The sequence below is a fragment of the Streptomyces sp. NPDC093510 genome, from assembly GCF_040683555.1.
Lineage (GTDB): Bacteria > Actinomycetota > Actinomycetes > Streptomycetales > Streptomycetaceae > Streptomyces.
This window is the reverse complement of the sequence record NZ_JBFBEE010000006.1, coordinates 293,040-401,765: the sequence shown is the minus strand read 5'-3', so window position 1 is coordinate 401,765 and position 108,726 is coordinate 293,040. Positions and strand designations below refer to the sequence as shown.

Genomic DNA, 108,726 nt, shown 5'->3' with positions numbered 1-108,726 from the left:
CGTATGCAGAGCATCTGCATACGAGGGCCGGCGCCATCAGCGATCAGTACTTCACCACGGCGTCCTCATGGCGCGGCGGGCGCGCGTCAGGGGGTGAGCCGGTAGGCGTTGGTGATCGTCTCGGTCATCGTGTTGCCGGAGGTGTCCTTCAGGTACACGCGGTAGGAGACGGCCTTGGCCGTTGCCGGGTGCTTCACGCTCGCCGTGCGCGCACCGCGGGTGTCGGTCGTGACGGGGGCCGCTTTCCATGTGCGGCCACCGTCGTAGGAGACCTTGACGGTCAGGGTGGTGATCCGGCCGGTGCCGGCTGCCGCGCCGGCCACCTTCAGCGGCACCGTGAGCGTGCTGCCTGCCGGGGCCGTGCCGTTCAGTGCGAGTTCGGGTGCGAGGCGGACAGTGGACAGGGGCAGGTCGGTGGGCGGTTCGTCGGGCGTCTTCGCCGACTTGAACGTCCAGGTCGCGGCCACCTTGGTGCTGGTCGTGGCGACGGTGGCCGCGCGGGTGGCCTCCATGATCAGGCGGTAGGAGGCCAAGGCCGCCGGGAGTTCGGCGTTCACCGCGCCGGGGCCGCCCTCGGCCAGGGTGCGGCCGCCCGACTCGAGGCGGGTGAAGCCGCCGCTGGTCACGGAGCTGCCCGCGTGGCCGGCGCCGTCGCTGAAGAGCTGGACGTAGGCGTCCATGGCGTTGCCCGCGCGGCGCGCGCCCTGCCCCTCATCGGCGTTGAGGTCGGGCCCGACGACGGCGGTGTTGAAGTTCAGCGTGTAGCGCTTGCCCGCCTTGTAGGCGGTGGGGGCGGTGCCGTAGTCGATGGTGGAATCGCCCGCGTCGTCCAGCTGGGCCATGGACCAGCTCCAGCGAAGGTCCTTGGTGTTGACATAGCTCGTTCCGGAGGCCGGGAGCTTGAGCGCGGTCACCGGCTGGAGAGGCGGGTAGTAGTCGTTGGTGCCGATCGGGGCGGCGGTCAGGGTGCCCTTGCGCCGGGCGGCGGAGGCGCCGACGCCGTACTTGACCTCGGCGAGTTCGGCCTTGGTGGTGGCGTGCTTCAGACCGGAGAACCAGCTGCCGGTGCGGCTGAAGGCCAGCCGGTAGTCGCTCTTCGCTGCCGGGGCCTTCCAGACGCCGTTGTACTGGGCGTTCAGGGTCGGCGATGCGGAGCCCAGGCCCAGGGTGCGGATGACGGCGCCCTCGCCGAGGCTGAAGCTGTTGGCGATGCCCAGGGCCGTGTCGTCGTAGCTGATGTACGACTCGGTGAGACGCGCGCCCGCGTCGGGGGCGGTGACGGCGACCGGCTTGGCCTTGCGGGAGTCCAGCGTGAGTGTCGCCTTCGCGGCGACCTTCAGCTTCGGCTGGACGAAGACCGCGAAGCTCTTGGTCGGACCGTAGACGGTGCTCTCCAGCGCGTACGTGCCCTTGGGCACCCGCAGGGTGGTGAGTCCCTCCTTGTAGGGGACCTCGATCTTGCGCTGGGTGCGGGCGTCGGTGAGCGTGGTGGTGTAGTTGAGCGAATTGCCGCCGTTGATGTCGAGGTGCTTGAGCGTGAGGTCGTAGCTCTCGACCTCACGGTCGACGACGAGGCCGGTGCGTACCTCCTGGCCGTCCCCGGTGGCCAGCAGCGTGCCGCCGTAGACGCCGTTGGCGGTGCCGAGCCGGGTGTCGGCGGTGACGGTGGTCTTCGCGGTGCCGCCCGCCGGGACGGTGACCTCGGCGTCCTTGACGGTGAACAGGTCCGCCGGGCCCGGACGGCCCTTGGGGTCCAGGGACTTGGCGGAGAGCGTGAGGGTGACCGGCTTGGTGCCGAGGTTGCGGTAGGTGAGGGTCTTGGCGACCGGCTTGTCGTCGGTGTGCGGCCAGGCCTGCGTGCCGAAGGCGAGCGTGCCGGGCTCGGGGACGACGGAGGCGGTGACGGCGCGCGTCAGATCGACGCGGCCCGCCCCCTGCTGGTGGGCGTTGAGTGCGGGGTGGGGCGTGGCGGAGCCGGTCAGCGCGGCCTTGAGCTGCGGGCCGCTCCACGTGGGGTGCTGCTGCAGGAGCAGGGCGGCGGATCCGGCCACGTGCGGGGTCGCCATCGAGGTGCCCGACATGGCGACGTAGGGCTCGTGCTCGGAGTCGCCGGGGATCTGCGTGGAACGGGCGGCGGTGATGTCGTCGCCGGGCGCGGTGAGGTCGGGCTTGGTGACGCCGTCGGCCTGCGGGCCCCGGCTGGAGGTCTCCGCGATGTTGTCCTGCTTGTCGACGGAGCCGACGGTCAGGGCGGCGGGGGCGCTGCCGGGCGAGTTCAGCGTGCCGGGCTCGGGGCCGTCGTTGCCCGCCGCGATGACGAAGAGTGCCTTGCCGGAGAGCCGTGCGACGGCCTCCTCCAGCGGGTCGGTGCCCGGCGAGTCGAGGCTGCCGAGACTCAGGTTGACGATCTTCGCCTTGCTGTCGACCGCCCACTGCATGCCGGCGGCGATACTGGATTCGCTGCCGGTGCCCTCCACTTCGGAGATGACCTTGCCGTCCAGGACCTGTACGTCGGGTGCCACGCCCTTGTACTTGCCGCCCGACTTGGCCCCGGAGCCGGCGAGGGTCGAGGCGACGTGCGTGCCGTGGCCCATGCGGTCCTTGGCGTCGGGCGCGGACTCGGTGAAGTTCTTCTCGGCGACCTCGACGTTCTTGAGGTCCGGGTGGGTCTGGTCGACTCCGGTGTCCAGGACGGCGACCTTGACGCCCTTGCCGGTGTATCCGGCCCGCCACATGGTGGGGGCGCCGATCTGCGGCACGCTCTTGTCGAGGGCGGGGCGGACCTTGGCGTCCAGCCAGACGTGCGCGATGGCCGGGGCCGCGGTGCTGCGCGCGTTCGTACGGCCGCCCGTGTAGCCGGTGAGTTGCCTCCAGACGTCGCCCGTGCCGGACTTGGGTGCCTCGAACGCCTCGCCGCCGAGGGCGGGCAGCGTACGGCGGTCGCGGGCCAGGCCCTTGAAGGTGTCGCCCGAGCGGCTGTTGACGCGGCCCGGCCGGTACTTGACGATCAGCGGCAGCGAGGTGCGGTGGGCGTCGTCGTACTTGTCCCTGACCAGCCGTGTGACGTCGAAGAGCCGTCGGTCCAGCCGGCCCGCGCTGATCAGCGACTGGGCGTCCTGCGGCACGACGTAGGTGTGGCCGGCCTCGCGCCGTACCGCGATCGCGACCTCCTCGCGGCCCTCGCCGCGGATCAGCCGGACGACCTGCTTGCCTCCCGCCCGCACGACCACCCGGTCGCCGGTCACCAACGTGACGGTGGTCGTCTTCCCGCCCCGCTTCTTGCCCTGCTTCTCGCCCTGCGCTCCCCCGCCGGACTTGGTCCCGGTCTGGGTGTGGGTCTGGGTGTTGGTGTTGGTCTCGGTCTTGGTCTTGGCGCCGGTGTGTGTGCCCGCGGTGCGGTTCGGCCCCGGCCCGGAGTCGGCCGCGGCCACCCCCGCGACCAGTGCGCCGGACACTACGACGGCTATCGCCGTCGTCCCCACCCTGGATATGAGTGCCACCCGATTTTGCCTGTCTTGTGAGCGTGCCTGATGTGGTCGCCCATAACACGTGATCTTGGAGGCGTTTGGTTCTGGGGAGGCGGAAGATGTTTCTGAGACATTGCCGGGAATGGCGGTTGACGTGCCGCCAGAGGCGGTCAAGTCCCCCTAAATGAGGGCGTTTGCCGTCGACCCGCGCGGGGCCGGCGGGGTCGCGGTCTTGGCGGCCTCGGCGGTCTCGGCGCGTTCCGGTCACATGGCCAGGTCCAGCCACTCCCCCACGGCCAGCACGTGTGCGCGCCCTCCGGCGTGCGTGCGGAACTCCTTCTCCGGGTCGGCGACCTCGACGTAGCCCGCGATCTTGTCCGGCCGCTCCGCCTCGTAGTGCATCGGCACCGCGTACCGGGCGCCGAGGATCTCCGCGGCCGCCGCGGCCTTCCACGGGTCCATCGCGCGGGCAGCGGGCTCGGCGCCTGCAGGTGCGGCGCGTCGACCACCGCGCCGTTGGCGGGCAGGAACACCGCGCCGAACGGGCTGAACCGGCGCGCGATGAGCCACCAGGAGCCGTGGAACATCGTGTCGCCGCCGTGCAAGACCCGCCGGCCGTCGGCCTGGACCACCCAGTCGGGGGGTCGAGCCCGCCCTGGCCGAGCCGCCCGGACTTGGGCGGCTGCGCGCGGTGTGCGCCAACTCCGTGGACTATTAGCAAGCGCCGCTGCTGCCCGGCGGCTGCCTGATGGCCGCGGCGCTCACCGAGTACGACGGCAGGCCCCGGCCGGGTCCGCGACGCGGTGGCCGAGGTGTGGTCGCGCTGGCGGGACCAGCTGCGGGCGGACCTGGCCGCGGCGGTGAAAAACGGCGAGCTGCCCGCTGGCTTCGACATCGATCACGATCAGGCCCTGTTCGAGATCGTCGCCGCCGGGCTGGCGCTGAACGCGGCCCTGCAGCTCCAGCACGACGGGGCGGCCGCAGGCCGGGCCCGGCGCGCGATCGAACGGGCCCTGGACCAGTCCTGACCGCACGCCAGGGTTCTCACAGGGGGCAGGTCACGTGGGCCGTGCGGTAGCACTCCGGGGTCCGTTCGGGTGGAGAGGGGGTGCTGTGCCGTTACCCGGGGCTGCTGCCGCGGCAGGTGACATAGCGACAGTACCTGCATATTCCAGGAGGAATATACTCATGCGCGTTCGCTCGACCATCCTCGCCGCCGCCCTCACCGTGTCCGTTCTGGCCGTCGGGGCGGGCGCGGCCGTCGCCGACGACGACCACGACCGCTACGCCCCGCACAACGAGCTGGGCTACAACCACAAGGGCTTCGCCGGTACGTACGACAACGTCGGCGGCCCGCTCGGCATCACCTGGGCCCAGGCGGCGGGTTACGGCCACGAGGGCATGGGCCACGAGCCCGGCGCCCGGCGCTGACGCACGCGCTCGGGACCTGCGGATGACGCGGTGGCGAGGTGGGGTTCAGCCCCTCCTCGCCACCGCGTTCTGTCTCGGGCGACCAGGGCCTCCCTCCTCGCGGGGCCGGCCCCCTGCCTCCGGGCGGGCGTCAAAGGGCCTGGTCGGCCGGTTCGTGGGGGTGGAGCCGGTGACGCAGGCCGTACCGCTGGGCCAGATGCCATAAGAGCTGCCCGCTCATGCACGGGCGGCGGCCCCTGAGTGCCGGTTCGGAAGCCTCGGCAGCCAGCGCGGAGCAGGTACCTGACGCGTGAGACGAGAGTTGCCGTTCCGGGAAAGCCTCACGGTGACGGCATTTGATGACGGGCTCGCGCGAAAGCGTCACGGTGACGGCATTGGTGACGGGCTCGCGTGACGGGCCGGGGGCCACCAGGACCAGCCGTAGCGGTGCAGGAGCCGACGACCGGACCCGCCCGCCGTCCTGGCAGACCTCACCGGGCCGGCGCGGTGACAGCCCCCTGCTCGTGCCCGTGCTCGAAGGGCTGCACATCCGGCGTCGCGGGCCGGGCCGGCCGCGTCGACACCCGGACCGCGCACCTGGAGGTCGCCTCTTGTTCGGGTGGAAGCGTTGTACTCGGCGCATCGGTCGCCTTGTCCCGGACGGGCAGTGCCGGCTCTGTGGCCGCTGGTCCTAACGGCCCTGTGGCCGCCCCCTCTTGCGGGACTCCGCTCGGTTCATCAGCAGGTTCGCCGCGATGCCGAGTGCCGTGGCTGTCGCTGCGGGCAGCCAGGGGTTGGTGGCGTGCAGGCCGGGTGTGAAGTGCAGGACGAACAGGGCGGCGAGGAACGTGTGGAGGCAGGAGGTGAGGGCCTCCACCGTCCGCCGGGTGCGCTCTGTGGGGCGGTTGAGCCGCAGCAGGAAGCGCACCGGTGTGGTGAACGTGCCGGCGAGCAGTCCGCAGGGCGGACACAGCAGGGCGGCCCAGAGCAGTGTGGCCGGGCCGTCGAATTCGATCGAGTCGCCGCACGCGGCCGTGACGATCAGGACCATGAGCAGCAGGAAGAGCGTGACGAGGGCCGCGATGCCGAGTCCGAGGCCCGTAATGGCGGTCGCGGTCAGGGTTTTCGCCCTGGTGGAGAGGGAGGCCCAGGTGGGCTCTTCGTCGTGCCGCTGGTGGTGTTCGCTCATTGCTCACCCACTCCCTTCTTGGTGCCTGCGCGGCTCCTGGCGCGGCCGCGTGTCCGAGGGGAATGATCATGAACGTATCGGGGTGTCCGGGGCGCTCTCCACTTCGCGCCTGGTGACGATCGTCACTGACGCGGCGTCACCTCCCGTACGAGAAGCGGCCGGTTCGCGGGGCGGTTGTAGGGATGCGGGAGTTGTTTCTGGTCGAAGCTCTTTTCCGGTGACCATTGCTGGTGGGGGTGGTACCAGGCGGTCCGGGGGGCGTGGCGCCGGTCCACTTGTCTCTTTCGCGGCAAAGAGCGGCGGGGATCGGGGCTGAAATGCCGGGCAACCAATGGGAATGTGTGTGCGATTGCGGTGGGGTGCTGCATAGCGTGCGGCGGTGACCCAGTGGCCGTGGGGGCTGCTGGGGTGCCTTCCTGAGGAGAAGCATGTCTTCACGCACCACAGGAACACCGCACAGACGTAAGCCCACAGGAACACCGCCCAGACGTAAGCCCGTTCGCGCCAGACGCGCCGCCGTGGCGGCAGCGGCCGCCGTGGCGCTCATGGCCGGAGTCGTCCCGGCGGCCTTCGCCCAGGGCGACTTGGTGGCCCCGGCCCCGGCTCCGGCCTCGGCCTGGGGCAGGGACGGCGAGCGGGCCGAGATGCCCGCGGTGAAGGTCGGCGAGACCAGGGCGCCGGCCTCCGCCCACCAGCGTGCGCCTTCGGGGGACCTCGCCCGGTGGCGGGCGGCGCAGAAGGAGCGTGCCGGCACCGCGAGCGGGAAGCGGGAGCGTGCCGCGAGGGCGGTGGCGGCGGTGGCGCCCAAGGGGCAGGGGGATGTTCCCTGGCATCAGATCTCCGATGTGCGGGTCACCGACTCCCTGGTGGCCCGCGTCAATTACTCCACCGGCAACCTCATGCTCGCCGCGACCGACTTCCAGGTCGCCGGTGTCGGCAAGTCACTGCAGCTGACCCGCACCTACAACTCGCTCGACGCGCCCTGGGGCAAGATGTCGCAGCGCTGGTGGCAGAACTACGAGCGTTATCTGCAGGTCGAGGACGGCCAGGTGGTGCTGTACGACGCCACGGGCGGGGCCGTCACCTTCACCAAGAAGGCCGATGGCACCTACAGCACGCCCAAGGGCTACCGCTTCGATCTGAAGACGACGTCCGACGGCGAGTACACGGTGACCGAGCGCGGTTCGGGCACCAAGGACACCTACAGTGCCTCCGGGACGCTGGTGAAGGTCTCCGACCGCAACGGCGGGCACATCCTGGTCGACCAGCACGACCAGGGCAGCGAGCACAAGGGCTTCAAGCTGACCGAGTCCCGCTCGGGGCGCTTCGTCGACCTGGTCAAGACCGATGCCTCGCAGTGGCAGGCCAAGGACAACACCGGCCGCACGGTCGTCCACGACCTCGATCCGGCCGGTGACCTGACCAAGGTCACCGACACCGAGGGCAAGGCGACCCTGTTCGGGTACGACTCCTCCCGCCGCCTGACGAAGATCACGACCCCTGAGGGGCGGGTGACGGTCTTCACCTACGACAGCGACAACCGGGTCACCTCCATGAAGCGGGCCACCCGCTTCGACGGTTCCGGTGAGACGGGGCCGACCTACCTCTACACCTACACCGCCGGCGAGGGCCGGGCGGGCACCACCAAGGTCACCGACCCGGCCGGCAACAGCACCACCTACGCGCACGCCGCCGACGGGGAGATCACCAAGGTCACCGACGCGCTGGGCAAGAACCGCGAGCGGACCTACGACGCCAACCTCAACCTGGAGACGGCCGTCGACGCGATGGGTGTGGGCGGCACGCCGGGCAACGTCACCACCTACGGCTGGGACACCCGCTCCAACCCCACCTCGCAGAAGCTGCCCACCGGCGCCACCTCCACGCTCAGCGGGTACAAGACCATCGCCGGCGCGGACGTCCCCGGCAAGATCACATCCGCCGACGGGGTCGAGGTCTCCTACGACTACGACGACGCGGGCAACACCACCAAGGAGACCGTCGCCGGCGCCCAGGGCGGCACCCGCACCTTCGCCTACAACCCCAAGGACCCCGCCTGCGGCGGCTTCGAGGGGCAGCGCTGCGAGGTCAAGGACGCCAACGGCAAGGCCACCAAGGCCGCTTACGACACCAAGGGCAACCTCACCAAGGTCACCCCGCCCGACCCGCAGGGCGCCACCACCTACACCTACGACAGCGCGGGCCGGCCGGAGACCGCGGTCGACGGGCGGGGCATCAAGACCGTCTTCGTCCACGACAACCGCGACCGCATCAAGAAGGTCTCCAGCACCCACATGACCGTCACCTACGAATACGACGGCGACGGCAACCTCAAGCAGCGCTCGGACGCCACCGGCGTCACCAAGTACGACTTCGACCCGCTGAGCCGGGAGACGATCCGCACCCTGCAGGACGGCTCGCAGACCGTCCTGACCTACTACCCCGAGGGCAACGTCGAGACGTACACCGACCCCTCCGGCACGGTGAAGTACACCTACGACAAGGTCAACCGGCTCGAGACGCTCACCGACGCACAGGGCAAGAAGAGCGGCTACGAGTACAACGCGAACGACTTCCGCACCAAGACCAGCCTGCCGGGCGGCACCGTGCAGACCGTCACTCCCGACAAGGCCAACCGGCCCAAGCACATCAAGGCGACCTCCTCCTCGGGCACCCTGGTCGATCTGACCTACGACTACTCCTACACCAGCGGCAGCACCACCAAGGACGGCGTGCGCATCCGGACCGAGACGGACGCCGTCGCCGGGCTGAAGCGCGCCTACACCTACGATTCGGCCGGACGTCTCACCTTCACCAACGAGACCAAGGGGTCGGCGGTCAACGACAGCTGGCTGTACTGCTACGACAAGGCCGGCAACCTCACCTCCCAGGGCCGCCAGGCGGGCTGCCCCGGCGGCACCACCTACACCTACAACGACGCCTCCCAGCTCACCGGCAGGAACGGCGACACCAGCGGCTGGTCCTACGACAAGGTCGGCAACGAGATCGCGGCCGCGCCGACCCCGGAGAGCGCGCGCACCGGCGGCCAGTGGAGCGACTTCTCCCAGCTGACCTCCCTCACCCAGGGCGGTCAGGAGTTCAAGGGCCGCTACGCCTCCACCGACCAGTCCGAGCGCACCCAGTTCGGCGACACCGCCTTCCACCACGGCCCGGTCGGCCTCTCCGCCAAGACCACCGGCGGCGTGGACATGAACTTCACCCGCGAGCCGAGCGGCGAGCTCAACTCCTTCCGCACCGAGGGGACGGCACGCACGCAGAGCACGTACTACTACCTCACCGACGCCATCGGCACGACCAGGGCCGTCGTCGACGAGCAGGGCGCGAAGGCCAACACCTACGACTACAGCCCGCGCGGTGTGACCCGCACCAGCACCGAGAAGGTCCCCCAGCCCTACCGCTTCGCCGGCGGCTACCAGGACCCCACCGGGCTCTACCACCTGTCCGCCCGCTACCTGGACCCGCGCACCGGGCGCTTCACCCAGCCCGACCCCTCGGGCCTGGAAACCAACCCCTACCTGTACGCGGCCGGCGACCCCACCAACATCATCGACCCCAGCGGCCTGCTGGGCTTCGGCTCGGTGGTGAACGCGCTCGGCGGCGGCGTGGACGCGCTCGGCTGGGTCGGCGACGGTGTCAGCGCCATCACGAAACTGGCCAGCGGGGACGCCGTGGGGATGTGGGGTGACGTCGCCGGGTTCATCGGCGGCGGCGCCTTCTTCGCCGGCTGCGAACTCGTCATGCTGGGCGGTGCCATTCCCACAGCCGGCGCCTCGGCCGTCGGCGGCCAGGCGGTCTGCTTCGCCGGTGCGTGGGGAGCGGGCGAAGCCTCCTCCAGTATCGTCGAATGGGCCATCGGCTAGCGCACGAACATGCCGGGGTGGAACCCGCGAAACGGATTCCACCCCGGCGTCTGTGTCCGTCAAACGGAAGGTGAACGCCATGATCCGCCCGGGCTGGACGATGGAGCAGCAGGAAGGCATCCGGTTCTACACCAGGATCCTCAACACCTTTGCCCTGCTGGGGGTCGTGCTGTTCACGATCATGACCCTGACCACAGGAAAGCCCCGCGGGTGGGTCATGGTCGCAGCCGTCATCCTCTTCTGGGCGGGCATCACCTTCTTCATGCGGCGCATGAAGAAGGGCCAGCCGTAGCAACTCGGGGAATCTCAGGGCTGGTTGGGGGCCGACCCCTACGGGGTGAGTCAGGGGTTTGCCGGATGTCGGGCGGGGCCTGCGGCGGGTGAAGATCGAGGTCTTGACCCCGTCGAAGGAGCAGTCACTGTGGTGGTCAGTCATGCATCGGGTGCCTCGCGCGGCCACCCCCAAAGACGGCGGTCACCTCTTGTCTGGGCTGTGGTGCTCGCCGTGCTGGGCGGCTTCGCGGGGGCGCAGGGCGCGAGCGGGGCGGCCGGTGGGCCCCAGGGTGTGCCGGGGCCCGAGGGGGCGGGCTCGCGGATCGTGTGGGAGCCGTGCGAGGCGGATGCCTCGGCTCAGTGCGGCAGGCTCTCGGTGCCGGTGGACTGGAGCAGGCCGGAGGGGCAGAGGTTCGACCTGCGGCTCGCCCGGCGCACGGCCACCGACCCCGGCGCGCGCGTCGGCTCCATGGTCTTCGGGCCCGGCGGGCCCGGGGATTCGGGTGTGGAGCGGATCGTGGGCCAGGGCAACATGCGCCGGTTCAGCGACCGTCTGCGCAGCCGGTTCGACATCGTCAGCTTCGACCCGCGCGGCGTGGGCGCCAGCAACCCGATCCGCTGCTCCCAAGAGCTCCTCGGCAGGCGTCCGGCGGCGGTCATCAAGAGCCAGGCCGATTTCGACGCCACGGTGAAGTACAACCGGGCGCTGCGCCGGGACTGCAGGAAGAACACCGAGAAGGGGCTCTTCGACCACGCCGACACCCTCAGCGCGGTCAAGGACCTCGACGCCATCAGGGCGGCCCTGGGCGAGCGCTCCCTCACCTTCCACGGCAGTTCGTACGGCACGCTGCTCGGCGAGCAGTACGCGGAGCGGTATCCGCGGCGGGTGCGCGCCCTGGCCCTGGAGTCCGTGGTGGACCACAGTGTGGGCACCAAGGAGTTCCTTGCTGCGCAGGCCGGCACGCTGCAGGACTCCTTCGAGGAGTTCGTGGCGTGGTGCGGGCGCAGCACCCGGTGTGTCCTGCACGGTGCGGATGTGCGGGCCCTGTGGGCGGATCTGCTGGAGCGGGCCGAGCACGGGAAGCTGGGGCAGCAGGGTGCGGCGCTGTCGCCGTTCGACCTGAACGCCAAGGTCATGAAGCTGCTGTACGACCCCGAGTGGGTGCGGCTTGCGGCGCTCCTGCAAGAGCTCGGGCGGAGCGGGGCGGGGCCGGGGCGAGGGAGCGCGGCGGCGGCACAGGCCGCGGACGAGCCGCGGGCCCTGCCCCGGGGCGGGTCGTCGGGGCCCGCTCTGGGGTCCTCTCCGTTGGAGATCCTGTGCCAGGACTGGAGCCTGCCGGTGCGCGACTACGCGGACTATGCGCGGCAGTTGCGCCGCGTGGCCCGGATCGCGCCGGACATGAGGTATCCCCGCGCGCTGGCGGCCCTCTCCTCCTGTCTGGGGGCTCCGGAGCCGGACAATCCGCAGCATCGGCTGAAGGTGCGTGGCAGCCGGCCCATCCTGCTGACCAACTCGCTCCACGACCCGGCCACCGGTTACGGCTGGGCCGTCGATGTCGCCGCGCAGCTGGGCGGCAACGCGGTCCTGCACACCTACCGGGGCTGGGGCCACGGCACGTACTCCAGCAGCCCGTGCGCGCAGAAGACCGTCGACGACTACCTGATCGCGCAGAAGGTTCCTGCCCGCGGGGCGAGTTGCCCGGCCGTCGAGCCGAGTGGGTGAGACGGGACGGGGACGGTCGCGTGCCGGCCGGGGGTATGACGAAGGCGGCCCCGCCGGTTGTGGCGGGGCCGCCTGGTGGGCGCTCTCAGGGCCCGGGGTTCGGCAGGCGGGCCTGATGGTGCCTCAGTGGTGGCTAGCGGACGTCGACGTAGTCCTCACGGCCGTAGTCCGCGTAGTGGGAGGTGACCGTGTCGGTGTAGCGCATCTGCCAGGTGCCGTCCTGCCGGGCGGTGAACTTCTTGCTGAACGAGCCGTCGCTCAGCGTCTTGGTGGTGCCCAGTTCCTTCCACGCGGAGCCGGCCGTGGCGGCCTTGAACCAGACGCGGATCTTCTGTCCGCCGTACGGCTTCCAGCTGGATCCCGACTTCTGCATCAGGCCGCCCTTGGCGGTGAGCGTGGCGCCCTTGCGCACGCCCTCGGGCGAGACGCCGTCGTTCCAGACCTGGGTGTACTTGCGTCCCAGGGTGAAACTCGGGCCGTTCACGCTCGCGTTGGTCAGGCGCAGCCGCCACTGGGCGCCGGTGTCGGCCTTCTTCGGCGAGGACACGGTGAAGGAGGCGCCGTAGGCGACGTCGAAGGTGCCGGTGCTCGTCCAGGAGCCGCCCGCGGGGCGGCGGTCGATGGAGACCTGCGCGGTGGTTCCGGCCGGGTAGGAGCCCTGGGTGACGCCGAGCTTGCCGGTGAAGGTGACCTTGCGGTACTTGTCCACCTTGGCCTGGACGTCGGACAGTTTGCTCGTCCGGGGCGGCGTGGCCAGCGTGAAGGAGTGCGGCGCGGCCGGGGCGGTGAACCAGTTCGAGGCGGCCGGCTGGACGTTCACCTCATCGCTCTGCTTGACGGTGTAGCCGGTGGCGAAGGTGCCGTTCTCGCCGCTGACCACGGTCTTGTCCCGGCCGCCCACGCCGCCGGCGGCGATGCGTACCTCGGCGGCGAGCGGCTTTTGGGTGCCGTCGTCCGCGGTGCGGGTGAGCTTGCCGCGCACGGGGACGTCACTGCCGTAGGGGGCGGTGACCGTGCCGTGGGGCGCGTCGACGGTGAGCTGCAGGGCCTGCTTGCGGAAGGGCAGGCTGAGCGACTCGTACTGCTGGTCGAACATGTACTCGTAGGTGGTGTCGGCGATGGTGTCGCTCGCGCCGAACTGCGTGGAGGTGGTGAAGCGTCCCTCCTTGTTCGTCCACACCCATCCCTCGCCGTAGGCCCCCCGGGCGCGGTAGTACATGCCCACCCCGGCGAAGGGCTTGACCTCGTGGGTCTTGGGGTCCTCGGCCACCAGGGACCCGGAGACCTTGATGTAGGCCTTCTCGTAGGAGATCCAGGGGTGGTTGCTGGTGAGGGTCAGCTTGGGGTCGAGGCCGTAGTTGAGGTAGCCGGTCGAGCGCTGGACGACTTCGTCGGGCTGTCCCTCGCGTGCCACGACGTCGATCACGTAGGCGCCCATGGCGGGCAGGGTGACCGGCTCGGAGCGGAAGGTGTCCTCGTAGCACTCCTCGGTGTCGGGGCACTTCTCGGTGCCGTCGAGGCGGACGCTGGCGAGGACTTCGGGGTCGTCCTTCGTGTGGATCTTGAGCGTGACGTCCTTCGGGTGGAAGCTCCAGGACATGTGCTCGTAGAGGGCGTAGATCTTGCCGCCCTCCAGCAGGGTCTCCGTGCGGCTGCGGGTGCCGCCGTCACCTGCCTGTGCCGCGGGTGCGGCAGTCAGTGTGGCAGCGCAGACCACAAGGCTCGTGGCCAGCGCTGCCGTGAACTTCTTCAAGACTCCCCCATCGGATCTTGCTGTGCGTGTCGCGCGTTTGACCTGCGGGAAGGGGGAATGGTTGTGCGGCTTTGGGCAGCGCGGGAGTTCGGCCGGGTGGGCCAGATCCACGCCAGGGCCATGCTGCGGCTGCGTCGACGGCACGTTGATCGATGCCGTGGACAACCAGCGCCGGGTCTGGCGGGCGTGGGCGCGGCGCCACGGGCTGGACGGCGATGAGGTGTACCGGGTGGCGCTGCGGACCAGGCCGATGGAGACCTTTGCGCAGGTCGCCGCGGACCGGGACCCGTACGCGTGTCTGGCCGCGCTGCACGAGCTGGAGGACGACGACGTCCGCAGGGGGGTCTACGGGGCGTTCGAGGGGGCCCGGGAGCTGCTCGAGGCTCTGCGGCCCGGGTCCTGGGCGCTGGTGACGTCGAACTACGAGCACCGGGTGCGCGGCCGTTTCGCGCGGACGGGGCTGCCGGTGCCCGGCGTGGGGGTGGACGCGGCCGCGGTGGCGGAGGGCAAGCCGTCGCCGGTGCCGTATCTGCGGGCGGCCGCGCTGCTCGGCGCCGATCCGCGGAAGTGTCTGGTCGTCGAGGACGCCGCCTCGGGGGTCGAGTCCGGACTGCGGGCCGGGATGACGGCGTGGGGCGTCAACGCGCCGGTGCCGGTGGAGGGCGCACACCGGCACTTCGCGACGCTGCGCGAAGCGGTCCACGACATCCGCGCCTTCGCCCGCGGGACCGGTCCTGGCCGGCCCGCCTCAGCCGGGCGGTGTCCCGGCGAGCCTTCCCCGGGCCGTGATCCGCTCACGGATGCGTGCCGCCGTCCGTGAGGCGTCCTGCTGCCCCGGGGTGAGCACACCGTTCTCACTGCCTTTTCGGCGCCACGAGGACCTTGCCGGCCACGGTGGGCCGGCGGCGCTCCGTGTACGCCTCCAGATCCATCTTCTGCCGTCGCTCCCCTGACACAGTGCCCCCCTTTTTTTCGGCCGTGCGGGGGCACCCCCGGACGGCTCAGTGCAGGTGTCCCCCGAGAAGGCGGAGGGTACCCGTCGTCTCGCGACATCACCCCTGCCCGGGGCGGCGCGCGCAGCGGTGCGCGGCCCGGTCCCGTCGAACGAGCGGAGTCCCAGTGAGCGAGAAGAAGAATCCGGTGTCGGCCGCCGCGGAGAAGGCGGTGGAGAAGGTACGCGGGGCCATGCGGTCCGGGAACGAGATTCCCGGCGCCCCGGGCCCGGAGGCCGTGCCGGTGGAGGAGCCCACGCAGCCGCACGGGCCGCTGCCGCCCAAGGCCGACCAGCACGGTCCGCAGACCTACAGCCCCACGGGGCAGCCCACCGGGGCGCCGCAGGAGAACGTCGCCCAGGAGGGCGCCTACCTGACCACCGCTCAGGGGGCGCGCCTGTACGAGACCGACCATTCGCTGAAGGCCGGGCCGCGCGGCCCGGTGCTGCTGCAGGATCACCATCTGCGGGAGAAGATCACCCACTTCGACCACGAGCGGATTCCCGAGCGGGTGGTGCACGCCCGCGGAGCCGCCGCGCACGGCGTGTTCAGGGCGTACGGCAGTGCCGCGGGGATCACCAGGGCGGGCTTCCTCGCCGAGGGGGTCGAGACGCCGGTGTACGTGCGTTTCTCCACCGTGCTCGGCTCGCGCGGCTCGGCCGACACCGTGCGCGACACCCGCGGGTTCGCGACGAAGTTCTACACCCAGGAGGGCGTCTTCGACCTGGTCGGCAACAACATTCCGGTGTTCTTCATCCAGGACGCGGTCAAGTTCCCCGACATCATCCACGCCGGCAAGCCGCACCCCGACCGGGAGATCCCGCAGGCGCAGAGCGCCCACGACACGTTCTGGGACTTCGTCACCCTGCACACGGAGGCCACCCACCACACGCTGTGGAACATGTCCGACCGCGGCATCCCGCGCTCCTACCGGATGATGGAGGGCTTCGGCGTCCACACCTTCCGGCTGGTCAACGCCGAGGGCGCCACCACCTTGGTGAAGTTCCACTGGAAGCCCCGGCTGGGTGTGCACTCGCAGGTGTGGGAGGAGGCGCAGATCACCGCCGGCATGGACCCCGACTTCCACCGCCGGGACCTCGCCGACGCCATCGAGGCCGGCGCCTTCCCCCAGTGGGAGCTCGGCGTCCAGGTCTTCCCCGACAGCGAGGACGAGATGTTCGAGGGCATCGACCTGCTCGATCCGACGAAGATCGTGCCCGAGGAGCTGGCCCCGGTCCGCCCGGTCGGTCTGATGACGCTCGACGCGAACCCCTCGAACTACTTCGCCGAGACCGAGCAGGTCGCCTTCCACCCCGGCCACCTCGTGCCCGGCATCGACGTCACCAATGACCCGCTGCTGCAGGGGCGTCTCTTCTCCTACCTGGACACCCAGATCAGCCGCCTGGGCGGGCCCAACTTCGCCCAGCTGCCGATCAACCGCACCCATGTGCCCGTCAACGACATGCTGCGCGACGGCATGCACCAGACGGCCGTGCACCGGGGCGTGGCACCGTACCGGCCCAACTCGCTGGACGGCGGCTGTCCCTTCCTGGCGGGCGCGGACACCGGCGCCTACATCGAGGTGCCGGCCCAGGTGCCGGCGTCCCGCAAGGTCCGCGACGCGCCGGCCACCTTCGCGGACCACTTCAGCCAGCCCCGGCAGTTCTGGCTCAGCATGACGCCCACCGAGCGCGAGCACATCGTGGCCGCCTACACCTTCGAGCTCGGCAAGTGCTGGAACGAGGGGATCAAGAAGCGGGCCCTGAACGTGCTCGCCCACATCGATCCGCAGCTGTGCTCGCAGGTCGCCGCGGGTCTGGGTCTGCCGGTGCCGGAGCCGTCCGCCCCGCCGGCCGTGGTCGAGCCGAGCCCCGCGCTGTCCCAGCTCGGCGAGGAGTGGCCGGTCGACGGCCGGATCGTGGGCATCGTCACCGACGGCGTCAGCGGCCTGGAGGGGGTGCGCACGGTCCGCCGGGCGGTCCTGGACGCCGGGATGGTCCCGCTGGTCATCGCCCCGGCCGGCGGCACCCTGGATGCCGACGGCGACCCGCTCACCGTGCAGCGCACCTTCACCACCGCCCGCTCCATCGAGTTCGACGCCCTCCTGCTGGCCGGTACCCCTGCCCCCGCCGCGGACGGCTACGGGGCCCGGGACGCCAAGGCGGACGACGGTGCGGCCCGGGCGAGCGGTGTCGAGCCCCGGCTGCTGCTGATGGTCACGGAGGCTTTCCGGCACGGCAAGGCGATCGGGGCCTGGGGGCGGGGAGCGGCCGCCCTGGACGCGGCGGGGCTGCCCGCGGACGCCGCGGGCGTGGTCAGCGGTGAGGAGCCCGAGGCCGTGCTGCGCACGGTCACCGGCCTGCTCGGCGGGCACCGGGCCTGGGAGCGGTTCACCCCCGCTCTGTGAAGGCCGGGGGCGGTGCGCGGGCCCCGACTGGAGGCTCTGTCCGGCCGGGGTGAGAATGCTGAATTGTGGGGGAATGGCATCCCGGATCCGGGGCACAAGGGGCCGTGCTTACCCCCAGCGAGTAATGGCTATGAGGAGGCCTCTGATGCTGATGGCACATCCGGTGGTACTCAAGAACCTGGTCGAGCGGTACGAGGCGCTGCGCGCCCTGCACGCCGAGCAGGGCACCAAGGAAGCCCGCCGGGGCATGGAGGACGTCGCCTACACGCTGTGCGTGTCGACCGGTACCCGTGACATCGGCGCCGCTCTGGAGGCCGCCCGCAGACAGCTCGCCACCTCCCCTCTTGCCGCCTCTCCCCTTGCTGCCTCCCCTGCCGCGGAGGGCCCCGGCCGGGCCGCAGGCGCTGTTCAGGCCGCAGGTGCCGGCCAGGGCGCAGGCGCCGGTCAGGGCGTGGTGGTGAAGGAGCGGCGGTAGGAGCGGGGCGGTACTCCCCGGCGGCGTACGAACTGTTCGCGCAGGACGGCCGCGCTGCCGTAGCCGACCCGGCGGGCGATCTCCTCAATGGGCAGGTCGGTGGTCTCCAGGAGTTCCTCGGCGCTGCTCAGGCGCAGGTCGCGCAGCCAGGCGTGCGGGGTGGTGCCGGTCGCGGCGGTGAAGCGGCGGGCGAAGGAACGCTTGCTCATGACGGCGCGGCGGGCCAGTTCGGTGACGGGCAGCGGCTCGTGGAGGTTCGCGCGGGCCCAGGCCAGTACGTCGGCCAGGCGCTCGTCCTGGCCGTCCTGGGGAGCGGGGGCGGCCAGGTACTGGGCCTGGCCGCCGTCGCGGTGGGAGGGCAGCACCACGTCCCGGGCGACCGCGTTGGCCATCGCGGCCCCGTGTTCCCTGCGCAGCAGGTGCAGGCAGAGGTCGAAGCCGGCGGCGGCTCCGGCGCCGGTGACAAGGGACCCTTCGTCGATGTAGAGGGCGTCGGGTTCGACGGTGACGTGCGGGTGGCGGCGGGCGAGCAGGTCGGCGAACCGCCAGTGGGTGGTGGCCCGCCGGCCGTCCAGGAGTCCGGCGGCGGCCAGCGCGAAGGTGCCCACGCAGTGGGCCGCGAGCAGTGCGCCGCGCTGGTGGGCCGCCACGAGGGCGTCGAGCACGGCGGGGGCGGGCGGGGTGCGGAAGTCCGCCCAGGGCAGGGCGATCACGAGGTCGGCGCGGGCGAGCCGGTCCAGGCCGTGCGTGATGGTCAGGGGGATGCCGAGGTCGGTGGCGACCGGGCCGGGGCGCTCGGTGCACAGGGCGAAGTCGAAGCCGGGCAGGGCCGTCCCGTGCGGGCCGAAGATCTCGGTGACGATGCCGACGGCGAGCATGCCGGTTCCGGGCGGGGTGTAGGCGGCGACGGTCGCGAAGGGGGTCACGCGGGGCAGTGTGGCACTGATCCTGCGATCAGTGGCAGATGTGCCACTCGTGGGCGGCCGGGGCGCGCGCAAGGATTGCCGCCATGACGAACACAGGCGCACCGACAGACACACCGGCCCCCACATCAGCCCGCGTATCAGCCCGCGTATCAGCGGACGCCCCGCTCGGACGCAGCGCCGTGTACACGGTTTTGACCACGGGTTACGTCGGCTCCACCGGCCCCGGGGTGGCCGCGACCGTTTCCTACGTGGCGGACGCCGGCCGGCATGTGATCTTCGATCCGGGCATGGTGGCCCGGCGTGAGGACATCCTCGGCCCGCTCCGGAAGCTGGGGCTGGGGCCCGACGACATCACCGATGTGGTGCTCAGCCACCATCATCCGGACAACACCATGAACGTGGGCCTGTTCGGGCGGGCCCGGGTGCACGACCACAAGGTGGAGTACAGCGGCGATCAGTGGCGCAACCGGGATGCGGAGGGCTACGAGCTCACCGCGTCGCTGCGGCTGATCCGCACACCGGGGCACAGCACCGAGGACATCACGCTGCTGGCGGGCACGGAGGCGGGCGTGGTCGCCTTCGCCGGTGATCTGTGGTGGCACGCGGACGGTCCGGCGGACGACCCGGTGGCGCCCGACCGCGGGGTGCTGCGGGCCTCCCGGCTGCGGGTGCTGGCCGCCGCGGATCTGATCGTGCCCGGCCACGGCGGCCCGTTCAGGGCCGATGCGAGCACGCCGCGCTAGCCGCCCGCCCCGGGGCGTATTTCCCCGGCCCGCCTCGCATCGCGGCCCGCCTCCTCTCGCGCCGGTGCCGGTGGGGCTCACACCATTTCGGGCTGCGGTTCCGGTCGTTGCGCCGGGACGGCCTTGGGATCCCACAGCCGGGTGGTCCGTACGTAGCCGTGGATCACCGAGGCCATCGCCAGGACGAGGAGCGGTCCGAATATCCACGGGTGGTCGGCCATCTGCACCGGCAGATAGCGGTACGACACGAGCAGCAGCGCGAAGACGGTCGTGCCGTAGGCGACCAGCTGGATTCCCGAGCGGTCCCAGCCGCGGTCCAGTGCGCGCAGCGCCGCGTCGATGGTGAAGGCGAACACCACGCCGGCGATGATGTCCGCGCCGTAGTGGTAGCCGAATCCCAGGGTCGCGCCGAGGGTGGCGACCAGCCAGAACGTGCCCGCGTACTGCAGGACGCGCGGGCCCTTGCGGGAATGGATGAAGATCGCGGTGGCCCATGCCGTGTGCAGGCTGGGCATGCAGTTGCGCGGGGTGATCTCGTCGAACGGTATGGCGTGCGGGGTGGCCAGTGGCGGCGGGGTGTGGGGCCACAGGTCGGCCAGCGCCCACTGTTCGCCGCCGGTGCCGAAGGCGCCGGTGCCGTAGGTGAAGATCGGCCCGACCACCGGGAAGATCATGTAGATGGCCGGTCCGACGAGGCCGATCACCAGGAAGGTGCGCACCAGGTAGTGGCCCGGGAAGCGGCGCTCGGTGGCGACGTTGCGCAGCTGGTACAGCGAGACGACGACCGCGGCCACCGCGAGCTGGATGTAGACCCAGTCAAGGACGTGGGCGCCCAGGGAGCCGGTGGCCTCGACGATGCGGCCGGCCAGCCATGACGGGTTGCCCAGGGCGTGGTCGGCGGTCGCCACGTACTGGTCCAGGACGGTCGGGCGGGTCTTGGAGGTGATGAGCAGCCAGGTGTCGCCGGTCTTGCGGCCGGCGACCAGGAGCAGGCCCAGGCCGACGCCCTTCAGCAGGAAGACGCGTTCGGGCCCGGTGCGGCGGGTCAGGGCGATGACGCCCCAGCCCAGGATCGCCCACAGGGCGCCGTTGCCGAACATCATGTCGGCGTCGACGGCCCAGCGCACCAGGAAGAAGGCAAGGTCGATCCCGACGGCGGCGGCGGCCGTGATGGCGCGTTGCCGCCAGGTGAGGACCACCATCATCAGCGCCATGCTGGCGTACAGCAGCGGGCCCGATTTGGGGGCGAACATCACCTCACGCGCCTGGTTGGCGATCGGACCCGGCAGGCCGTAATGGCGTGCGGCGATCTCCAGCGCGATGAGGAATCCGAGGGCCACCGCGCCGGCCGCGCCCCACAGCAGGACCCGCGGTTGACGCAGTGTGGCGAATACAATTCTGCGGTTTTTTTGCGAAAATATTCGCGTTGCTATTGATATCAATGGCTTGGCCGATTTGTTAGATTTTTATTTTAAATGGCTCACTTTTCGTGCTAGATAGCGTGTTTATCGGGTAACGGGTGGGCTATCAGGGCTAGCGTCGTGAGTTCGATCATGCTAGCGGAGCGACGGGGGTGAACCGTCTCGCCGAACAAAAGAACGGGCGCGGCTAGGGTGAGGCAGCGCTGCGGGCCGGGAGGGGCCGCGCGCGGCGGATTTCTAGGTGCAGGGGTGAAGCGAGGGTATGAAGCGACCTGGACGGCTGGGGAAGATACCGGGGCCGGGAAACCGGGTGGCGGCGGCCTTCGCCGCGGCGCGCGGCGGGCGGGCGGATGCCGCGCTGCGGCTGCTGCGCGGGGCGGCGGGCAGCGAGGCCGTGTGGCTGGGCGCCGCGGCCGCGCTCGGGGCGTCGGGCGGCAGGAGCGCCCGCAGGGCCGCGCTGCGCGGTCTCGGCTCGGTGGCGATCGTCGCGGCGGTCAGCCGCACGCTGGCCAAGCCGGCCGTCCACCGCGCCCGTCCTCTCCTTGACGGGCGCCCGCTGCTCGGCGGGGGCTCTGTGCTCGGTGGGCGCCCCCTGCTCGGCGGGGGTTCTGTGCCGGGTGTGCTGTCCGGGCTGTCCGGGCTGTCCGGGCTGTCTGCCCGACCGAGCGCCGCTTCCCTGCCCACCAGCCCGCTGGCACCGGCCGCCGCCTTCGCCTGCGGGGTGGCCCTGGAATCGCCCCGGCACGGCCTGGCCGTCCTGCCGTTCGCCGCGGGACTCGCCCACCTGCGCGGCCGCGGAAGCCTGGGACACCGGGGACGGGTGGCGGCCGGCGTGGTGGTGGGCGTGGGCGCCGCGCTGCTCACCTGCCGCTGGTGGCCCGTCAAACCCGAGGCCGCGGCGGCCGCCGCTCCCCCGCGCCGGCCCGCCCCCGCACTGCCGGACGGCAAGGGCCTGCACCTGGTGGTCAACCCCTCCTCCGGCGTCGCCTGGTCCAAGGACACCGCGGAGGCGCTGCGCACGCTGCTGCCCGAGGCCTCCATCACCCTCTTCGAACCCGGCGACGACCTGCTCGCCCTGCTCGACGAGGCGGCGGTGCGGGCCGTCGCGGACGGCGGGGCGCTGGGCGTGTGCGGCGGGGACGGCACCGTCAACGCGGGCAGCGCGACGGCCGCCCGCCACCGGGTGCCCCTGGCCGTCTTCCCCGGAGGCACGTTCAACCACTTCGCCGCGGACCTCGGCAACCAGACCCTGGAGGACGTCGCCCGCGCGATCCGGGCGGGCGAGGCGGTCACCGCCGACGTCGGCCGGGCCTCCTGGCCCAAGCCCCCCGCCCCGCTTCCCGGTTCGCTCTCCGGTTCGCTCCCCGCACAGGAGCCGCCGCACGACGCGGAGCAGCAGCTGTTCCTCAACACGTTCAGCATCGGGGTGTACTCCGAACTCGTGCACGCCCGGGAACGGCTGGAAAAGCGCATCGGCAAGTGGCCCGCGCTGACCGTGGGGCTGGCCAAGGTGCTGGCCACCGGCAGTCCGCTCTCCGTGGTCATCAACGGCCGCCGCCGCAGCATCTGGCTGCTCTTCGCGGGCAACGGCATCTACCACCCGGCCGGTTTCGCCCCCACCTACCGCACCCAGCTCGACGACGGGCTGCTCGATGTCCGCGCCGTCGAAGCCGGCACCCCGCTGGCCCGCACCCGGCTGCTCCTGGCCGTGCTGACCGGGACCCTGCACAGCTCCCGGGTGCTGACGACCGCGCAGGTGCGCCGCCTGGACCTGGAAGTCCTGCGGGGCGAGCCCCACTTCGCCTACGACGGCGAGGTGACCGACGCCACCTACCGGCACCTGGTCCTCGACAAGCTGCCCAAGGCCATCACGCTGTACCGCCCCGCCGACCAGGAGCAGTGGCTGCGCTGACACCGGGCCGGTGGCGGGGAGTTCGGCCGCGGCGAGGCCGGGGTGGGGGCGGGGTGGGGGCGCATTCTCGCCGGTGGCCGGTTTCGGGGCCGGTCATGACATGACGGGCGCGGCCCGATACGGTCGCCACAGTGTGTGAGGAGCGGCTCCCGTCTGCGGAATGTGCTGGGCGGGACAGAGGCGTGCACCGTGGCTGCCGCTGCTCATCGACCGGTGAAAAAGGGCCGGAGCAGAGTGCGGCCAGGGGAGAAGAGCTTGACGACCGTTCCGACTGTGCCCCCGCCACCCGACGAACAGCCCGCCTCCGGGCAGCCCGCTCCCGAGCAGCCCGCTTCCGGGCAGTCCGCCTCCGGGCAGTCCGCCTCCGAGCAGCGGCCTGCCCCGCCCGGGGACGAGACGGAGCAGCTGCGGGCCACCGCCGAGGAGCTGCGCAAGCAGGTGTCCGAGCTGGAGGTCCAGGCGCGTGCGCGGCCCAGGATCGCGCTGGCCGAGGGCATCCTCGTCGAGCGCTACCGCCTGAAGGAGCCGCGGGAGGCGTTCGCACTGATGCGCCAGGCCTCCCAGCGGGCCAACATCAAACTGCACCAGCTGGCCGCCGCGGTCGCCCGTGTCCCGGGGCCGGCGCCCGGCGCCGAGGCATGGCTCTCCCGGCGGCCCCAGCACCCCGCACCGAGCCTGAGCACGCTCGAGGCCGGCACGCTCGACGCGGCCAACCAGGGCGAGGTCCTGGGCGCCGCGCTGCGCCGCGTCCTGACCGTCACCGGGACCGACATGGGCAACGTGCAGCTGGTCGAGGACAACGTCCTGCGCATGGCGAAACACGCCGGGCTGCCCCGGCACTTCACCGACTACTTCGCCTTCGTCGAGGGCAACACCGCGTGTTCGCGGGCCGCCGCCGCCAGCCACCAGGTCACCGTCAGGGAGATCGCCTCCTCGCCCGGCTTCGACGACGAGACGCGCCGCGTGATCCTCACCTCCGGCAGCCGCGCCTGCCACAGCATCCCCCTCGTCGACGACCAGGACACCGTCCGCGGTGTCATCTCCTCCCACCACGCCCGGCCCCTGGCCGGCTTCACCCAGGCGCAGCTGCGGGCGCTGCACGCCACCGGCCGCACCATGGGCGACTGGATCAAGTGGCATCAGGACACCGTCCTGATGGACGCGCTGGAGGACCTCCACCGGCTCGCCCTCACTCCTCGGTGAGGGCGGGTCCGGCGGGGCCGGCGGGTTCGGTGGGGCCGGCGGGTTCGGTGGGGCTGGCGGGTTCGGTGGCGTAGCGGGCCATCGTCCGGATGCTCTCGCCGGGGGCCGGCGGGCCGTCCCCGGACAACTGCGTCTGCAGGTCGCGGAAGTACTGCACGTACAGGTCCGGGGTGAAGATGCTGAGCATGACGGCCGGTCGGCCGGTCGTGTTGGCGAAGGTGTGCGGGGCGCCGGGCGGGACCAGCACGAAGGTGCCCGCGCCCGCGTCGTGCTCCTCCTGGCCGACCGTGAAGCGCACCGTCCCGGAGAGGATGTAGAAGCCCTCGTCGTGCCGGGCGTGGCGGTGTTGCGGCGGCCCGGGTGTATGGGGCGCCAGCACGGATTCGGTGAGGCCGAGGCGGTGGCCGGTGTTGCTCCCGTCCTCGAGAACACGCATCCGTGTCGCCCCCAGGACGATCGCCTCGCCCTCCCCCGGCCCGACCACCGAGACGACAGGCGCCGGGGCCGGGGCGGCGGATGGCGGGGCGGCGGTTGGCGGTGCGCCGGGCGTCGGGTGACCGGGCGTCGGGACGCTGGCCCTCGGGTGCCCGGGCGCTGGGACGCCGGTCGGCGGGGCGCCGGTCGTCGGGAGGCCGGGCGCTGGCTCGCCGGTCGGCGGGGCGCTGGTCTTCAGGGGGCCGGGCGCCGGATGGCCGGGCGCCGGATGGCCGGGCGCCGGATGGCCGGGCGCCGGGACGCCGGCCCTCGGGTACCCGGGCGCTGGGACGCCGGTCGGCGGGGCGCCGGTCGTCGGGAGGCCGGGCGCTGGCTCGCCAGTCGGCGGGGCACCGGTCTTCAGGGGGCCGGGCACCGGATGGCCGGACGCCGGATGGCCGGACGTCGGGACGCCGGCCCTCGGGTACCCGGGCGCTGGGACGCCGGTCGGCGGGGCGCCGGCCCTCGGGTGCCCGGGCGCTGGCTCGCCAGTCGGCGGGGCACCGGTCTTCAGGGGGCCGGGCGTCGGGTGGCCGGACGCCGGGACGCCGGCCCTCGGGTGCCCGGGCGCTGGGACGCCGGTCGGCGGGGCGCCGGTCGTCGGGCGGGTGGGTGTCGGGGGGTTGGGGTTTGGGGTGGTGGGCATGGGGTGATTTCAGCGGTGGGGTGGGGCGGGTGTCCAAGACCTGTTTCAGGGGGGCGATACCGGCTGGGTATCGTCGCCGTATGGAGCTGCGCAGACTGCGCTATTTCGTGGTGGTCGCCGAGGAACTCCACTTCGGCCGGGCCGCCGTCCGGCTGCACATGAGCCAGCCGCCGCTGAGCCGGGCGATCAGACAGCTGGAGACCGAGACCGGTGCCGTGCTGTTCGAGCGCTCCCCGGCCGGTGTCACGCTCACCGCGGCGGGAGCGGTGCTACTGGAGGAGGCGCGGGCCCTGCTCGAGCGGGCCGAGCTGGTGCGCGTACGGGTGGCTGCCGCGGCCGGCACCTCGCTCCTGCGCGTCGGCGTCCTTGGCGACAGCGCCGGCCCGGAGGTGAGCCGGCTGGCCGAGGCCTTCCGGCGGCGTCACCCGCACGTCGAGGTGCGGGTGCGCGAGGCCGGCCTGGCCGACCCCGCCTGCGGGCTGCCCGCGGGCCGGGTCGATGTGGCCCTGACCCGCGGGCCGTTCGAGGAGATGGGCCTGACGGTGCGTGAGCTGCGCGGCGACCCGGTGGGGGCGCTGCTGCGGGCCGACGACCCGCTGGCCCGGCGCGCTTCCTTGAGCCTGGCCGACCTCGCCGGGCGGCGCTGGTTCGTCTTCCCGCGGGGCACCGACCCGGCGTGGCAGGCGTACTGGAGCGGCGGCGTGCCCCGGCAGGGGCCGGTGGTGCGGGCGGTCGTGGAGTGTCAGCAGGCGGTGCTCTGGAACGGCACGGTGGGCATGACGCTGCTGGGCCACGAACCCGCCCGGGGGCTCACGGTGGTGCCGCTGAGCGACATGCCGCCCAGCCGCGCGGTGGCGGCCTGGAGACAGGGCGACCCCAGCCCCCTGGTCCGCTCCTTCGTCAAGATCGCGGCCGGCGCCTGTCGGGAGCAGGAAGACGGGGGCCTCTGATGCCTGCGGGCTCAGTACTCTTTGCTGTCATGGGGACAAGCCGCCGCAGCCAGGCCGAACGGGACGCGATCACCGTCGAGATCGGATACGCGCTGCTCAGCGCGTGCTTCCTGGGTGCCGTGGTGTTCGGGGCGCTCGCCGGGCCGGTCGCCGTCTGGCAGCTGCCGGCCGCCGTCGAGGAGACCCTGCCCGTCGTCGGCGGCGTGATCGCGGCTGTGCTCGCGGTGCTCCGTGTCGTGCATGTCCTGTGGCGCTGCGCGAGGCCCGGCCGGCGCTGACGCTCCCCCTCCCGGCGGGCGGGTGACCCGCGCGCTCCCGGCATGCCGGAATGTGTGTCCTGACTCAGGCTGGATAGGCGATGACGTCGATGACGTCACGGATCATGCTTGGGACGAGGGAGCAGAGCGCCATGGGAACCGATGTGTTCCATTCGCAAGTGCCCATGAGGGTGAACGGCAGGCCCTGCGGCCCCGTCGTCGATCACCGCTCCACACTGCTGGACGTCCTGCGGGAGCAGCTGGCTCTGACGGGCGCCAAGAAGGGCTGCGACCACGGGCAGTGCGGTGCCTGCACCGTCCTGGTCGACGGGCGCCGCGCCAACAGCTGTCTGCTGCTGGCCGTGGCCCTGGAGGGGTGTGACATCACCACCGTCGAGGGGCTGCGGGACGGCGACGGCGAGAGTGAACACCCCCTGCAGCGGGCCTTCGTGGCGCGCGACGCGTTCCAGTGCGGGTACTGCACCCCGGGGCAGATCTGTTCGGCGGTGGGCGCCCTGGCCGAGGCGCGGGCGGGCCGCGCCTCGCACGTGACGGACCCGCGGGCGGCCACCGGCGCGCCGGTGGCGTTGACCAAGGAGGAGATCCGGGAGCGGCTCAGCGGCAACCTGTGCCGCTGCGGCGCCTATCCGCACATCGTCGAGGCCGTCGAGGACGCCGATGCGGGTGGTGCCAGTGGTGCCGGTGGTGCCGGGGAAGGGGGAATCCGGTGAAGTCCTTCATGTACGTGCGGGCCCACAGCGTCGATGAGGCGACCGCGGCGCATGCCGGGCACGCCACCTCCCGTTACCTGGGTGGCGGAACCAACCTCGTCGACCTGATGAAGCTGGGGGTGGAGCGGCCCGAGACGCTGGTCGACGTCAGCCGGCTGCCGCTGGACTCGGTCGAGGAGCTTGCCGACGGTTCCGTGCGGGCCGGTGCGATGGTGCGCAACAGTGACCTGGCCGCCCATCCGCTGGTGCGTGACCGCTATCCGGTGCTGGCCCAGGCGCTGCTGTCGGGAGCCTCCGGCCAGCTGCGCAACATGGCCACGACGGGCGGCAACCTGTTGCAGCGCACCCGCTGCCCCTACTTCCAGGACCTGGGCAAACCGTGCAACAAGCGGGAGCCGGGCTCGGGGTGCGGTGCGCGCGAGGGCGTGCACCGCGATCACGCGGTGCTGGGCCACTCCCAGCAGTGCATCGCCACGCACCCCTCGGACATGGCGGTCGCGCTCGCCGCGCTCGATGCCCGGGTGGAGCTGCAGGGTGCGCAGGGCGCGCGGACGCTGGCGGTGGCGGAGTTCCACCGGCTGCCGGGCGACCGGCCGGAGGTGGACACCGAGATCGCGCCGGGTGAGCTCATCACCGGGGTGCTGATTCCGCCGGTGGCCTCGGGCGTCGTCTCGGCCTACCGCAAGGCGCGGGACCGTGCCTCGTACGCCTTCGCGCTGGCCTCGGTGGCCGTGGTGCTGGGGGTGCGCGACGGTGTCGTGGAGGAGGTGCGGATCGCGTTCGGCGGGCTGGCCCACCGGCCCTGGCGTGCCCGGCGTGCCGAGGAAGTACTGCTGGGTGCGGCGCCGCGGGAGGAGGTGTTCCTGCGGGCCGTGGAGGCGGAGCTCGCGGAGGCGGTGCCGCTGCGGGACAACGGGTTCAAGGTGCGTCTGGCCCGCAATCTCGCCTGCGATGTCCTGCGTCGCCTGGCCGACTCCCCCAGCTCCCCCGCCTTCCCCAGCTCCCCCGACTCCCCTAGCTCCCCCGACTCCCCTAGCTCCCCGGGCTCCCCGGGCTCCCCTAGCTCCCCGGGCTCCCCCGCCGCGTCCTGACCCCTCGTCCCGCCGTCTTTCTCGCCCCCGTCTTCAGCAGGGAGAACCTCATGCCGGACACCGTCGATGCTCTCGGGGCGGACCTCGAGCGCAGGGAGGGTCCCGACAAGGTGCACGGGACCGCCCGTTACGCCGCCGAGCACACGCCCGAGGGGTGTGCCTATGCCTGGCCCGTCCCGGCCACCGTGGCGCGCGGTGAGGTCACCGGCCTCGACGACCGGGCGGCGCTGGCGCTGCCCGGCGTCGTCGGTGTCCTCAGCCACCGCAACGCGCCGCGGCTCGCCGAGTCGGACGACGCGACGCTGGCCGTGCTGCAGAACGCCCGGGTCCCGCACCGGGGCTGGTATGTGGCGCTGGTCGTCGCCGACACCCTGGAGGCGGCGCGCGAGGGGGCCGCGGCGGTACGCGTCACCTACGCCGAGGAGCCCCACGACGTCACCCTGCGCGCCGGGCATCCCGATGCCTACGTACCAGAGGACTCGGACGGCACGTCGGGCGAGCACGTGCGCGGGGACGCGGAGGGGGCGTTCGCGGCCGCGCCCGTGCGCGTCGACGCCGGTTACCGGGTGCCGCCGCTGCACAACCACCCCATGGAGCCGCACGCGGCCACCGCCCGCTGGCAGGACGGGCGGCTGAGCGTGTACGACTCCAGCCAGGGCGCCACCACCGTGCGCGATGTCCTGGCGACTCTGTTCGAGCTGCCCAAGGAGCAGGTCACGGTCGTCTCCGAGCACGTCGGCGGCGGTTTCGGCTCCAAGGGCACGCCCCGCCCGCACGTGGTGCTCGCCGCCATGGCCGCCCGTGCGACGGGCCGGCCGGTGAAACTCTCCCTGCCGCGCCGGGAGTTGGCGTGCGTGGTGGGTCACCGCTCGCCGACGCTGCACCGGGTGCGGCTGGGCGCCGGGCAGGACGGCACGCTGACCTCGGTGATCCATGAGGTGAACGCGTACACCTCCCGCGTCAAGGAGTTCGTCGAGACGGCCGCCGCCGCCACGCGCGTCATGTACGCCTCGCCGCACGGCCGGACCACCCACCGGGTGGTGCCGCTGGATGTGCCCAGTCCGTCCTGGATGCGGGCCCCGGGTGAGGCGCCGGGCATGTACGCGCTGGAGTCGGCGATGGACGAGCTGGCCGTGGCGCTCGGCATGGACCCCGTCGAGCTGCGGCTGCGCAACGACACCGACGAGGAGCCCGACAGTTCCCGGCCGTTCAGCAGCCGGCATCTGGCCGAGTGCCTGCGGGAGGGGGCCCGGCGCTTTCGCTGGTCCGAGCGTGATCCGCGGCCCCGCTCGCGGGCCGAGGGGCCGGTGCTGGTGGGCAGCGGGGTCGCGGCGGCCACCTACCCGGTGGTCGTCGCGCCGTGCCGGGCCGGTGTCCACGCTTATCCGGACGGCGGGTTCGTGGTCCGGGTCAACGCCACCGACATCGGTACGGGTGCCCGTACCGTGCTCGCGCAGGTCGCCGCCGACGCGCTCGGCGTGCCGGTGGAGCGGGTGCGCACCGAGATCGGCAGCAGTGACCTGCCGGCGGCGCCGCTGGCCGGCGGTTCGTCGGGGACGGCGTCGTGGGGGTGGGCGGTGCACGAGGCCTGCACACGGCTGGCCGGGCGCCTGTCGGGGCAGCAGGGGCAGCAGCTGCCGCCGGAGGGGGTGGGCGCCACGGCCGATACGGCGGGCGCCGCCGACGCCGACAGCGACTACGCCCGGCACGCCTTCGGCGCCCACTTCGCCGAGGTCGGTGTCGACACGGTGTCCGGGGAGGTCCGGGTGCGCCGTCTGCTGGGCGTCTACGCCGCGGGGCGCATCCTCAACTCCCGTACCGCGCGGTCGCAGTTCATCGGCGCGATGACGATGGGGCTGGGGATGGCGTTGACGGAGGGCAGCACGATGGACGCCGCGTTCGGTGACTTCGCGGAGTGCGACCTGGCGGCCTATCACGTGCCCGCGCACGCCGACGTGCCCGTGATCGAGGCGCACTGGATCGAGGAGGACGATCCTCATCTCAACCCGATGGGCAGCAAGGGCATCGGGGAGATCGGGATCGTGGGGACGGCCGCGGCCATCGGCAACGCGGTGCACCATGCGACCGGGGTGCGGATGCGTGAACTGCCGCTGACCCCCGACCGGGTCCTGAACAGCGCCCTGTTGTGAGCTGAACGCTGCCCTCTCCGGGGCCCCGTGGGGTTCAGGAAGTGGCGCGGGCCCGGCTCGCGCGGGTCCAGGACAGGACTTCCTGGGCCGTCCAGGTGGTCACCACGCGCTCGGCCGGTACGCCGCACTCCTCGGCCCGCGCGCACCCGATGATCTGCCAGTCCAGCTGGCCGGGCGCGTGGGCGTCGGTGTCCACCGAGAACAGGACGCCGGCCTCGACGGCCTGGCGCAGCAGGCGGCGGGGCGGGTCGAGGCGTTCGGGGCGGCTGTTGATCTCCACGGCCGTGCCGGCGGCGGCGCAGGCGGCGAAGACCTGTTCCGCGTCGAACTGGGAGGGGGGTCTGCCGCGTCCGGTGACCAGGCGGCCGGTGCAGTGGCCCAGCACGTCGGCCCGGGGGTCGCTCACGGCGGTGACCATGCGCCGGGTCATCGCGGCGGCGTCCATGCGCAGTTTGGAGTGCACCGAGACGACCACGACGTCGAGGCGGTCAAGGAGTTCCGGCTCCTGGTCGAGGGAGCCGTCGTCGAGGATGTCGCACTCGATGCCGGTCAGCAGGCGGAAGGGGGCCCAGCGTTCGTTGAGGTCGGCCACCACCGCCAGCTGTTCGCGCAGCCGCTGGGGCGACAGGCCGCGCGCGATGGTCAGCCGGGGCGAGTGGTCGGTCAGGACGGCCCATTCGTGGCCGATCTCCATGGCGGCGCGGCCCATCTCCTCGATGGGGCTGCCGCCGTCCGACCAGTCGGAGTGCAGATGGCAGTCGCCGCGCAGCAGCGCCCGCAACCGGGCGCCGCCCTCGCCCTCGGCCAGCGGTGTGAGGGCCTCTTGTTCGAGGCGTTCCAGGTAGCCGGGCATGCCGCCGGCCAGCGCCTCACGGATGACGGCGGCCGTCTTGGGGCCGATGCCCTTGAGCGACTCCAGGGAGTTGTCGGCGGCGCGGCGCGCCGTCTCGCCCTCGGCCAGCTGGGTGATGACCTGGGCCGCGGTGCGAAAGGCCCGTACGCGGTAGGTGGGGGCGCGGCCGCGTTCGAGCAGGAAGGCGATGCGTTCCAGGGCCTCAACGGGCTCCATCGGCGCCTCCGTGGGTTCATGGGGCGAGGTTTGTGGGGCGGGTCTTGCGCGCGGCTGTGTTCCTCTCCAGCCTCGCCCGGCTCTCAGGGGGTGTCGCGCCGAAAGGCCCGGGTCTGGTCGGCGAGGCCGCCGGGGCCCAGTGGCCCGGTCTGGGTGAGGGGCGGGCCCGGCGGGCGGTGCCGGCGGCGGGCGCGGGCCAGGCGGGTGACCAGGGGCGGCAGCAGGGCCCGTGCCGGCTGGGCCAGGCGTGTCCAGGCGGGGAGGTAGACGGCGGTGCGGCGCTGTTCCACGGCCCGGGCCAGACGGGCGGCGGCCCGGGAGGCGGGCAGGAGGCGGCGGGCGGGGGGCGGCAGGAGGCGGCGGGGTTCCTGGAGGGAGGGGTGGGTGTGGAGGTCGCGGAGCATGTCGGTGTCGAGCCAGTTGAGGTAGGCGATGCCCACGGCCACGCCGCGGTGGGCCGTCTCGGCCCGCAGGGCGTGGGTGAAGGCCTCGGCTCCGGCTTTGGAGGCGCAGTAGGCGCTCATCATGGGGACGGCGCCCAGGGCGGCCGTGGAGGCGATCTGCAGGTGGTAGCCGCGGGTGTGCAGCAGGTCGGGCAGGAAGGCCTGGGCGGTGAACGCGCTGCCGGTGAGGTTCACCTCGATCACCCGCCGCCAGGCGTGCGGGTCGGCGCTCTCGATCGGGCCGGCCTGGGCGATGCCCGCGTTGGCGATGACGACGGAGGGCGGGCCCAGGCGGGCGCGGATCGTGCGGGCGGCGGTGTGCAGGGCGGCCGGGTCGGTGATGTCGGCCTCGAGGGCGAGGGACGGTGTGGGCAGGGTGGCCGCCACGGCGTCCAGGGCGGCCTGTTCGTGGCCCAGCAGGGCGATCCTGGCGTGGCGGCGGGCCAGTTCGCGGGCGAGGGCCGCGCCCAGGCCGCGGGCGGCGCCGGTCACCACGACGGTGCGGTCTGTCAGGGGGCTGTCGCGCATGCCGGGGCCCTTCGTCGAGGGGCGGGGGCGGTGGGTCAGGCTCTCAGGCTCTCAGTGGTGGTGCTTGTTGCCGGTGCGGTCGCGGGTCGCGAGCAGGCGCTGGGCGCCGGTCAGGGGGAAGGGCAGGCGGCGGCGGAGTGCGGCCCGTGCCGCGTTGGCGCCGGGGGCGCCGTGGACGCCGCCGCCGGGGTGGGCGCCGGCCGAGGCGAGGAAGAGGCCGGCCACAGGTGTCTCGGGGCGGCCGGTGCCCGCGACGGGGCGGAAGAACAGCTGCTGGTGCAGGGAGGTGGTGCCGCCGTTGAGTGCGCCGCCGTGCAGGTTGCGGTCCAGGGACTGCAGGGTGGTCGGGGCCAGGATGCGGCGGGCGCGGATGAGGGTGCGGAAGCCGGGGGCGAAGCGTTCGACCTGCTCTTCGACGCGGTCGGCCATCCTCTCCTGTTCCGCCGGGCTCCAGGCGCCGGAGATGTTCTGCCCGCCGGCGTCGGTGCGGATGGTCTGAGGGACGTGGGTGTAGGCCCAGGCGGACTCGGTCCCGCCCGGTGAGCGGGTGGCGTCCGCGGTGGTCATCTGGCCGAAGAGGAGGAAGGGCCGGTCGGGCACCTGGTGCATGGCCAGCTGCGCGGCGAACCGGGTGAGTTCGTCCACGCCGTCGGCCAGGTGGACGGTGCCCGCGCCCGCGGCCTGTTCGGCCTGCCAGGGCACGGGCCCCTCCAGTGCCCAGTCGACCTTGAAGGTGGCGAAGTCCCACTGGAAGCGGCGCAGGTCGGCAAGGAGCTGGCCGGGCAGGTGCTCGGGGGCGATCAGTTCGCCGTACAGGGCGGGTACGGACACGTCGGCCAGGACGGCGCGGGTGGCGGGCACGGTGTCGCCGTCCGCGGTGCGCACCGCGACGGCGCGCCCGCCGCGGACGGTGATCTGCTGGGCGGTGCGGCCGCACTGTACGGTGCCGCCGCGCGCGTTGAGGCGTTTGACCAGGGCCTGGATGAGTTCGCCGGAGCCGCCGGCCGGCACGGGGAAGCCGTAGGTCTGTCCCAGCAGTGCCATGAGCCAGCCGAAGCCGCCGCTGCCCGCCGCCTCGGGGGCGAGGTCGGCGTGCAGGGCGTTGCCGGCCAGCAGGAGCCTGCCGCCCTCGCCGTCGAACTCCTCCTCGCCCAGCCGCCGTACCGGCAGCAGCAGGGAGCGGGCCAGGCGCAGCGCGCCGCCCGCCCTGAGCCGGTAGGCAAGGCGGGCCGAGGCGCGCACCGGTGGGAAGGGGGTGAACAGGGCGTCCAGGAGGTCGGGGTGGATGTCGTGCCACAGGTCGTGCAGGCGCCGCCAGGCCGCGCCGTCCCCGTCGGCGAAGGTCTCCAGGGAGGCCGCAGTGACGTGGACGTCGCGGTCCAGGACGGCGCAGCGGCCGTCGGAGAGGGGGTGGGCCAGGACGTGGGGTGCGTGGCTCCAGCGCAGGCCGTACTCGTGCAGGCGCATCCGCCGCAGGACGGGCGAGGCGGCGGCCAGCGGGTAGAAGGAGCTGAAGAGGTCGTTGACGAAGTCGGGGTGCACGCCCCGGTCGTGGCGTACGGCGCCGCCGGGCTCGTTCTGTTCCTCCAGGACCGTCACGCTCCACCCGGCGTCGGCCAGGAGGTTGGCCGCGACCAGTCCGTTGGGTCCGGCCCCGATCACCACCGCGTCAGGCATGCGCCTCGCCGCCTCCCGGGCCGGTCACGGTGCCCAGGGCGCGGCGCGGGCGGCCCTGGTCGGTTTCGCGCTGTTCGGCTTCGCACACCTGGGCCAGGCGGGCGAGCATCGCGCGGTGGCGCAGCTGGATCAGTGCCTCGACGGCCGTGTTGTGCAGGACGCCTGCGGCTCCGCGCAGGGGGTGTTCGTCCACGATGACCAGGCAGTGTTCGCCCCAGGGCCGCAGTTCGATGGCGATCCGGGCGGTGCCCAGGGGGCCTGCCTTGGCCTCCAGTTCCAGGATGGAGCCTTCCTCGCAGCGCCGTACGACCGTCTCGTTGGTGGCCCGGAGGGGGCCCAGGCGCACCTCGTACTCGATCGCCGCGCCCAGGGCGGGCCACCGGCCGCGCACCGGGTGCGAGGAGGCGGTTCCCACCACCCACTGGGCATAGCGGCTGCCGTCGGCCAGGACACTCCACACCGTGTCCGGGCTCACCCTGATCAGTCGATGACGCTGTGCCATCCGTTGCCTCCCTGACTCGCCGTCATCGCCGAGTGCCCCGAACCACTCTCCTCAACATCGTGCGGGACAAGGACCGCCCGCGCGCCCCGGGGCGCGCGTGTCGCGGTGCGGGCCGCCGGCGGCGAGACTGCGAGGTGAGGCGGCCCCGCTCCCCCGGCACGAAACGAGGCGGCAGCACAGTGAGCGAAGGCGACGACATTCCCGCGGGCGGCCGGCACGTCCTGGTGACGGGGGCCACCGGCTACATCGGGGGCCGGCTGGTGCCCGAACTGCTGGCGGCCGGCCACCGGGTGCGGTGTCTGGCCCGCTCCCCGCACAAGCTGCGCGACCACCCGTGGGCCGGTCGGGTGGAGATCGTCCGCGGTGATGTGACCGACGCGCGGTCGCTGGCCGATGCCCTGCGGGGCATCGAGGTGGCGTACTACCTGGTGCACGCGCTGAACACCGGTGCCGGTTTCGAGGACACCGACCGGCGGGCGGCCACGACGTTCGCCGGGCAGGCGCGGGCGGCCGGGGTGGGCCGCCTGGTGTATCTGGGCGGGCTCACCCCGGCCGGGGTGAGCCCGGCGCAGCTGTCGCCGCATCTGCGCTCGCGCGAGGAGGTGGGCCGCATCTTCCTCGGCTCGGGGGTGCCCAGTGCGGTGCTGCGCGCGGCGGTCATCATCGGGTCGGGTTCGGCGTCCTTCGAGATGCTGCGCCATCTCACCGAGCGGCTGCCGGTCATGGTGACGCCCAGCTGGGTGCGCACCCGCGTCCAGCCGATCGCGGTGCGCGACGTGCTGCGCTACCTGCTGGCCTGCGCCGGCCTGCCCCCGGCCCTGAACCGGGCCTTCGACATCGGCGGCCCGGACGTGCTGACGTACCGGAACATGATGCGGGCGTACGCCGAGGTCGCCGGGCTGCCGCACCGGCTGATCGTGCCCGTGCCGCTGCTGACGCCGAAACTGTCCGGCTACTGGGTGGGGCTGGTCACCCCCGTGCCGCACGGGATCGCCCGGCCGCTGGCGGAGTCGCTGCGCCATGAGGTGGTGTGCCAGGAGCACGACATCGCCGCCTACGTTCCCGACGGTCCTGGCCGGCCGCTGCCCTTCGTCCAGGCGCTGCGCCTGGCGCTGCGGCGGGTGCAGGACGCGCAGGTCACCACCCGGTGGTCGTCGGCCTCGGTGCCCGGGGCGCCCAGCGATCCGCTGCCCACCGACCCCGACTGGGCCGGCGGCAGCCTCTACACCGACCGCCGCACCAGGGTGGTGGACGCCTCTCCGCAGGCGCTGTGGCGGGTCGTGGAAGGCATCGGCGGCGAGCACGGCTGGTACTCCTTCCCGCTCGCCTGGGCGGTGCGGGGCCTGTTCGACCGGCTGGTGGGCGGGGTGGGGCTGCGCCGGGGCCGGCGCGACGCGCACCGTCTGCGGGTGGGTGACTCGCTGGACTTCTGGCGGGTGGAGGAGATCAGGCCGGGCCGGCTGCTGCGGCTGCGCGCCGAGATGCGGCTGCCGGGTCTGGCCTGGCTGGAGATGTGGGTGGAGCAGGACGGTGCGGGCCGCACCCGCTACCGCCAGCGTGCGCTGTTCCATCCCCGCGGGCTGCTGGGGCATCTCTACTGGTGGTCGGTGGCGCCCTTTCACGCCGTGGTCTTCGGCGGCATGGCGCGCAACATCGCCGAGGCCGCGCGCCGGGAGCCCGGCTGAGCACCGCCCTCAACCGGCGGCTGTGGTGGTGGCGGTGGGTGGGCTGAGGCGTTCGGTCAGGAAGGCGAGGATCTCGTCGCGGGCGCGCCGGGTGGGGTGGCCGTCCTGGTCGACGAGGTGGGCGGTGACGACGCTGTGGGCGCAGCCCACGACGTCGCGGAAGAAGGGCGGCGGGTCGGTGCGGGCCGTCTCGCCGGGCAGGACGCGGCCGTCGAAGGCGTCGCCGAGCAGGGCCCGGTAGGCCGCGAAGCGGCGGCCGGTGCACCAGGTGTCGTCGTCGAAGCGGTAGGCCAGGACCTTCAGGCCGTCCCGCCGGACGCGGCCGGCCACCGCGGCGGCGTCCTGGGCGCTGAGTTCCAGGGCGGCGGGGTCGTCCAGCGGCAGCGAGGGGTGGTTGACCACGGGGGCGATGACGGCGGGTTCCAGGGCCATGGTCAGGGCGAAGTTGCCGGTGAAGCACAGTCCCACGGCGCCGACCCCGGGTCCGCCGCGCTCGGCGTGCGCGGTGCGGGCCAGGCCGCGCAGCCAGGCGGTGACCGGGCTGGTGCCGCCGCCGGCGAAGGCCCGGAACTCCGCGCTGACACAGGCGCGCCGCACGACGGCGCGGGCCTCGTCGGCCAGCGGGTAGGCGCCGTCGACGCCGAAGAGGGAGGGCAGGTACACGCTGAACCCGGCCTCGCGTATCCACCGGGCCAGGCGGGCGACGTCGGGGCTGATGCCCGGCATCTCGGGCATCAGGACGACGGCCGGGCCGGCCCCCGTGACGTACACCCTCTTGCTGACGTCCTGGATGCTGACGGTCCTGTGTTCGAAGTCGTCCAGGGGGTCGTCGCGGGGGTCGTCGTGCCGTGCTCGGGTGCTTGTCATGAGCGAAAGGATGGCGAGAGGCTGTCCTGGCAGGGAAGCGGCGGTATCGCCAGGTCTCTGGGTGATCTCGCCACCCGGCGCGGTCGTCGGCGGCTCCTGTCGCGGGGCTTCTGTCGTGGGGGCTCCTGTCGTGGGGAGGCTCCTGTCGTGGGGAGGCTCCAGTCATGGGGGGCTCCAGTCATGGGGGGATTCGTTGGGGTGCTTGGTTGGGGGCGGGAGGTGTGGTGTGTGAGTGCGCTGCGGGTGAGTGTGCTGGCCTATCCCGGCTGTTTCGCCTCGGAGGTGTTCGGTGTCCTGGACCTGCTGACCATGGCGCGGCATGTCGCCGCGGCGCAGGGGGCGCGGGAGCCGTCCTGGCGCACGTCGGTCGTCTCGCCCCGCCGGCGGGTGGCCGCCTCCGGCGGCCGGGGCATCGAGGTCGACGCGGTCCGGGCGGCGGACGTGCTGATCGTGCCCGGTTTCGAGGTCTGCCCCACGCTCGACCCCGGTGCGGTGCTCGCGGGCCTGGAGCCGGAGGCGGCGGTCCTGCGCGCGCAGGCGCAGGCCGGGGGCGCCCTCGTGTCGGTCTGTGTCGGCGCGTTCCTGCTCGCCGAGGCCGGGCTGCTCGGCGGGCGCGAGGCGACGACCTCCTGGCTGTACGCGGACCGTCTGGCCCGCCGGTATCCCGAGGTGCGGGTCCGTGCGGAGAAGCTGGTGGTGAGCGATCGCGGGGTGACCACCACGGCGGCCTTCAGCGCGATGTTCGACTTCACGCTCGGCCTCATCCGTGAGCACGACGGCCCCGGCATCGCCCGCAGCACCGCGCGCATCGCGCTGCTGGACGACGCGCGTTCCACCCAGTCGGCCTACGTGGACACCGCGTTGCTGCCCGCCGTGGGCCGCGGCTTCTCACTCGGCGTCAAGCGGTGGCTGGAGCAGCATCTGCGCGCCCGCTACGACCTTCCCGCGCTGGCCGGGGAGTTCGGTGTCAGTACCCGTACGATGCTGCGCCGCTTCGGCGCCGAGACCGGGCAGACGCCGCTGGCGTATCTGCACACGGTGCGGGTGCGGCGGGCGCGGCAGCTGCTGGAGATGACCGACCGGACCGTGGCGAGCGTCGCCGCCGAGGTCGGCTACCGCGATCCCGGCGCCTTCGGTGCGCTCTTCGCCCGGCACACCGGCCGGCTGCCCGGCGCCTACCGGGCGGCGTTCCGCCGGCGCGAGCCCCCGCCCGGGTGAGGGCGGCGCGCGGGCCCGGGGAGGCTTCGGAGGGCGGCGCAGGCCTCGCCGATCGCCTGGTCCAGGCGCACCTGGAAGCGCACCGGCAGCGGGCGCAGGGCCGCCCCGCCCCGAGGCTGTCGGGTCCCGCTGCGTGAGGGGGCGGGGCGCACTGCGAGCCTGGGGGCCATGACCACTGACACACCAGCAGATGTGCGAGTCACCCGGGCATGGAGCCGGATCGTGGAATGGCTGGCCGAGTACGCCCCGCCGTCGTACGCGGCCCTGGAGCCCGGCGCCACCGACGACGAGATCGTGGCTCTGGAAGAAGCCCTCGGCGTAAGCGTTCCGCAGGAGTTGAAGGCGCTGTGGCTGCTGTCCGCCGGTGAGGCCGGCGTGGCGGGTTCGGGGCTCATGCTGGGCGATTGGGCCCTGATGCCGCTCGACGCCGTGATCGAGGTCCACCGGATGTGGATGCGGCTCCAGGAGCAGGACGGCGAGAACGACACCGTGGGCGAGGACGCCCTGGCGCTGTGGAAGCCGTCGTGGATACCGTTCTGCTCCCTCAACCCCGACGACACTCTCTACGGCCTCTACCTGGACAGCGAGACCGGGGAAGTGTGCAAGTGGACCAGGTTCGCCGAGCGCGAGCGTGAGTACGAGTCGCTGCCCGCCTACCTGGAACTCATGGCGGTCAGCCTGGAAGCCCCCTTGGCAGGCGCCGGCCCGGAGAAGCCCGGCATGATGGACGGCGCCCTGGTGTGGGGACCCCCTCCTGAGGAAGAGCGCAGGGACCGGTGGGAGCACCACCTCGGCCAGGCCCCGCCGCGCCATCCCGCGAAGACGCCCGGCGCGATCCGGGAAGCTCTGCCCGGTGATGGGCGTGCGGGGTTCGACGAGCAGCGCGACGCCCTCGACCTGGCCGACCCCGAGGCCGTCGCCGCCTTCCGGGACCACTGGTGGGAGCGTGCCGTGCAGGCCCAGGAGGAACTGGAGGACGACGTCGCCGCCGCGCTGGGCGGGAACGTCTTGGCCAGTCCCGGCCGCAAGCTGGCGCCGGAGTACGAGGCCGTGCTGCCGCCCGCCATCCGCCACCGCCCGCCGTCCCTGGACGACATCCGTGCCGCCCTGCGCCACGAGAACGTCCGCGCACGGTTCAGCCAGGACTTGATGGAGGCGGTCCCGCCGCACTATCCGGCGCTGCTGCTGCGGTGGTGGGACATCGCCCGCCTGATGGCCGACCCTCGCGGGGATCGCGCCGTCCGCGCTGTCATCAACGGCCGCCGCGCCCCGGGCTAGGCCATGCCGAAGGGCACAGGCGTGGACCTGCGCTGTCTCCAGACCGCTTCAACCCCACCGTGCCCCTGTACCCCACCGTGACTCGGTACGAGACCAACACAGGTGTGAAGACGGGCTCTCAGCCGCCGCCGGCCGGGCACAGGGCGGCGGTGGCGGCCGGGACGCTGAGGCGGTACCCCACGCCCCGTACCGTCTCGATCCAGTGGGGCGAGCCGAGCTTGCCGCGCAGCGAGCCGACGTGGACGTCCAGGGTGCGGGTGGAGCCGAACCAGTTCTCGTCCCACACCCGGGCCATGATCTCCTCGCGCCGCAGTACCGTTCCCGGCTCCTCCAAAAGCATCGCGAGCAGGTCGAACTCCTTGCGGGTGACGCGTACTTCACCGTCGTGCAGATGGACCTTGCGGGTGCGCTCGTCCAGGCGCAGCGGGCCGGCCCGCAGATGGCGCTGTTCGGCCTCGGCGCGGGGATCATCGACCGGCGCCGGGGTGGCCGCGTCCCCGGACAGAAGCTGGGGCGGGGGCTCGGCGGCGGGCCGCAGTCCGGCAGGGGGGTGAGGCTGCGCGGCGAGCTGGGGGCGGGTGTTCTGGGGGGAGAGCGGGCGCCGCTGCGCGGGGACCAGGGGCGCCGGCGCGGCGTCGGGGGTGGGCGTGCCGTGGCGCAGGCAGCCCGTTCCGCGGCGCAGCACCGCGCCGATGCGGGCGAGCAGTTCGTGGCGTCCGAAGGGCTTGGGCACGAAGTCGTCGGCGCCGGAGTTCAGGGCCAGGACCTGGTCCAGTTCGTGGTGGCTGCCGCTGAGCACGATGATCGGTACGCAGGACTGCTCCCGGATGCGCCGGCACACCTCGTGTCCGGCCAGGTCGGGCAGGACGAGGTCGAGCAGGACCAGGTCGGCGGTGGCCAGCCGGTCCAGGGCGTCGGTTCCGGTGCGGGTGTGCCCGGTGACGTAGCCGTGCATGCCCAGCATCTGCTGGAGCGCGTCGGCCATTCCGTCGTCGTCCTCGACGATCAGTACGTTCATCAATCTCGCACGCCTTCCCGAGGAGTCCATGGTGTGGAACGGGGCCGAGCCTCGCGAGGGGGCGCGCGCAGCGTCAACGCGTCCTGGCGCCGGGTCCCAAGACGGGGGCGGGAAGGCGGGATTCCTGCCCGCCTCCTGTCATGGCGGGGGCAGGGGGCGGGGGAACCTGTCACGGGGTGGGCGGGGCGGGCGGGCGACCTTGTCATGCGACTGGCATCCGGCGGGGCGCCGGCGTGCTTGCCTGCCTGGTCAGCGCGTGGCTTGGGTGTGCACCGCCAGTTCGCTGCGGCCAAAGGCCAGCGCCTGGGTCAGGGCGGTGAGCGGGTCGGTGCGGGCGGGCAGGCACGTGGCGAGCGAGACGCCGTGGCGCAGGCCGTCGCCGGTCAGGCGGGTGCGTTCGGCGGCCAGCGCGCCCAGGGCGCGGCCCACCGCGGCCGGGATCGCGGCGCCGGTGCCCGCCCGGTAGGCGGGGGTGGAGGTGGCCGACGCGAAGAAGTCCAGGGGCAGTTCGGCCGTGGCGCGGTCCAGGTGTGCGGCGCCGGTGAGGGTGTCGGCGAGGATCTGGCGGGCGTGTGCGGCGGACAGCCGGGACAGGGGGCGGCCCGCGTCGTGGTCGGCGCAGTGCAGCACGCCGTCGATGCCGCCGAAGTGGTGCAGTGCCGTGCGGAGGGCCGCGTGCACGTCGTCATAACAGGAGAGCCGGCCGGCGGCCCGCACGATGCGGGCGCCGGGCAGGGGCGGGTCGGCGTCGGGGGTGAGCAGCACGATCCGGGCGCGGTGGCGGCGGGCCAGGGACAGGGCCAGGCGGGCGCCGGTGCCGGTGCCGGTATCGGTGAGCAGGTAGCGGCCGCCGGCCCGGATGGCGGCGGTGGGTGCGCCGGGGCGCGGGCCCGGGGCGGCGCGCAGGACACGGACCTCGCGTCCCGCGGGGGTGTGGCGGACTTCGGCCAGTCCGGGGCGGGGCAGGGCGAGTTCGCCGAGCGCGAGGCGGAAGGGGTCGCCGGCCCAGGCCGGCAGGTGCTGGACGCCGAGGCTGAGGGCGTGCAGGCGGCCGTCCTCGACGGCGGCGGCCTGGGCCACCGCGCCCAGGGCGGCGGCGAGTTCGGGGCGGGCGCGGCCGGTGACCAGGAAGGCCAGGTGCAGTGGGTCGCGGCGGGTGGAGCCGCACAGCGCGCGCAGGACGGGCAGGATCAGTTCGGCGGCGCGTTGTGGGGTGGTGGTGGCCGCGGGCAGGTCGAAGACCAGGACGCGCGGGTCGTGTCCGGCCCGGCGCAGCGTTTTGAGGTAGGCCGCCCAGGAGTGCGCGCCGGCCAGCACGTCACGGCCCACGCGTGCGGTGCGTACGCCCAGAGGGGTCCAGGCCCGGCCGGTGTCCCGACTGTCGACGACGAGCAGACTCTCGTCCGGGGTGAAGACGGGCGGATGACGGGGACGGGCGGGCGCGGGCGCCCAGACGGGGGTGTGCCAGCGGGGGGTGTGGTCGGCGGGGCGGGGGTCGGGGTCCGGCTCGTGGGCGGGGCGGGCGCTGAGGTCCGGCTCGCGGGCGGGCCGGGGGCCGAGGCCCGGCTCACGGGTGGGCCGGACGGCGAGGTCCGGCTCGCGGGCGGGCCGGGGGCCGGGGGCCGGCTCGCGGGCAGGCCGGGCGCCGAGGTCCAACTCGCGGGCAGGGTGGGCGTCGAGGTCCGGCTCGTGGGTGGGGCCGGGGTCGGGGTGGGCCGGGCCGTGGGTGGGTGTCTTGGTTGTTGTGGTTGTGGTGTTCATCGCTTCCACCCCGTCGTCGTCTTCCGGTCGCCTCGCCGCGGGCCGCGATGGCCCGAGCGGCCCCCCGTGGGCCGTAGCGCTTCGGTGGTGCCGGGTCAGGTTCGCCGCCCAGCATGGGTGAGGGTGCGCAAGGGCCGGGGCAGGGCGAGGTCAGCGGGGGTGCACCGGCGCGCCAACACTGCGCAGGGCGCGGGCCCTCGACGCCCCCGGCGGCGTCGGCGGGGCGCGGGGGCGGGCTGGTGACTTCGGTGACTCTCTTGGCCTGGTTCTGACATGGCGCTGGCACGGGATTCCCTACGGTGGCCGAAATCCCGCCCCCAGCACGCGGTCGCTTTGGAGGCAGTCCATGAGCCAGGCGTCAGCCGACCCGTTGAAGTCCCGTGTGCGGCCCGTACGCGGGGCCCGGGCGCCGGGTGGTGTCCGTGCGGTGCGCGGCGCCCTGGTGCCGCTCGACCCGGTGCGGGCGGCGGGGGCGCGCGGCTTGATCGTGCCGGTGGTGGCGGTGATGGCGGACCGGGCGGGCTGAGGCTGCCGGAGCCGTTCGGGGAACGAACGTGCCGCCCGCTCACGCGGGAGGAATGCGGTGGGGGGCTCGCTCGTAGCTTCCCCTCGGTGTTCTCGGCGTTCTCGGTGTTCTCGGTGTTGCGGCGTTGCGGCGTTGCGGCGTTGCGGCGTTGCAGCGTTCTCGGCGTTGCAGCGTTCTCGGCAGTTCTCGGCTCTTCCTTCCGGCTCTTCCTTTTCCGGCTGACCTTTTTCCGGTTCATGTGATGCGTACGAGTTTTGCGCATGTCGTTGGTGTGTACGGCTTTTGCGCGTGCCCGTCCCTTGTGCGGCAGCTCAGGGGGCGGGTGCGCGCGAGACTACGGGGGACAACAGATGAATCAGCGTGAGCTGCACGTGAGCGTCGCCACCCGCACCCGCACCCGTACCCGGTGCGAGGGGGTGGACTGTGTGCAGGGCCGGGCCGGGGCCGCCGCGGTGCAGGGGCTGCGGCTGTGCCCGGGGTGTCTGCGGCTGCTGGCCCGCCGCCTTCAGGAACTGCCCTGCCTGTACGAGGAGTTGGCGCAGCTGCTGGGCGGCGGCAGCGGTGCGGGGGTGCGCGAGCGGGTCAGTGGCGGGCCGGCGCCTGCGGGGATGCCGTTCAACGCGGCGGCCGCCGATGTGCGCGCCTCGATCCTGAGCACGCTCGGCTCGTGGGCCGGGCTGGTCAGCGCCCAGCGCCGGGTGCCCGCGCCCGAGCGCAGCGTCGAGCGGCTCGCCTCCTTCCTGCTGCTGCACGGGGCGTGGCTGGCCGCGCATCCGGCGGCCACCGACGCGACCGGGGAGATCGCCCGGCTGGCGGCCACCGCGCGCCGGGTGGGCCGGGAGCGGCCGCCGCGCCGGGTGCGGGTGGGGCCGTGTGTGGCGCAGGGCTGCACCGGTGTGCTGGTGGCCGACTTCCGCGGGGCGGGGGCGGGTTCGTGCACGGCGATCCGCTGTGACGCCGAGACGGAGCACGTGTGGCCCGGCGAGCTGTGGACCGAGCTGCGGCGCGCCCTGCGCGGGCAGGGCGAGCGGTGGCTGACGGCCGGGGACGTGGCGCGGCTGTGGTCGGTCAGCACCGGCACGGTCTACCGGCTGGCCAGTGAGCAGCACTGGCGGCGGCGCAGCCGGGCCGGTCGCACCTCCTACGCGGAGTCCGATGTGCACGCGTGTTTCGCGCGCCGCCGCGAGGGCGGGAGCGGGGCGGGGCCGGGCGGCTCTGACATTCTCTGAAGATTTCCTGACGCGGTTCTGCACTGTCCGGCATTGAAATCGGGGCGCCGGGCGAAGAAGGTATGGGGCAGAGTCCGGTGAACTGTTCCCGGGCCCCGTCGCATGCAGCGGACCGCCGAACGCAGGCCGCCCGCCACGACGTTCCCTCACCCACGCGATCCACGTGGTGTTCTCGCACGTTCTCGACTTCTCCCGCGGGCCCGTTCGCACGGGCCCGGCCGGGACCTCGCCCCCTTCCATCCACGGGAGACAGCCGATGCACAGCACTCTGATCGTGGCGCGCATGGACCCCGGCGCCGGCGCCGATGTGGCGCGGATCTTCGGGGAGTTCGACACCACCGGGATGCCCGATCTGATGGGGACCCGGCGCCGTCAGCTCTTTTCCTACCGCGGTCTCTACTTCCATCTGCAGGACTTCGACGCCGACCACGGCGGCCAGGCGATCGAGGAGGCCAGGACGCACCCGCTGTTCACGCAGATCAGCGATGACCTCAAGCCGTACATCGGGGCCTATGACCCGGCGACCTGGCGCTCGCCCGCGGACGCGATGGCCGAGCGCTTCTACCACTGGACCCGTTCTTCGTGACGCTTTTGCCCCGGAAGGGAGCGCCCTGCGCATGGGACGCGACGTAGTGATAACCGGCATCGGGGTCGTGGCGCCCGGCGGTGTCGGCGCCAAGGAGTTCTGGAACCTGCTGAGCAACGGCAGGACCGCCACCCGGCGCATCACCCTCTTCGACCCGGCCGAGTTCCGCTCGCGGGTCGCCGCCGAGGTCGACTTCGATGCCGAGCAGCACGGGCTGAGCCCGCAGGAGATCCGGCGCATGGACCGGGCCGCGCAGTTCGCGGTGGTCACCACCGCCGAGGCGATGGCCGACAGCGGTCTGACGCCCCAGACGATCGAGCCGCACCGCACCGGTGTCACCATCGGCAGCGGGGTGGGGGCGACCATGGCCCTGGACCGCGAGTACAACATCGTCAGTGACGGCGGCCGTCTGGAGCTGGTCGACCACCGCTATGCGGTGCCGCATCTGTACGACTACTTCGTGCCCAGTTCGTTCGCGGCCGAGGTGGCGTGGCGGGTGGGCGCCGAGGGGCCGGCCGCGGTGATCTCCACCGGCTGCACCTCGGGCCTGGACTCGGTGGGGCATGCCACCGAGCTGATCCGGGAGGGCAGCGCGGACGTGATGCTCGCCGGCGCCGCGGCGGCGCCCATCTCCCCGATCACGGTGGCCTGTTTCGACGCGATCAAGGCGACCACGCCGCGCGACGAGGAGCCCGAGCGGGCCTCGCGGCCCTTCGACCGCACCCGCAACGGGTTCGTGCTCGGTGAGGGCTCGGCCACCTTCGTACTGGAGGAGCGGGAGCGGGCGCAGCGGCGCGGGGCGTACATCTACGCCGAGATCTCGGGATTCGCGACGCGCTGCAACGCCTTTCACATGACGGGTCTTCGCCCCGACGGGCGCGAGATGGCCGAGGCGATCCGGCTGGCCCTGGACGAGGCGCGGATCAATCCGGAGCAGGTCGACTACATCAACGCGCACGGTTCGGGCACCAAGCAGAACGACCGGCACGAGACCGCGGCGTTCAAGTACAGCCTGGGCGAGCACGCGTACCGCACCCCGGTCAGCTCCATCAAGTCGATGGTCGGGCACTCGCTGGGCGCGATCGGCTCCTTGGAGATCGCCGCGTCGGTGCTGGCCATCGAGCACAACGTGGTGCCGCCGACGGCCAATCTGCACGAGGCCGACCCGGAGTGCGACCTGGACTACGTGCCGCTGGTGGCCCGCGAGCAGCAGACCGACACGGTGCTGAGCGTGGGCAGCGGCTTCGGCGGCTTCCAGAGCGCGATGGTGCTGCGGAGGGCGGCATGAGCCGGGCGGCGGTGGTCACCGGGATCGGTGTCACCGCGCCCAACGGGCTGGGCCTGGAGGCGTACTGGGATGCCACGCTCGCCGGGAAGTCCGGCATCACGGACATCAAGCGTTTCGATGCCGCGGGGTATCCGGCGGGGCTGGCCGGTGAGGTGCCCGACTTCGCCGCCCAGGACCATCTGCCGGGCCGGCTCATCGCGCAGACCGACCACATGACGCGGCTGGCGCTGGTGGCCGCCGACTGGGCGCTCGAGGACGCCGGGGTCGATCCCGGCGCGTGGGACCCCTTCGACATGGGGGTGGTCACCGCCGCGTCGGCGGGCGGCTTCGAGTTCGGCCAGCGTGAGCTGCAGAACCTGTGGTCCAAGGGCGGCAGTTACGTCTCCGCCTACCAGTCCTTCGCCTGGTTCTATGCCGTGAACACCGGCCAGATCTCCATCCGCAACGGGATGCGCGGCCCCAGCGGGGTGATCGTCTCCGACCAGGCCGGCGGCCTGGACGCCCTGGCGCAGGCGCGCCGGCAGATCCGCAAGGGCAGCCGGCTGATCGTGTCCGGCGGGGTGGACGGCTCGATCTGCCCGTGGGGGCACGTCGCCCAGTGGGCCGGCGGCCGGCTGAGCACCAGCCGGGATGCCGAGCGGGCGTATCTGCCCTTCGACGCCGAGGCCGCCGGGCATGTGCCCGGCGAGGGCGGGGCGCTGCTGGTCCTGGAGGAGGCCGGTGCGGCGGCCGCGCGCGGTGCCCGCGTCTACGGGGCGGTGCGCGGGTATGCCGCCACGTTCGACCCGAGGCCGGGCAGCGGGCGCCCGCCGGGTCTGCGGCGCGCGATCGAACTGGCCCTGGCCGATGCCGGGATCGGTGCGCCGGAGGTGGATGTGGTGTTCGCCGACGCCGCCGCGCTGCCCGAGCTGGACCGCGTCGAGGCGCAGGCGCTTCAGGCGGTGTTCGGGGCGCGGGGGGTGGCGGTGACCGCGCCCAAGACGATGGTGGGGCGGCTGCTGTCCGGTGCGGCCTCGCTGGATGTGGCCACCGCCCTGCTGGCGCTGCGCGATGGTCTGGTGCCGCCCACCGTGCACGTCACGCCCGACCCCGTCCACCGGCTCGACCTGGTCACCGGCCAGGCCCGGCCGGCCGCCCTGGAGACCGCGCTGGTGATCGCCCGCGGTTACGGCGGGTTCAACTCCGCGCTGGTCGTCTCCCGCTCCGCCGCGTGAGCGCCGGCCGCGCCAGGCAAGGCACAGCAAGCAATCCGTCCCGAGAGAGGGTGGCGCGTATGCCCAGCAAGGTCATGGCGAGCGGCCAGGCCAGGAAATCCGACAAGGTCCAGCACTGCGACGTGTTCATCCTGGGTTCCGGGCTCGCGGGCTCGGTCGCCGGGGCGGTGCTGGCCCGCCAGGGCGCCAAGGTGGTGCTCGTGGACGCGGGCCAGCACCCGCGGTTCGCGGTGGGTGAGTCGATGACGCCGCAGCTGATCGAGTGGCTGCACATCCTCAAGTCGCGTTTCGACGTGCCCGAGCTCGGCCATCTGCTGAACGTCAAGGCGGTCGCCGACCATCTGGGCCCCCACCACGGCAGGAAGCAGAACTTCGGGTTCATCAAGCACGAGGCGGGCCGCGAGCCCGATCCCGAAGAGGCGACGATGTTCGTCATCCCCAAGGCCCTGACCGATGCGAGCCACCTGTTCCGCCAGGACAGCGACCAGTACTACTTCAACGTCGCGGCCAAGTACGGCTGCCTCACCCGGCAGAACTGGTTCGCCACCGACCTGGACTTCGATGAGGACGGGGTGACCGTCACCGGCAGGAACGGCGAGGTGTTCCGGGCCAAGTACCTCATCGACGCGAGCGGTTTCCGCTCGCCGCTGGCGGAGAAGTTCGGTCTGCGCGAGCAGCCGGCCCGCTTCAAGCACCACGCCCGGTCGCTGTTCACGCACTACATCGGCATCAAGCCCTTCGACGACGTCTCCCACCACCCGGTCAGCAAGCGCCCGCCGGCCCAGTGGCACAACGGCACCCTGCACCACCTCATCGAGCGCGGCTGGTTCTGGATCATCCCCTTCGACAACACCAAGGGCTCCAAGAACCCCATGGTCAGCGTCGGGCTGACGATGGACGAGCGCACCTACCCCAAGCCCAAGGACCTGAGTCCCGAGGAGGAGTTCCGCTCCTTCCTGGACAAGTACCCGGCCGTCAAGCGGCAGTTCGTGGGCGCCAAGCGGGTCCGTGAGTGGATCTCCACCGACCGTCTGCAGTACTCCTCCTCCCGCTCGATCGGGCACCGCTGGTGCCTGATGTCGCACGCGGCCGGGTTCCTGGACCCGCTGTACTCGCGCGGGCTGTCCAACACCTTCGAGGTGGTGTACGCGCTGTGCACCCGCCTGCTGGACGCGATCGAGGACGACGACTGGTCGGTGGAGCGGTTCGAGTACGTCGAGCAGGTCGAGCGCGGGCTGCTGCGCTACAACGACGACCTGGTCAACAGCTCCTACATCGCCTTCTCCCACTTCCGGCTGTGGAACGCGGTGTTCCGGGTGTGGGGCGGGTTCTTGACGCCGGGTGTGATCCGGCTGCACCGGGCCCGGGTGCAGTACGAGCTGGACGGGAACGAGCAGCACCTCAAGGACCTGGAGACCAGCGCCTACCCGGGCCTGTGGTGGCCGCAGGACGACTTCCGGCACATCCTCGAACTGACCGCGGAGACCTGCGAGAAGTACGAGGTCGGCGAGGTCGACGGGGACACGGCCGCCGACATCATCTTCGCGGCGCTGCGCGACTGCGAGAGCCTCAACCCGGTCTTCGGGTGGAAGGACGAGGAGTCCACCCGGTTCGTGTACCCGAGCACGGCGACGGTCGCCAAGTTCATGCACTGGTCGCTGCGCAAGGCGCCGGCCGGGGAGATGCGCGACATGGCCCGCTCGCTGGTGTCCAGCTCCGTGCGTTCCGCCCTCAAGGGCAAGAAGCCGCTCTAGACCGCCCGCCCGGCGCGAGCCAGCCGCACTCTTCGAGAAGGAAAGGGGGGCCCGGCCCCATGGCGCAGACCCTGCCGGACACCGAGGACGCCCAGAGCACGGCGCTGTCCTCGTGGTCCTCCACCCGGCCGCAGATGGAGAACACCAACCCGCTGGTGGAGGCGTTCACCCGGTTCAACGTCTATCTGTACTCCAAGCCGCCGAACAAGTACGTCAAGAAGGTCAACAAGTCCTTCCTGCATCTGCACCTGTTCCTGTACCGCAGGTCCAGGGGCCGGATCATGGGGCACTTCGGGCGGCTGGACGCGATGCTGCTGACCACCACCGGCCGCAGGACGCGGCTGCCGCGCACCCTGCCGGTGGGCTACGTCTACGACAACGGGCGCTACATCGTGTGCGCGGCGCCCGGCCACTTCGACGTGCCCGGCGGCCCCAAGGCCACCCATCCGGCCTGGTATCACAACGTGCGCGCGACGCCGGGGGTGCGCGTGGACATCGGCCCCGAGCAGTTCCCGGCGACGGCGCGCATCCTGGCCGGCGACGAACGCGACCGCAGGTGGCGGGAGTTCACCGAGGTGTTCCCCTTCATCGCCGAGTTCCAGAAGCGGGCCAGCCGCCCCATCCCGGTCATCGAGATCACCCCGGACAACCTCGACCCCCACGAGCTCTGAGAACTCCGAGACCTCTGAGAGGACGCACATGAAGATCGAGGCACTGGACCCCGGCACGCCGCTGATGAAGCAGTTCCAGGAGAGCACCGGGCCCATCACGCTGGTCAACGTCTTCGACGTGCCGCCGGAGCTGTACGAGGAGTTCCTGGCCGTCTGGCGTCAGGACGCCGCGTACATGAAGAACAGCCCCGGCTGCATCCAGACCCAGCTGCACAAGGGGACGGCCGGCAGCCGCCTGGTGGTGAACGTCGCGGTGTGGGAGTCCACCCAGACGCTGCTCGCCGCGTTCAGCACCCCGGAGTTCCAGCAGGCGGCGGCGAAGTACCCGGAGGGGATCACCGCCTACCCGCACGCCTACGAGAAGGTCGCCGTCGAGGGGATCTGCGTCGCCTGACGCGAAGAGTGTGGCGTGCGTCTCACTGGCGGCCGGGCATGTCACACCGCGCGCGTCCGGGCCCTCTTGGGTGCACCACCACACGCTGTGAGCGGCCTGGACGCCCACTAGGAGAGGAACATGACTCAAGTACGGCAGACAAATCCGTGGGCGGTTCTGAGCGTCTTGTGCCTGGGGTTCGTGATGACCCTGGTGGACCTGACGATCGTGAACATCGCCATCCCGGACATGACCGACGACCTGGGCGCCTCGCTCGACCAGGTGCTGTGGGTCGTCAACTCCTACACCCTCGTACTGGCCACCCTGATCATCACCGCCGGGCGCCTGGGCGACATCCACGGCAAGGGCAATCTGTTCCTGTCCGGCGTGGCCCTGTTCACCCTCTCGAGCCTGGCCTGCGGGCTCGCGCAGGACCCGGCCCAGCTCATCGCGTTCCGCGCGGTGCAGGGCATCGGCGCAGCGATGCTGATCCCGCAGACGCTGTCGATCATCACCGATGTGTTCCCGCCGGAGAAGCGCGGCGCGGCCTACGGGGTGTGGGGCGCGGTCGCCGGTGTCTCCGGGGCGATCGGCCCGACCGTCGGCGGGCTGCTGGTCACCCACCTCGACTGGCGCTGGGTGTTCTTCATCAATATCCCCATCGGCGTCCTGGTGCTGATCCTGGGCATGCGGGTCATGCCCAAGCACGTCCGCGTCATCAAGCACCGCTACGACCTGCCCGGGGTGCTGCTCGCCTCGGCCGCGCTGTTCTGCCTGGCCTTCGGGCTGACCGAGGGCGAGCGCTATGAGTGGAACACCTGGATCTGGGTGCTGGTCGGCGCCTCCGTCGCGCTGATCGGCGTGTTCCTGGTCTACGAGCGCGGCCAGCAGGACAACGAACCGCTGCTGCCCTTCTCGCTGTTCAAGGACCGCAACTTCTCCCTGGTCAACCTCATCGGCATCGCGGTGTCCTTCGGTGTCCTTGGCATCCTGCTGCCCACGACGATCTATCTGCAGTCGGTGCTCGGCTTCAGCGCCCTGAAGACGGGCCTGGTGCTGGTGCCGTTGGCGCTGGGCTCGCTGTTCACGGCCGGCCCGGCGGGCATCCTGTCGGAGAAGTTCGGCGGCAAGTACATCCTGACGGCCGGCCTGTCGATGTTCGGCATCGGCATCACCTGGATCCTGCTGACCGCCGACACCGACAGCAGCTGGACGGCGTTCATCGGCCCGCTGTTCGTCGCCGGTCTGGGCGCGGGGTGCACCTTCGCCCCGATGGGCTCGGAGGTCATGCGCAGCGTGCCGCCGCACCTGACCGGTGCCGCCTCCGGCGTGAACAACGCGCTGCGGCAGGTCGGTTCGGTGATGGCCGGTGTCGTCATCGGCGCGGTGCTGCAGGCCCAGCTGGTCTCGGAGCTGCGCGAGGAGGCCGCCGCCAGTGCCGGGCAGCTGCCCGAGCCCTACCGCGAGGGCTTCACCTCCGCGTTCGCCGAGGGCGCCGAGGCCGTCGGGGTCGGCACGGAGCAGGGCGGCGGCTCGCTGCCCGCGAACCTGCCGGGCGAGGTGGCCGACACCTTCCAGGAACTGGCCGGCAAGGTGTTCGCCAACGGCTTCGTGGAAGCGCTCCAGCCCACCATGCTGGTGCCCGCCGTGACGATGTTCGCCGGCGCCGCGCTGTGCCTGGCCCTCAAGGGCGGGCCCACTCCCTCCGGGATGGGCCACGGGGCACCCGCCGACCCGAAGGACACCACGACGGAGGAGGACGCCCCCGTCGCCCACTGAGCACCACCGCACCACCGCACCACCGGCACCACCGGCACCTTCCCGGACCGAAACCGCCCCCGGCCCCCCACAGGGCCGGGGGCGCTCGTGGTTGGACACCCAATGATCAGTCGAAGAACACTCCTGGGCGCCTCCGGCGCCTCCCTGGGCCTGGCCGCCCTGCGGCCCACCGCCGGGCACGCGCTGACCGGCGTGCCCTGGACCCGGCTGCGCGGCCACCTGAACGGCGACCTGGTGCTGCCCGGGGACGCCGCCTACCCGCTGGCCAGACAGCTGGACTCCAAGCAGTACGACGGCATCAGCCCGCAGGCCATCGCCTACTGCCAGCACCCCGCCGACGTGGCCCTGTGCCTGGCCTTCGCCCAGGACCACGCCCTGGCGCTGTCGGTGCGCAGCGGCGGCCACAGCCTGGGCGGCTACTCCACCACCACCGGCCTGGTCGTGGACGTCTCGCGCCTGAACTCGGTGACCCTTGCCGGCAGCCGGGCCACGCTGGGCCCCGGCGCGCAGAACGTGGACGTGCTCAACACCCTGGCGCCGGCGGGCCTCGCGGTGACCGGCGGCGCCTGCGCCACCGTCGCGGCCGGCGGGTTCCTCCACGGCGGCGGCATCGGCTTTCTGACCCGGCCGCTCGGCGTGGCGTGCGACGCGCTGACCTCCGCCCGGGTGGTGCTGGCCGACGGCCGGTGCGTGACCGCCTCCGCCAGGAGCCACCCCGACCTGTTCTGGGCGCTGCGCGGCGGGGGCGGCGGCAACTTCGGCGTCGTCACCTCCTACACGCTGCGGCCCTCCCCCGTCACCGACGTGGCCACCGCGACCCTCCTCTTCGCCTGGGACAAGGCCCTGGACATGGTCGACGGCTACGCCCGCTGGCTGGTCCAGGCGCCCCGCCCCATCGGCGGCGCCTGCGTGGTCACCCTGCCCGACGCGGCGCCCGGCGCCACCCCCGTCCCGGCGATCCGCCTGGTCTCCACCGGCACCCAGGCCCAGCTCGACGACGAGATGGCCCGGCTGCTCTCGCTGACCGGGGCGCCGGTCAGCCGCAGCACCGCCACCGTGGCCCACCGCGATCTGATGATGGGCATCTACGGCTGCGCCACCAGGACCGTCGCCCAGTGCCACCGCGCCGAGGCCACCGCCGAAGGGCAGCTGCCCCGGCCCGCGTTCGGCCTGGAACGCAGCCGCCTGTTCAAGACCCCCATGTCGCGCACCGGCTGGGCCGGCGCCCTGGCCGTCTTCGACGCCGAACGCCGGGCGGGCCAGATCCACCAGATGCAGGTGCTGCCGGTGGGCGGCGCGGCGGCGGACCTGAGCCGCACGGCGACCGCCTACGTGCACCGCGACAGCATCTACACCACCAACTACCTGACCACCATCCCCGGTTCGGCCTCCCCCACCGACGCCGACAAGGCGGCCGGGCAGGCCTGGGTGGACAAGGGCTTCGCCGCCATCGACGCGCACTCCTCGGGCGAGACGTACCAGAACTTCATCGACCCGGCGCTGCACGACTTCCAGCGCGCCTACTACGCCGAGAACCACCTGCGGCTGGTGGCCGTGAAGAAGGCCTACGACCCGCACCGCCTGTTCACCTTCGCGCAGAGCATCCGCTGACCTCATCTCCCCTCGCCTCAGGAGGCGTGCATGACCGCGACGCCGACCAACACCCAACGACAGCAGCAGGCGGCGCCCATCGACGGCAAGACGCTGCGCAGTGTGTGCGGCCTGTTCGTGACCGGCGTGACCGTGATCACCAGCGGCAGCGGGGACCGGGCGGCCGGCACCACCGTCAACTCCTTCACCTCCGTCTCCCTGGACCCGCCCCTGGTGCTGTTCTGCCTGCACCAGGCCTCCCGGCTGCGCGCGCTGGTGGAGGACTCCGGCGCGTACACCGTCAACTTTCTGGCCGGCCGGCAGGAGCCGCTCGCCTGGGCGTTCGCGGGCCGGCACACCGCGGCCCTGCAGGACGTCGAGCACCGCTACTCCACGGTCGGCGTGCCGGTCCTGAGCCAGGCCATGGCGTTCTTGTCCTGCCGCCTGGTCAACGCCTTCGAGGGCGGCGACCACACCATCTTCGTCGGCGAGGTGGCCGAACTGGGCGTGCCGCGCGCCGACACCGAGCCGCTGATCTTCTTCCGCGGCTCGATGGGCGCCCTGGAGGACGAGCCGCGCGGCCCGCACCCCATGTTCGACAGCTAGGAACCGATCGCGGTTCACGGCCCGTGCAACGACCCGACCAGCAAAGGGAGTCGTGGATGTCCGGCACCACCCCAACCCCAGCCTCCGACACCAGCCCGCCCTCCGGTACCGCCGGGGCCTCCGGTGTGTCCGTGCAGCGGCGTCTGGCGCGTTTCAACCGCAGGGTCGCCAACCGTTTCGTCGGCCCGGTCCTGACCCGCATGCCGGGCTTCGGTGCCGTCGTGCACCGCGGCCGCAAGTCCGGGCGCGCCTACCGCACCCCCGTCAAGGTGTTCCGCAAGGGCCCGTACTACGTGATGTCCCTGCCGTACGGGCCGCAGTCGGACTGGGTGCGCAACACCGTCGCCCACAACGGCTGCGAGCTGCGCACGCTGGGCCGGCGCATCCAGCTGAGGGATCCGCGGGTCTACGTCGACGAGAAGCAGACGGTCGTCCCGGCCCCGCTGCGGCCTCTCCTGCGCCGTTTCAAGGCCTTCGACTTCATCGAGCTGCGCCCGGTGGCCGCCCCCGGGCAGCGGCCCGCGCGGCGTCCCTGAGCGCTGCCCCCTGTGCCGTGCCGCGCGCCGGCGGTGTACCGCGCTCTGTTGTGTTCCGTTGTGTGTGGAGGCGAGATGGCATCGGGCGAGGCCCTGCCGCTGGAAGCGATAGTCCTGATCGATGTGGCGATCGTCCTGCTCGCGGGGGCGGCCATGGCCCGCTGCGTGCGCAGGCTGCACCAGCCGCCGGTGATCGCGGAGATCGCCGTGGGCATTTTGCTGGGCCCCAGTCTGCTGGGGCTGCTGCCGGGCGATCTGCCCGCACGGATCTTTCCCGACGAGGCCCGGCCGCTGCTCGGCGCCATCTCCCAGGTGGGTCTGGTGCTGTTCATGTTCCTGGCCGGCTGGGAGCTGGATCTGACCCGGCTGCGCGGGCGGGGGCGGGCGGTGGGGGCGCTGGCCGCGCTGGCCATGGCCGTGCCGTTCGCGCTCGGCGCGGGCGCCGCGGCCCTGCTGTACTCCTCGCAGAGCAGCCAGGAGGTCGGCACCGGCACCTTCGTCTTCTATGTCGGCACCGCGTTCTCCATCACCGCCTTCCCGGTGCTGGCGCGCATCATCCGCGACAGCGGCCTGTCCACCTCCCGGGTCGGCACGCTGGCCATGGCCTGCGCGGCGATCGGTGACGTGGTCGCCTGGTGCGTGCTGGTGCTGGTGGTCGCCGTGGCGGGGGCGGGCGGCACCGGCGAGTTCTTCTTCGTGGTGGCCCTGACGGTGGCCTACGGTCTGGTGATGGCCTTCGTGGTGCGGCCGCTGCTGGCCCGGGTGCTGCTGCGCGGGCCGGGCCGCTCCGAGCGGGGCACCCTGCTGGTGCTGATCGTCTCGGGGGTCTTCGTCTCCTCGTTCGTGACCTCGTGGATCGGGATCCACGCCATCTTCGGCGCGTTCGCGTTCGGTCTGGTCATGCCGCGGCGGCGCGCTCCCGAGCTGCATCATCAGGTCGAGGCGCCCATCGAGAAGGTCTCCGCGCTGCTGCTGCCGGTGTTCTTCGTCGTCACGGGCCTCTCGGTGGACATCGGCGCGCTCGGCTCCTCGGGGCTGCTCGCCCTTGCGCTGATCGTGGTGACCGCCGTGGTGGGCAAGTTCGCCGGGGCGGCCCTGCCCGCCCGTCTGGCGGGGCTCGGCTGGCGGGAGGCGACCGCGTTCGGGGCGCTGATGAACACCCGCGGCCTGACCGAACTCGTCATCCTGGGCATCGGCCGTGAACTGGGCCTGATCTCCGCGCAGATGTTCACCATGATGGTGGTGATGGCCCTGGTGACCACCGCCATGGCGGGCCCGCTGCTGCGGCTGCTGGGAATGAGCGCGCACCCGCGCGAGCGCGGCGCCGGGCGTGCACCGGAGGAGGGCGCACCCGAGGAGAGCGCGGCCGAAGGCGTGGTGGGCGCCGGGGCGTCGGTGGCGGTGGCCGCGGGCGGGCGCAGCGAGGGCGCCGAGGCCGCACCGGGCCCGCGCCCGGCCTGAGCGCCCGTCCTTGGACCCCTGCCCGCGGCTCACTCCTCGGTGTCCGGGCCCGAGCGGACCCGCGCGAGCTTGTCGGGGTTGGTGACGGCGTAGATGCCGCGCACCTGGTCGCCGCTGGGCGTGAGGTCCATGACGATGACGGCGTAGGGCGACTCTTCCGAGAACACCACCGCCGAGGCGTCGCCGTTGACGTGCCGGTAGTGGATGTCGATGTCGTTGGGCGCCTGTTCGGCGTATCCGGCCAGCATCCGGCAGACCTTGTCGCGGCCGATGACCGGCCGCAGGCCCGCGGTGCGCACCTTGCCGCCGCCGTCGGTCCACATGGTCACCTCGGGGGCCAGCATCTCCATCAGCGCGTCGAGGTCACCGCCGAGGGCCGCGGCGACGAAGCGCTGGGCGACCTCCTTCTGGACCTGCGGGGTGCTCTCATAGCGGGGCCGGCGCGCCTGGACGTGGGCGCGGGCCCGGTGGGCGAGCTGGCGCACCGCGGAGGGGCTGCGGTCCAGGATGCAGGCGATCTCGGTGTGCGCGTAGCCGAACACCTCGTGCAGGACGAACACCGCCCGCTCCAGCGGGGTCAGTGTCTCCAGGACCACCATCATGGCCATCGACACCGACTCGGTGCGCAGGGCCTGTTCGGCGACGTCGGGTGCGCTCTCCTCGGCGTCCTTGGTGAGCAGCGGTTCGGGCAGCCAGGGCCCCACGTACGTCTCGCGCCTGCGGGTGATCGCGTCCTTGCGGGCCAGGGCGTGGTTGACGGCGATCCGCACGAGGTAGGCTCGCGGGTTCTCGATCGGCCGGTGCGGTGAGCGGCTCTTCTTGCCCGACCACGACAGCCAGGTCTCCTGCAGGACGTCCTCGGTGTCGGCGACCGATCCGAGCAGGTTGTAGACGATGGAGAAGAGCAGTTCCCGGTAGCCGACGAAGACCTCGGTGGAGGCTTCCATGATGTCGTCCGCGGCGTCTTCGCCGGTGACGCTCTCGCCCATGACGTTCCCGTCGGTGACGTTTCCGTCGGTGACGTTTCCGTCGTTGACGTTCCCGTCGGCGTCTTCGCCGGTGAAGACCTCGTCGGTGAAGTCTTCTTCCGCACTGTCGGACATGGTGCACCTCCCGTGTGACGCGCTCGCTACTGAGAGGACCCGGCTCCTGGGAGTGTGACATCCGCCGCGCCGGATGTGTTTCAGCTCACAGAAGGGGCCGTCGATGTCACAGACGGCCTCGCCGTTCCCCTCTCGTTCGCGAGGGCATCCGGCCGCGAGTTATCTCAATGGTTGACCGGCGGGGGCCGGTCGTCGACGAAAGGAACGGCACACCATGGCAGTTGCACAGCAGGCCCCGATCAACTTCGCCGTCATGTACGCGACGCACGATGCGTTCAGGCGTGACCTCGAACGGTTCGCGGCGGCCGTGGCGTCCGGCCGGGCCGGCACGCCCCAGGTCCGGGCCGGCTGGGAGAACTTCAAGCGTCAGCTGCATGTGCATCACACCGTGGAGGACGCGGTGTTGTGGCCGCGGGTGGCCGCGCAGGTGAGCGACCGGCCCGATGACCAGAAACTCCTGGCGGAGATGGAGGCGGAGCACGCGCAGCTCGACGCGGTGCTCGCGGCCGTGGACACGGGCATGTCCGGCGGCGGCGCGGACCTCGGTGAGCGCGTGGACCGTCTGGCGCAGGCGCTCGGCTCCCACATGCGGCACGAGGAGGACGCGGCGCTGCCGCTGATCCAGGACGTGCTGACCAACAAGGACTGGGACGCCTTCCGCAGCGCCATGGCCAGGAAGCAGGGGCCCAAGGGGGCGGCCGTCTACATCCCCTGGGTCATGGACGGCCGGGATGTCGCCGAGCGCAAGCGGTTCCTGGACTGCATGCCCGCCCCGGTGAAGGTCCTCAACAAGCTGTTCTGGGAGTCGAGTTACCAAAAGCGCGGGCTGTTCTCCGCCTGATCCCGATGAACCGGCCGGCTCGGGTGAGCCGGTCCGCGAGCGGCCCCTGACGGGCCCCGCCCCTCGAGCGCGCCCCTGCCGGTGTGAATCCCCCGCCGCCGGCAGGGGCGTTCGGCGTGGGGGCGGGGCCCGCCGCGCGCCCTCCCTTTTCGCCCGTGGCCGTACGGAGCTGCCCGCTCCGTGCGGCCTTTGCGCTGCCCGCACTCGCACTCGCAGTCGCAGTCGCAGTCGCAGTCGCAGTCGCAGTCGCAGTCGCAGTCGCACGATCCGCCGATCCGAAGGGACCACCTTTCATGACCGCCTCTCAGTTCGCCCTCGCCGATCTCACGCGCATCCTGCGGGAGGGGGCCGGCGCCGATGACGGCACCGACCTGGACGGCGACATCCTCGACCGGGACTTCGACGACCTGGGCTATGAGTCGCTGGCCCTGCTGGAGACCGCCGGGCGCATCGAGCGCGAGTACGGCATCGCCCTGGACGACGACGTCTTCGCCGACAGCCGCACCCCGCGCGCCCTGATCGCGGCCGTCAACGGCCTGCTGTCCGCCTCCGCCGCCATCTGATTCCGCCCGCCCTCACAGGGAGAACCGATCATGCAGCAGGACAAGCGTGTCGCCCTCGTCACCGGTGCCACCAGCGGGATCGGCCTGGCCGTGGCCCGGCTGCTGGCCGAACAGGGCCACCAGGTGTTCCTCGGCGCCCGCACCGCGGAGAACGTGGTCTCGACCGTCAAGCAGCTGCGAGAGGAGGGCCTGGACGTCGACGGCGCCGCCCTCGACGTGCGCTCGGGGGCCGGGGTGGCCGCGTTCGTGGCCGCCGCCGTCACCCGGTTCGCAGCCGTGGACGTACTGGTCAACAACGCGGGCCGGTCCGGCGGCGGGGTCACCGCCGACCTGGAGGACGCGCTGTGGGACGACGTCATCGACACCAACCTCAACAGCGTCTTCCGGATGACCCGTGAGGTCCTCAACGCCGGCGGGATGCGGCACAAGGACCGCGGCCGGATCATCAGCATCGCCTCCACCGCGGGCAAGCAGGGCGTGGTGCTCGGCGCCCCCTACTCCGCTTCCAAGCACGGCGTCGTCGGCTTCACCAAGGCCCTGGGAAACGAACTGGCGCCGAGCGGCATCACCGTCAACGCGGTCTGCCCCGGCTATGTGGAGACACCGATGGCGCAGCGGGTGCGCCAGGGCTATGCCGCCGCCTACGAGACGAGTGAGGAGGCGATCCTCACCAAGTTCGAGGCGAAGATCCCGCTGGGCCGCTACTCGACGCCCGAGGAGGTGGCCGGCCTGGTCGGCTACCTGGCCTCCGACACCGCCGCCTCCATCACCGCGCAGGCCCTGAACGTCTGCGGCGGCCTCGGCAACTTCTGATCCGGCACCGGCCGGCCCCCACCAGTCAACAGACCAAGGAGAGTGGACCATGACGACGCGTGAGGTCGAGCACGAGATCACGGTGGCGGCCCCGGCCGAAACCGTCTACCGGCTGATCGCCGAGGTGGAGAACTGGCCGCGGATCTTCCCGCCCACCCTCCACGTCGACCAGGTCGAAAAGGGCGGGCGCAGCGAGCGGATCCGGATCTGGGCGACGGCCAACGGCGAGGCCAAGCAGTGGACCTCGCGCCGCACCCTGGACCCGGAGAACCTGCGGATCGGCTTCCGCCAGGAGGTCTCCGCCCCGCCGGTCGCGGCGATGGGCGGCACCTGGCTGATCGAGCCGCTGGCCGCGGACAGCGCGCGGATCCGGCTGCTGCACGACTACCGGGCCATCGACGACGACCCGGCGGGCCTCACATGGATCGACGAGGCCGTCGAGCGCAACTCCCTCGCCGAGCTGGCCGCACTGAAGGAGAACGTCGAACTGGCCCTGGCCGATGAGGAGCTGACGTTCTCCTTCGAGGACAGTGTGCAGGTCGCGGGCAGCGCCAAGGACCTGTACGACTTCGTCAACGAGGCGGGCCTGTGGGCCGAGCGGCTGCCACACGTGGCCAGCGTCCGCCTGGAGGAGAACACCCCGGGCCTGCAGCGCCTGGAGATGGACACCCGGGCCAAGGACGGCTCGGTGCACACCACCACCTCGTACCGCGTCTGCTTCCCTCACCACAAGATCGCCTACAAGCAGGTGACGCTGCCCGCGCTGATGACGCTGCACACCGGGCACTGGACGTTCACCGAGGGCACCGACGGGAGCACCACCGCCACCTCGCAGCACACGGTGGTCCTCAACACGGCGAACATCGCGCGGATCCTGGGCGCGGACGCCACGGTCGCCGACGCCCGGCAGTACGTGCACGGCGCGCTGTCCGCCAACAGCCGGGCCACCCTGGGCCATGCCAAGGACTACGCGGAGAAGCGCTGACCATGGCCGTGGATGTGCTGGTGAGCGACGTCGTCGTGGTGGGCGCGGGGCCGGTGGGGCTGATGCTCGCCGGTGAACTGCGCCTGGGCGGCGCCGACGTGGTCGTACTGGATGAGCGCGAGGGCCCCACCACGCAGTCGCGGGCCTCGACGCTGCACGCCCGCACCATGGAGATCTTCGAGGCGCGGGGCCTGCTCGGCGCGCTGGGCACACCGCCGTGCCAGGCGCGCGGGCACTTCGGCGGGGCGCCACTGGATCTGACGCTGCCCGGCAGGTTCCCCGGGCAGTGGAAGGTGCCGCAGACCCGCACCGAACAGCTGCTGGGCGACTGGGCCAAGGGGCTGGGCGCCCGGCTGCGGCGCCGGCACACGGTGCGCGCGGTGCGCGCCGGCGAGAAGGGTGTGGAGGTGGTGGCGGCGGGGCCCGGCGGTCCGGTGCGGGTGCGCGCCCGGTATCTGGCCGCCTGCGACGGGGAGCGCTCCACGGTGCGCCGGCTGCTGGGCGCCGCCTTTCCGGGCCAGGACGCGGGGCGTGAACTGCTGCGCGCCGACGTCGCGGGACTGGACATCGCCGAGCGCCGCTTCGAGCGGCTGCCCGCGGGCCTGGCCATCGCGGCCCGGCGCGCGGACGGGGTGACGCGGGTGATGGTGCACGAGTTCGGCGTGCGGGCCCAACCGCGTACCGGTGAGCCGGAGTTCGCCGAGGTGTGCCAGGTGTGGAAGCGGGTCACCGGGCAGGACATCAGCGGCGGGCAGCCGCGGTGGGTGAACTCCTTCGGTGACGCCTGCCGTCTGCTGGAGCACTACCGGCACGGCCGGGTGCTGTTCGCGGGCGACGCCGCCCACCAGCAGATGCCGGTCGGCGGGCAGGCCCTGAACCTGGGCCTTCAGGACGCGGTCAACCTCGGCTGGAAGCTGGCCGCCGTCGCCCGCGGCCGGGCGCCGGAGGCGCTGCTGGACAGCTATCACGGCGAGCGGCACGCGGTGGGCCGGCGCGTCCTGGACAACATCCGCACCCAGGCGCAACTGCTGCTCGGCGGCGCCGAGTCGGCCTGTCTGCGCACGCTGCTGGGCGAGCTGCTGCCCAAGGAGGACGTCCGCCGCCACCTGGCCGCGATGATCTCCGGTCTCGACGTGCGCTACGACATGGGGGCCGCGCCCGCGACCCATCCGCTGCTGGGCGCCCGCCTCCCGTACGCCCGGCTGTCGTCCGGTCAAAAGACGCTGGACAGCGCCGACTTGTGGCGGGACGGGCGGGGGGTGCTGCTCGCCCTGGGCCCGCGGGCCGAGGGCCTGCGGGCGGTGGCCGCGCCCTGGCAGGGCCGGGTGACCTGGGTGGCGGCGCACTGCGCCGATGCCGAGGAGCCCGGCCCTCTGCACGGCCTCGACGCGCTGCTGGTGCGTCCCGACGGGCACATCGCCTGGCTGCGGCCGGACCAGGACCAGAGCCCGGACCAGGACCAGGGCCGGGACCAGGACCGGGACCAGGGCCGGGGCCGGGACCAGGGCCGGGAGGTGGCGCTGCGTGCGGCGCTCGCCCGCTGGTTCGGGAGCCCGTCGGCCCGCCGTCCGGCGCCCCCTGCCCCCTCTGCCCCTCTGCCCGTGACGTCCCCCGCTTTTGGAGAGTGAGCCATGAACACCACCGACCGCACGCCCGAGGACCACGAGGACCACGAGGACCACGAGGACCACGAGGGCCACGAGCTCTACGAGGGCAATGAGGGCCACGAGGGTTATGACGTGGCCATCCTCGGCGCGGGCATGGCGGGCGGCCTGCTGGGCGCGGTGCTGGCCCGCAACGGCGTGAAGGTGCTGCTGATCGACGCCGGTGTCCACCCGCGCTTCGCGGTGGGCGAGTCGACGATCCCCTACACCTCGGCCATGACCCGCATCGTCGCCGAACGCTACCGGGTGCCGGAGATCGAGGCGCTGGCCTCCTTCCGCGGCGTCCAGGACAAGGTCTCCCCCATGTCGGGGCGCAAGCAGAACTTCGGCTTCGTCTACCACCGCCAGGGCCAGGACCAGAACCCCGAGGAGATCAACCAGCTGGTGGTGCCCGAGTGGCAGCGCACCGAGAACCACCTCTTCCGCCAGGACACCGACGCCTACCTCTTCCACCTGGCGGTGCGCTACGGGGCCACACCGCTGCTGGGCACCCGGATCGCCGACATCGAGACCGGCCCGAAGGGGGTGCTGCTGCGCTGCGCCGAGGGCCGCGAGCACCGGGCGAAGTACCTGGTGGACTGCGGGGGTTTCCGCTCCCCCGTCGCCGAGAAGTTCGCGCTGCGCGAGGAGCCGACCCGGGCCCGCCACCACTCGCGGTCCCTGTTCACCCACATGGTGGGCGTCACCCCCTACGACCAGGCGCCCTCGGCCGCCGGGCACAAGCAGCCCAGCCCCTGGCACCACGGCACGCTGCACCACGTCTTCGACGGCGGCTGGCTGTGGGTGATCCCCTTCGACAACCACGAGGGCGCCCTCAGCCCGCTGTGCAGTGTGGGCCTGACCCTGGACGAACGCACCCACCCGGTGGGCGAGGCGACGCCGCAGCAGGAGTTCGACGCGTTCTTGGCGCGCTTCCCGCAGATCGCCGAGCAGTTCACCGGCGCGCGGGCGGTACGCCCGTGGGTGAGCACCGGACGCCTGCAGTACTCCTCCACGCAGACCGTCGGCGAGCGCTACTGCCTGACCGCGCACGCGGCCGGGTTCACCGACGCGCTGTACTCGCGCGGCCTGACCAACACCCTCGAAGTGGTCAACTCCCTTGCCTGGCGGCTGATCGAGGCCTCCCGCGACGGCGACTGGTCCACCGAACGCTTCGCCTACATCGACCGGCTCCAGCAGGGCCTGTACGACGTCCACGACGATCTCGTCTACAGCTCGTTCGTGGGCTTTGGCCACTACGACCTGTGGAACGCGGTGCTGCGCGTGTGGGAGGCGACCAGCATCATGCCGACGATGACCGTCGAGCGGGCCTACCGCAGGTTCATGGACGGGCACGACGAGCAGATCCTGCGGGACCTGGAACAGACCAGCACGCCGGGCCTGCCCTCCCCCGTGGGCGAGGACATCAGCGCGCTGCTCGCCTTCACCCGCACCACCTGCATGGCCGTCCAGGCCGGCGAGCTGGCGGCCGGCGAGGCGGCCCGGCGCGTCTTCGCCCGGGTGCGCGAAGCCACGTTCCTGCCGGCGCCGTTCGAGCTCGGCGACCCGGACAACCGCTGTTTCGAGGCCACCCCCGAACTGCTGGGGCAGGCCCTGGAGTGGGGCCGCACCCAGGCGCCCCCGCACATCGCCCGGCTCTTCGGCTGAGGCATGGCGACCGTTGACGCGGGCCGGGCATCGCACCGGACATCGAAGGAAGGTCCAGCATGGACGCGGACGTGATCGTGGTCGGGGCGGGCCCCACCGGGCTGATGCTCGCCGGAGAACTGCGCCTGGGCGGGGCGCACGTCATCGTGGTGGAACGCCTGGAACAGCCCACCGGGCAGTCCCGCGGGCTGGGATTCACCGCCCGCGCGATGGAGGTGTTCGACCAGCGCGGGCTGCTGGCCCACTTCGAGGGCCTGGAGGTGGCGCCGCTGGGCCACTTCGGCGGCGTGCAGTTCGACTACACCGTCCTCGAGGACGCCCACTTCGGTGCGCGCGGCATCCCGCAGTCGCGCACCGAGGACGTCCTGGAGCGGTGGGTGATCTCCCTGGGCGCCGATCTGCGGCGCGGCTGGGAGTTCCTCGAACTGGAGGAGGGCGCCGAGCAGGTGGAGATCACGGTCGCCACCCCGCGCGGCGTGCAGCGGCTGAGCGCAGCCCACCTGGTGGGCTGCGGCGGCGGCAGCAGCGCGGTGCGCAGGGCCGCCGGGTTCTCCTTCCCCGGCACCGGCGCCACCCGCACCATGTACCTGGCCGATGTGGCCGGGTGCGCGCTGCGGCCCCGGTTTCTGGGCGAGCGCCTGGAGCACGGCATGGTGATGGCCGCGCCGCTGGGCGAGGGCGTGGACCGCATCATCGTCGTGCCCGACCGGGCCCCGGCCCACGAGCACGAGCGTGCGGTGTCCTTCGCCGAGGTCGCCGAGGCCTGGCGGCGGATCACCGGGGAGGACATCAGCGGCGGCCGGGCCCACTGGGTCAGCTCGTTCACCGATGCGACGCGGCAGGTCACCGAGTACCGGCGCGGGCGCGTGCTGCTGGCCGGGGACGCCGCGCACATCCACCTGCCGGCCGGCGGCCAGGGCCTGAGCACCGGCGTGCAGGACGCCGCCAACCTGGGCTGGAAGCTGGCCGCCCACGTGCGCGGGAGCGCCCCGCACGGCCTGCTGGACACCTATCACGAGGAGCGGCACGCGGCCGGCGCACGCCTGCTGATGAACACCCGGGCGCAGGGCATGCTGTTCGTCGGCGGGCCCGAGATGGACCCGCTGCGCGCCCTGTTCGGCGAACTCATCCAGTACGACGACGTCAAACGGCACCTGGCCGGGCTGGTCAGCGGCGTCGACATCCACTACACGACGATGCCCGGCGAGCATCCCCTGGTGGGCCGCCGCCTCCCGCCGCGCACCCTGCACGGTGCGCAGGGCCCCACCAGCACCATGGAGCTGCTGCACCCGGCGCGCGGGGTACTGCTGGACCTCGCCGACAGTGCGGTGCTGCGCGCGGCGGCGGCGCCCTGGCAGGAGCAGGTGCACACCGTGACGGTGCGCCCGGACGGGCAGGACACCACGCTGGGGGGCACGGCCGCGCTGCTGGTGCGCCCGGACGGCTATGTGGCCTGGGCCGCACACGACGGCGGGGCCCAGGCCGCGGGCCAGACCGGCGCCGGGGCCGCGAGCGTGAGCGGGGCCGGGGGTGCGGGTGCGGGTGCGCCCGACGCCCCGGCCCCGGCCGGGGCCGTGAGCGGGGCCGGCGGTGCGGATGTGGCCGGGCTGCGGGCGGCGCTGGAGCGCTGGTTCGGGCCGCCGCGTGCGGGCGGTGGCCGGGCCCGGTCCGGCACGGCACAGGTGCGGGTGCCGTGAGCGGGCCGGTGCCCCGCTCCCGCGGCGTGCGGGGCATCACCCTGGACGCCGCGGGCATCGCGCTGTCCGCCCTGCTCGGCACGCCGCCGGGCGCGTCGCCGCGGGCCACCGTGCTGGCCCTGCACGGCGGCGGCATGAGCGCCGCCTACTTCGACGGGCAGGCGCACCCCGACCAGTCCCTGTTCGCCCTGGGCATGCGCCTGGGCTATCAGGTGCTGGCCCTGGACCGGCCCGGCTACGGCGCCTCGGCCGGCGCGCTGCCCCGGGGCCAGACGCTGGCCGCGCAGGCCCGCACGGTGCGCGCCGCCCTGGCCCGCTTCGCCGCCGAACACGAGGTGGGCGCGGGCGTGTTCGTGCTGGCCCACTCCTACGGCGGCAAGCTGGCGCTGACGTGCGCGGCCGGGCCCGCGCTGCCGGCCGCGCTGCTCGGCCTGGACATCTCCGGCTGCGGCCACCGCTTCGCCGTGCCCGCCGCCCAGCTGCCCTCGGCGGCCGGGCACGGGCACTGGCGGCACAACTGGGGTGCGCTGCGGCTGTATCCGCCGGACACGTTCCGCGGCTGCGCGGACATGGTCACCACCATGCCGGTGCGCGAGCGCGTGGAGGCTCGGCGCTGGCCCGCCTCCTTCGCGCGGCTGGCGGCGCGGGTGCGGGTGCCCACCCGGCTGACCTTCGCCGAGCACGAGGCGTGGTGGCGCCACGACGAGGCGGCCCTCGCCGAGCTGCGCGCCCACCTGTGCGCCGCCGAGCCCCTGGTGGTGGACCGGCAGGCGGACGCGGGCCACAACATCAGCCTCGGCTGGTCGGCGCGCATCTACCACCTGCGGGCCCTGGCCTTCTTGGAGGAGTGCCTGGCCCGGCGTGCGGCCGCGCCCGCACGCCGGGCCACAGCCGCCTGAACCCCGCCCGCCCGCACCGGGCCTCGCCCGTACCGCGTGCGGGCACCGGCACCACGTGCCCGCGAGCACCACGTCATCGCCCGCACAGTCCCGCGCCCTCGCCCCACTCGACGGAAGCGACACGACCATGGCTCCCTGCGACCCTTCTGTGCTGTTCGTCTGGCCCACCGACCTGCCCGCGCTGCGCTTTTCGGACCGTGAGCGGCGTACCCGGGCCGTCCGGATCTGGCTGTGCCGGGCACTGGGGGACGCCCTGGGCGTGCCCCCGGCCCACCGTGTGCACGCCGACCGGCCGCTGCGCGACCTGGGAGTGGACTCCCTGCTCGCGCTGCACCTCAAACGGCGCCTCGAGCTGGCCCTGGACGTCCGGCTCAAGGCGCACGACCTGCTGCGCGAGGACTCGCCCGCGCAGCTGGCGGCGCAGCTGGCCGAGCTGGCGGCGCGGCCCGGGGAGGAGTGAAGCGATGGACAGCCCACACAACGCCGTCGAGCAGCTGAGGCAGATCAAGGAAGAGGTGCGGGAGGGCCCCGATGCGGCGGCCACCGAACGCCAGCACGCCAAGGGGAAACTGACGGTGCGTGAGCGCGTCGGGCTGCTGCTGGACAAGGGCAGCTTCCGGGAGGTGGAGGCGTTGCGCCGGCACCGGGCCACCGGCTTCGGCCTGGAGGCCAAGAGGCCGTACACCGACGGGGTGGTCACCGGGTGGGGCACGGTGGAGGGCCGTACCGTCTTCGTCTACGCGCACGACTTCCGGATCTTCGGCGGCGCGCTCGGCGAGGCGCACGCCACGAAGATCCACAAGATCATGGACATGGCCATCGCGGCCGGCGCGCCGCTGGTCTCCCTCAACGACGGGGCGGGCGCCCGCATCCAGGAGGGCGTCTCGGCGCTGGCCGGCTACGGCGGCATCTTCCGGCGCAACACCAAGGCCTCCGGGGTCATCCCGCAGATCAGTGTGATGCTCGGCCCGTGCGCGGGCGGCGCCGCCTACAGTCCGGCGCTGACCGACTTCGTGTTCATGGTCCGTGAGACCTCGCAGATGTTCATCACCGGGCCCGACGTGGTCAAGGCGGTCACGGGCGAGGAGATCAGCCAGAACGGGCTCGGCGGCGCCGACACGCACGCCCGGACCTCCGGCGTGGCGCACTTCGCCTACGACGACGAGGAGACGTGCCTGGCCGAGGTCCGCTACCTCATCTCGATGCTGCCCTCCAACAACCGGGAACTGCCGCCGCGCACCCGCGGCGAGGACCCCGTGGACCGGCAGTGCCCGGCCCTGCTGGAGGTGGTGCCGGGCGACGGCAACCGCTCGTACAACATCCGCGAGGTGATCGAGGAGGTCGTCGACGACGGCGAGTACCTGGAGGTGCACGCCGCCTGGGCGCCGAACCTGGTGTGCGCCCTGGCCCGGCTGGACGGCGCCACGGTGGGCATCGTCGCCAACCAGCCCGCCGCCATGGCCGGGGTCCTGGACATCCGGGCCAGCGAGAAGGGCGCGCGGTTCGTGCAGTTCTGCGACGCCTTCAACATCCCCCTGGTCACCCTCGTCGACGTGCCCGGCTTCCTGCCCGGCGTCGACCAGGAGCACGAGGGCATCATCCGGCGCGGCGCCAAGCTCTTGTACGCGTACTGCAACGCGAGCGTGCCGCGGATCTCGGTGGTGCTGCGCAAGGCCTACGGCGGCGCGTACATCGTCATGGACTCGCGTTCCATCGGCGCCGACATCGCGCTGGCCTGGCCCACCAACGAGATCGCCGTGATGGGCGCGGAGGGCGCCGCCAACGTCGTCTTCCGCCGCGAGATCAACGCCGCCGACGACCCGCGGGCGATGCGCGCGCAGAAGATCGAGGAGTACCGGCGCGAACTCGTCCACCCCTACTACGCCGCCGAACGCGGCCTGGTCGACGACGTCATCGACCCGACCGGGACCCGGGCGGCCCTGATCAGCGCCCTGTCCATGCTCGAGGCCAAGGACGCGGGCCTGCCGCGCCGCAAGCACGGCAACCCCCCGCAGTGAAGGAGAGCCACCCCATGAGCCAGGAACCGTCCGCGGCGCTGCTGGTGCGGGTCGAGCGGGGCGATCCCACCCCGGAGGAACTCGCCGCGCTGATCGCGGTGCTGCGGCTGCGGGCGGCCGCCGGCGCCGGGCCGGACGCGCGGGGGCCCAGGGCCCCGGCGCGCTGGTACCGGGCGCAGCCCACCGCCTTCGAGCCGCGGGCCTGGCGCAGCAGCACCTTCCGGCGTGCCGCCTGAATCCCCGCCCGTACCCCCTGACCCCGGGGGGTGCCCCCCTGTCCGGCGTGCACGGGCCTGCCGTTCACCGAAGAAAGGACCGACCATGACCCTGCTGGAGGACGACGCCACCATGGCGGCGCTGCGCGATCAGCTGCGACTGCTCAACGACCGTCTGGAGGTGGTCCAGTTGTGTGACCGCTACGTCATGCATCTGGACAAGGACCGCTCCCACGACGCCTGGCTGTCCTCGGTGTTCACCGACGACGTGCACCTGACCTTCCCCTTCGGGGAGTTCAAGGGCATCGAGGGGCTGGCCGGGTTCCAGGAGACGGCGCGCACCACGTTCGCGCGCACCCATCACCTGTGCGCCAACCACGTCGTGGACCTGGACGGGGACAGCGCCGGGGTGCGGGCCCACCTGATGGCCGTGCACGTGCGCGACGGAGACGAGCCGGCCGGGCACTTCGACATCGGCGGACACCTGGAGGCACAGACGGTACGCACCGAACACGGCTGGCGCATCCGCCGGTTCACCTTCGACCTGGTGTGGCAGTCGGGCCGGGCACCGGCGGCGAAGACGGGCGGCTGAGCGCGGTGCGCGCAAAGGCGGTGGTGCGGCCGGCGCCGCACCACCGGCACCAGCCGCACCACCGGGCACGGATGCACCACCGGGCACGGATGCACCACCAGGCACCGGCCGGCCGGTGCCCGTCCGCGGAAGGGTGAGTGAATGTCCACTTCGGTACGCGCGTACCCGACCAGGGCCCGTCTCCTGGACGCCGCCGAGCACCTGCTGCGCGACCGGGGCCTGGCCGCGGCCACCACCAAGGCCATCGCGGCCGGCGCGCAGTGCTCCGAGGCCGCCCTGTACAAGCACTTCACCGGCAAGGGCGACCTGCTGGACACGCTGCTGCGCGAGCGGCTGCCGATGGCGGGCCCGCTGCTTTCCGGCGCCGTGCGCGACGAGGACGCCGAGGCGTGCTGTGTGCGCCTGGCCCGCCAACTGGTGCGGTTCTACGAGCAGTCCATGCCGCTGCTCGGCGCGCTGCTCGCCGACCGGGCCCTGCTGCCCGCCCCGCGCCCGCTGCCGCACGCCACCGCGGCCACCGCCGACGAGCTGCTGGAGGCGGTGGTGCGCCCCCTGCACGCGCTGCGCGAGCGCGGCCGCATCCGCGCGGACGCGGATGTGCGGGCGGCGGGCGCGCTGCTGCTGGGCGCCTGCTTCCAGCGCGCCGCGCCCACCCAGGTGGCGCCGCGCGGCCGGCCGTGGTCCGCCGAGGAGTTCCCGGCCGCCGTGGGCCGTGCCGTGGCGGCCTCCCTGACCGCCGTGCGCGGGGCGGCGCCGCACCTGATAGCACACGACAACCTCGCCGAACACCCCGCCCCTTGCAAGGAGTTGGAATGACACACAGCCCCCTGGCCACCGTCGCGCGTTTCGCGGGCCTGATCTTCGCGGGGATCTTCGCCGGGTTCCTCGTGGCCGTCCTCGTACTGGAGACCTCGCTGCGCGACTACGACGCCAAGGTGTACGCGCAGGTGCGCCAGGTCGAGCTGGACGCCCTGGACACCCTGGCCTCGGCCACCCTGATCCCGGCGATCCTGGCCACCGTCCTGCTGGTCGTCGTCTCGCGGCGCGCGCGGGGCCGGCAGCTGTGGCTGCCGGTGGCGGCGCTCGCACTGCTGCTCGTGGTGCTGGTGGTGTCCCTGACCATCAATTTGCCGATCAACGGCGACCAGAACGACTGGGACGTGGCGGCGCCGCCGTCGGACTGGGCGGACGTGCGCGATGAGTGGCAGAGCGCGCACGTGGTGCGGGTGGTCGCGGCCGTCGGCGCGTTCGCCGTGCTGATCGTCTCCGCCCTGACGCGTGCGGCGGCCCCCGCGGCCGCCCGCGGCGTGTCCGCCCCCGTCTCCGCCGGCCGCCGCTGACCCGGCGGGCCCCAACGACGGTCCCTTCGCGCCCTTCGGGGCGCGGAGGGACTTTTTTATGCCCCCGTATCCGTGACATGCGAGAGAGGACCGCGAGATGACCGCGTACGTCATAGCCGAAGCCCAGCTCACCGGGGACGCCGAGGAGGTGGCCGCCTACAGCACGCAGCTGGCGTCCACCCTCGCGCCGCACGGCGGCCGCTACCTGGTGCGCGGGGCACCCCGCCAGGTGCTGGAGGGCGAGGGGCAGGCCTTCACCGGGGTGATCGAGTTCCCGAGCGCCGAGGCCGTCGGGCGCTGGTACGACTCGCCCGCCTACCGGGCGATCGCGCCGCTGCGCATCCGCAACACCCGGGGCCGGATCCTGGTCTTCGACGGGGTGCCGGCCGAGGAGGCGCCCGCCTCCTGAAGCCGTCAGCGTCAGGTGACTTCGGAGTAGATCACCAGTGTCTGCTCCGGCGCTTCGGCCAGGTGGAACGCGGTGTAGGCGAAGTCGAGCGTTCCGCGTCGCGGGCAGCGCAGCCGTTTGTGTCCGCTGTGCCGGGCCTGCACGTCGTACCGGGGCCACCAGGTGCGCACGTGCGCGCTGTCGGCCTGCAGTTCGTCGATGAGCCGGGTGTAGCGGGGGTCACCGGGGTGGCGTGCGGCCTGCGTGCGCAGCCGGGCGAGCAGGCCGTGCGCCTCGCTCTCCCAGTCGACGACCACCTCGCGGGCGGCGGGCTCCAGGAACACCCAGCGGGCGAGGTTCGCGGGCCGGCCCGCCGCCGCGGTGAGGTTCGGGAACAGCTCGTCGGCGGCCCGGTTGCTGCTGAGCACGTCGTAGTTGCCGTCGATGATGTAGGCCGGGTGCGGTTGCAGCAGCAGCGGGACGGCCGCCACCTCGGCGGCGAGCGGCTCGGGTGCTGCGGCCTTCGCCTCGGGCGCGTGACCGGCGAGCCGGAAGAGGTGGCCGCGCTCGTGCCCGTCCAGGCGCAGCACCGAGGCGAGGGCGGCGAGCACCTGGTCCGAGGCGCGGATGTCGCGGCCCTGCTCGAGGTAGGTGTACCAGGTGGCGCTGATGCCGGCGAGCAGCGCGAGTTCCTCCCGGCGCAGGCCCGGGGTCCGGCGGCGGCCGGTGCGCGGCAGCCCGACCTCGTCGGGGGTGATCCGCTCTCTGCGGCTGCGCAGGAACGCGCCCAGCTCACGGCGCCGCTCAGGTTGTCTGTCCACGGTGGATGCCTCAGTTCCAGAATAAACACGCTCTGGATACCAGGGTAGGGCCGGCGCAGACTCGGGGTGCCGGTGGGGCGTGTGGCTCTCACCGGGATTCGACGAGGGAATGAGGAAGACGCCGTGTCGGGAATCGACGGGAAAGTTGTGGCGATCACGGGAGCCAGCAGCGGCATCGGCGAGGCGACCGCGCTGCTGCTGGCCGGGCGGGGCGCGCGCCTCGTGCTGGGGGCGCGCCGCTCGGAGCGTCTGGCGGAGCTGGTGGCGCGGATCGAGGAGGCGGGCGGCACGGCGGTGCACATCCGCACGGATGTGACCCGGCGCGAGGACCTGCACGCCCTGGTCGCCCTGGCCGGCGAGCGGTTCGGCCGGCTCGACGTCCTGGTCTCCAACGCCGGGGCCGGCACGATCTCGCCGCTGGACGATCTGCGCGTCCAGGAGTGGGACCAGATGGTCGACGTCAACATCAAGGGTGTGCTGCACGGCATCGGCGCCGCGCTGCCGGTCTTCAGGGCGCAGGGCGCGGGCCACTTCATCACCACCGCCTCCACGGCCGCGTTCCGCGTCGTGCCGGCCATGGCGGTCTACGCCGGCACGAAGGTCGCGGTCCGCGCCATCTGCGAAGGTCTGCGCCAGGAGGCCGGCAAGGAGGTGCGGGTGACCACCGTCTCGCCCGGCGCGGTCGCCACCGACTTCGCCGACGCGTCATCCAATACGCGGGTCAGAGCGCAAACCGCGCAGATGCGGGACCGCATCGCGATCTCGCCCGAGGCGATCGCGCGGGCCATCGCGTTCGCCGTCGAGCAGCCGGCGGACGTCGACGTGAACGAGATCGTCGTGCGGCCCGCCGCCCAGAACTGAGCGCCTGGGTGCGCGCGCCGGGCACGGTGGACGCCGGGCCGGGCGCGGTGGACGCCGGGCCGGGCGCGGTAGACGCCGGACCGGGCGCGGTAGACGCCGGGCCGGACGCGGTGGGCGCCGGACCGCCGGGCACGGTGGACGCCGGACCGGGCACGGTGGACGCCGGACCGGACGCGGTGGACGCCGGACCGGGCACGGTGGACGCCGGACCGGACGCGGTGGACGCCGGACCGGACTCGGTGGACGCCAGACTGGGCACGGTAGACGCCGGACCGGGCACGGTAGACGCCGGACCGGACGCGGTGGACGCCGGACCGGACTCGGTGGACGCCGGACCGGGCGCAGTGGGCGCCAGACCGAGCACGGTAGACGCCGAACCGGGCACGGTGGACGCCAGACCGGACGCGGTGGGCGGCCGCGCCCTCGTCCGCGGTCCGCAGGGCCTGGCCGGCCGGGGCCGTGTGGTGTGCGTCGTGGGCCTCCCCGGGCCTGAGAACCTGCTCGCCGAGTGGGACGTGAACGCGGCCTCCCACTCGTCTTCGTCAGCCCCGGCCGGGCGAAGCTCGCGGCCCTCGGCCGACTGGTCGGCCGGGGCAGGCTCCGGCCGGTGACCGGCGCCGTACTGCCGCCGGCCGGCCTCGCCCAGGCGCACACGCTGCTGAAAGGCGGCCCTGACTGCGGGGTCCGCCGATGCCCGCGATGCCCGCGTGGCAAGATCGCCGTCGCCGTGCGCCCCGCCCTGGCCGGACCACCGCGCCGGGCAACGCCGTTCCCCTGAGGCCGACTCGGCAAGCGGCAGGGCCCCTCCCCCTCCCCCTCCCACTCCTCCTCCCCCGGCGGTCGGCCGCTCAGTGTCCGGCCGTGATCATCTGTGCCGCCCGCTCGCCGACCACCATGGAGGGGCCATCGTGTTGGCGACCGTCACGTGCGGCAGCACCGAGGCGTCGGCGACGAGCCACCCTGATCACCTCGAACAGCCGCGCGGCACCGGCCTTCTTCCCCTGCGGGTGCCGGGGCGGGAGGAGGCAGGTCAGGCGGAGCGGGTCGGGCGGCGGGCGAGTGCGAACTGCAGGCGCCGGCGGTGCAGTTCGCCGTTCGCGGCGCGCGGCAGGCCGCCCATGAGCTCCAGGTGGGCGGGCAGGTGCGCGGGCGCGACGCCCTGGCCCAGCAGGTGCTCGCGCAGTTCGCGCAGGGTGGGCGGCTCGCCGTCGGGGACCACGGCGGCACAGGCCAGTTCGCCGTGGTGGGGATCGGTGCAGGCCACCACGGCGGCCTCGGCGACGCGGGGGTGGGCCAGCAGGCGCTCCTCTATCTCGGTGACCGGCAGCAGGAAGAGGCCGCCGACCTCCTCGGTGCGCAGCCGCGCCCGGCCCGTCTCGTCCAGGTCCGCCCGCGGGGCACCACCGGCCCCGCCGGCCGGTGCCCAGGCCGGGCGCAGGCCGCCGCCGTCCGGGCGCCACACCGCCGACGGCGAGGACGGCCCGTACGCCGCCCGGCCCGGCCCGCCCGGAGCGCGGCCGGCCTCCTGCTGCCAGGCGGGCCGGGGCGCGGCGCGCAGCGGCACCCGCAGGCTGTGCCGGACCTGCCGGGCCAGGGCGGCGGGGATCTCCGCGGGGCCGCTGGTGACGGCGTGGCGCAGCTCGTCCAGTGCGCGGGGCCTGCGCTCCTGGGCGGCGGCGAGTTCGGCCCACTGGGCGGGGGTGGCGCACACCTGGCCCACGCCGACCTCGGCCATCAGGTCCAGGGCGGCCTCGGGGTCCCACAGGTCCTGCAGGACGACGGTGGCGCCGCGGGTGAGCGGGCCGATCACCGCGTGCAGCAGGGAGGGCAGCGCGGCCAGCGGCAGCGCGGTGAAACTGGCGCTCTCGCCCGCCCCGTGGGGGGCGGGCAGGGCGGCGTGCAGGGAGTTGGGGGTGTGCAGGGTCATGTGGTGGGCGGCGTGCAGGCCCAGCGAGGTGACGGCCAGGCAGATCCGGTCGGCGGGGCCGGGGGGCAGGGGCAGGCGGGCGGGGCGGTGGCGTTCGTGCGGGGTGCGCAGGAAGTGCCGGGTGAAGTCCAGGGCGCCGTCCCCGGCCGCCTCGCCCAGCACGGCCCGGTGGCGCAGCCAGGGCAGGGCGGGCGCGAGGCCGGCGAGGATGCGGGCGGGGGCCACGCCCTCCCACTGGTCGGGCACGACGCACAGCCGCGCCTGGGCCGCGCCGAGGACGGCCGCCAGGTCGCGGGCGCCGTAGCCGGGCATGACGGGCACGGCCACGGCGCCGGTGCGCAGGCAGGCGAGGAGCAGCGCGCAGGCCTCCCAGCGGTTGGGCAGCTGGAAGGCGACCGGGTCGCCGGCGCGCACCCCCAGCGCGTCCAGGGCGTGGGCGAAGCGGTCGGTGCAGGCGGCGAGCTGGGCGTAGGAGATGCGCCGCACGCGGCCGGCGGCGGGGCGCTGCGCGTGGTGGGAGACGATCGCGGTGCGGTGCGGGTGCCGGGCCGCGCCGCGGTACACGTCGTGCAGCACGGTCTCGGCGCGCCACCAGCCCTGCTGCGTGAACAGGCGGGCGGTGCCTGCGGGCGGGCGCAGGGCGGCGAGCCGGGGGGCGAGCGGCATCTCCTCGTACGAGGGCGGGGGCAGCGGCGACGACGTGCGCGGCGGCGTAGGTGTGCGGGGGGACTTGCGGGGCGGTGTCACCATCACTGTCTCCTGCCGACGGCCCAGGCGACCTGGACCCTTGAGGTGCACTCCAGCTTGCGCATCACGTGGCGGACGTGGTTGACCACCGTCCACTCGGCGATGTCCAGCCGGTGGGCGATCTGGCGGTTGGTCAGGCCGTCGGCCACCAGCAGCGCCACCTGTAGCTGACGGGGGGTCAGGGCGTGTGCCTCGCCGTGGTCCTCGGTGCGGCCGGGCTCGGTCACGGCCAGCGCCTCGGCCGCCATCGCCTCCGGGCGCAGCCGCAGGCCCTCCGCCCAGGCGGTGGCGAAGACCGTCCCGCCCAGCCGGCGGCGCAGTTCGGCGACGGCGGCCTCCAGCCGGTCGCGGGCCGGGCCGTCGGCTCTGGCGCCGGTGCGGGCGCGCAGCGCCTGGGCCGCGGCGAGCAGCCGGGTGGCGCGCTGGGGCCGGCCGGCGCTCTTGAGCAGGAGCAGGGCGAAGGTGTCCAGGACGGCGGGCAGTTCGGTGCGCTCCTCGATCGACTCGTACAGGCCGATGCTCTCGCGCAGTGCGGCGCGGGCGCCGCTCTCGTCGCCCGCGTGCAGGGCGAGGTGGGCGCCGACGCACAGGGTGCGGGCCAGGTCGCGGATGGCGCCGTTCTGCCGCTGGATGCGCTCGGCCCGCTCCAGCAGGGCGCGCGCCTGGTCGGCCTCGCCGCCGGCGAGCAGCACTTCGGCCAGGGCGGTGGCGGCCTCGGCGGATCCGGCGGTGTCTCCCTGCACGTTGAGGGTGGTGCGGGCGGCGGACAGCAGGGACTGGCCCATGGCCCGGTCGCCGCAGCGGAAGAGTGCCTGGCCCCGGCGGGCGGAGGCCAGCGCGCCGGCTCCCGGGTCGCGCAGCCGCTTGTACAGGTCGACGGCGCGGCGGTGGCGGTGTGCGGCGCCGTCGTGGTCGCCCAGGGCGGCGGCCAGGACGCCCGCCCCGGTGCACAGGCGGGCGCGGGCCCGCAGCCGCTCCTCGCTCTCCTCGCCGTCGGCTGTCTGCAGGGCCCGCCCGGTGGAGTCGAACCAGCGCAGTCCTTCGGTGAGTTCACCGCGGATGAGCCAGGGGTAGAGGCAGGCGGCGACCAGGGCGGCCCGCTCCAGCAGCGCGGGCCCGCCGGGCTGCTCGGGCTGCTCGGGCTGCTCGTGCTGGTCCTTGAGGTGGTGCAGGGCGGCCAGGACGTTGTCGTGCTCGGCGGCCGCGGCCCGCAGCCAGCGCTGCTGTTCGGAGCCCTGGAAGCGGCCCTCGATGGTGTGCAGCAGCTTCTGGTAGTAGCGGGCATGGGCCTGGCGGGCCGCGGCGGCCTGCTGGGGGCCGGCCCGCTCCAGGAGGGCCAGGCCGTAGGCGCGGAGGGTGCGCGACATGGTCAGCCGGCTGTCGGTGCGCGGGTTCTCCTCCAGGGTGAGCAGGTTGCGGTCGAGCAGGGCCTCCAGGGCGACGGCGGTCTCCCCCGCGCCCAGGGGGGAGACCTTCTCGGCGGTGGCCAGGGTCAGGCCGCCCTGGAACAGGGCGAGCCGGCCGAGCAGGAGGCGCTGCCCGTGGTCCAGGCCGCGGCAGCTCCAGTCGGCGATCGCCAGGGTGGAGCGCTGGCGCGGCGGTACGTCGACGGGTCCGGGCAGGTGGCTGTCGCCGCCGCGCCGCAGCCAGGCGCGCAGTTCGTGCGGCGGGTACAGGCGCAGGCGGCGGGCGGCCAGTTCCAGGACGAGCGGGACGCCTTCGAGGAGGTTGCAGATGTCGACGACGGCCTCGACGTTCTCCGCGGTGAGCGCGAAGGCGGGGTTGGCCTCGTGGGCGCTGTGGGTGAACAGGCGCACGGCCGGGTTGTCCTGGACGTCGGCGACGTCCGGGTCGAGCAGTGCTCCCGGTGTCGGCAGCGGTGCCACGGGCACGATCCGCTCGCCGTACAGGCGCAGGACCTCCTGGCCGGTGGCCAGGACGGTGAGCGGGGGCGTCTCGGCGAGGTGGCCCGCCAGGGCGGGGGCGAGGTCGCCCGCGAGGTGTTCGACGCCGTCGGCCAGGAGCAGGGTGCGCCCGCTCGCCTCCCGCGCGATCCGGTCGATGTGCTTGAGGGCCTGCTCCAGGTCAGCGCAGGCGGGCAGGTCCAGGGGGTGGATGCCGCCCGGGAACAGCGCGGCCGTCGAGCGGGCGGCCTCGGCGGCCAGCCGGCTCTTGCCCACGCCGCCGGTCCCGGTCAGGGTGATCAGGCGGGCCGCCGGGTCCTGGAGTCTGCCCTGGACACCGATCAGGTCGAGTTCGCGGCCCACCAGTTCGGCGGCCGGATGGAGCGCCCGCGGATCCGTCGACATGTTCCCCCTCATGACTGACCGACCGGCACCGCGCCGGGCGCTCTGGCTCGGACCCCCGCCGCGGTGTGCGCCCGGAAGCTACGGACTGTGACTTAAGCGGCCCTGAAGCCGCCGCCCGCCTGCCCCCGTCCCCGGGGGTCGCCCCCCCTGCAAGCCGGCGGATCAGTGGGCCCGTTGGGCGCCGGGGTGGGCGGCCGGGGGCGGCGCGGCTCCCGACGGCTGCGCGGCCTGCTCGGGCCGCGCGGGCTGCGCGAGTTGCTCGGGCCGCGCGGGCTGTGTGGGCTGCTCAGACCGCGCAGCCTGCGCGAGCTGCTCGGACCGCGCGGGCTGATTGGACTGCTGAAGCTGTGCGGGCGGTGCGGGCGGTGTGGGCTGCTCGGACCGCGCCGGCTGATTGGGCTGCTGAAGCTGCGCGGGCTGTGTGGGCAGTGCGGGTTGCGCGGGCGGTGACGGTGCGTGGAGGCCCGCGCCGGCCGCGGCGCACCGCACGAGGTGCGCGACGATGTCGCTGACCGTGGGGTGGTCCCAGACCAGGGTCGGGGCGACGATCAGGTTCTTCTCCTCCTCCAGGTCACCGCAGAGGCTGAGCGCCCACACCGAGTCCATGCCGTACTCGGCCAGCGGCGTGTCAGGGTCGATGCTGCTCTGCGGACGGGCCAGGTAGACCGCCAGCCGCCCCGTCAGCCAGCCACGCAACTCTGAGGCACACGCCGCCTGTCCGGAGGTACGAGTCATCATGTCCAGGGCTCCTCGGACAGGCTGCGGGGGTGGGCGGTCAGACTCGGCGGACGGACTAAAGCGCCACTTGTGGTCACCGGCCGGCACCAGGCACCCCTCCCCTAGGGGCACCCTCGGGGCACCCCCGGGGGATCGCCCGGGGGTGCCCCTGTCCTGCACACCGGCACCCCACCACCCGTGCCCGGCAGGTGCCGTGCCGGTGCCATCGCCCGTAGGACAGGTGGGGTGACCGCACAGGTGGCTCTGCCGGACGACTGCGAGGGCGCGGCGGGTGGCCTGCGCTCCTTCCTGCGTGCCGCGCTGGGCGACGTATGCGCTCCGTGCCCGCCGCTGGAGGGCGGGACGGTGACGCTGGTGTCCCGGGTCTGCGTCGTGGACCCGCCCTTCTACGGTGACGGCGACATCGGCCACGCCGCGGTGTGCGCCACCGTCAACGAACTGGCGGCCTCCGGTGCGAAACCGGTGGGCCTGTCGCTGTCGGCGGTCGTCGAGGCGGGCCTCGCGCTGCGCCAGGTGCGGCGGGTGGCCGACTCCGTGCGCGATGCGGTGCGCGCGGCCGGCGTGGTCGTCATGGACGCCGACGCGCGGGTGGTGCGGGCGGGCGAGGCCGACCAGATCTACCTGCACACCACCGGACTGGGCCTGCTCCGCCCGCCCGCGGCGCCGCCGCGGCCCGCGGCGGGCGACCGTCTCGTGCTCAGCGCCCCGCTGGGCGCCTTCGGGGCCCATGTCCTGTCGGTGCGGGCCGGGTTGGGCTACGAGAGTGTGGTCCCGGGCGGCTGCGTCCCGCTCACCGGGCTGTACGCGCGGGCGCGCGACGCGGTGCCGCAGGGGGCGCTGCGGGCCGTGCGCGCGGTGGGGCGCGGCGGGCTCGCGGCCGTACTGCGGGCGTACGCCGAGGAGACGGGCCGGGGGCTGCGGGTGGACGAGGCGGCGTTGCCGGTCCAGTACGAGACACGTATCGCCCTGGAGGTGCTCGGCGTAGATCCGGTGCACGCGGCGACCGCGAGCTGCGCGCTGTTCGTGGTCGCGGCCGACGCCGTGGACGCGCTGCTGGCGGCGGTGCGCGCCGATCCGCGCGGGCGCGGGGCCGCCGTCGTCGGCGACGTGGGCGCCCCGGGCGGCGGCCCGGTCGTCCTGGTCCCCGCCGACGGCCCGCCGATACGCCTGGAAGCAGACCCCCAGCCACCCGTCCGACCGGCCTGACCCTGCCTGCCCCTGTCCGACCCAGCCCAGCCTGCCCCCCCCGGCACGGCTTGGCCCGCCCCGGCCGTGCCGGGGGCCTGACCAGGACCCGACCCGGCCGACCGCGTGTTCCGGCCACCCGCGGGCGGGCCGGCTGTCGCCGGTGCGCCGGGGCGGGGTGGCCGGTTCGAGGGGGTGCGGGGCTGGGGCGCGGGCGGTGGACACAGGCCGGGGTGCGGGCGGGGTGGGCGTGCGGGCGGCGGACACAGGGCGGGGTGCGTGCGGGGCTGGGGTGCGGGCGGTGGACACAGGCCGGGGTGCGTGCGGGGCGGGCGGCGGTGCGGGGCGGGGTTGTGGCGGGGCGGGATCACGGGCGGCGGTGCGGCGCGGTCGTACGGGAATTGAGCACGCCGCCACGCCCCGTCGCGGCGCGAGTCCATGGAGAATGCCACGTTCCGGTAAATGCCGCCGCCCCGGTAAGGGGGCAAGGGGAATACATGACCGTTCCCACAAGTCCCGCCGCTTCCCCCACATTCGCACGGGACACTTCGCAACGGGCCCTGCATCACGCACTGGAGAACCAGTGGATTATGGCCGGATTCCTTCTGGCGCGGCCCGGGGAAAAGGAAATGCCCGCCGCCCCGGAGCCCGGGGCGGCCGGAACGGCGGCGGCACGAAAAGGGGCAGGCCACCGCGGGTCGCGGTGGCCTGCCTCCCTGCACGTGCGCGTCACATCGTCCCGGGTCAGCCCCAGCCGTCGTCCTCGGGCCCGACCGTCTGCGACGTCTCCCGCGACGCCGCCACTGTGACGCCGCCACCCGGCACGGTGTCGGCCCGAGCGGCCCCCACCGCCGGCACCCCCAATACGCCGATGGCAACGATCGCCCCAACAACCTCTCTCCGCATGCCGGAAATCCTCATGGCTATCCCCCAAGTCGGTGTTGAGTTGTTCGGCGCACAGTCTGCACACTGCGCCACATCCCCGCTATGACTCGGCCAGTGGCGTAAAGTTGCATGGCAACTAATTCTCTTTCCATCGGGGGCTGTTGCAGCGATGTCTGAAAGTTCCCCTTCTGACCCCTGTTTTGATGAATTGGATGAGCGGGCCATCGCGGCTTACCGTGCCGCCGTCCAGGCAGGCAAGTACGCCCCGCAGGCCATCGCGGCGACGCTGGGGATGACGGAGGAGGAGGCGGCACGGATCGGGCGGACGCTGCTGGACCTGCGGCTGCTGCACCCGGTGCCCGGCGACCGGGAGACGCTGGCCCCGGCGAGCCCCGACGCCGCGGCGGCCGACCTGGTCGGACCCGCCGAACAGCAGATCAGGGATTTGCAGCAGTCGGTCTCCAGCACCCGCAACAGCCTGCTCTCGCTGCTGCCCGTCTACTTCGAGAGCCGCCGCAGCCGCAACCGCATGGAGGCCTTCGACGTCATCACCAACATCAGCGTCCTGGAACTCATGATCGAGGACTTCGGGGCGCGCTGCCAGACGCAGGCCCTGACCGTCCAGCCCGGCGGCCCCCGCCCCCCGCACCTGCTCGACGGCGCCCGCCGGCGCACCCTGGAGCGTCTTGCGCGCGGCGTCCGCATCGAGCACCTGTACCAGCACACCGTCCGCAACGACCCGGCCTCGACGGCCTACATCCGTGAGGTGAGCGCGGCCGGCGCCGAGGTGCGCACCACGGACCAGCTGATCGACCGGATGATCATCTACGACCGGGAGATCGTGTTCCTGCCCGAGCAGGGCGAGCTGGACCGCCGCCCGGGCGCCATCGTCGTACGCGAACCCACCCTGGTGGCCTTCCTGTGCAAGCTGTACGACCAGCAGTGGGCCAGGGGAACGGTCTTCGAGCCGGACGCGGAGGACACCACCGCCATCACCGACGACGTGAAGCGGTCCATCATCAAGCTGATGGCCCAGGGCTACAAGGACGAGATGGTCGCCCGCCGCCTGGGCATGTCGGTGCGCACCTGCCGCCGCCACATCGCCGCGATCATGGAGGACCTGGACGCCACCAGCCGCTTCCAGGCGGGGGTGAACGTCGCCCTGTCCGGAACACTGGACGACGCCGCCGGCCTCTCGCGCCCCGGCGAGCCCTAGGCGAGCCCTAGGCGAGCCCTAGGACCTGTGCGCCGAGGGGCCCCGGGCGCGCCCCCGGAACTCCCCGGCGGTCCAGGTGACTTGATGCCGTACAGCTTGCTGCCACCTGATCTTCCTGGCCCTGCCCGGCCCCCGGCACGACGCTGACGCCAGACGCCAGACGCCGGACACCGACGGCGGTGCGGGCCGCGCGAGCGGGTGCCGCGGCAGGCGGCGGGGACAGCGGGGGCTGCGGGGTCAGTGCGGCGCCAAAGGGGGGTGAGCGCATGAGCGGTGACGGGCCGTCATCGGCCGGCACACCGGCCGCGGGCGGCGGCACGCTGCGCCTGGTCCACCGGGCCCGCACATGGGATCAGCCGGGACCGTCGTCCGAGGTCGCGGACGGCGGCGAGGCGGAGTTCGTCCTGAGCGGCGAACTGCCGCACGGCCACCCCGTGTTCGGCGACGGGCCGCGCCGCTTCCACGACCTTCAGGCAGGCGCCGAGATGGTCCGTGAGATCGGCGAGTTCCTCGGCCAGAGCCTGTTCCGGATACCGGCCGACCGCACCGGCATCTTCTACCGCTTCACCCTCGCGGCCCCCGACATCTGCGCCTGGCGCGCCGAGGCGGGCCGCGCCGCGCTGCTGACCACGTTCCTGCGGGTACGCCCGGACAAGGTCATCGACGGAGTGCCCCGCGCCCTGGAGTTCCGCACCGACCTGCAGATCGACGACGTGCCCTGCGGGACGGGCACGGCGAACGTCGTCTTCCTGCCGCCCGTGGTGTACCGCAACCACCTGGCGCACGGCCGCACTTCAGCGCAGGCCGGGCCACCGGAGCCAGTGGCGCCCCTCTCCCCGGTGGACCCCTGGGAGGTGGGGCGCACCCGCCCGGGCAACGTCCTGGTGCACGGACCGTCCCGGCCGGCCCACGGGCGACTGTCCGTCGGGGTGTCCGTCCCCGCGGGCTGGCCCCTGCCGGCAACCACCGCGCACGGCCATGTGCCCGCCGCCGTCCAGCTGGAGGCGCTGCGCCAGACGGCGCTGCTCTGCGCGGGCCGCACCCACCGGCTCGCCCCCGACCGCTGCACACTCTCCTCGCTCGAGGTCCACTTCCGCGGCTACGTGGAACCCGGCACACACCTGCGCTGCGCGGCGGTGGCCGGCCCGTGTGCGCGCGACACGACGGGACACCGTCAGGCGCCGGTCACCCTGACCCTGGCCCAGGCCGGCCGCACCGTCCTGGAAGCGGTCACCACGGTGGTCGAGGACTTTTGACAACACCGGCTCCCCCCGCCCGGATCGTGGTGACAAGTTTCAGGTGCGCTTGCAGGGGTGGCCGGTGCGGGCGCGCAGGAGGTGGCCGATCTCGCGGGCGTACGCGGCGAACAGCGCGTCGCTGAAGGGCGCACCGGCGGCGGCCGGCCCGGTGTCACGGGCCGGGCCGGTCTCGGCGACGAGCGGGTCCAGGTCCACCGCGGTGAGCCCCGGGTGAGCGGACGCGAGGCGCAGCAGTACGGCGTTGAAGTCCCGCCAGAGTGCGGAGAGCTGGGTGCGCCGGCGTTCGTCGAGGAGCTGGTGGGTGTGGGTGCGCAGCAGGGGCAGTGTGTTCAGGACGAGGGTTCCCGGGCCGTGCTCGGTGTGCGCCGCGGCCACCGCCCGCAGCCGTCCGGTCAGCCGGGCGCAGGCCAGCTCGGCGTCGGCGACGTCCCAGGGCGCGGCCAGCTCGTCGAAGACGGCTCCGGCGTCCAGGACGCACAGCGTCATGTCCGCCCGCGCGTGGGCCAGTTCGCTTCCCGGGTCGGTCAGGTCGCGCAGGTAGGCGCCCTGCTCGCCGGTGACCAGGCGCAGCGGCATGCCGTGCCGGGCCAGTTCGGCGGTGAGCGGGGCGGCCAGCCGGGCGGTCGGGGCGTGGCCGGTGAGCGCGATCCTGACCAACGGCACGGCGGGGTGGTGGCCCACTACTTCGCCCGCGTCCACGCCCGCGAGGATGCGACCGCAGGCCAGCAGTTCGTCGAGGACCACGGCCCGCTCGCGCTCGCGGTCACGGTCACGGTCGCGGCCTCGGTCACGGGCTCGGTCGCGGCCTCGGTCACGGGCTCGGTCGCGGCCTCGGCCTCGGCCTCGGCCTCGGCCTCGGTCCCGGTCACGGTCCCGGTCACGGTCCCGGTCACGGTCACGGTCACGGTCACAGGCTCGGTCCCGGTCGCGGTCCCGGTCTGCGGGGCCGGTGACCTCCGCCAGCAGCGGCGCGACCTCATGCCAGTCGGCGGCCAGCCGGCCCTCCTCCCGCAGGTCGCGCAGCCGTTGCAGGGGCGAGGTCCGGCGCGGCGGTGTATTCATGGGCCGGTGTCTCCTTCGGTGGGCTCTCCGGAACCGGGCACGGCGGGCGAGGCGGGGCGATGCGAGGCGACGAAGGGGTTGCCGCGGCGGCACTGGTCGGCATCGGCTTCCCGTGGCGCGGTCAGGACGGCGGCGGGCACGAGGCACCTCTGTGGTGACCCGCGCACCCTGCCCAGCACGGCTAAAGCGCGCCTTGCGGTGGTTCCGCCCGCCGCCTGCGCCGCCTGGGGTCGGGGACAGGGGGATTCATCCGGGTGGGCAGGGGCGTCGGCGTCCGGTGCCGGGGGGCCGGGCCCACCTACAGTGGGCCCTCGCCGTACGCCCGGGCCCCCGGGGCGCGCCATGCCGGGCCGGGCGGTGTGCGGCGGCCGAGGGGGCGGGGGCGGATGCGATTCAGGGTGCTGGGGCCACTGGAGGTGCGCTCCGCGCGGGACGACCGGCGGGTGACGCCCCGCGCCGCCAAGGTCCGCAGCGTGCTGGCGACCCTCCTCGTACGGTCTAACGAAGTGGTGTCGGTGGACAGCCTCGTCGACGAACTGTGGGGCCAAGAGCCGCCGCGTACCGCGATGACGACGCTGCAGGTCTACATCTCGCAGCTGCGCAAGCTCCTGCGGGACGTGGCACCGGAGTTCGGCCGGGACGCGCTGCTGACCCGCGCGCCCGGCTATCTGCTGCGGGTGGGACCCGGCCAGCTGGACCTCGTCGCCTTCGAGGAACTGCACCGGCGCGGCCAGGAGGCGATGGAGGAGGGCCAGTACGCGGCGGCCGCCGGCCTGCAGCGCCGCGCCCTTGACCTGTGGCGCGGCCCGCTGCTGTCGGACACCACGCACGGCAGCCTGCTCGGCACCACGGCGGTGCGCCTGGACGAGGTGCGGATCGCGGCGCTGGAACAGCGGATGCGGGCGGAGCTCACACTGGGCCACCACAGGGAGCTGCTCGGCGAACTGCAGGCGCTGTGCGCAGAGTTGCCGTTGCACGAGGAGTTCCACGCCCACCTCATGGTGGCGCTGTACCGCGCGGGGCGCCAGGCGGACGCGCTGCACGCGTACAGCAGGCTGCGCCGCACCCTGGTCGAGGAGCTGGCCATCGAGCCGGGCCCGCGGGTGCGGCGGTTGCAGCGCCGTGTCCTGGCCGGTGACCGCGCCCTGTTGCGGCCCGGCGCGCCGCGGCGGCAGGCCGAGTCCGCCGAACGACCGCGGCCCGAGCCGCCCCCGCCGCCCGCCCTGTCCCTCGCATCCGCGGGGGGCGGGCTGCTGCCTGATGCCGATCCGCTGTTCACCGGGCGGGAGCGGGAACTCGAGCGGCTCACGGCGTGGCTGTGCCGGCCGCAGGCGGATTGCGTGCAGATCACCGGCCCGGCCGGCGTGGGCAAGACCGCGCTCGCTGTGGCCGCCGCCCACCGGGTGCGTGCGGCGTTTCCCGGCGGGTGCGTGCTGGTGCGGCTGCGCGGCGGCGAGGGCCGGCCGCTGGATGCCACGCAGGTCCTGGTCCAGGTCCTGCGCGCCTGCGGCGCCCCCGGCCCGGCCGCCCGCTCGGGAGCAGAACTACGCGAGTTGCTGCGCCAGTTGACGACTCACCGGCGCCGCATCCTGCTGATCCTGGACGACGTCGCCGATGCCGCCCAGCTGCGGCCGCTGCAGACGCCGGGCGGCGCGTGCACGGTCCTGGCCACCTGCCGCCCCGCCCTGCCCGGACTGGGCGGCCACACACTCCCGCTGGACCCGCTCACCCCGCGGGACGCCCGACGCCTGCTGCATTCCACATCCGGCCACCCCCACGACGCTCCCCCCGACCACCGGCACGCCCCCTCCACGGACTGGCCCCACCCGGACACCGACCGGACCGGCGAGACCGGCGAGACCGGCGACTGGAGCCGACCCGGCACCGGCCGGGACGAGTCGGGCTGGGCCCGCCCCTCCCCCGGCCGGGCGGGGCCGGCCGGCCACGAGGGCCGACCAACCGCCGCCCCAGCCGACCTGCCCGCCCACCGAGGCGAACCCGCCCCCGAGCGGGCCACACCAGCCGATGGCCGGGGAACCCCCTCCCCGGGCCGGACCCGACCAGACACCCGCCGGGCCGAAGAGACCGACAGCCGGCCCCGGCCCCGCACCAGCCGGAACGAACCGACCTGGGACCAATCGGCCCCCGGCCAGGCGCAGACGGCCGACCACAAGGGCCGACCAACCACCGCCCCAGCCGACCTGCCCGCCCACCGAGGCGAACCCGCCCCCGAGCGGGCCGCACCAGCCGATGGCCGGGGAACCCCCTCCCCGGGCCGGACCCGACCAGACACCCGCCGGGCCGAAGAGACCGACAGCCGGCCCCGGCACCGCACCAGCCGGAACGAACCGAGCTGGGACCAATCGGCCCCCGGCCGGGCACAGACGGCCGACCACAGGGACCGACCAACGGCCGACCCAGCCGACCCAGCCGATCCGACCGGCCACCTGGACGATCCCGGCACCGGCCGGACAGGGCGGGCCGACCACGGGGACCAGTCCGACCCCGCCCGCGAGGAACTGGACGACGGCGGGGCCCAGTTCACTCCCGGCCGGTCCGAGCAGGCCGCCCGCTGGGGCGAACCCGCCCCCGCCCAGGGCGACCCGGCCGACGGCCGGGGCGAGTTGGCCGAGGCGTGTGGTCGGTTTCCCGGGGCGTTGCGCGCTCTCGGCGCGCATCTCGCCGTTCAGCCCCACCACTCCCCCGCCGGCCTCGCCGCCTCGCTGCGTGAGGAGCGCACCCGTCTGGGGGCGCTGCGCGTGGTCGATGAGGAGTGTTACCGGCAGCTGTGCCGGGCGTACGACGCGGCGCCCGAGGCGGACCGGCGGGCGGCTCGTCTGCTGAGTCTGCTGCCCGCCGGGTCTCTGTCCCCGCGGGCCGCCGCCACCGTGCTCGGCATCCCGCCCCAGGACGCCGGGCGCGCCCTGAACTCCCTGGTGGCGGCGGGCCTGTTGGGCCTGCACCAGGACCGCCGGGGCGGCCAGAGCCACCGCTTCCCCGTCCTGACGCGGCTCCTGGCCACCGAGCGGCGTACCGCCGAGGGGCCGGCCGGTTCCGTGCAGGCGGCTGTCGCCCGCCTGTGCGCGGCCGCCCGTCAGGATCTGGGCGCGCCGCACGCCCGCGCGGACGGCCTGCCCCCGCTGGACTGGTTCGCCCGCCGGCAGGACACCCTGGTCGCCCTGGTCGGCCAGGCGCACGCGGCGGGCCTGTGGGACCAGGCCGTCCGGCTGGCCGATGCCATGAGCGTCTTCCTGGAGGTGTCGGCCGCCTGGGAGGCCTGGCAGCACACCCATGCCCTGGCCCTGGACGCCGCCGGGCAGTCGGGCGACCGGGCGGCGACGGTGCGGCTGCTGCGCTCGCTGGGCGACCTGGCCTGGCAGCGCCACCGCCCGGCCGCCGCCCGCGACCTCTACCAGCGCGCCCTGGACGCCACCCGCGCGGGCGGCGACGACGCTGCCGCGGGTGAGCGCGGGCGGATCCTCGCCGGTCTGGCGGACCTCCACCTGGAGGCGGGGGCCGGCGACACCGCCGCCCGCCTGGTGCTGCCCACCCTGACCAAGACCCCCGAGGACACCCGCGGCTGCTACGAGGCCCGCCGCGTCCTGGCCCTGCACGCACTGGAGAGCCGGGGCGAGGACGCGGCCCGCCCGCACTTCCAGCAGTGTCTGACTCTCGCGGGCGTCCTTGGCGACCGCCGTCTGGAGGCGTACGCGCGGCGCTGGCTGGACCAGCTGCGCGCGGGCCACGCGGCGCGCCCCGCGTGGGCCGAGGTCCGCCCGGGCGTCTGGTGCGCACGCACCGCGCCCCGCCCACAGGCCCCAGGGGCCGGTCGGCCCTCCACGACAGGCGACAGACGGCCGCGGGAATGCCGAGCAGCAGGCTGACGCCGGGCCCGGGGAAATATTCGGGGTGCGGGAGCTCTTAGGGCTCTTAGCGCTGCCCTCAGGGCTCTCAGGGCTCTCAGGGCTCTTGAGGGATTGGGGCTCTTGTCAGGGCGGCAGCGGTGACAGCGAGGACGACGAGGTGGGCGGCGGCCCGCCGCAGGGAGGGGACGGGCACCGATGAGCCTTCGTCAGTACGAGTACGCCCTGGCCGTGGCCGAGGAGGGCTCGGTGACGGCGGCCGCGGAGGTGCTGCGCGTGGCCCAGCCCTCGGTGTCCCAGCAGATCCGCGGCCTGGAGCGGGAACTGGGCGTGGAACTGTTCGCCCGCACCCCGAGCGGCCTGGTGCCCACCGAGGTCGGCCGTGCGTTCCTGCGGGAGGCGGAGGTCGCGGTGAGCGCCTCACGACGGGCGCGGGCAACGGCACGGGCCGGCGCGGGCGAGCCGGCGGGTGAGCTGGTCGTCGCGGCCCAGCTGGGTTTTGGTGCCCGGCAGTTTCCGGGCGCGCTGGGTGCGCTGCGCGGCCGCTTCCCGCGGCTGGAGGTCACCGTCCTGGAGGAGCCGAGCTCCGCCGAGCTGGAACGGCTGTGCCGCCGGGGCGTGCTGGACCTGGCCCTGATGGCGGCGTGCGAGCAGAGCCCCGCCGACGCCCACCGCTTGGGCGAGGAGGAGTTCGTGGTGGTCCTTGCCGCCGGGCACCGGCTGCTGGCCGGGGACCGGGTGGAGCTGGGGGAACTGGCGGGGCAGCCGTGGGTGCGGTTCGACCGCGACAGCGCGCTGGACGGCGTGCTGCTGAACGCGCTGCGGGACACCGATCCCGCCCCGGCCACGGCCGCCCGCGTGTCCCAGACGGCGACGGCGGTGCGCTGGGCCGCCCACGGGCTGGGGGCCACGCTGGTCCCGGCCTCCGCGGTGCCCCGTGCCCACCAGCACCTCGCGCGCCCGGTGTCGCCGGCCGTGCCCCAGCCCGTCATCGCCGTTCTGCGGCGTGCCGCGGGCCCGGCGGAGACGGCCCTGCTCGAACTCCTGCGCAAGGAGACCTGGTCCAAGCCCGAGCCCGAGCCCGCGCCCGCGCTCCTCTCCCCCACGCCCTGACGACGGACGCGAACACACAGACGGGCACCACCGCATTCCATACGCGCGAATTCGACGGTGTGCCGAATTCTGCGTTGTTCCGTTCTGGAATGTTCTGGAAGTGCGCCGGGGTCAGCCGCGGGGGAATTCCCCGCCGTCCACGACGATATTGCTTCCGGTCAGCCAGCCGGCCCGGCCGGAGACGAGGAACAGCACCGCGTGGGCGATGTCGTCGGGCAGGCCCTCGCGTCCCAGTGGCACGGTGGTGCTGTCCTGGCCCGGTCCGGGGCCCAGGCGTGCCCACTGCTCCCGTGTCGCCTGCCCGCCGGGGGTGGCGGTTCTACCGGGAGACACCGTGTTGACGCGGACCCCGAAGGGGGCCAGCTCCGCGGCCAGTCCCCGGCTGTAGTTCTCCAGTGCCGCCTTCGCCGCCGTGTAGTGCAAGAACGGTGGCGGTGTGAGGGGTACCGCGGCGGAGGAGACGTGCACGATCGCCCCCGAACGCCGTTCCCGCATCGCCGGTGCCAGCAGCGCGTCCAGCCGTACCGACGCCAGGTAGTTCAGGTCCAGCGCATCCTGCCACTGCTCGTCGGGGATGGCCGCGGCACTTTGGTGGGGCTGCGCCCCGCCGGCGTTGTGGACCAGGATGTCCACCCCGCCGAGCCTCTCCTGCGCGGCCGCGGCGAGTGCCTGCGCGCCAGCTCGGGTCCGCACGTCGGCCTCCACGAAGGCGGCCCCGTCGGGCACCGTGCCCGGCGCCGACCTGGCGCTAGTGAGCACCTGGGCGCCCGCATCCAGGAGGTGGCGCACGAGGGCCGCTCCGATTCCGCGGGAACCGCCGGTGACCAGGGCCCGCTTTCCCGCGAGTTCGCGTGTTTGTGTTCCGTTCTCGGTCGTGGTCATGCCACCGGCCCTTTCGTTTTCGTTCGCGTGAATTCCCGCCCGTCGGGGAGTGGTTGGGGCGAGGTGTTTCACGGTACGCAGGGAAAAGATCGGGAGGCAAAGACGAAATACCAGCACGGGCTATAGGGATTTCCTATACCGGCGTATGCGTTCTTGGCGCGGCCGGCACATGGGGGGGCTATGCCAGGTCCAGGGGGAGTTCGTCGCGGCGGCTGATGCCCAGCTTGCGGTAGATCTTGGTCAGGTGCTGCTCGATGGTGCTGGGGGTGACGTACAGCTTCGCCGCGATCTCCCGGTTGGTGTAGCCGAACGCGGCGAGGGCCGCCACCCGTTGCTCGGGTTCGGTCAGGCGTGCGGCCGCCTCGGCGGCCGTCGGTGCCAGGCTCCGGTTGCGGGGCCCTTCGGAGCCGATGCGGTCGGTGCGGCCCGGCAGAATGTGTTCGCACAGGGCCTGCGCGCCGCAGTCCGCCGCCAGTTGCCAGGCCCGGCGCGCGATGATCCCGGCCCGGTTCCCCTCCCCGGTCAGCTGCAGGGCGCCGGCCAGGTCGGCCAGGGTGCGGGCGTGCTCCAGCCGGTCGCCGCAGCGCCTCAGTTCCTCCAGGGCGCGCGTCAGCAGCCGGGGCCGCTCGGCGGCCGGGGCCAGGGCGGCGCGCAGGCGCAGCGCGGTGCCGTACGCCCGCGGGGTGCGGCCGGCGGGCAGGGCGCACTGCCGGGTGATGAGCGCGTCGGCCCGTTCGTGCTCGCCCAGGTGCAGGAGGGCGAGGGCGGCGTCGGTGCGCCAGGGGAGGTGGCGCGGGTCGTCCAGGGACCAGCGCCGGGCCAGCCGGCCTGCGTCGAGGAACTCCGTGAGGGCGGCGGTGTGGCGGTGGGTGGCCAGGTAGTAGTGGCCGCGGGCACGCAGGTGCTCCAGGGCGTGCGCGCTGGTGAACAGGCCGTCGGGGGGCGGTAGTTCCAGGCGCCGGGCCGCCTCGTCGTACTGGCCCCGGGCCGTGTACGCGGTGATCTCGACGGCGACGAGGGCGTGCAGGAGGAGTCCGCCGCGTTCTTCCACGGCGGCGGTGGCCGCGGCCGCGGCGTGCTGGGCGCCGGGCACGTCGCCCAGGCGCAGCAGGGCCTGGGCGTGCAGCAGCCCCAGCGCGGCGAACCAGCCCGGGGCGCGGCCGCGATCCGCCTCGGCCTGCAGCTTCTGACACCACACGACGGCCCGGTCGCCGTGGTCGGCGTGCACGAGGGCACGGATCTCCCGCAGAACGAGGTCGAACGTGCCGTGGATCAGAGGCGTGTCCTTGAGAACCTGCTCGACGACCGCGACGTCCTCGCCGGCGGGCGCGGGAGGCCACAGGGCGGCGGTGGCGGCACGCAGTCCGGGGTGTATCGGTGCGGGGCCGCCCGGGGCCGCGGGGCCGGGGGCCTCGGGGCTGAGGGGTGCGGCACCGGAGGGCGTGGGCGGCCACAACGCGGCCGTGGCGGCACGCAGTCCGGGGTGCACCGGTCCGGGGCCGCCCGGGGCCGCGGGGCCGGGAGGTTCGGGGCTGAGGGGCGCGGCACCGGAGGGCGCGGGCGGCCGCAGAGCGGCGGTGGCGGCACGCGGGCCGGTGCGCGCCGGGCCGGGGCCGCCCGGGGCCTCGGAGCCGGGAGGTTCAGGGCTGAGGGATGCGGCGCCGGAGGGTGCGGGCGGCCGCAGAGCGGCGGTGGCGGCGCGCAGTCCAGGGCGCACCGGTCCGGGCCCGCCCGGGGCCTCGGGGGTGGGGGCCTCGGGGCTGAGGGATGCGGCACCGGAGGGCGTGGGCGGCCGCAGAGCGGCGGTGGCGGCACGCAGTCCGGGGTGTATCGGGCCGGGGCCGCCCGGGGTCGCGGGGCCGGGGGGCGCGACGCCGAGGGGTGGTGTGGTGCGGGAGGGGGCGGGCAGGCCGTGCAGCGGGGCGTCGCCGCTCTCGCCCGCCGCCCGCCTGCGCTCGGCGTGGACGAGGGCTCTCCCGGCCTCTTCGATACGTCCCTGGGTGAGCAGCGTACGGGCCAGCAGCGCGGCATCGCCGTAACCCAACTCGCCCCTGTCCAGGGCCCGGAGGGGCTCGGCGAGCTGGTTCTCGGCTCCGGCGGGGTCGGTGCGGCGCAGGAGGCCGGCGAGCCGCAGGCCCAGGGGCCGGCCCTCGGCGTGGGTCGCGCCCAGCTGCTGGGCCAGGCGCAGGCAGTCGACGGCCGCGGCGCTGTCGTCCTCCAGGAGTGCCTGCCGGGCGGCTTCCAGGAGTACGGGCAGGGCCCACTGCCCCGCCCCCGCACCGGCGCGGTCCCCCGGGAGGGAGAGGCTGTGGGCATGCAGCAGGCGGCGGGCTGTGGCGCCCGCTCCGGCTCCGCCCGCGTGCAGCACCCGCGCGGCCCGTACGCGCAGGGCGAGCAGTTCCTCGGGAGCCACCGTCTCCTGCACGTGGGCGGCGACGGCCGGGTGTCGTAGCCGCCACCCGTCGGTGAGGCCCACGGCGTCCAGGACGTCGCCGGCTTGGGCGGCCGTGGCCGCGGTGATGCCTGCCGTCTCGGCGACCCGCTCGGCGCTCGCGTCCGGTTCCAGCACCGCGAGGGCTTCGGCGAGCCGGCGTGCCGGGGTGCCGCTGCGCCGCAGGCAGGAGTCGACCGCGTGCAGGAACGGCCCACCGGGGGCTGGCCGTTCCTCGCCCCCGGGCCCCAACTCCTCTGCGGCCCGCGGCTCTTCGGCGGTCTGCGCCACCGCAGGGTGCTCCAGGAGCAGGGTTTTGCACAGCAGCGGGTTGCCGCCGGTGAGGGCGTACAGGCGGGCCGGGGCCGGTGCGCCGCCGTGGTCGTGGTGGTGGCGGTCGGCCAGGGCGGTGGCGGCGCGAGGGCTCAGGCGGTCCACACGGATACGGTCGAAGGCCTCATGGCACGGGAACGCGGCGTCCGGCGCGTTCCCGTGGGGCGTACGGGCGCCGAGCACCTGCCCCAGCGCGAGCAGCACCGGCATACGGTGCAGGCTCCGCCCCAGATCCGCCAGCTGCTCCAGGGAGGGCCCGTCACAGTTCTGCAGATCATCCACGCACACCAGAACGGGCCGGTGCCGGGCCAGGGCGCGCACGGCGTCGCCGAAGTCCTCCGGGTCCCATTGCGGCCTCGCGCGGTGCGGGGTGGCGGCGCCGGCAGGCAGGGCGCGCGAGGGCCTGCGCGGCACGCCGTACGCGGACTGCCCCGGGGCGGCGGCCCCTTCGGACGGCTGGGCCGGGGCCCTGTGGCCGACGGGGGGACCGGGGGCATGCTCGTCCGCCGGGCCGTCCAGGGGACCGCCCCGCAGGGCGTAGGCGTACGGGAGTTGGCGCAGCACGCCGTCCCCGGGCGGCTGCCCCAGACCGACAGGCCCTTCGGGCGGGGCCGGGACCCCGTAGTCGTCGGCGGCACGGGTGGGTGCCGGGGCGGCCGGTAGGGCGTGCAGGAGTTGGCGCAGTACGGTGTGCGCGGGCTGCCGGGGGCCGGCGGGGGCCCGGGCGTGCAGGATCAGCGCTCCGTGGGCGGCGGCGTGGTCGGCCAGGCGGCGCAGCAGGGCCGTCGTGCCGCAGCCTGCCGCGCCCTCGACGAGCACGATCGTCGTCTCGCCGGTCGTGCTGCGGTGCCAGGCACGCCGCAACCGTCCCCACTGCGCCTCGCGTTCGAGCAATGGCATCTGCTCTCCCCCCGGAGTGTGGTGCCAGTTTCCGGGGTGCGGGGGTTCATGGGCCGTTGTCGTGCCGGTCACAAGCTGCGCGGCAGGAATTTCCCGCGGCCGGGCGGTGCGCGGTCAATGGCGGTGCGCGGTCAATGGCGGTGCGCGGTCAGTGGCGGTGCGCGGTCAGTGGCGGTGCGCGGTCAGTGGCGGTGCGCGGTCAGTCGGGGGCCATCGGCAGGACGGCGGTGGCGCTGAGGCCGCCGGAGGCCGCCCGGTCCAGGCTGAGCCGGCCGCCGGAGGCGGTGAGCAGGGACGCGGCGATGGACAGGCCCAGGCCGGTGCCCTTGCGGCCCGCGGTCTGCGCGCCGCGCCAGAAGGGGCTGCCCGCGTGGGCGAGTTCCTCGCCGGTCATGCCGGGGCCCTCGTCGGTGACGGCGACGTGGACGCGGTGTCCGCTGACGTGCACGGTGCAGGTGACGGTGGTGCCGGGCGGGCCGGCCTGCAGCGCGTTGTCGAGCAGGACGTCCAGGGTGTGTTCCAGGGCGCCGTGCACTTGCAGGGCGGTGGCGGCGGTGCCGCCCAGGTCGAGGCCGACGCCCTGGTCGTCGGCGACCACGCTCCAGGCCTCCAGGCGTGCGGCGGCGACGTCGAGGACTTCGACGGGCTCGGGGTCGGGCGCGTCGTGCCGGGCGGCGCCCCAGGCCAGGATCTGGCTCAGCAGGGCGGCCAGGCGCTCCACCTCCCGCAGCACGGCGGGCAGTTCGGCGATCTCGGGCCGCTGGTCCTGCAGCATCTGCAGGCGCAGCCGGATCGTTGCCAGCGGGCCGCGCAACTGGTGGGCGGCGGCCGCCGCGAGGTCGTACGCGGCGGCGGTCACCGGCCCGCCCTCCGGGGCGCGGCGCGCCCCGCGGTCGGGGCGGCCGGGGGCGGGGCGGGCGGCCCGAACCGTGTGCGGGGCGCGCGGGCCCGGGCGCCTGCGGCGGCCGTGCGGCCCGCCTCGTCGCCCCCGCCCGCTGCGTCGCCGTACTCGACGACCCGTACCTTCATCGCGCTCACGCCCCTCAAGAGGAATCCGTACGTGGTACCGGAAGGCTTGCGCGGTCGCGCTCGGGCGCGCTGAGCGGCCACGTCCCGCCGGCCGGGGGAACCGGGGCGGTGACGCCCGGGTCAGGTGCTGCTGCCAGCATCGGCGGCGCCAGGACAGCGCAGCCGCACGGCTGTGTCAGGTGCGCTTCACCGCTGCGGCAACTCTGCGCAGCGCCGCGCAGCGCCGGGCGGCTCCGGGCACCCCGTGCCGCTGTCCGCGGCCGGTGTTCTCCGCCCGGGCTTGGGGTTCTGCTGTCGGTGCGCTGACCGGGAGCTGGCACGGCGTTCCCTACGGTGGCCGACGTCCCGTCCACAGCCGTGAAGTCCGTTTGCCGGGGAGGCGATCCGTGAGCCAGGCGTCAGCTGATCTGCTCGCCGCCCGCGGCGCCGGCCCGGGCCGTGCGGGCCGTGAGCCGCTCGGGCCCCGGGCCGGCGCCGCGGGCCCGGCCCGTACGGCCTGGCGCGTCCTGCTCGTGGATGCCCGCGCCGAGGACGCCGGAGCGCTGGCCCAGGCCCTGCACCGGCACGGGCACCACGTCGAGCAGGTGGCCGGCGGCCGCGCCGCGCTGGAAAGGTGCGAGGCGGGCTGTGAGGCGGGCGAGGTGGACGTGGTGCTGCTCGACCTCGATCTGCCGGACGTCGACGGCCTGGAGGTGTGCCGCCGGCTGCAGGCGGGCGGCGGCGGCCCGGCGGTCCTCGCGCTCACCGCCCGCGGCGGTGAACTGGACGTCGTACTCGGCCTGCAGGCCGGCGCCGACGACTACCTGGTCAAACCGTGCGGGCTGCGGGAGCTGCTGGCCCGGATGGAGGCCGTGATGCGCCGCGTGCGGCCGCCCCGCCCGGTGAGCCGGACCCTGTCCATCGGGGCACTGCGCATCGACGCGGCGCTGCGGGAGGTGCGCCTGGGCGGGCGCAGCATCGCCGTGACCCGCAAGGAGTTCGACCTGCTGCATCTGCTGGCCACGCGGCCGGAGGCGGTCATCACCCGCGAACAGCTCATGCGGGAGGTGTGGGCGGGCTCCTGGTCGCGCCGCACCGTCGACACCCATGTCAGCAGCCTGCGCACCAAGCTGGGCTCGCGCGAGTGGATCGTCACGGTGCACGGCGTGGGCTTCCGCATCGGGCAGGGCTGAGCCGCCCGCCGCCCCGCGGCCCGCGGCCCGCGGCCCGCCACTCAAGGACGGAAGACGCGAGGCGGACGACGCGAGGCGGACGCGGGGCGGGAGGCGCAGGGTGCGCGTTCACCGGTCCTTGCGGGACTTCATGTACCAGGCGGCGGCGATGCCGATGACGACGAGGACGATGAGGATCTTCATGGTCCTCGGCTTTCCCCGATCGTGAGGGACATGCCTGGGGACATGCCCGCGTGCACGTTTTGCCGCTTTGGGGGCAGGGCACCCGGGGCCGCGACCGCAGCGGGCACGTCCGGGGTGGCCGGGGCCTTTCGGCCAGGCGCTCCGGTGGTGAGGTGCCCGTCACTTGCGGAAGGTAGGAGCAGGCGCCGCGGCGGGCCGGACAGACCCGCCGCCCGGCCGCACGCCACAGAAAGGGCAGCAGCAGATGAAGGACTCCCCCGGCAAGCAGGGCCCGCAGGACCCCACCACGAAGGGGCCGCGGCCGGAGTTCCCCCAGCAGGAGCAGGAAGTGCCGGGGTGGACCGGCGCCATGGACCCGCCGCCCGACCACGGCGAGGACTCCTACCGCGGCTCCGGGCTGCTGCGCGACCGGGCCGCGCTGATCACCGGCGGCGACTCGGGCATCGGGCGGGCGGTGGCCATCGCCCTGGCCCGCGAGGGGGCGGACGTCATGTTCACCCACCTGCCCGCCGAGGACGGTGAGGCACAGGAGACCGCCCGCTGGGTGCAGGACGCCGGACGCCGGGCGATCCCGGTGGCGTGCGACATCCGCGAGGAGGAGCAGTGCCGCGCGCTCGTGGAGCGGGCGGTGTCGGAGTTCGGGCGGATCGATGTGCTGATCAACAACGCCGCGTACCAGATGTCCCGGCCCAAGGGCATCGGGGACATCCCTACCGAGCAGTTCGACCGGGTCGTGCGCACCAACCTGTACGGCATGTTCTGGCTGTGCAAGATGGCGGTGCCGCACATGCCGCGCGGCGCCTCGATCATCAACACCACGTCGGTGCAGGCCTACAAGCCCAGCCCGCACCTGCTGGACTACGCCATGACCAAGGGTGCCATCGTGACGTTCACCCAGGGGCTCGCGCAGATGCTGGTCGAGGACGGGATCCGCGTCAACGCGGTGGCGCCCGGCCCGGTGTGGACGCCGCTGATCCCCGCGACGCTGCCGGACACCGCCGAGTTCGGCAAGCAGGCGCCGCTGGGCCGGCCCGCGCAGCCCGCCGAGATGGCCCCGGCCTACGTCTTCCTCGCCTCGGAGCACGCCGGTTTCATCACGGCCGAGATCATGAACGCCACCGGCGGCACTCCCCTGCCCTGAACCGCCCGCGGGGATGCTGCGGTTGTCTTCCGTGCCGACCCTGAGGAAGGTGAGCCGGATCTGGCGCGCGGTGGCGTGGGACGTACAGGCCGTGTGGAATTCCGCCCGGCGGGCGGTGACGGCGCCGGGGCCCGAGCGCGACACGACCGTGCAGTCGCTCAAGGCGGCCGGGGCCGGCGTGCTGGCCTGGGCGCTGGCCGGCTGGTGGTGGAGCGCCCCGATGGCGCTGCTGGCGCCGTGGACGGCGCTGTTCATCGTGCAGAGCACCGTCTACCGCTCGGTGCACTCCGCGCTGCAGCAGTTCGCGGTGGTGGTCACGGGCACCCTGCTGGCGGCGGGCGGCTCGATGCTGACGGGCAACAACTCGCTGGCCGCGATGGCGATCGTGCTGCCCGCGACGGTGCTGCTGAGCGGCTACGCCCGGTTCGGCACCCAGGGCGTCTACGCCCCCACGGCGGCCCTGTTCGTGCTGGCGTACGGCACGTACACGCCCTTGGACATCGTGCACCGGCTCTTCGAGACGGTGCTCGGCGCCGTCATCGGGATCGTGGTGAACGCCGCGGTGCTGCCGCCCGTCCACGGGCGGGACGTGCGGCATCTGCGGGCCCGGCTGGCCCAGGAGAGCGCCGATCTGCTGTACGCCGTCGCGGACGGTGTCGAGGAGGGCTTCGACAAGGAGCGGGCGGCGACCTGGCACGACCGGGCGCAGCGGCTGACCGACCTGGTGACGGACCTGCGCACGGCGCGGCGCTGGTCGCATGAGAGCTACCGCCTCAACCCGGGCCGCAAGCTGCGCCGCTCTGAGCCGCTGCTGCCCTCCTCGGACTGGGACTTCGCCTGGGACCGCATCACCGACCAGATCCGGCAGACGCTGCGGACGCTGGCCGAGACGAGCCAGGGCCGGCCGGCGCTGACCGATGTGCCCGACGAGGCGCGGGAGATCGGGACGGAGCTGCTGCGGGCGGCCGGTGACGTGTGCGCGCAGGACGACTACGCCGGTGCCTTGGCCGTGCGGGAGTCCGCGCGGGTCCCTGGCGCCGCGGCGGGCTGCGCGGACCGCGCGGCGGACCGGCATGCCGCCCTGCACCGGGCGCAGGAGGCGCACGGCCGGCTTGCCCGGCTGCTGACGGACGGCCGCCATCAGGTCACCCCGGCCCTGGGCGCTCTGACTGCGGACACCCAGCGGCTGCTGGGCGACCTGGCGGTCGTGGCGGACGGCCGGCCCTCGGGCGGAGCGGAGGACGAGGAGTCCCGCCAGGAGAACTGACCCCACGACACACGACCCCATGACCCCACGACCACACGGCCCACGCACAACCGACCGAGAACCAGCTGAGAACCGACCGGAAGGGATATCACTCATGCAGCACAGCCACCGCGACCACGACCACGACCACGGCCACGGCCCCGCGCAGACCGCGGCCGAAGAGGTCTTCCAGGAGGCCGAGGACGCCGAGACGCGGCCCGTGCCCGAGGACGACGAGCGCGAGCGCGCCAAGGACGGCGAGGCCGGCGACACCCTCACGCCCAGCCCCACCGCCCAGGAAGACATCCACCGGGGCGAGAACAACCAGCCGGGAGCCGGCGGAGAGGACTGAGCGGGAAGAGGGCCGAGGGGAGAGGCCGGGGGCTGTTGCGCCGCCCGGGCGGGCTGTCACCGCCCGGGCGGCTGCCACTCGAACATGAGGATGGTGGCGTCGTCGCGGAGCCGGTTGGGCTGGGAGTCCAGGATGGAGTGGATGAGCCGGCGCAGCGCCTCGGCCGCCACTTCTCCGGCTGCGGAGGCGCGGATGATCGAGTCGGCGAACCGTTCGAGTCCGAACTCGCTGCCGTCGGCCAGGCGGGCCTCGGTGACGCCGTCGGTGTACAGGAGCACGCGGTCGCCGGGTTCCAGTCTCGTCTCGTGCACCTGGCGGTCCGCGCTGCGAAAGGGGGTGGAGAGGCCCAGGGGCGGGTCGGGTTCGCGTTCCAGGGCCTTGTCGACGAGCCGGTTGTCGCGGATCAGCAGGGGCGGCGGGTGCCCGCAGTTGCTCCAGCGCAGCATCCCGCTGGCCAGGTCCAGGCGGGTGAGCACGCCCGTGCAGAACTGGTCGGGCAGCCACTGGGCCAGGGCCGCGTCCATGGTCTCCAGGAGTTCGGGCAGGTCCGATCCGGTGCGCCGGCCGTTGCGGCAGGCGGCCAGGGCGACCGCCGTGGTGAGGCCGGAGAGCAGGTTGTGGCCCATCGCGTCGACGATCGTGGCGTGCAGGGCCGTCCGGGTGAGGCAGTGGTCGAAGGCGTCGCCGCCGATCTCGTAGGCGGGCTCCAGGACGGCGGTCGAGACGACGTGGGTGTTGCCGATGGTGCGCGGCGGCAGGAAGGCGCGCAGCATCTCCGCGGGCAGGCGCATGGGTTCGGAGCGGGTGCGCTGGACCAGGGTGTCCTTGTAGGCCCGCTTCGAGGTGATCATCATGGCCAGGAGGGAGGCGAGTGCTCTGCTGCGCCGCAGCAGGGCGGGGTCCAGGCACGGGGCGTGGACGGCGACCACTCCCAGCCGTTCGGCGCCGTCCAGTAGGGGCAGCCAGGCGGTCATGCCTCCGGTGGGGGATTCCTCCACGCGCAGGGTCAGGGTGCGGTAGGCCCAGCCGGCCAGCGAGTTGTCCACGTCGGGGGCCGGTGCGTCGTCGCTCAGCGGGACCAGCCGGCGCTGCTGGAGGTCGGCGAGGTAGACCACGGCCTGGGGCACGCCCAGGGCCGTCGCGCACCGGGCGACCGCGGCGGCCAGGTCCAGTACGGCGTTGTCCGGGTCCGCGAGGAACTCCTCGAGACCACCGGGCGGCTTCGAGGTCGGCACGTCCTCTCCCTTCCGCAGCGGCTGCGCGACACGAGCAGTCTCACACCGCCGTGGCGTGCCTGCCCGGCGCCCGTGTCGCCGATCCGGCGCGGTTGGTCCACGGTGATCAGTACGAGTTGTCCTGCCCTGCGCGGGTACCTGCACCCCAGCTCCGGAAGAGACCGGCGGCCAAGGGGCCCCGGTGCCCGCCGGAGCCGAGCGGTGGAGAGGAGACACATCGTGAGCGAACAGGTACCGGCCTCCCCCGGCGCGGACGGCAGCACGCCGGTGCCCAGGGATCCGCCCGACCAGCAGGCCGATGCCGGGCAGGACCCCTGGGACCTGGAGGACAACAAGGACAAGGACAAGGACCAGAGCAAGGACCAGGCCCAGGACCAGGACCAGGGTCAGGACCGGGGCGGGGACGGGCCCAATGAGGACGTGCCCGACACGGACGAGGCCGGCACCGGCCGGCGCGGCAACGCCGCGGACCAGGCGGCCCCCTCCGGGCAGCCGGTGCCGGACGAGCCCTCCGGCTGAGGACACCAGCAGCACCACATGCGAGGAAAGGGAACGACGGTGAGCGATGCGGATGGACACCCGGCGCGGGTCACGGTGGAACTGAGCGGTGCGGCGGACGACGCCGGCAGCGTCTTCGAGGTCCTGGAGGCGGTCTACGCCTCGGACCGGGACGGTGGCCCCGCCCCCGCGGGGTCGCCGGGGCCGACCGTGTGGAGCGGCGTCTTCGACACCGCACGCCCGGCGGGCGGCGGACCGGGCGGCACGCCGTCGCTGAAGGGCCCGGTGACCGCCGGGGTGCAGGGCGGCTACGTCGCGGTCGACCAGGTCGTCACGGTGCTCTCGGCGGCCTTCACCGTCACCGAGGAAGGCTCCGCCTCGGGCGATCAGGAGAAGGATGTGAGCCTGCGTCTGGAGAGCAGGTGAGGTGAGCGCGCCCCCTGCTGTGATGAACCCTGGTGGCGGGTCGGCGGCCCTGCGCGAACGCGTGGGGCCGCCGGCCTGTGGGGCGGGGTGCCGGGGTGGTTCAGGGGCCGGTCAGTGGGGTGCCGCAGTGGGCGCAGTAGTGGGCCTCGCGGGTGGCGGCCAGGTGGCCGCACCGGGGGCAGACCCGTTCCAGCAGGCAGGCGGGCTCCCCGGCGGCTGTCTCGGGGCCGGGGCGGCGGTGGGCGGTGGTGTAGGTCAGTCCCCGCTGGCCCGCGCGCAGGGAGTGCGGGGTGTGGGCGGGCAGCCAGGCCAGGGCTCCGGGGGCGAGTTCGCGTACCGCGTGGGGCAGGTGGAGTGTGCCGCTGCCGGCCAGCACGGTGAGCAGGATCCCGTACGTGTTCTCGGTGGGCTCGCCGAGGTCCGCGGCGGGCGCCAGCCGTACGACGACGGCGTCCAGGTCACGTCCGGCGCCGCCCAGCGTCCACACGACGCTGATCTGCCCCGGCTTCTCGGCGGTGGGGTGCGGGGGGTCGACGAAGAGCGGGCCGGTGGGGGCGGGCTCGGTCATGGAACGTCCTCGGCGGGCGGCGGTGCGGTCCCGGGCCGGCGCCGGGGCCGGGGCGCGGGGCCGGTGTCCTTCGCAGTGTGCGGCAGCCGGCTCGTCCGGCGCGAGGCCGGGGTCCTGGAGGGGGCAATCCCTCCGGGGGACGCGCTCGACGCGAGGGGAAGAATCGTGAGCGGGCCCCCGGAGGGATCGTCTGTGCGGCCGGGCGGCCGGTGGGCGGCCGGTGGGCGGCCGGTGGGCGGCCGGTGGGCGGCCGGTGGTCCGGTCCGGGGTGGGGCGGATGGGTCAGTCGGTGGGGCGGCCGTTCTTGAGGGCCTGGGCCACCTCGACCACCCGCTGGGCCTGGTAGGCCGCCGCCTGGAGGGTGACCTCGCTGGGCGCCGACGGGCTGACCGGGCCCCCCACCACGTGGGAGGTGCCGTAGGGGTTGCCGGTCTGGAACTGCACCGGGTCGGTGTAGCCGGGCGGCACGATCACCCCGCCCCAGTGGTAGAAGGTGTTGGCCAGCGCCAGGATCGTCGACTCCTGCCCGCCGTGGGCGGTGTTGCTGGAGGTGAACGCCGAGTACACCTTGCCCGCCAGCTGCCCCTGCGCCCACAGCGGACCCGTGGTCTCTATGAAGGCCCGCAGCTGGCTGGCCGGGTTGCCGAACCGGGTGGGGGTGCCCCACAGCACCGCGTCCGCCCACACCAGGTCCTCGTGTACGGGCTCGGGGATGTCCGCGTGGTCTGTGCGGTACTGCTCCCAGGCCGGGTTGGAGGCCACCGCCGCCGCCGGCGCGGTCTCGGCCACCCGGCGCACCCGCACCTGGGCGCCCGCCTTCTCCGCTCCCTCGGCCGCCGCATGCGCCAGCGCATGCACATTGCCCAGCGAACTGTAGTAAATGATCGCGACGTTCACAGATGTCACAGCGGATCCCTTTGCTCGTGCGGCTTGTTGCGGTGCTCCGGCGGGCATCCGGCGCTGCCCGGGGCGGAGTTGATCTCCCTGAGTACGACGACGCAGGCCCTTGTAATGTGAGGCGGTGTTCGGGGGCGCGGCCGCGGGGAGCAGGGGTAAGGGAGTTGGCGACACCATGAGCATGCAGCCTGATGCAGGGGATGCCGTCTTCGGCGCGGGGGCGGGCGCGGGAGAGGGAGCGGGGGCGGGGGCGGGGGCGGGCGGTGTTCTGCGGGAGCGGCCCCGGCTGATCAATCTCGCCTACCGGTTCCTGGGGTCGCTGGCCGATGCCGAGGACGTGGTGCAGGAGACGTACATGCGCTGGTACGCCATGTCCGCGCAGCAGCAGGCGGCCATCGTCTCCCCCGGCGGCTGGCTGACGAAGGTCGCCAGCCGTATCTGCCTGGATCTGCTGGGCTCGGCCAGGGCGCGGCGGGAGAAGTATGTGGGCGAGTGGCTTCCGGAGCCGCTGCCCGATCGCGCGGAGTGGGGCGGCGGGCGCTCGGAGGGCACCGCCGATCCGGCCGACCGGGTCACTCTGGACGAGTCGGTCGGCATGGCCTTCCTCGTGGTGCTGGAGGCGATGACTCCGGCCGAGCGCGTCGCGTTCATCCTGCACGATGTGTTCCGCTATCCGTTCAGCGACATCGGCGAGATCGTGGGCCGTTCTCCGGCGGCCTGCCGTCAGCTGGCCACCTCCGCCCGGCGCCGGGTGCGCGCGCACCAGTCCGGCGCGACGGACACCGACCGGCGCGCCGGTGTGGTCGGCGCCTTCAAGCAGGCGTGGGAGAGCCAGGACATCAAGGCCCTCATCGGGCTTCTCGATCCCGAGGTCAGCGTCGTCTCCGACGGCGGCGGTCTGGTCCGCACGCGGCTGGAGCCGGTGGTGGGCAGTGCGGAGGTCGTGCAGTCCCTGCTCGTCATCTCGGCGCGGGCCCCGGGTGCGACGATCCTGGAGCGCAGTGTCAACGGCCAGCCGGGCCTGGTCGTTGAGCACGAGGGCGTCATCATGGCCGTGATGGCCTTCGACGTCGTCGGGGACCGCATCCAGCACATCTGGGGCGTGCGCAACCCGGAGAAGCTGCGGCTCTGGGCGTCCTGAGCGGGTGCGGCCCGGCGCCGGAGGCCCTCTCGGGTCTCCGGCGCCGGGCTGCGGCCATGTCCGGCCGGCAGGGCTCAGCCGTTCACGCGATCTTCGTCGCGGACAGGATGGCCTGGACGGGGATGACGTCGCGCGGGATCTCCGAGGCGTCCTTGGTGATCGCCTTGGTCACCTTGAACCCGCTCTCCTCCAGCCAGCTCTGATACACCGACAGCTTCTGCGGGCCGCCCTGGCCCATGGCCGCGCCGATGAAGAAGGCCGGGAAGAAGTCGACGTTGTAGTTGTCGGTGTCCTTGATGTTCTCGGGGTACACCGGCACCAGGATGTGGACCGTCCCGCCGACCTCGAGGGAGGCGTTGACGCCTCCCAGGATCTTGAGGACGTCGTCCTTGTCGAACATGTCCAGGAAGTGCTTGATCAGTACGGTGTCGAAGCCCTTGGGGATCTCGTCGAAGACGTTGCCGCCGATGAACGACAGGTGCTCCTCGAGGCCGTGGCTGCGGAAGTTGGCCAGCGCCTCCTGCTCCTTGTCGGGCAGGTCGAAGGTGGTCACCCGCAGGCCGGGGGACTCCTTGTGCTTGAAGGTGTGGATCGCGCCCAGACCGGTGTTGCCGGCCAGGTCCAGGACGCGGGCGCCGTCGGGCACCTCGACGTTGGCGAAGAACCACGGGTCGATGTTGGAGGTGACGGTGTTCATCAGCTTGAGCCAGGCGTCGTTCAGATCCTGGTGGTCGGCCACCGCGTCGTACAGGGTGCCCTCGGCGCCGTAGAGCTCCTTCAGGCCGACGATGGTGCGGCTCTGCACGCTCTCGGTGAGGTAGAAGAGCTGCCGCAGCGCCGTGACCTTGATCAGGTTCATGTAGCGCAGGGCGCGCTTGAGGTCGCTCTCGGCGACGTCGGCGAGCGCGTCCAGGGAGTAGCCGGCGGAGTCCTCGTCGTAGGCGACGAAGCCCTCCTTGACCATCAGGAAGAGCAGCTGCTCCACGGCGTCGGGCTTGGCGCCCACGGCCTCGCCGAGCTCGCCGGCGCTCAGGCCCGGGTGCTCGCGGAGCTTGTCGACGATGCCGAGCTCGAAGACGGACAGCAGGGTCATGAACCGCGAGGGACCCACCATGTATTCACGGAAGCGTGCGAGCGTGGCGTCTGACGTCATTACGAAGTTCCTTTTCGGGTCGGTTGGTTCCGTCGCTGGGGCGGTCGGCTGATCGCGGGTCATGTCCGGTCGGCGGGCTGTTTCGAGAACCGGTCGGCCAGGGCGAGGCGCTGGACTTTCAGCGTGGCGGTGCGGGGCAGTTCGGCCTGGGGGATCTGGACGGGGTCGGCGAGCTGGGGGAAGGCGGCGACGGCCGCTTTCCAGCGGGCGGGGTCCAGCGGCTTGTCCTCGACGGTGCAGATGACCGGCACCGGCTCGGCGTCGGGGCCCGGCACCACGACCAGTTCGGTCAGTTCGGGCAGCCGGCCAAGGACGACGTCCTCGATCTCCAGGGAGCTGCGCACCCCGGCGATCATGTCGACCTCGCGGTCGAGCATGTGCAGGCAGCCGAAGCGGGTGCGGTAGCCGACATCGCCGGTGCGCCACCAGTGGCCGTCGCGGTTGGTGTCGTAGCGGTCCTGCTCGGCGAAGTAGGCCGGCGCCAGGCCGTCCCAGGCCACCTCGATGAAACCGGGGTTCTCCTCGGAGGGTGTCTGCCCGCCCCGGCTGACCACCCGTATCTTGGCCGCGCCCAGCGGCATGGGCCAGCCCACGCAGCGTCCGTTGGCCTTGTGCGCGGAGTGGCGGAAGTAGGCGCGGCCCACCGCCGGGCCCACCTCGCTCTGCCCGTAGATCTGGAAGAACAGGGCGCCGCGCCGGTCGGAGGCCTTCAGCAGCCGGCTCATCGTGCCGGGGTGGATCGCGTCGAAGGTGCTGCTGAACACCTTCACCGACCCGAACGGCGCCCGCGGGTCGGCGGCCAGGTGCTCCCACTCCATCAGCGAGTTGGGCAGCGCCTCGATGAGGACCGGGCGGTGGGCGAGCAGCTGTTCGGCGACGGCCGCCGGGTCCGCCTCGCGCATCAGCAGGACGGGGAACTCCTTGAGCAGGGCCAGGGACATCGCCGCGACCATGCGCGAGTGCACGAAGGGGACGTGGATGGCCACCGTCTCCTTCTTCCGCATCAAGGACAGCAGCCGCCACTGCGGGAGCAGCCGCACGCCCTGGGTGCGGGGCGTGTGCACCACCAGCTTGGGAATCCCCGTGGTGCCCGAGGTGTGGGTGATGACGGCGGCCTCGTCGATCGGCCGCACCACCGGCCTGACCCGCGGCGATCCGGCCAGATCGGCCAGCGAGAGGGCGCCGGGCCGCTGCCCGCTCACCACGATGACCCGCTCGGTCAGCTCCGCCAGCGCCACCGGGGCCAGCACATCGAGCTTGGCCTGGTCGGTGAGCAGGCTCGGCCGGCCCAGCCGCTGCATCAGCACCGCCACCGTCGCGGCGTCCAGCGCCGGCGACAGGTTCACCACGATCGCCCCGATCCGGGAGACCGCCGCGGCCAGCATCCAGTGGTCGGCGTTGGCGTTCTTGTAGAGCACCACGTGCTCGTCGGGGCGCACCCCGGCCGCCCACAGCCGGGCCGCCAGATCATCGACATGCTCGGCGTACTGCGCCACCGTCAGGCGCCGCCCCGCCGTGGGCAGCACGTCCAGGTCGTGGTCCAGGGTGATCGGCGTGGCGGGGTTGACGGCCGCGGCCATCTCCGGCAGCAGACCGATGTGCAGACCGCGCTTCTGTATGGATCTGTAGGCTGTAGAGCCCTTCATAGGGAATGTCTCCTTCGGGGCACGCTGCGAGGTCAGCGGCGCGCCGTGCGAAGTCCGCGGCGGGACCTGCCGGCGCCGTCTGACGGACAACTCTTCGAGAACTGCTCGGACTTCGGGGAATTCGGGTCCACGACGGCGGGGATGCCGAATGGGCCGCTCCCGGTGGACTTGGGGGCGGCCGGGCGGGGTTGAGGGTCTCGGGCGCCAGCCGTGAAGGAGGTGCCGCTGCCGCGAAGGGGGGCAGGGGCGCGGCCCCCGGCCGGGTCAGGCGGCGGGTGGGGCCGTCAGCAACTCGCTGCCGCGCGAAGGGTTTTGGGCAGGAAAGACGTGCGGAAACAGTGACACGGCCGACACCTTCACGCCAAGAACCTCCGGAAGTGACGTGGGTCACCCCGTCGGGGGGTGTGGGGGCCGGGGGGCCGGGGGCCGTGCGGCGGTGCCCGCGCCTCACAGCCGGGGGTGCTGTCTCGTCATATCCAGTGACGGCAGCCGCGACCCGAGGAGACGCCGACCCATGAGCGCCCGTTCCCCGCAGGGAGACGACCGGCTGGACCCGAACCTGGACGCGATCATGAGCGAGCGGCGTCAGCTGATCAACCTCGCCTACCGGCTGCTGGGTTCGCTGGCCGACGCCGAGGACGTCGTGCAGGAGACCTATGTGCGCTGGTATGCCATGACGCCCGCGCAGCAGGAGGCCATCGTCTCCCCCGGCGGCTGGCTGACGAAGGTCGCCAGCCGTATCTGCCTGGATCTGCTGGGCTCGGCCAGGGCGCGGCGGGAGAAGTATGTGGGCGAGTGGATCCCCGAGCCGCTGCCCGATCGCATGGAGTGGGACAGCGGGCGCTCGCAGGGCACCGCCGATCCGGCCGAGCGGGTCACCCTGGACGAGTCGATCAACATGGCGTTCCTCGTCGTCCTGGAATCGCTCAGTCCGGCCGAACGCGTGGCGTTCATCCTGCACGACGTCTTCCGTTATCCCTTCACCGACATCGCCGACATCGTCGGGCGCACCCCGGTCGCCTGCCGTCAGCTGGCCTCCACCGCCCGCCGCCGTATCCGCGGCTCGCAGGTGCCGGGCAGGTCGAGCGGCCGGCAGGCCGCCGTCATCCGCAACTTCAAGCAGGCCTGGGAGGCCAAGGACATCGCCGCCCTGATCGGGCTGCTCGATCCCGGCGCCCTGTCGGCCGCCGACAGCGGCGGGCTCGTCGAGGCCGGCTCGCACTCCGTACGGGGTCCCGCGCAGATCGCGCGGGGTCTGGTCGCCCTGGTGCGCAGGCTGCCCGACCTGACGATCCTGGAGCGGATGGTCAACGGCCAGCCGGGGCTGGTGGTCCAGCAGGACGGTGTCACCGTGACGGTCGTGGCCTTCGAGGTGGCCGCCGAGCGGGTCACGCGGATCTGGGCGGTGCGCAATCCCGACAAGCTCCAGCCGTGGCGGGCGGGCCCGCAGGAGGACTGACCGGTCGGGCGTGGCCCGGGGGGGGGCGCCGCGGGTGCCCGGACACGCAAGGCCCCGCACGCCGCGGGGACATGGGGGCGTGGGGGCGTGGGGGCGCTGTGACCACGGCGCCGTCCCGTGCGGCGGCGGGCGGGCGCAGCCGCTCCGGTGCGCGAGGGCGGGCGGGGCGGCCGCGGCGGGCCGGCTCGCCGCTGCCGGAGCGGCTGTCTCGCGGTGGCCGGGGTCTCAGCCCTGGGGCGCGCCGGCGGGGATCAGGTAGGTCTCGATGCGGCTGACCAGGTCGCCGCGGAAGATGACGTAGTCGGAGAAGAGAAGCTCCAGCTGTCCGCCGTCGGGCTGCGGGACCTGGATGGTGCCGCTGACGGCGAGCGTGTCGCCCTCCTCGATGATGCGCTCGATCTTGTGGGTGGGGACCTGCGTGCCGGCATCCTTGTGCATGATGCCGTCCCTGTTGTCGATCATGGCAAGGAGCACCTGCTTGCCCTGGAGGGCGGGCTGGCCCTTCTTCTCAAAAACGAAGTCATCGGTCACCAGGGCCAGGAGCTTCTCGCGCTCGCCGCGCTGGAGGTATTCGGCGTACTGCTTGAGGGTTTCCTTGTGATTAGTCATGCCAAAGACATTGGCAGGGCCGTCTCGACCGGCACTGGAGCCACGGCAGAATAACGCCGCCCCTGCCCGCGGCATGGTGTGCCCGATACCGAAGGCGCCGGAATGGGGCCGCGGATGACGAAATGCAGAAGGGCGGCCCCGATCTTTCGGGGCCGCCCTTTTTGGTGCGCTTTTGGTGCGCTTTTGGTGTGCGGAGTGCGCGTCAGACCTTTGCGGTGTGCCTCAGACCCGGTCTGCCGCCAGCGGCTCGGAGGGCTCCTTGGCGCCGTCGCCGTCCTCGGGTGTCGGCAGCGGGCCGCTGCGCAGCATCAGGGCGGTGACGACGGCGCCGAAGACCAGGGCGCAGGCGGCCCACAGGAACACCACCGCATAGCCCTCCAGCGCGGCCTGGTGGAGCTGGCCCAGGGACGGCTTGCCCTTGACGTTGTCGCTCAGCCAGTCGGCGGTCGTGCTGGTGGCGATCGTGCTGAACAGCGCGGTGCCCACGGCGCCGCCGAGCTGCTGGCCGACGTTGACGGCGGCCGAGGCGACGCCGGCGTCCTTGGCCTCCACCCCGGAGGTGCCGGTGTTGGCCGCCGCGGAGTAGATCAGGCCCATGCCGATGCCGACCACGACGAGCGGGCCGAGCAGGGCCGACACGTAGGTGGAGTCCACCTCGATGAAGTACAGCCAGGCCAGGCCGATCGCGCTGATCACCAGGCCGCTGGGGATCATGGGACGGGGGCCGAGCTTGGGCACCAGCCGCGCGCCCGCCACGGCGGTCACCATGATGGTGCACACGACCATCGGCAGCATGGCCGAGCCGGTCTTGACCGCCGAGTAGCCCAGGATGGTCTGCATGTAGAAGACCAGGAACAGCAGCAGGCTGAAGAAGCCGGCCCCCACGAACAGCGTGGTGAGGTAGGCGGCACCGCGGTTGCGGTCGGCGACCACCCGGGGCG

93 protein-coding genes and 3 pseudogenes (1 of these 96 cut by a window edge) are annotated in these 108,726 nt (G+C 73.4%); 63 read left to right on the top strand and 33 right to left on the bottom strand.

The features are described 5' to 3' along the window. Positions 1-86: 86 nt before the first annotated feature. A complete protein-coding gene (locus AB0N81_RS12915; protein ID WP_365357816.1) occupies positions 87-3,500 on the bottom strand; it encodes a S8 family peptidase in 3,414 nt (1,137 codons plus the stop codon). Between the two features lie 231 nt (positions 3,501-3,731). After that, the gene (locus AB0N81_RS12910; RefSeq protein ID WP_365357815.1) at positions 3,732-3,929 is read right to left on the bottom strand and encodes a hypothetical protein; all 198 of its coding nucleotides are present in this window, start codon (positions 3,927-3,929) and stop codon (positions 3,732-3,734) included. A gap of 175 nt (positions 3,930-4,104) precedes the next feature. Here AB0N81_RS12910 and AB0N81_RS12905 point away from each other — a divergent pair. Continuing rightward, positions 4,105-4,495 (top strand): annotated as a pseudogene (locus AB0N81_RS12905) (TetR/AcrR family transcriptional regulator); the annotation flags it as partial. Between the two features lie 160 nt (positions 4,496-4,655). Then, complete coding sequence (locus tag AB0N81_RS12900) at positions 4,656-4,898, top strand: hypothetical protein (RefSeq protein WP_365357814.1); 243 nt, start codon at positions 4,656-4,658, stop codon at positions 4,896-4,898. A gap of 670 nt (positions 4,899-5,568) precedes the next feature. Here AB0N81_RS12900 and AB0N81_RS12895 read toward each other — a convergent pair. Continuing rightward, the gene (locus AB0N81_RS12895) at positions 5,569-6,066 is read right to left on the bottom strand and encodes a hypothetical protein (protein ID WP_365357813.1); all 498 of its coding nucleotides are present in this window, start codon (positions 6,064-6,066) and stop codon (positions 5,569-5,571) included. A 644-nt stretch (positions 6,067-6,710) separates the two neighbouring features. Between AB0N81_RS12895 and AB0N81_RS12890 the strand changes: the two genes are divergently transcribed. The 3 genes from AB0N81_RS12890 to AB0N81_RS12880 all read left to right on the top strand — a co-directional run bounded on the left by AB0N81_RS12890 (position 6,711) and on the right by AB0N81_RS12880 (position 11,943). Next, positions 6,711-9,947, top strand: coding sequence for an RHS repeat-associated core domain-containing protein (locus AB0N81_RS12890; RefSeq protein WP_365357844.1), 3,237 nt, complete (start codon positions 6,711-6,713; stop codon positions 9,945-9,947). 79 nt (positions 9,948-10,026) lie between these two features. Next, positions 10,027-10,239 (top strand): hypothetical protein, encoded by a 213-nt coding sequence (locus tag AB0N81_RS12885; protein ID WP_365357812.1) that lies wholly within the window; start codon positions 10,027-10,029, stop codon positions 10,237-10,239. Positions 10,240-10,440: 201 nt separating this feature from the next. Continuing rightward, positions 10,441-11,943 (top strand): alpha/beta hydrolase, encoded by a 1,503-nt coding sequence (locus tag AB0N81_RS12880; protein WP_365357811.1) that lies wholly within the window; start codon positions 10,441-10,443, stop codon positions 11,941-11,943. Between the two features lie 133 nt (positions 11,944-12,076). On the opposite strand, the gene AB0N81_RS12875 is transcribed toward AB0N81_RS12880, so the two are convergent. Further along, complete coding sequence (locus tag AB0N81_RS12875) at positions 12,077-13,696, bottom strand: hypothetical protein (protein ID WP_365357810.1); 1,620 nt, start codon at positions 13,694-13,696, stop codon at positions 12,077-12,079. 145 nt (positions 13,697-13,841) lie between these two features. On the opposite strand from AB0N81_RS12875, the gene AB0N81_RS12870 reads away from it, so the two are divergent. The 3 genes and pseudogenes from AB0N81_RS12870 to AB0N81_RS12860 form a co-directional block, all read left to right on the top strand. Next, entirely contained in the window at positions 13,842-14,516 is a 675-nt protein-coding gene (locus AB0N81_RS12870; RefSeq protein WP_365357809.1) for an HAD-IA family hydrolase, read from the top strand. A gap of 299 nt (positions 14,517-14,815) precedes the next feature. Continuing rightward, a complete protein-coding gene (locus AB0N81_RS12865) occupies positions 14,816-17,095 on the top strand; it encodes a catalase (protein WP_365357808.1) in 2,280 nt (759 codons plus the stop codon). 145 nt (positions 17,096-17,240) lie between these two features. Continuing rightward, positions 17,241-17,426: pseudogene (locus AB0N81_RS12860) on the top strand (DUF5133 domain-containing protein); the annotation flags it as partial. A gap of 113 nt (positions 17,427-17,539) precedes the next feature. On the opposite strand, the gene AB0N81_RS12855 reads toward AB0N81_RS12860, so the two are convergent. Further along, positions 17,540-18,448 (bottom strand): helix-turn-helix domain-containing protein, encoded by a 909-nt coding sequence (locus AB0N81_RS12855; RefSeq protein ID WP_365357843.1) that lies wholly within the window; start codon positions 18,446-18,448, stop codon positions 17,540-17,542. A gap of 227 nt (positions 18,449-18,675) precedes the next feature. On the opposite strand from AB0N81_RS12855, the gene AB0N81_RS12850 reads away from it, so the two are divergent. Then, positions 18,676-19,239: an MBL fold metallo-hydrolase gene (locus tag AB0N81_RS12850; RefSeq protein ID WP_365357807.1), complete on the top strand. Its 564-nt coding sequence runs from the start codon at positions 18,676-18,678 to the stop codon at positions 19,237-19,239. 77 nt (positions 19,240-19,316) lie between these two features. Here the strand turns inward: AB0N81_RS12850 and AB0N81_RS12845 are convergent, their stop codons facing one another. Beyond that, positions 19,317-20,621: a phosphatase PAP2 family protein gene (locus AB0N81_RS12845; RefSeq protein WP_365357842.1), complete on the bottom strand. Its 1,305-nt coding sequence runs from the start codon at positions 20,619-20,621 to the stop codon at positions 19,317-19,319. A gap of 301 nt (positions 20,622-20,922) precedes the next feature. Here AB0N81_RS12845 and AB0N81_RS12840 point away from each other — a divergent pair, with 301 nt between their 5' ends. Together AB0N81_RS12840 and AB0N81_RS12835 are read left to right on the top strand one after the other, a co-directional pair. Then, the gene (locus AB0N81_RS12840) at positions 20,923-22,572 is read left to right on the top strand and encodes a diacylglycerol kinase family protein (RefSeq protein WP_365357806.1); all 1,650 of its coding nucleotides are present in this window, start codon (positions 20,923-20,925) and stop codon (positions 22,570-22,572) included. 255 nt (positions 22,573-22,827) lie between these two features. Continuing rightward, complete coding sequence (locus tag AB0N81_RS12835) at positions 22,828-23,775, top strand: ANTAR domain-containing protein (protein ID WP_365357805.1); 948 nt, start codon at positions 22,828-22,830, stop codon at positions 23,773-23,775. Here the strand turns inward: AB0N81_RS12835 and AB0N81_RS12830 are convergent. After that, positions 23,762-24,259 carry a cupin domain-containing protein gene (locus AB0N81_RS12830; RefSeq protein ID WP_365357804.1) on the bottom strand — a complete coding sequence of 166 codons (498 nt, stop codon included), beginning with the start codon at positions 24,257-24,259 and terminating at the stop codon, positions 23,762-23,764. The two genes, AB0N81_RS12835 and AB0N81_RS12830, sit on opposite strands and share 14 nt — an antisense overlap. A gap of 716 nt (positions 24,260-24,975) precedes the next feature. Between AB0N81_RS12830 and AB0N81_RS12825 the strand changes: the two genes are divergently transcribed. From AB0N81_RS12825 to AB0N81_RS12805, 5 genes are all read left to right on the top strand, one after another. Then, positions 24,976-25,845 (top strand): LysR substrate-binding domain-containing protein, encoded by an 870-nt coding sequence (locus AB0N81_RS12825; protein WP_365357803.1) that lies wholly within the window; start codon positions 24,976-24,978, stop codon positions 25,843-25,845. A 29-nt stretch (positions 25,846-25,874) separates the two neighbouring features. After that, positions 25,875-26,123, top strand: coding sequence for a DUF6332 family protein (locus AB0N81_RS12820; RefSeq protein WP_365357802.1), 249 nt, complete (start codon positions 25,875-25,877; stop codon positions 26,121-26,123). A 131-nt stretch (positions 26,124-26,254) separates the two neighbouring features. Continuing rightward, entirely contained in the window at positions 26,255-26,833 is a 579-nt protein-coding gene (locus AB0N81_RS12815) for a 2Fe-2S iron-sulfur cluster-binding protein (RefSeq protein WP_365357801.1), read from the top strand. Then, a complete protein-coding gene (locus AB0N81_RS12810; protein ID WP_365357800.1) occupies positions 26,830-27,924 on the top strand; it encodes a xanthine dehydrogenase family protein subunit M in 1,095 nt (364 codons plus the stop codon). Before AB0N81_RS12815 ends, AB0N81_RS12810 begins: the two co-directional genes overlap by 4 nt. A 50-nt stretch (positions 27,925-27,974) precedes the next feature. After that, the gene (locus AB0N81_RS12805) at positions 27,975-30,074 is read left to right on the top strand and encodes a xanthine dehydrogenase family protein molybdopterin-binding subunit (RefSeq protein ID WP_365357799.1); all 2,100 of its coding nucleotides are present in this window, start codon (positions 27,975-27,977) and stop codon (positions 30,072-30,074) included. A 34-nt stretch (positions 30,075-30,108) separates the two neighbouring features. On the opposite strand, the gene AB0N81_RS12800 is transcribed toward AB0N81_RS12805, so the two are convergent. The 4 genes from AB0N81_RS12800 to AB0N81_RS12785 form a co-directional block, all read right to left on the bottom strand. After that, on the bottom strand, positions 30,109-31,143 hold the full coding sequence (locus AB0N81_RS12800) for a PHP domain-containing protein (RefSeq protein WP_365357798.1): 1,035 nt from the start codon (positions 31,141-31,143) through the stop codon (positions 30,109-30,111). Positions 31,144-31,226: 83 nt separating this feature from the next. Continuing rightward, positions 31,227-32,114, bottom strand: a complete 888-nt coding sequence (locus AB0N81_RS12795) for a short-chain dehydrogenase/reductase (protein ID WP_365357797.1) — start codon at positions 32,112-32,114, stop codon at positions 31,227-31,229. A gap of 51 nt (positions 32,115-32,165) precedes the next feature. Next, positions 32,166-33,791 carry an NAD(P)/FAD-dependent oxidoreductase gene (locus tag AB0N81_RS12790; RefSeq protein WP_365357796.1) on the bottom strand — a complete coding sequence of 542 codons (1,626 nt, stop codon included), beginning with the start codon at positions 33,789-33,791 and terminating at the stop codon, positions 32,166-32,168. Next, positions 33,784-34,293, bottom strand: coding sequence for an SRPBCC family protein (locus AB0N81_RS12785; RefSeq protein WP_365357795.1), 510 nt, complete (start codon positions 34,291-34,293; stop codon positions 33,784-33,786). Before AB0N81_RS12785 ends, AB0N81_RS12790 begins: the two co-directional genes overlap by 8 nt. Positions 34,294-34,472: 179 nt before the next feature. Here AB0N81_RS12785 and AB0N81_RS12780 point away from each other — a divergent pair, with 179 nt between their 5' ends. Then, positions 34,473-35,978, top strand: coding sequence for an SDR family oxidoreductase (locus tag AB0N81_RS12780; RefSeq protein WP_365357794.1), 1,506 nt, complete (start codon positions 34,473-34,475; stop codon positions 35,976-35,978). 9 nt (positions 35,979-35,987) lie between these two features. Here AB0N81_RS12780 and AB0N81_RS12775 read toward each other — a convergent pair whose 3' ends face one another. Continuing rightward, a complete protein-coding gene (locus tag AB0N81_RS12775) occupies positions 35,988-36,845 on the bottom strand; it encodes a dienelactone hydrolase family protein (protein WP_365357793.1) in 858 nt (285 codons plus the stop codon). Positions 36,846-37,073: 228 nt separating this feature from the next. On the opposite strand from AB0N81_RS12775, the gene AB0N81_RS12770 reads away from it, so the two are divergent. Then, positions 37,074-38,063 carry a helix-turn-helix domain-containing protein gene (locus tag AB0N81_RS12770; protein WP_365357792.1) on the top strand — a complete coding sequence of 330 codons (990 nt, stop codon included), beginning with the start codon at positions 37,074-37,076 and terminating at the stop codon, positions 38,061-38,063. A gap of 222 nt (positions 38,064-38,285) precedes the next feature. Next, entirely contained in the window at positions 38,286-39,341 is a 1,056-nt protein-coding gene (locus tag AB0N81_RS12765) for an SMI1/KNR4 family protein (RefSeq protein ID WP_365357791.1), read from the top strand. Positions 39,342-39,459: 118 nt separating this feature from the next. Here the strand turns inward: AB0N81_RS12765 and AB0N81_RS12760 are convergent, their stop codons facing one another. Beyond that, a complete protein-coding gene (locus AB0N81_RS12760) occupies positions 39,460-40,359 on the bottom strand; it encodes a winged helix-turn-helix domain-containing protein (RefSeq protein ID WP_365357790.1) in 900 nt (299 codons plus the stop codon). A 249-nt stretch (positions 40,360-40,608) separates the two neighbouring features. Further along, positions 40,609-42,120 (bottom strand): KR domain-containing protein, encoded by a 1,512-nt coding sequence (locus AB0N81_RS12755; protein ID WP_365357789.1) that lies wholly within the window; start codon positions 42,118-42,120, stop codon positions 40,609-40,611. Positions 42,121-42,466: 346 nt separating this feature from the next. On the opposite strand from AB0N81_RS12755, the gene AB0N81_RS12750 reads away from it, so the two are divergent. The 14 genes from AB0N81_RS12750 to AB0N81_RS12685 all read left to right on the top strand — a co-directional run bounded on the left by AB0N81_RS12750 (position 42,467) and on the right by AB0N81_RS12685 (position 55,733). Further along, positions 42,467-42,646 (top strand): hypothetical protein, encoded by a 180-nt coding sequence (locus tag AB0N81_RS12750; protein WP_365357788.1) that lies wholly within the window; start codon positions 42,467-42,469, stop codon positions 42,644-42,646. Positions 42,647-42,732: 86 nt separating this feature from the next. Then, the gene (locus tag AB0N81_RS12745) at positions 42,733-42,888 is read left to right on the top strand and encodes a hypothetical protein (RefSeq protein ID WP_365357787.1); all 156 of its coding nucleotides are present in this window, start codon (positions 42,733-42,735) and stop codon (positions 42,886-42,888) included. Between the two features lie 108 nt (positions 42,889-42,996). Beyond that, positions 42,997-43,875: a hypothetical protein gene (locus AB0N81_RS12740; RefSeq protein ID WP_365357786.1), complete on the top strand. Its 879-nt coding sequence runs from the start codon at positions 42,997-42,999 to the stop codon at positions 43,873-43,875. A gap of 256 nt (positions 43,876-44,131) precedes the next feature. Beyond that, a complete protein-coding gene (locus AB0N81_RS12735) occupies positions 44,132-44,461 on the top strand; it encodes a TcmI family type II polyketide cyclase (RefSeq protein WP_365357785.1) in 330 nt (109 codons plus the stop codon). Positions 44,462-44,492: 31 nt separating this feature from the next. Next, entirely contained in the window at positions 44,493-45,749 is a 1,257-nt protein-coding gene (locus AB0N81_RS12730; protein WP_365357784.1) for a beta-ketoacyl-[acyl-carrier-protein] synthase family protein, read from the top strand. Continuing rightward, positions 45,746-46,963: a ketosynthase chain-length factor gene (locus AB0N81_RS12725; RefSeq protein ID WP_365357783.1), complete on the top strand. Its 1,218-nt coding sequence runs from the start codon at positions 45,746-45,748 to the stop codon at positions 46,961-46,963. Before AB0N81_RS12730 ends, AB0N81_RS12725 begins: the two co-directional genes overlap by 4 nt. A gap of 59 nt (positions 46,964-47,022) precedes the next feature. Next, on the top strand, positions 47,023-48,717 hold the full coding sequence (locus tag AB0N81_RS12720) for a tryptophan 7-halogenase (RefSeq protein ID WP_365357782.1): 1,695 nt from the start codon (positions 47,023-47,025) through the stop codon (positions 48,715-48,717). 59 nt (positions 48,718-48,776) lie between these two features. After that, positions 48,777-49,388 carry a nitroreductase family deazaflavin-dependent oxidoreductase gene (locus tag AB0N81_RS12715; RefSeq protein ID WP_365357781.1) on the top strand — a complete coding sequence of 204 codons (612 nt, stop codon included), beginning with the start codon at positions 48,777-48,779 and terminating at the stop codon, positions 49,386-49,388. Positions 49,389-49,416: 28 nt separating this feature from the next. Continuing rightward, positions 49,417-49,782: an antibiotic biosynthesis monooxygenase family protein gene (locus tag AB0N81_RS12710; RefSeq protein ID WP_365357780.1), complete on the top strand. Its 366-nt coding sequence runs from the start codon at positions 49,417-49,419 to the stop codon at positions 49,780-49,782. A gap of 120 nt (positions 49,783-49,902) precedes the next feature. Next, entirely contained in the window at positions 49,903-51,540 is a 1,638-nt protein-coding gene (locus AB0N81_RS12705; RefSeq protein ID WP_365357779.1) for an MFS transporter, read from the top strand. 102 nt (positions 51,541-51,642) lie between these two features. Next, positions 51,643-53,151: an FAD-binding protein gene (locus AB0N81_RS12700; protein WP_365357778.1), complete on the top strand. Its 1,509-nt coding sequence runs from the start codon at positions 51,643-51,645 to the stop codon at positions 53,149-53,151. Between the two features lie 30 nt (positions 53,152-53,181). Then, a complete protein-coding gene (locus AB0N81_RS12695; protein WP_365357777.1) occupies positions 53,182-53,736 on the top strand; it encodes a flavin reductase family protein in 555 nt (184 codons plus the stop codon). A gap of 56 nt (positions 53,737-53,792) precedes the next feature. Continuing rightward, on the top strand, positions 53,793-54,272 hold the full coding sequence (locus AB0N81_RS12690; protein WP_365357776.1) for a nitroreductase/quinone reductase family protein: 480 nt from the start codon (positions 53,793-53,795) through the stop codon (positions 54,270-54,272). Positions 54,273-54,347: 75 nt separating this feature from the next. Beyond that, positions 54,348-55,733, top strand: a complete 1,386-nt coding sequence (locus tag AB0N81_RS12685; protein ID WP_365357775.1) for a cation:proton antiporter — start codon at positions 54,348-54,350, stop codon at positions 55,731-55,733. Between the two features lie 29 nt (positions 55,734-55,762). Here AB0N81_RS12685 and sigJ (AB0N81_RS12680) read toward each other — a convergent pair whose 3' ends face one another. After that, positions 55,763-56,680 (bottom strand): RNA polymerase sigma factor SigJ, encoded by a 918-nt coding sequence (gene sigJ, locus AB0N81_RS12680; RefSeq protein ID WP_365357841.1) that lies wholly within the window; start codon positions 56,678-56,680, stop codon positions 55,763-55,765. A gap of 370 nt (positions 56,681-57,050) precedes the next feature. Here sigJ (AB0N81_RS12680) and AB0N81_RS12675 point away from each other — a divergent pair, with 370 nt between their 5' ends. From AB0N81_RS12675 to AB0N81_RS12605, 15 genes are all read left to right on the top strand, one after another. Then, positions 57,051-57,677 carry a hemerythrin domain-containing protein gene (locus AB0N81_RS12675; protein WP_365357774.1) on the top strand — a complete coding sequence of 209 codons (627 nt, stop codon included), beginning with the start codon at positions 57,051-57,053 and terminating at the stop codon, positions 57,675-57,677. Between the two features lie 293 nt (positions 57,678-57,970). Next, the gene (locus tag AB0N81_RS12670) at positions 57,971-58,240 is read left to right on the top strand and encodes an acyl carrier protein (protein WP_365357773.1); all 270 of its coding nucleotides are present in this window, start codon (positions 57,971-57,973) and stop codon (positions 58,238-58,240) included. Between the two features lie 30 nt (positions 58,241-58,270). Beyond that, the gene (locus AB0N81_RS12665; protein WP_365357772.1) at positions 58,271-59,053 is read left to right on the top strand and encodes an SDR family NAD(P)-dependent oxidoreductase; all 783 of its coding nucleotides are present in this window, start codon (positions 58,271-58,273) and stop codon (positions 59,051-59,053) included. A gap of 49 nt (positions 59,054-59,102) precedes the next feature. Then, positions 59,103-60,038 carry an aromatase/cyclase gene (locus tag AB0N81_RS12660; RefSeq protein ID WP_365357771.1) on the top strand — a complete coding sequence of 312 codons (936 nt, stop codon included), beginning with the start codon at positions 59,103-59,105 and terminating at the stop codon, positions 60,036-60,038. A gap of 2 nt (positions 60,039-60,040) precedes the next feature. Beyond that, complete coding sequence (locus tag AB0N81_RS12655) at positions 60,041-61,666, top strand: FAD-dependent monooxygenase (RefSeq protein ID WP_365357770.1); 1,626 nt, start codon at positions 60,041-60,043, stop codon at positions 61,664-61,666. A gap of 3 nt (positions 61,667-61,669) precedes the next feature. Beyond that, positions 61,670-63,349 (top strand): tryptophan 7-halogenase, encoded by a 1,680-nt coding sequence (locus AB0N81_RS12650; protein ID WP_365357769.1) that lies wholly within the window; start codon positions 61,670-61,672, stop codon positions 63,347-63,349. Positions 63,350-63,408: 59 nt separating this feature from the next. Continuing rightward, positions 63,409-65,046, top strand: coding sequence for an FAD-dependent monooxygenase (locus AB0N81_RS12645; protein WP_365357768.1), 1,638 nt, complete (start codon positions 63,409-63,411; stop codon positions 65,044-65,046). Then, positions 65,043-65,945, top strand: coding sequence for an alpha/beta fold hydrolase (locus tag AB0N81_RS12640; protein WP_365357767.1), 903 nt, complete (start codon positions 65,043-65,045; stop codon positions 65,943-65,945). The genes AB0N81_RS12645 and AB0N81_RS12640 overlap by 4 nt, the downstream gene beginning before the upstream one ends. Positions 65,946-66,000: 55 nt before the next feature. Then, positions 66,001-66,405, top strand: coding sequence for an acyl carrier protein (locus AB0N81_RS12635; protein WP_365357766.1), 405 nt, complete (start codon positions 66,001-66,003; stop codon positions 66,403-66,405). Positions 66,406-66,409: 4 nt separating this feature from the next. Next, positions 66,410-67,963 carry an acyl-CoA carboxylase subunit beta gene (locus tag AB0N81_RS12630; RefSeq protein ID WP_365357765.1) on the top strand — a complete coding sequence of 518 codons (1,554 nt, stop codon included), beginning with the start codon at positions 66,410-66,412 and terminating at the stop codon, positions 67,961-67,963. A gap of 14 nt (positions 67,964-67,977) precedes the next feature. Beyond that, positions 67,978-68,199 (top strand): acyl-CoA carboxylase subunit epsilon, encoded by a 222-nt coding sequence (locus AB0N81_RS12625; RefSeq protein WP_365357764.1) that lies wholly within the window; start codon positions 67,978-67,980, stop codon positions 68,197-68,199. 85 nt (positions 68,200-68,284) lie between these two features. Then, a complete protein-coding gene (locus AB0N81_RS12620; protein WP_365357763.1) occupies positions 68,285-68,770 on the top strand; it encodes a nuclear transport factor 2 family protein in 486 nt (161 codons plus the stop codon). Positions 68,771-68,911: 141 nt separating this feature from the next. After that, complete coding sequence (locus AB0N81_RS12615; RefSeq protein ID WP_365357762.1) at positions 68,912-69,586, top strand: TetR/AcrR family transcriptional regulator; 675 nt, start codon at positions 68,912-68,914, stop codon at positions 69,584-69,586. Further along, positions 69,583-70,110, top strand: a complete 528-nt coding sequence (locus AB0N81_RS12610; protein WP_365357761.1) for an anthrone oxygenase family protein — start codon at positions 69,583-69,585, stop codon at positions 70,108-70,110. The genes AB0N81_RS12615 and AB0N81_RS12610 overlap by 4 nt, the downstream gene beginning before the upstream one ends. Before the next feature lie 97 nt (positions 70,111-70,207). Continuing rightward, positions 70,208-70,519: a DUF1330 domain-containing protein gene (locus AB0N81_RS12605; RefSeq protein WP_365357760.1), complete on the top strand. Its 312-nt coding sequence runs from the start codon at positions 70,208-70,210 to the stop codon at positions 70,517-70,519. A gap of 11 nt (positions 70,520-70,530) precedes the next feature. Here AB0N81_RS12605 and AB0N81_RS12600 read toward each other — a convergent pair whose 3' ends face one another. Next, complete coding sequence (locus tag AB0N81_RS12600; RefSeq protein ID WP_365357759.1) at positions 70,531-71,319, bottom strand: helix-turn-helix transcriptional regulator; 789 nt, start codon at positions 71,317-71,319, stop codon at positions 70,531-70,533. A gap of 123 nt (positions 71,320-71,442) precedes the next feature. Between AB0N81_RS12600 and AB0N81_RS12595 the strand changes: the two genes are divergently transcribed. Further along, entirely contained in the window at positions 71,443-72,180 is a 738-nt protein-coding gene (locus AB0N81_RS12595; protein WP_365357758.1) for an SDR family oxidoreductase, read from the top strand. 8 nt (positions 72,181-72,188) lie between these two features. After that, positions 72,189-72,791: a hypothetical protein gene (locus AB0N81_RS12590; RefSeq protein ID WP_365357757.1), complete on the top strand. Its 603-nt coding sequence runs from the start codon at positions 72,189-72,191 to the stop codon at positions 72,789-72,791. Between the two features lie 419 nt (positions 72,792-73,210). Here AB0N81_RS12590 and AB0N81_RS12585 read toward each other — a convergent pair whose 3' ends face one another. The 3 genes from AB0N81_RS12585 to AB0N81_RS12575 form a co-directional block, all read right to left on the bottom strand. Continuing rightward, a complete protein-coding gene (locus AB0N81_RS12585; RefSeq protein WP_365357756.1) occupies positions 73,211-74,857 on the bottom strand; it encodes an AMP-binding protein in 1,647 nt (548 codons plus the stop codon). Beyond that, a complete protein-coding gene (locus AB0N81_RS12580) occupies positions 74,857-77,163 on the bottom strand; it encodes a LuxR C-terminal-related transcriptional regulator (RefSeq protein ID WP_365357755.1) in 2,307 nt (768 codons plus the stop codon). Before AB0N81_RS12580 ends, AB0N81_RS12585 begins: the two co-directional genes overlap by 1 nt. Positions 77,164-77,325: 162 nt before the next feature. Next, the gene (locus tag AB0N81_RS12575; protein ID WP_365357754.1) at positions 77,326-77,901 is read right to left on the bottom strand and encodes an acyl carrier protein; all 576 of its coding nucleotides are present in this window, start codon (positions 77,899-77,901) and stop codon (positions 77,326-77,328) included. Between the two features lie 225 nt (positions 77,902-78,126). Here AB0N81_RS12575 and AB0N81_RS12570 point away from each other — a divergent pair, with 225 nt between their 5' ends. Then, on the top strand, positions 78,127-79,107 hold the full coding sequence (locus AB0N81_RS12570; protein WP_365357753.1) for an AIR synthase-related protein: 981 nt from the start codon (positions 78,127-78,129) through the stop codon (positions 79,105-79,107). A gap of 723 nt (positions 79,108-79,830) precedes the next feature. Here AB0N81_RS12570 and AB0N81_RS12565 read toward each other — a convergent pair. Beyond that, positions 79,831-79,992, bottom strand: a complete 162-nt coding sequence (locus AB0N81_RS12565; RefSeq protein WP_365357752.1) for a hypothetical protein — start codon at positions 79,990-79,992, stop codon at positions 79,831-79,833. 187 nt (positions 79,993-80,179) lie between these two features. On the opposite strand from AB0N81_RS12565, the gene AB0N81_RS12560 reads away from it, so the two are divergent. Together AB0N81_RS12560 and AB0N81_RS12555 are read left to right on the top strand one after the other, a co-directional pair. Beyond that, a complete protein-coding gene (locus tag AB0N81_RS12560; protein WP_365357751.1) occupies positions 80,180-81,187 on the top strand; it encodes a helix-turn-helix transcriptional regulator in 1,008 nt (335 codons plus the stop codon). A gap of 266 nt (positions 81,188-81,453) precedes the next feature. Then, positions 81,454-82,443, top strand: coding sequence for an AfsA-related hotdog domain-containing protein (locus AB0N81_RS12555; RefSeq protein WP_365357750.1), 990 nt, complete (start codon positions 81,454-81,456; stop codon positions 82,441-82,443). A 39-nt stretch (positions 82,444-82,482) separates the two neighbouring features. Here AB0N81_RS12555 and AB0N81_RS12550 read toward each other — a convergent pair whose 3' ends face one another. Both AB0N81_RS12550 and AB0N81_RS12545 read right to left on the bottom strand, forming a co-directional pair. Continuing rightward, positions 82,483-83,145 carry a hypothetical protein gene (locus tag AB0N81_RS12550; protein WP_365357749.1) on the bottom strand — a complete coding sequence of 221 codons (663 nt, stop codon included), beginning with the start codon at positions 83,143-83,145 and terminating at the stop codon, positions 82,483-82,485. Beyond that, the gene (locus AB0N81_RS12545; protein WP_365357748.1) at positions 83,127-83,351 is read right to left on the bottom strand and encodes a hypothetical protein; all 225 of its coding nucleotides are present in this window, start codon (positions 83,349-83,351) and stop codon (positions 83,127-83,129) included. The genes AB0N81_RS12550 and AB0N81_RS12545 overlap by 19 nt, the downstream gene beginning before the upstream one ends. A 543-nt stretch (positions 83,352-83,894) precedes the next feature. On the opposite strand from AB0N81_RS12545, the gene AB0N81_RS12540 reads away from it, so the two are divergent. Together AB0N81_RS12540 and AB0N81_RS12535 are read left to right on the top strand one after the other, a co-directional pair. Then, positions 83,895-87,392 carry a BTAD domain-containing putative transcriptional regulator gene (locus AB0N81_RS12540; RefSeq protein ID WP_365357747.1) on the top strand — a complete coding sequence of 1,166 codons (3,498 nt, stop codon included), beginning with the start codon at positions 83,895-83,897 and terminating at the stop codon, positions 87,390-87,392. A 177-nt stretch (positions 87,393-87,569) separates the two neighbouring features. Further along, a complete protein-coding gene (locus tag AB0N81_RS12535) occupies positions 87,570-88,484 on the top strand; it encodes a LysR family transcriptional regulator (protein ID WP_365357746.1) in 915 nt (304 codons plus the stop codon). A 111-nt stretch (positions 88,485-88,595) separates the two neighbouring features. On the opposite strand, the gene AB0N81_RS12530 is transcribed toward AB0N81_RS12535, so the two are convergent. From AB0N81_RS12530 to AB0N81_RS12515, 4 genes are all read right to left on the bottom strand, one after another. Next, complete coding sequence (locus tag AB0N81_RS12530; RefSeq protein WP_365357745.1) at positions 88,596-89,366, bottom strand: oxidoreductase; 771 nt, start codon at positions 89,364-89,366, stop codon at positions 88,596-88,598. Between the two features lie 178 nt (positions 89,367-89,544). After that, a complete protein-coding gene (locus AB0N81_RS12525) occupies positions 89,545-93,030 on the bottom strand; it encodes an AAA family ATPase (protein ID WP_365357744.1) in 3,486 nt (1,161 codons plus the stop codon). Between the two features lie 199 nt (positions 93,031-93,229). Further along, entirely contained in the window at positions 93,230-93,889 is a 660-nt protein-coding gene (locus tag AB0N81_RS12520) for a HAMP domain-containing sensor histidine kinase (RefSeq protein ID WP_365357743.1), read from the bottom strand. Continuing rightward, positions 93,886-94,068 (bottom strand): hypothetical protein, encoded by a 183-nt coding sequence (locus AB0N81_RS12515; RefSeq protein ID WP_365357742.1) that lies wholly within the window; start codon positions 94,066-94,068, stop codon positions 93,886-93,888. The genes AB0N81_RS12520 and AB0N81_RS12515 overlap by 4 nt, the downstream gene beginning before the upstream one ends. 377 nt (positions 94,069-94,445) lie before the next feature. Between AB0N81_RS12515 and AB0N81_RS12510 the strand changes: the two genes are divergently transcribed. From AB0N81_RS12510 to AB0N81_RS12495, 4 genes are all read left to right on the top strand, one after another. Next, complete coding sequence (locus AB0N81_RS12510; RefSeq protein ID WP_365357741.1) at positions 94,446-95,231, top strand: response regulator transcription factor; 786 nt, start codon at positions 94,446-94,448, stop codon at positions 95,229-95,231. Between the two features lie 427 nt (positions 95,232-95,658). After that, positions 95,659-96,555 (top strand): SDR family oxidoreductase, encoded by an 897-nt coding sequence (locus tag AB0N81_RS12505; protein WP_365357740.1) that lies wholly within the window; start codon positions 95,659-95,661, stop codon positions 96,553-96,555. A gap of 49 nt (positions 96,556-96,604) precedes the next feature. Continuing rightward, positions 96,605-97,822, top strand: coding sequence for an FUSC family protein (locus tag AB0N81_RS12500; protein WP_365357739.1), 1,218 nt, complete (start codon positions 96,605-96,607; stop codon positions 97,820-97,822). 94 nt (positions 97,823-97,916) lie between these two features. Continuing rightward, complete coding sequence (locus AB0N81_RS12495) at positions 97,917-98,153, top strand: hypothetical protein (RefSeq protein ID WP_365357738.1); 237 nt, start codon at positions 97,917-97,919, stop codon at positions 98,151-98,153. Between the two features lie 56 nt (positions 98,154-98,209). Here AB0N81_RS12495 and AB0N81_RS12490 read toward each other — a convergent pair whose 3' ends face one another. Further along, on the bottom strand, positions 98,210-99,388 hold the full coding sequence (locus AB0N81_RS12490) for a PP2C family protein-serine/threonine phosphatase (RefSeq protein WP_365357737.1): 1,179 nt from the start codon (positions 99,386-99,388) through the stop codon (positions 98,210-98,212). A gap of 219 nt (positions 99,389-99,607) precedes the next feature. Here AB0N81_RS12490 and AB0N81_RS12485 point away from each other — a divergent pair, with 219 nt between their 5' ends. Both AB0N81_RS12485 and AB0N81_RS12480 read left to right on the top strand, forming a co-directional pair. Then, positions 99,608-99,907 carry a hypothetical protein gene (locus AB0N81_RS12485; RefSeq protein WP_365357736.1) on the top strand — a complete coding sequence of 100 codons (300 nt, stop codon included), beginning with the start codon at positions 99,608-99,610 and terminating at the stop codon, positions 99,905-99,907. A gap of 39 nt (positions 99,908-99,946) precedes the next feature. Next, positions 99,947-100,312 carry a hypothetical protein gene (locus AB0N81_RS12480; protein ID WP_365357735.1) on the top strand — a complete coding sequence of 122 codons (366 nt, stop codon included), beginning with the start codon at positions 99,947-99,949 and terminating at the stop codon, positions 100,310-100,312. Positions 100,313-100,412: 100 nt separating this feature from the next. On the opposite strand, the gene AB0N81_RS12475 is transcribed toward AB0N81_RS12480, so the two are convergent. Beyond that, the gene (locus AB0N81_RS12475; protein WP_365357734.1) at positions 100,413-100,880 is read right to left on the bottom strand and encodes an AraC family ligand binding domain-containing protein; all 468 of its coding nucleotides are present in this window, start codon (positions 100,878-100,880) and stop codon (positions 100,413-100,415) included. 282 nt (positions 100,881-101,162) lie between these two features. After that, positions 101,163-101,786 carry an NAD(P)H:quinone oxidoreductase gene (wrbA, locus tag AB0N81_RS12470; RefSeq protein ID WP_365357733.1) on the bottom strand — a complete coding sequence of 208 codons (624 nt, stop codon included), beginning with the start codon at positions 101,784-101,786 and terminating at the stop codon, positions 101,163-101,165. Positions 101,787-101,952: 166 nt separating this feature from the next. On the opposite strand from wrbA, the gene sigJ (AB0N81_RS12465) reads away from it, so the two are divergent. Beyond that, positions 101,953-102,918: an RNA polymerase sigma factor SigJ gene (sigJ, locus tag AB0N81_RS12465; RefSeq protein ID WP_365357732.1), complete on the top strand. Its 966-nt coding sequence runs from the start codon at positions 101,953-101,955 to the stop codon at positions 102,916-102,918. A gap of 82 nt (positions 102,919-103,000) precedes the next feature. Here sigJ (AB0N81_RS12465) and AB0N81_RS12460 read toward each other — a convergent pair whose 3' ends face one another. Continuing rightward, a complete protein-coding gene (locus AB0N81_RS12460) occupies positions 103,001-104,071 on the bottom strand; it encodes a methyltransferase (RefSeq protein ID WP_365357731.1) in 1,071 nt (356 codons plus the stop codon). Between the two features lie 59 nt (positions 104,072-104,130). Beyond that, positions 104,131-105,717 (bottom strand): class I adenylate-forming enzyme family protein, encoded by a 1,587-nt coding sequence (locus AB0N81_RS12455; protein WP_365357730.1) that lies wholly within the window; start codon positions 105,715-105,717, stop codon positions 104,131-104,133. A gap of 514 nt (positions 105,718-106,231) precedes the next feature. On the opposite strand from AB0N81_RS12455, the gene sigJ (AB0N81_RS12450) reads away from it, so the two are divergent. Then, the gene (sigJ, locus tag AB0N81_RS12450; RefSeq protein ID WP_365357729.1) at positions 106,232-107,176 is read left to right on the top strand and encodes an RNA polymerase sigma factor SigJ; all 945 of its coding nucleotides are present in this window, start codon (positions 106,232-106,234) and stop codon (positions 107,174-107,176) included. Positions 107,177-107,401: 225 nt separating this feature from the next. Here the strand turns inward: sigJ (AB0N81_RS12450) and AB0N81_RS12445 are convergent, their stop codons facing one another. Further along, positions 107,402-107,785, bottom strand: a complete 384-nt coding sequence (locus AB0N81_RS12445; protein ID WP_365357728.1) for a nuclear transport factor 2 family protein — start codon at positions 107,783-107,785, stop codon at positions 107,402-107,404. Positions 107,786-108,007: 222 nt separating this feature from the next. Further along, positions 108,008-108,726 (bottom strand): annotated as a pseudogene (locus AB0N81_RS12440) (MFS transporter) (its annotated part continues 808 nt past the right edge of the window); the annotation flags it as partial.

What these genes read in the sequence shown, in the direction of transcription:
- AB0N81_RS12910 (WP_365357815.1), bottom strand. Translation starts at nt 3,929, where the DNA reads ATGGACCCGTGGAAGGCCGCGGCGGCCGCGGAGATCCTCGGCGCCCGG.
- AB0N81_RS12900 (WP_365357814.1), top strand. Translation starts at nt 4,656, where the DNA reads ATGCGCGTTCGCTCGACCATCCTCGCCGCCGCCCTCACCGTGTCCGTT.
- AB0N81_RS12895 (WP_365357813.1), bottom strand. Translation starts at nt 6,066, where the DNA reads ATGAGCGAACACCACCAGCGGCACGACGAAGAGCCCACCTGGGCCTCC.
- AB0N81_RS12890 (WP_365357844.1), top strand. Translation starts at nt 6,711, where the DNA reads ATGCCCGCGGTGAAGGTCGGCGAGACCAGGGCGCCGGCCTCCGCCCAC.
- AB0N81_RS12885 (WP_365357812.1), top strand. Translation starts at nt 10,027, where the DNA reads ATGATCCGCCCGGGCTGGACGATGGAGCAGCAGGAAGGCATCCGGTTC.
- AB0N81_RS12855 (WP_365357843.1), bottom strand. Translation starts at nt 18,448, where the DNA reads ATGCTCGCCGTCGGCATCGTCACCGAGATCTTCGGCCCGCACGGGACG.
- AB0N81_RS12840 (WP_365357806.1), top strand. Translation starts at nt 20,923, where the DNA reads ATGAAGCGACCTGGACGGCTGGGGAAGATACCGGGGCCGGGAAACCGG.
- AB0N81_RS12825 (WP_365357803.1), top strand. Translation starts at nt 24,976, where the DNA reads ATGGAGCTGCGCAGACTGCGCTATTTCGTGGTGGTCGCCGAGGAACTC.
- AB0N81_RS12820 (WP_365357802.1), top strand. Translation starts at nt 25,875, where the DNA reads ATGGGGACAAGCCGCCGCAGCCAGGCCGAACGGGACGCGATCACCGTC.
- AB0N81_RS12815 (WP_365357801.1), top strand. Translation starts at nt 26,255, where the DNA reads ATGGGAACCGATGTGTTCCATTCGCAAGTGCCCATGAGGGTGAACGGC.
- AB0N81_RS12805 (WP_365357799.1), top strand. Translation starts at nt 27,975, where the DNA reads ATGCCGGACACCGTCGATGCTCTCGGGGCGGACCTCGAGCGCAGGGAG.
- AB0N81_RS12800 (WP_365357798.1), bottom strand. Translation starts at nt 31,143, where the DNA reads ATGGAGCCCGTTGAGGCCCTGGAACGCATCGCCTTCCTGCTCGAACGC.
- AB0N81_RS12795 (WP_365357797.1), bottom strand. Translation starts at nt 32,114, where the DNA reads ATGCGCGACAGCCCCCTGACAGACCGCACCGTCGTGGTGACCGGCGCC.
- AB0N81_RS12790 (WP_365357796.1), bottom strand. Translation starts at nt 33,791, where the DNA reads ATGCCTGACGCGGTGGTGATCGGGGCCGGACCCAACGGACTGGTCGCG.
- AB0N81_RS12785 (WP_365357795.1), bottom strand. Translation starts at nt 34,293, where the DNA reads ATGGCACAGCGTCATCGACTGATCAGGGTGAGCCCGGACACGGTGTGG.
- AB0N81_RS12775 (WP_365357793.1), bottom strand. Translation starts at nt 36,845, where the DNA reads ATGACAAGCACCCGAGCACGGCACGACGACCCCCGCGACGACCCCCTG.
- AB0N81_RS12760 (WP_365357790.1), bottom strand. Translation starts at nt 40,359, where the DNA reads ATGAACGTACTGATCGTCGAGGACGACGACGGAATGGCCGACGCGCTC.
- AB0N81_RS12755 (WP_365357789.1), bottom strand. Translation starts at nt 42,120, where the DNA reads ATGAACACCACAACCACAACAACCAAGACACCCACCCACGGCCCGGCC.
- AB0N81_RS12750 (WP_365357788.1), top strand. Translation starts at nt 42,467, where the DNA reads ATGAGCCAGGCGTCAGCCGACCCGTTGAAGTCCCGTGTGCGGCCCGTA.
- AB0N81_RS12740 (WP_365357786.1), top strand. Translation starts at nt 42,997, where the DNA reads ATGAATCAGCGTGAGCTGCACGTGAGCGTCGCCACCCGCACCCGCACC.
- AB0N81_RS12735 (WP_365357785.1), top strand. Translation starts at nt 44,132, where the DNA reads ATGCACAGCACTCTGATCGTGGCGCGCATGGACCCCGGCGCCGGCGCC.
- AB0N81_RS12730 (WP_365357784.1), top strand. Translation starts at nt 44,493, where the DNA reads ATGGGACGCGACGTAGTGATAACCGGCATCGGGGTCGTGGCGCCCGGC.
- AB0N81_RS12725 (WP_365357783.1), top strand. Translation starts at nt 45,746, where the DNA reads ATGAGCCGGGCGGCGGTGGTCACCGGGATCGGTGTCACCGCGCCCAAC.
- AB0N81_RS12720 (WP_365357782.1), top strand. Translation starts at nt 47,023, where the DNA reads ATGCCCAGCAAGGTCATGGCGAGCGGCCAGGCCAGGAAATCCGACAAG.
- AB0N81_RS12715 (WP_365357781.1), top strand. Translation starts at nt 48,777, where the DNA reads ATGGCGCAGACCCTGCCGGACACCGAGGACGCCCAGAGCACGGCGCTG.
- AB0N81_RS12710 (WP_365357780.1), top strand. Translation starts at nt 49,417, where the DNA reads ATGAAGATCGAGGCACTGGACCCCGGCACGCCGCTGATGAAGCAGTTC.
- AB0N81_RS12705 (WP_365357779.1), top strand. Translation starts at nt 49,903, where the DNA reads ATGACTCAAGTACGGCAGACAAATCCGTGGGCGGTTCTGAGCGTCTTG.
- AB0N81_RS12700 (WP_365357778.1), top strand. Translation starts at nt 51,643, where the DNA reads ATGATCAGTCGAAGAACACTCCTGGGCGCCTCCGGCGCCTCCCTGGGC.
- AB0N81_RS12695 (WP_365357777.1), top strand. Translation starts at nt 53,182, where the DNA reads ATGACCGCGACGCCGACCAACACCCAACGACAGCAGCAGGCGGCGCCC.
- AB0N81_RS12690 (WP_365357776.1), top strand. Translation starts at nt 53,793, where the DNA reads ATGTCCGGCACCACCCCAACCCCAGCCTCCGACACCAGCCCGCCCTCC.
- AB0N81_RS12685 (WP_365357775.1), top strand. Translation starts at nt 54,348, where the DNA reads ATGGCATCGGGCGAGGCCCTGCCGCTGGAAGCGATAGTCCTGATCGAT.
- sigJ (WP_365357841.1), bottom strand. Translation starts at nt 56,680, where the DNA reads ATGGAAGCCTCCACCGAGGTCTTCGTCGGCTACCGGGAACTGCTCTTC.
- AB0N81_RS12675 (WP_365357774.1), top strand. Translation starts at nt 57,051, where the DNA reads ATGGCAGTTGCACAGCAGGCCCCGATCAACTTCGCCGTCATGTACGCG.
- AB0N81_RS12670 (WP_365357773.1), top strand. Translation starts at nt 57,971, where the DNA reads ATGACCGCCTCTCAGTTCGCCCTCGCCGATCTCACGCGCATCCTGCGG.
- AB0N81_RS12665 (WP_365357772.1), top strand. Translation starts at nt 58,271, where the DNA reads ATGCAGCAGGACAAGCGTGTCGCCCTCGTCACCGGTGCCACCAGCGGG.
- AB0N81_RS12660 (WP_365357771.1), top strand. Translation starts at nt 59,103, where the DNA reads ATGACGACGCGTGAGGTCGAGCACGAGATCACGGTGGCGGCCCCGGCC.
- AB0N81_RS12655 (WP_365357770.1), top strand. Translation starts at nt 60,041, where the DNA reads ATGGCCGTGGATGTGCTGGTGAGCGACGTCGTCGTGGTGGGCGCGGGG.
- AB0N81_RS12650 (WP_365357769.1), top strand. Translation starts at nt 61,670, where the DNA reads ATGAACACCACCGACCGCACGCCCGAGGACCACGAGGACCACGAGGAC.
- AB0N81_RS12645 (WP_365357768.1), top strand. Translation starts at nt 63,409, where the DNA reads ATGGACGCGGACGTGATCGTGGTCGGGGCGGGCCCCACCGGGCTGATG.
- AB0N81_RS12630 (WP_365357765.1), top strand. Translation starts at nt 66,410, where the DNA reads ATGGACAGCCCACACAACGCCGTCGAGCAGCTGAGGCAGATCAAGGAA.
- AB0N81_RS12625 (WP_365357764.1), top strand. Translation starts at nt 67,978, where the DNA reads ATGAGCCAGGAACCGTCCGCGGCGCTGCTGGTGCGGGTCGAGCGGGGC.
- AB0N81_RS12620 (WP_365357763.1), top strand. Translation starts at nt 68,285, where the DNA reads ATGACCCTGCTGGAGGACGACGCCACCATGGCGGCGCTGCGCGATCAG.
- AB0N81_RS12615 (WP_365357762.1), top strand. Translation starts at nt 68,912, where the DNA reads ATGTCCACTTCGGTACGCGCGTACCCGACCAGGGCCCGTCTCCTGGAC.
- AB0N81_RS12610 (WP_365357761.1), top strand. Translation starts at nt 69,583, where the DNA reads ATGACACACAGCCCCCTGGCCACCGTCGCGCGTTTCGCGGGCCTGATC.
- AB0N81_RS12605 (WP_365357760.1), top strand. Translation starts at nt 70,208, where the DNA reads ATGACCGCGTACGTCATAGCCGAAGCCCAGCTCACCGGGGACGCCGAG.
- AB0N81_RS12585 (WP_365357756.1), bottom strand. Translation starts at nt 74,857, where the DNA reads ATGGTGACACCGCCCCGCAAGTCCCCCCGCACACCTACGCCGCCGCGC.
- AB0N81_RS12580 (WP_365357755.1), bottom strand. Translation starts at nt 77,163, where the DNA reads ATGTCGACGGATCCGCGGGCGCTCCATCCGGCCGCCGAACTGGTGGGC.
- AB0N81_RS12575 (WP_365357754.1), bottom strand. Translation starts at nt 77,901, where the DNA reads ATGATGACTCGTACCTCCGGACAGGCGGCGTGTGCCTCAGAGTTGCGT.
- AB0N81_RS12565 (WP_365357752.1), bottom strand. Translation starts at nt 79,992, where the DNA reads ATGCGGAGAGAGGTTGTTGGGGCGATCGTTGCCATCGGCGTATTGGGG.
- AB0N81_RS12555 (WP_365357750.1), top strand. Translation starts at nt 81,454, where the DNA reads ATGAGCGGTGACGGGCCGTCATCGGCCGGCACACCGGCCGCGGGCGGC.
- AB0N81_RS12540 (WP_365357747.1), top strand. Translation starts at nt 83,895, where the DNA reads ATGCGATTCAGGGTGCTGGGGCCACTGGAGGTGCGCTCCGCGCGGGAC.
- AB0N81_RS12535 (WP_365357746.1), top strand. Translation starts at nt 87,570, where the DNA reads ATGAGCCTTCGTCAGTACGAGTACGCCCTGGCCGTGGCCGAGGAGGGC.
- AB0N81_RS12530 (WP_365357745.1), bottom strand. Translation starts at nt 89,366, where the DNA reads ATGACCACGACCGAGAACGGAACACAAACACGCGAACTCGCGGGAAAG.
- AB0N81_RS12525 (WP_365357744.1), bottom strand. Translation starts at nt 93,030, where the DNA reads ATGCCATTGCTCGAACGCGAGGCGCAGTGGGGACGGTTGCGGCGTGCC.
- AB0N81_RS12505 (WP_365357740.1), top strand. Translation starts at nt 95,659, where the DNA reads ATGAAGGACTCCCCCGGCAAGCAGGGCCCGCAGGACCCCACCACGAAG.
- AB0N81_RS12495 (WP_365357738.1), top strand. Translation starts at nt 97,917, where the DNA reads ATGCAGCACAGCCACCGCGACCACGACCACGACCACGGCCACGGCCCC.
- AB0N81_RS12475 (WP_365357734.1), bottom strand. Translation starts at nt 100,880, where the DNA reads ATGACCGAGCCCGCCCCCACCGGCCCGCTCTTCGTCGACCCCCCGCAC.
- sigJ (WP_365357732.1), top strand. Translation starts at nt 101,953, where the DNA reads ATGAGCATGCAGCCTGATGCAGGGGATGCCGTCTTCGGCGCGGGGGCG.
- AB0N81_RS12460 (WP_365357731.1), bottom strand. Translation starts at nt 104,071, where the DNA reads ATGACGTCAGACGCCACGCTCGCACGCTTCCGTGAATACATGGTGGGT.
- AB0N81_RS12455 (WP_365357730.1), bottom strand. Translation starts at nt 105,717, where the DNA reads ATGAAGGGCTCTACAGCCTACAGATCCATACAGAAGCGCGGTCTGCAC.
- sigJ (WP_365357729.1), top strand. Translation starts at nt 106,232, where the DNA reads ATGAGCGCCCGTTCCCCGCAGGGAGACGACCGGCTGGACCCGAACCTG.
- AB0N81_RS12445 (WP_365357728.1), bottom strand. Translation starts at nt 107,785, where the DNA reads ATGACTAATCACAAGGAAACCCTCAAGCAGTACGCCGAATACCTCCAG.